This window comes from Paenibacillus lautus (assembly GCF_050482385.1).
GTDB lineage: Bacteria > Bacillota > Bacilli > Paenibacillales > Paenibacillaceae > Paenibacillus_AQ > Paenibacillus_AQ lautus_B.
The window spans coordinates 1-115,343 of record NZ_JBCNHV010000028.1 but is presented as its reverse complement, the minus strand read 5'-3'; the positions used below and the strand labels follow the sequence as shown (position 1 = coordinate 115,343).

The window sequence follows — 115,343 nt, the reverse complement described above, 5'->3', positions numbered from 1 at the left end:
ACCCGCTCCGACTTTTGATAATCTGAGGGGGACTTACGAAGAATTGTGGTGCAACTACCGCAATAAAATCTTGAACAGTGTTAAAACGAACGATGCCTCCTATGCCTTTCTTTCGGCCTTTGGAGCACAAGGATATCTTGATGAAATGGCTGCGGAGAAAGGAACCAAGAATTTAATCTCATGCAGTACTTTGATGCAAGTGATTTACCAGTAATGAAAGAGAAGTTCCTTGAAATGATGGATGAATATGTAGACGAATATGGTAAGGTCGGCAGAGAAGTCGAACATTTTACAACCTTCGAGCAATTATATGCCCATTATATCAATGATTGATCTTATAGCCCGGTTCGTAATAAGTCCGCGGAAACGTGACTGTTGACAATCTATCCAATAAAATAGGATTTTTGAAGGGCCGTGTAGAATTAGTTTCTATACGGTCTAATACGAGTTTTAGAACAGAACCCGCGTTGGGTACAATCTCGGGCAAGATATCAGAAGGCCGAATTGATATTAAATCAAAAACGTTGGGAGTGAAAAGAACCACTTCCACGATTAACAATTACAAGGCAACTTGGAGCACGTTTAGGAAGTGGATGCTTCGGACTGATCCGGATCTGCAGGATGCCGGTCAAGCCACGCAGAAAGATATTGCTGACTTTAAGCGACACATGATGGAGCATGGAGGGAAGGGAGGATACTAGAGCGAGTTCGATTACATTTCTGCGTCCAGATGGGGCTCGAGTTTACTACGCGCACGTAATGGATATAATTGTTTGCGAAGGTGATAAGGTAAAGGCTGGCGATGTTATTGCAAGAGTTGGAAACAACGGATACGCAATACACATTCATATCGGTGCATGGAATGATGAAGGACCGCTACAGATACGTTTTGATCTGAAGGCAATGGGAGACTATCTAAAAGTCCATGGAGACGAGGGGTATTATCTTTAGTTGGCCCATTGAATTATTAAGGCAGCCGGTCATAATGATCGGCTGCCTTGTGCAGGGCCGACATTATATAATGTGGCACATCATATAAGAAGTGTCTAATGACACAAAAGGGTCTACATTTATTATTTGCGAAAAGTTTGACATATCAGGCTTTTTTATTTTTATGGGAATAATTTGTGTCATCAAAAAATGCACAAAAGTGGCCACATTGTAGGATTTTGACTCAAATGTGACTACATTATAGAGTAGCCTCCATAAAAGTACTAAAAGAAGACACTGAATCCACCTTCCTGAAAGGAGGATTCTTGAGATGTGGGTTGTAAGTGCAGCAGTTTGTTTCTATGACAAAAACCAGAGATAGTAGGGTGATTTTCTAAAATGGACTATCGGTTAAGACTTGACGGTGCTCTAGCACGAAGTCTATGAGCCTCTATGGCGGCTACCAATTCAACTACTCGATGAAGAAAAAGCGCTATTGAGAAGCATAATGTTGCGGCGGCTTCACTTAGTTCGGCATGGCGGTGCGTTTTTCATCAACTCCCACCATACATTCAGTCGCTTGCAGCATACACTAGAATGTATGAGACAAAACTCGGCACATATTGTTGGGACTCAAAAAACCAAAGCAGATGTGTGGATACAATTGGTCCAGTTGAGCTTTTAAAAGGTAAAATCCAGTTACTGTACAGCCTGGTGAAGTTATTACATTTGTGATGAACTATGAGCCGCAACTGAACAAACACCATGTCAACCAAATCTATGAAGACATATCTGAAGAAGTTGAAGTGAAAGAAAATAGCTTTTATGCACCTACACAAAAAGGGACATATTTCTATTCATACGGGGTATGGTGGATGGATGAACATGTAGAGAACCTGTCTCACGGTAATGCTTTTTATTATTTCGTCCTAAAAGTTGTTTAGATGGATTCAACTAACGGAGAACGATAGCTCAATAAGCACGAAGAAACGGCAGCTGATGAATTGGCTGTCGTTTTCTCAACTCCCTCAAGAAGAACTTTGATATAATATGGGTATCTGGACTATAAGTATGAAAGGGAGTACAACAATGAATAAAATTTTGCGCAGCAGCTCGGCAGAAGCTGAGATTAATACCCTTGGGGCGGAACTGATCAGCTTCAGAAAGCTGGATCCGGAAGCTGAATACATCTGGAGCGGTGACGCCACGTATTGGACAGGCCGTTCTCCGGTGCTGTTTCCCATTATTGGTGCGGCCCGGAACGGAGAGATTAAGGTGGACGGTAAAGCCTATAAGATCGGCAATCACGGATTCGCCAGACGCAGCGAATTTACGCTGGTCCAAGAAAGCGACATCCACGCGGTTTACCACCTCTCTTATGATGAGAAAACCCTGGCCAGTTATCCTTATAAATTCAACCTATATATTACATATAAACTGAATGTAAGCACACTGGAACTTAGTTACCGGGTGGAAAATAGCGATGTTCAGGATATCTTCTTCCAGCTCGGGACCCACCCGGCGTTCAATTGTCCGCTTGATGACAACGGTAGCCTGAGCGATTACTATCTGGAGTTCGCTGAATCGGAAAACCTTGAAAGGTTGTTCTTGAATTCGGACGGCCTGTTGATCAGCGGCAAATCGGAGCCCGTTCTGAAACAAGAGACCATCCTGCCGTTATCCCATGAAATGTTCGCCGAAGGCGCATTGATTTTCCGAAATGTGAGCTCTCGGCAGATTTCGCTTAGAAGCAATCACTCCGCCAAGAGCGTAGTTGTCACCTATAAGAGTTTTCCCGACCTCGGCATCTGGCAGCCTTTGAACGCTCCATTCATATGTATCGAGCCTTGGCAAGGAGTAGCGGATATGGACGTCTTCGAAGGTGAACTTCAAGCTAAAGAGGGAATAATCACCCTGAAGCCGGGGGCGAATTTCACAAGCTCCCTGACCATAGAAATCAACTGACGATCCGAAGGGAGTTGCAGGGTTCTCAACTGGTTAAGTCCGGCTCCATACCATTGCAAAAAGCTTCAATCTATAGGAGAGGGCACTGAAGAACTTACGTTTTTCTTAAGGAGTATGTATAAACTTCAAAAAAGAAGACATTCAACCCCATTTTTAGGAAGGATGTCTTTTTTTTTAGCTCTATTTTATTCAATTTATCCCTATGTTTTCAATCTTTATAATGTCGGGGGACAAGAACATGCTCCCGTTGAAAGTCGCTATTTAGCGGCTTTTTTGTTTTATCGGTACAAGTTTTTGTCCCGAGCCCAGGACAAGAGCTTGTACCGATTGCCGGAATGGACAAAAACATGTTCCCATTACCGATTAGGCATGCATCTAATCGATTTACGTCCGTTAATTCATTAAGCTAACGTGCAGGTAGTTTAAGATTAATCGCGGGGAAGCGTATCATAAATCGTCTCGAAGCATGGCATAAATCAATCATTGTGCCAAGGCACAAAGCTTGGTCCCATAATATGATATGCGTAGGGTGGATCATTGTCATGATTTTGTTTGATGTATTTTCATGGGATTGGATAAACGGCCAACAAGCCACCATTCTAAAGTAAGTATTAGAATTTCGAAGGTGAGGGTAAGGGCTAAATGGATTGAACTTGGTAGTAAAGAGTGTTACTCTAAAAGTCTGTATTCGACAATACATTTAATAATAGTCACCATTTTAGCTATAAAGAAAGGCACTACTATGATAAAAGTTGAAAACTTATCCTTCTCATTTCCACAAAAAAAACTATATAAAGACATTTCATTTACGTTAGAAGAGGCACAGCATTGCGCTTTTATTGGAACTAGTGGCAGTGGTAAAAGTACACTGATCGATATACTGATGGATCCAGAAAGATATTTGTTTGAAGGCAAGTTAGAGATAGATCCAACCTGCAAAATTGGGTATGTAAGTCAGTTCTCCCAACTAGACAGAACTAAAGAAACAACTGTTTTTGAATATATCGGAGAAGATTTTATTAAGCTACAAAATGAAATAACATCTATTTGTAATGAAATGGAAACATCATCGGATATTGAGCCGTTACTCGAAAAGTATCAATTCGCTTTAGACGCATTTGATGCAATGGGCGGAGATAATTTTGAGAGTAACATTAATAAGAAGCTAAATCTAGCAAACCTCTTGAAGCTAAAAGATGTTAGGGTATCCGACCTGAGCGGCGGGGAATTCAAACTTATTCAAGTAATGAAGGAAATGCTTAATAGTCCAGACTTAATGATCATGGACGAGCCGGATGTATTTTTAGATTTTGAGAACCTAAATGCGCTTAAAAAACTTATTAATACTCACAAAGGCATACTGCTAGTTGTTACGCACAATCGATATCTATTGAATCATTGTTTCAACAAAATTATTCACCTTGAAAACACAGAGATCCAAGAGTTTGATGGGCGATATATTGAGTATAATTTCTCATTACTTCAGACAAAAATGGAGTTGCAAGAAATCGCAGTCGCTGAAGCTGAAGAAATTGAGAGATACGATAACATTATTGATAATCTTAGAGCTATCGCAACTATTAATTCAGATGCATCTAGAGGTAGAGCGTTAAAAGCTAGAGTTAGATTTCAAGAGAGATTGGAAGCGCGTAGAATTAAGGCACCATTTGTTGATATTAAGCAACCGAATATCAGTTTCGGTATTGAGAATGAAATTGAAGACAGCATTGTTGTAAAAGTCAATAATTATAGTGTTGCCTTTGATGAATTGCTTTTAGAGAATGTGAGCTTTGAGATAAGATCTACGGATAAAGTAGCCATTATTGGTCCAAACGGTACAGGGAAAACGACTTTACTCCGAGATATCTTTAACAATAATCATGATTCCATTGAAATAAATGATGATGTTAGAGTGGCTTATTTATCTCAGAATCAAGGCGAAATACTAAAAGATTCCAATACAATACTAGAAGAATTCATCGATGCTGGTTTTAAAACTTATGATGAAGTTAGATCGTATATTTCAAACTATGGCTTTGAAGGCGAAATCGTTAATCAAAAGATTGAATCACTATCTGGTGGAGAAAAAAACATACTTCAATTGGCTAAAGTTTCTGCTAGTAATGCAAACGTATTGCTTCTTGATGAACCGACAAGCCATTTAGACACATATACACAAATTGCACTGGAAAAAGCCATTGAAGACTATAAAGGTGCAATTCTCATGATATCTCATGATTTCTATTCTGTTGTAAATGGTATGGATTATGTATTAATCATTGACAATAAGACGATTAGAAAAATGACTATGAAAAAATTTAAACAGATGATTTATGCTAGTCACTTTGATAAAGACTATTTAGAAGCGGAACAAAACAAAAAAGCAGTTGAAATGAAAATAGAAATGGCTTTAAAAGATACTAATTTTGAATTTGCAAAAGTATTGGTTGATGAGCTAGAAGAGCTAATTAAGTTGCTTTAATTTACAACTCTCTGATTGAAATGATTACAAGAAAGTGAAGTCAGTTACAGCGAATAGGGCTAATGTGAATTAGTCTGAGTTCAACGATGAAACATGATGTTGGTGGAAAAGTATCAACAAAAAAGACACTGATGAATAGAATATCAGTGTCTTTTTACTGCATTGATTTCTTGATAGCTCTTGCCTGGGGTGCTTTTATTTTATTTCATTGTAAACAAAAATTTCGCCGTTATGACCGTTATGGTGAACCGTGTCACAAGTAACGGCAAGTTTTTTCAGAGATTCCACCAAAAAAACTTGGTAAGGTTTTTTTGGGGAGGGGGAGGAGTGCACGACAGAACAGAAATCAAAATAAACATAATGTCGGGGGACAAGAACATGGTCCCATAGAAAGTCGCTAATTTAGCGGCTTTTTTGTTGCCGGGTGACAAAAACATAGTAACATTAGAAGCCGCTGAATTGATATTATCCCCTTTAAGTAGACAGTGTGTAAAAAGCGCATTAAAGTCTACTTGGAGGGGGTTTTTTCATGGGCGAAATACGAAAGACATATGACATCGAATTCAAGCGTAAGGCTGTTGCGATGTTCCTGGAGGAAGGTCTTGGCTACCGTCTTGTAGCCAAGACCTTGGGCATCGACGATAGGATGGTGCGAAGATGGGTGGCTCACTACGAGCGAGAAGGAATTGAGGGGCTTAAGGAAAAGAGAGGCACCTCGACGGGTTCAAAGAATGGGAGACCGAAGAAGGCCAAAACCTTGGAGGAAGAAGTCCTGCAGCTGCGAGCGGAAAATGCCTTGCTAAAAAAGCTATGGGAACTGCAAAGGGGCAAGAGCAAAGCGACGTCAAACCTACCAAGCCATCGAATCGCTAACCAGTAGCTACCCAGTGGCCTTGCTGTGTGAACTGCTGGTATCGCTCGAAGTAGTTACTACAAATGGGCAGCCAGAAAGAATAATCCAACGCCTAAACAGATCGAAGAGCAGGCTCTGAAAGAGAAGATTCTAGAGTGCCATACCCAGCTAAACGGCATTTACGATACCCACGGGTTCGTGTCTGGCTAAAGAAAACCTTCGGATTGAACGTCAACCATAAGCGTGTGTACCGGCTGATGAAAGAACTGGGGATTCGTGCGCGGATTAGACGAAGGAAGCCATACTTTGGCCGTCGGGATGCCGGGATTACCTCAACCAATGTGCTAAGTCGGGATTTCCACGTCACGGCACCCAATACGAAATGGGTCACCGATGTGACCTATCTGCCAATCGGTTCTCGTTTTCTGTACCTGTCGGTTATTTTTGACCTGTATAACAACGAGGTGGTTGCCTTTCGGATCGGCCTATATTTTGAAATAATTCGAACGATATCTATAATTATTACCAATATATACTGTAAGACCGAAGGGGAGGAGGTAGCAGATGAATCATCCATCTGAATATGCAAGGCTTATTTCGCTTACGTTGGCCGGGAACCGTGATGCGTTTGGCGAGTTATATGAAGCAACCATTAAGGATGTTTACAATACTGTTTATTTCCTTATTCGGGAACCATCAGATGCAGAGGATGTCATTCAGGAGATTTATATTCAATTATACCGGTCTCTTGAAAAGTTTGACGTAAGCAGGCCGTTTCGGCCTTGGTTAATGGGAGTGGTCATGCGGCAAATTCAGGCTCACCGCAGAAAGAGTTGGACACATATGCGGATCATCAAAAAAGCTGAACAGATTGATCAAGCCGTGGTCTATGATATCTCAAGTGAGGTGGTCAACAAACTATCGAATCAATCGCTACTTGAAAGCGTAGATCGACTTCCTTATAAGCTAAAGCTAGTAGTTATTCTGCATTATATGAATGATTACACGCAAGAAGAGATTGCAGCCACATTAGAAATCCCTCTTGGGACGGTAAAATCACGGATTCATGCTGCTCTGCAAAAGATGCGCAAAAAACAGAAAATTAGCATTCTGGCTATGGGAAAGGTGGAGGGGCAAAATGAGTTTTGATGAAAGATTGAAAACCGCTTTTAAGGAAGAGACCAAAGAATGGAACGCACCAACGGAGCTCAAGGAAAAAATACTTAACAAAATCGTACACATTCAAGGAGGAAGACGAATGAAAAAGTGGGTCGTTGCATGTATTTTGGCCGCTACATTGTTAATCCCAACAGGTGCTTTTGCCGGTTATAGCTACATAGCTGATTCCATCTATGGTTCGCGGGACAATATCGGAGTAACTCAAAAGCAATATGATGAGCTGGAGGCAAAGCTGCAGACCGCCAAACAAAACCTCAGTGAAGAGGAGTTTACAAAATGGATGTCCTTACTAAAAGAATGGGGCCTCCTTAATTTGAAAATTGCCGATACAAAAGGGGATTTTCATATTGAGAGATTGAGCGTAGGAGAGCAAAAAAACTATAGAAGGTTAACCGCAGAGCTAGAGCCACTCTTTCGCAAATTAAATGAAGTTCAGTCAACGAAGGGAGAAGCTAAACTTATAGATAGCACTACTTTTTGGAATGGAGTGCTAGATGAAGCAGGGCAAATATTCAGCAAAGAAGAATTTGATGAGTTTCAAAAATTATTAAATGAATTGAGGGCTTATGACGAGAAAAAAGATGATCCGGATGGTAGTGTTCATATTGAACGGCTGTCAAAGGAAGATCAAAAGAAAGAGCAATTGTTGCAGCAGATACAACCTTTTTTTAAGAAGTTGGGTATAACAGTTAAGCCGTAAGCTTGATCTGTCGAGGAACAAGAACATGTAAAACTCCACGTTAACGAAACGTTAGGAGCAACCTTAGTTCACCTAACTCAAGAAAAACTGAAGCCTTTTCAAACATGATTTTAGAATTGTAAAGCCACTCAACTAACGGAACTATAGCTTAATAAACTAAAACGCGGCTGTCGGCATAGATCGGTAGCCGCAACACATATGTACAAAATACGAGTTTTGTGTAAAAGTATTACGGAAACGACCGCGCAACGGCCATTTTTGCATCAATCGTATAATTTCATCTTATCCATATTGTTGACGGCTTTTCTCATCTCTTCATCTGTTAAATGCGTGTAAATCATCGTTGTCTGAATCGACGAATGTCCCAGCTGATTCTTCAGCTTCGGCACGTCGTTGTTCTCACGATGATAACGTGTTGCAAATGAGTGTCTCAAGGAATGCACCGTCAATGCCGGCTTACCAAACGCTGCAGCGTATTTTTCAATCAGCTTTTCGATCGACCTTGGCGTCAACCGCCGGCTTTGGCCTTTGCGTCCGATCAGCGCTGCTATAAATAGGTAATTTTCCGACTTTTCCGGTTTATACTTAGCTTCACGGATCTTCAAATAGCTCTCCAGGTCCAACAATGCTTGCTGGCTAAAATATACATATTGCTCTTTATTGCCTTTACGCAGCACACGCACTTGGCCTTTGTTCATATCCAAATCCTCGATGTTAATTCCCGCTACTTCGGATAAACGCAGTCCGGATCCGAGAATTAGCGAAACGATCGCCGTATCCCGTTCTCTGTTAAATTCATGAAAGCGCTGTAAACGTTTATTGGTTTTATGGAGTTCTCCAAAATCATGAGCCACAAACTGACGGAACTTCTCGAGATCGTCTTCCCGCAAAATTTTGCCTTCAATTCGATAAGCGATCGTTTCCTGGCTTTCCTTAATTGGATTAAAGTCGATTTTGGCCATGACATTACGCTGAATATATGGCTTAAGATCCGGAGTTTCTGCCTTGTTTTGAAGATAATCAAACAGCGATTTTAATGCAGACAACTTCCGGTTAATCGTATATTTGTTGTTATCCAATTGATATTCCAAATAATACAGAAAATTTTCGACTTCACGGACAGTCAGCGATTCAAGTACGGACATTTCTATGTTTTTGCGATCATGGATGTTCGATTTAACAGATACAAGCCAATCAAAAAAGATGAGGTAATCGTGACAGTAATTCAGCAGTGTCGTATGCGACAGTTTGCGTTTTCGGCCATCGATGTATTCGGTCACGTACCACGGGAGCTCAGCACACTTGGCTTCCACGCGTTTCATATAATGCAGCTTCGCAATTTTATCCACTTATTGCCACCCCCCTTGTTTTCAGAGTAACTTATTTATAATTATTCGTCAAATTATTATTTTACGTAATTAATCCTTATGGCATTTCGGGATCCTTCTAAAAGAACATCCGCCGTTGGCACCGAATATCAGAATAAACTCCCCTTGTCGAAGTTGCAGTACATCCTCAGCCCGCGCAATGCGGTAATTCCGACACCAGAAATAACCGCCGCCTCCTGCATGGTTAATCCATCGGGAATTCAGGACACATACTTGGCGTTGATGGCCGATTTCATGCCAGCTGCCGTCTTATCTTTATTAAGCTAACGTTTTCCTTTTCTTTAATTACACCGTTTTACAATCCTTCTTAATAAACTACTAAAATTGACATCCTAACTATGTTGCCCTGTCATGATAAATATACAATGTAATTACATTTACTTACTGTATCCATAAGAGCAGACCAATCCTCAGCCTTTACACGTTCCCATTAGTGTAAAAGACCTTGCCGGATAAGCCGAATCGTGAATATGATGTTAGATGAAGTGTTGAGCTCTCTTAGAATAATTCAATTGACCATAGTCTAATTAGGCTATATACTATTTTTTAGTCTAATTAGACTATAATAGTGATGTGATGGAGTGAAGACTAAATGATAAAGTCATTTTTAATGTTGGGTCAGTCTAATATGGCAGGCCGTGGATTCTTGCATGAAGTCGATCCTATCTATAATGAAAAAATAAAAATGCTGCGCAATGGACAGTGGCAGATGATGACAGAGCCGATTAATTACGACCGTCCGGTTTCCGGTGTAAGCTTGGCGGCGTCTTTTGCCGATGCCTGGTCGAAAGCCAATCCCGATGAAGAAATTGGTTTGATTCCTTGTGCGGAAGGTGGTAGTTCCTTGGATGACTGGCATCCGGAAGGCATCCTTTTTCAGCATGCTTTGTCCGAAGCCCGCTTCGCCCTGCGATCCAGTCAAATCTGCGGAATCCTTTGGCACCAGGGTGAGAGCGACAGTTCTCGTTCGCTACATGAAACTTATTTCGAGAAATTAACACTTATCATCGAGACCCTAAGAAACGAATTGAATCTTGATGAGGTGCCGTTGATCATTGGCGGACTTGGTGATTTCCTTGGGAAGACCGGTTTTGGACAGCACGCGACAGAGTATCGACAGGTCAATGAACAATTACAGCGCTTCGCTAACGAACATGAAAATTGTTATTTTGTAACTGCGGCAGATTTGACGGCGAATCCTGATGGCATTCATTTAGACGCGGTTTCGCAACGCAAATTCGGTTATCGCTATTTCCAGGCTTTTTCGAAAAAGTGTCATGTCATGGAACCCATCCCTGGGGAGGAGCAATCGCTGAAAGTAGAGCGCGACTATTCGAAAACAGAACAGATTTACCTTCATAGCATGGATTTGGCTTCGGGTAAAATCACGTACGCAGAATTCGAGGCGCAAATGGTGAAGGTGATGCAGCCTTGATCCCCTTGCTCATCCTTGGCTTGCTCATCCAAAACCCCGGCGCTCACGGTTATGAACTACTGGCCTTAATGGAAAAACGCCATTACGAATACATTGTAAACTTCACAAAAGGCTCGTTTTATTACAATCTGCAGCAACTTGAAGAAAAGGGTTGGATTGAACAGATTCAGCAGAATCCTTCTACCAGTGGGCGCGAAATTCGGAACTTTAAAATCACCGGATCGGGAATGGCTGAATTCGAAAAATTAATGGTCAAATACGGCACCAAATCGGAATATGTGAACCTGCAATTTTATGGGGCCCTGCTCTTTGCCAATGAATACGATAAAAACAAATTACTGGAACTGATCCAATCGCAAATAGACCAGACTAAAGCCCGAATCGCCCTCCTTGATGAATACTTGTCCAACACACAAGAACTTCCCGGCACAATCGATTACTATCGCCGCATGAACGAAAATTCCCGTTCCCATCACTTGGTTAACTTAGAGTGGTTTGAACAATTGAGAGCAGAAATAGAGGGACATATTGCATATTAAAAAAATGAGCTAATGTATATTCAGTTAAGTCTTCTTTTAAACGTCACTTATTTATTTACCGAGTTGTTCCGCCAAACCGATTAGAAGCCCTTCTTTTCCACGAATGTAGCAGAGCCGATACGAGTCCTCGTACTGAACCACTTCGCCAACGAGCTGAGCACCATACTTAGTGAGTCTGGATACCATTTCGTCAATGTCTTCAACGGTGAACATGACGCGTAAATAACCGAGGGCATTTACAGGAGCAGTTCGGTGATCTGATATAGTAGGTGGGGTGGAGAAATCGCGAAAGTTCAAGTCGGCTGTGGCCATCTGGGGTAACCATCATAGCAATCTCTACACACTGTGAACCTTTTTTATTCTGTTTCTACTTGAACACTGCCAACGGTCCCGTGATCTGTCCATACGAAAAAGCCGGTCAGATCCATGATTTGATCTGACCGGCTTCCTTAGAACCCTTGCTAAGTATTATGCCTACATTATCCTTTTCTACATCTGAATCATTGCAGATAAAACGTAATTCAACTTACTTCTTAACAGCCGTCTCTGCAAACTTGATCAAGTCTTCTTTGGTGAGCGGGTTGCCCGGATTGGTTGTGATGTTGTATACATGATCCTCATCTGACCAAGTCAGTACATTTCTAACCCATTCAGGATGTTTCTTGGCTGTCTCGGCATCATAATCGTCCGATGTGTGGTATCGGTATTCGCCGCTCGACTTGTCCTTGTTCATCTTGTGGGATACTTGCATTTGCAAATTGTCTTTTCCGTTCGCAAAATTCAGATTGATTTCGCCCATTTCCTTCCAGTCGAGCTTTTTGTAATAAACGCCTTTTCCTTGGGCATCAGCTTCAGCTTTCACTTCTTTTTGGTACTCCGCGCGATTCTTGGCAATCGGAGGCTGGATGTTTCCTTTCACAAAATGATATCCTTCAGGCAGACCTTCCGGCTCTTGAAGCACAGGACCCTGCAGTTTGGTTGCCTGGTTCAGGTAATCCTCATAGTTTGTGAAATGGAACATATCCAGGTAATACAAGAACTCAGAACCGCCATTGAGATTTTTATCGCCTACGTACAAGAGATACATATCCCCTGTATTTTTTTGCTGCAATTTTTGGCTGAGTTCTTTCTTTGCCGCTTCAACAGCCTTCTGATCAGCAGCCGGAGCTTTCGCTGTAACCGCCTGTGCGGAATTTTTGATTGTTGCTGCCTCCGTCATATTTGCGGTGCCAAACAGCATTGCGATACCTGTTGCGACAGCTGCCGCCTTCATTGCGTATTTCATGTGAATATTTCTCCTCTCTTTTTTGCATATCTTGTTTAATAAAGTGTGAAGACTGGTCTCTATCTTTGGGGGCCCCTTTGTGCCAGCTTCTATGATATAAACACACCCCAGGAAAATTTGGTTCATTCTTTTTGGACAATTCCGGAAAAAATATCAATAGGTTATGTAACTCCAATAAGTGATCCAATAAGTGAGCTGCAGCGTACGGAGCGGCCGGCGAAAACTATGGGACCTAAGACGTAGCAACCGAGAAAGAAACAGGCCGACAGATAGGGAGAACAAGACAATACAAAAGCCAGCCAGACCCTTATGGGATCCGACTGGCGTTCCTTTATACCCTTGCTATAGATAACCGCTTGGTTTCCCAAACTTCTGTCCTGTTCCATGCGGCAAGCCATATCTAAGCCGTTTTATTTCTTTACCGCCGTTTTCGCGAGTTTAATCATTTCTTCTTTCGTAAGCGGATTCCCCGGATTGGTTGTGATGTTGTAAACATATTCCTGGTCCGACCAAGTCAGCGTGTTTCTGACCATGTCAGGGATTTTCTTGGCTGTCTCGGCATCCACTTTATCTGATTTAAAGTATCGGTATCCATTGCTAGCTGCATCTTTGTCAATCTTTTGGGATACTTGCATTTGTATATTGTCTTTTCCGTTGGCAAATTCCAGATTGATCTCGCCTATTTCCTTCCACTCAATCTTCTTGAAGTATGCAGCTTTTCCTTTTGCCTCCGATTTGACTTCCTTCTCGTATTTAACCTTATTTGCCACGATAGGAGGCTGGATATTGCCTTTAACAAATTGATATCCTTCAGGTAAGTCATCCGGCTTCTTTATCGTTGGTCCCTTCAGCTTACCTGCTTGGTTTAGATAAACCTCATAAGTTTTGAACTGGAACATGTTCATATAATACATAAATTCAGAACCACCATTCAGCGCTTTATCCCGTACGTACAGGATATATAAATCTCCCGGGTTTTTCAGGGCGAATTTCTTGGAAAGTTCCGCTTTGACGGCCTCAACAGCCTTTTTATCAGCAGCCGACGACTTTGCCGCCTGTGCCGATTTATGGGAAGCCTTGCTTGCAACTGCTTCCGTCATATTCACTGATCCCATCAACATCGTGATCCCTGCTGCGACAACCGCCACTTTCATTGCTTTTTTCATATGTATTTCCCCTCTCCTTTACACCTTGCATGTATTCTATTAATAAGGTCGTAACGAAATCTGGCCGCCATCATTTGGAACCTCTGTCGTGCCAGCTTCTATGATATAAACACACCCTAGGAAAATTTGGTTCACTAATTTTAAAAAACCGCAATCCTGCATTTTTTCCCTCACCTCTTCCTTCTATATCTTCGTTTGAATGTGGTTAAAACTGCAAACAAGCTGACGCCGATTTAGATCGACGCCAGCTTGTCATGTTATTGCAGCTTCAGTTTAATATTTAGGTCAGGATGCCATATATGATATACCTTGATAAAAAGTTCAAGATCAGTTCCTTCAAACCCTGGGAAGACATTAACACGCTCGTTGGAGTCCCATGGTGTGCTTCCCTCTATATAAACAATTCTGGAGAGAATTTGTTCACCCTCCTGTTTATAATAGGTTTGATCCACACCTCCGAATCGTTCATTCGTGCTGCTGGTTTCTACATAGAGTTTTCCGTTTGCTTTGTAATACGTCCACTTCACGGGATAACCTTCAACGTCAGTGGTGACCGTTTGTTTTTCACCAGATATATTCTGAAGCATAACCGGCTGCGCGTAATCTAACTTCGACTCATTCTCATTCTGCAGCGTTAGTTCCATCGGCGTATCAGGCGTAATGTGAAGATCCGACGGAACATCAAACAGGAACGTCTTCATGTAAGCTTCAATTTCATTGTCGCCCCCGTTCCCTAATGACATGTAGCCTTCGAGCTTCTGGCCGTTGATGGACAAAAAGGCATTTTGGTAAATTGGGTATTGATGCGCCTTCGGGGTCTCGACCTCAACCCGGATACCTGTCGGCCTAATAATCAGCTTGCGAATCGTCGAAGTTCCAAACGACGTTTCAAAAGGAATATGAAGTTCTCGCGTAGCCGAGGAATTCAAAGATTTCTCTTTGTTCAGGTTTAAAATGCCGACATTCCACTCGCCGTCTATTTTTTGCCCCTCCGTCAAGTAAACCAAATCGAATGTGATACCTTTCTGGTTGATATCTTTCCAACGATAATAATCAATCGATCCATAAACGCCATCCGCATCCGGCCAAGCCGCACCCAGCCTCTTCGATTTCACCAGTTTACCGTCTTCCATTACCTGGATTCTCGGCGAAGCCGTATCCGCCGCTTGCTTATTCATATATCTAAGGGATGACTTGATCAGTACCCCCTCCGCCCCTTGATTAACCACCTCAATGTTCAAGGCGTCGATCCCGTCCTTTTTAATCGGGAAGGTCTGGATGCCATTTCGTGAAGGGTCCAGGTTAAGCGGAACCTGCTTGTCACGATACTCCTGTAGCCCTCGCACAATCAATTGCACATCCGTCTCTGCGCCGGGAAATGCCCAAGCCGTTTCGAAGAAACCGTTATATTGCTTATTCTCCGTGTCCCATCTATGCGAGTAATAGCCTGTTTTCCAGTTCATCTCCATCGCCCGACCGCCCTGGACTTGCGAGATTTTCTCTCCGTCCGCCCTGCGCAGCTCTACTTCGGAAAACCCCCACTCCCGCGCCTGTTTATCTTTCGGATCAAAACTGTACAGCAGTGTGGTCCCGTTGTCATCGGTCATCGCCGAATCAATCGTAAAGGTGACGCCGCTTGCCGTAACACTCTTGTTAATTGTTTGTCCGAATCCTTGATTAAGCGCCGATTTCAATCCCGGTCGAGATGTAAAATCCCATTTCCCCGACATGGATGCCAGTACTGGGGTCGCAATAATAACAAAAGCAATCGACGACAAAAAAGCAAGACGGCGCCCATGTAAAAATCCAGTGCGCTTTGTCCGTTTAACGACTGCAGGCGCTTGTTCCTGTTGCCTGTCAGCCTCAATTTTAGGCCACATCGCGTCAAAGTCCGGGTAGGTGTGGTTGCCTTCACCGCCCAGTTGCTGTGCAAGAACTTTCTCCTCGGGTGCCTGCTTGCTCATAGTCCGCACCATCCTTTCCTCTGATCGTCTGTTTTTTGGCAATCTGCCCTTGCGGAAGTTCTTCCTCATCGAGCTCGTCCATCATGGTCTTCATCAGTTTCAGCCCTTTATTCAGGCGGGATTTCACCGTGCCGAGCGGAATACGGAGTACCTCTGCGATATCCGCCAAGGGCAGATCATTGGTGAAGCGGAGCATGACGACAACTTTGATTTTATTCGGCAGCAAGTCCATACGGCGTTTCCACTCATCCTTCGTCTCCTGTTGCTCTACAAGGGCTAACGAGGACGGCGCCGCCTTTTCCCGTTGGAATATAAGAAGCAAATTCTCTTTCATGCGTCTCGTCTTACTTGCCCGCAGATGGTTCAAGCAATGATTGACGGTAATTCGCATCAGCCATGTTTTGAGATATTCCACCCGCTCCCAGCCGGAGGCTAACGCCTTTATAAATACTTCTTGACATACATCCTCGGCATCCGACGCATTGCGCAGCATATAGTAACAGGTTCTATATACGTCTTTGTTATACCGTTCAAAAAACTCCCTGTCCGTCAAGCAGGCTCTCCACCTTTCTTGTACTCTACTATATTAAGTTAACAACTCAGAGAAAAAAAAGGTTCATTTTCTATATTCATAGTTTACAATGTAAATATAAAACAGCCAGTCATCCGATTCATTCGGCTGGCTGGCTGTTATGATTTTAGCTGCTGTCTCTAATTCCTGCCTTGTTTAATTATAATGATGTTCTGCCAATGCATTTGCAGCAATGATGGCCTGGTATACATCTTCAGGCGTTACCGGATGCGGCATATTGCCCATCGTGTCTCCTTCGGCACACGCATCTTCTGCTACTTTTCGCCATTCCTCCTCTTTGAATTCATCCAGACCCAGGTCTTTTAAGGTTAACGGTAGCCCTACTTCCTTGATAAAACGGATAACCGTTTCGATTTCCTCTCTTGGGGCACTTTCCAGAACAAGCTGCGTTAATAAACCAAAGACCACTTTTTCGCCATGCTGCGCATGATGCAGCGAAGGAACGGCCGTCATTCCATTATGGATTGCATGGGCAGCGGCCAAGCCGCCGGATTCGGCGCCAACACCGCTTAAATAAATGGTGGCTTCGATCGTTTTTTCAACAGCTGGAGTCGAGACGTTCTGATCCACGGCGATTTTAGCCTGCAGACCATATTCTAGAATGGTGTCATAGCACATTTTTGCAATTCCTAATCCGGCTAGGGATGGCTTTAAATTCACTAAATTATCCCCGTTTTTCTGATAACATGCCCGCGCCTCAAAGTAAGTCGCAAGAGCATCCCCTATCCCCGCAACAAAAAACCGTGTCGGTGCGCTTACCAAAATATTGGGATCTGCCAGCACGATATCAGGATTTGTCGGGAGAAACAGGTAACGGTCAAATGAACCGTCTGCATTGTAAATGACGGAAAGTGCCGTACACGGCGCATCTGTTGAAGCAATTGTCGGGAAAATCGCAACCGGCAGATGTGTGTAATATGCGGTAGCTTTAGCTGTATCCAGTGTTTTCCCGCCGCCAATACCGACTATGATATTAGCACCTGATTTTTGTACCGCTTCGCGGTGTCTGTCGATTTCATCCTGAGTGATTTGATAGTTGAATTTCACAAATTCGCTTTGGTGTCCGGCCTCTTCAAAAGATTTGCCGGCTTCGTTACGCGCACGATCCAAAATAAATTCATCGCAAATAACATACGCATGGTCACCATATGTAGCGGTATAGGTAGCTAATTCCTTTAGTAAATAGTGCCCCACGATAAATCTCTTTGGCGATGTAATTGATTTCACATATTGTCCCAAAATATCACGCTCCATTGGATTTCATTTTCCTTGCTATTATCTATTGATAATGAAATTTTTATACGATTGAAAAAATTTGTCCCTTTTTTAGCCATAAAAATAGCCCCTCCAAGTTCGCTCGCTTCTCATGAAAACATGAGGTTTTGTCGAGTGTCTACTTTGAGGGGATAATACCACCATAACCGCCGGTTTTTATCCAGGTATCATCGGGACAATGCACGTTTTACATCATATTGGAATATATTGTGTTGTTTGACTCATATAATCATCATGATTAGGCCCGTCTCTAGTGCAGTCCCCTCCTGATTTACTTCAGATTTGCCGACCATTTCTCAGCACGTGCCTGCAGATCATCCAGAAACTTCTGAATATCCGGAGCATTTCCGGATGCAGCCTGGCTAATGAATCCGTTAATGGCTGGAGCGATATCGCTCATATAAAACGGATTGGCTTCATCCATCAGCTCCGAGTGGCCAACATCTGCGATTTCGAGTGCTTTTTTCACAAACTTGTCTTCCGGCGTTACGAAGTCAGCGTTTTTAAGTGTCGGGGTACTGGAGAAGTTCTCATACATATATTTTTGCGTCATGTAGCTGGTCAAAAATTTTAATACTTCCCATGATGCATCCACATCTTTAGCATTCTTCGCCATGATGAACGGGTCAACCGCAACCCAGCCTTCGCCTTTAGGCCCCATGTTCAGCACAGGCTCATAACGGTCCAACAGCTCTTTGTTTTGCTTCGACCGGTATTCACTCATCGTTGAGCCGCCGGTGGAATCGAGGGCAATGGCGATATTGTTCTTCTCCAGACCGAAATTCTCGGCTCCTTGGGCATTTACGAAACCTGCTGGCGGCAGCTGTGCAGCTTCTTTCAGCCATTCCAGCACTTTGACCATTTCCGGTGAATTCAGGTGCCATTTAATACTCTTGATATCCTTTAGCGATCCTTCCGCTCCTTTGGCACCATAAGCAAGGGTTAACGCAACAAAGGTGGATCCGTTTAATGAGTTGCCGCTCCAATACAGACCGAAATTGTCTTCACCGGTTTTCGGGTTTTTGCCGGTCATTTGCTTGGCTTTCTCCAGAATTTCATCCGGTCCTGGCTGTGCCGAGAGGGTTTCAACGCCCCAGTCTTCAAACAGCTTCTTATCATAAATCGTCATCCGGCGGCCAAGAACGGCAGGAATTCCAAACTGCTTGCTTCCGTCGGGCGACTTGGTGCTGTAGGAGTTGTTCATAATGCCTTCCAGATAGATGCCCTTGTCAAACGAGGTATCCTTTTCGATCAAGTCGTCCAGGTCACGCAGCAGCCCTTCCTGGTACCATTGCGATGCAAAGGCTCCGCCAGTATACAAAATGTCTGCATCGCCGGAGAGCAGCATCGCCGTTTGTTTGGCTTTTACGTTCTCCCAGGGGATTTGATAAACCTCCAGTTTGATGTTCGGATACATTTTTTTGAACGTTTTATCCAAATACTCGTTGAGTCCGATGGTCGGGTTGCCTGTCAGCGCATCGATCCCGTTATCCAGCTGCCAGCCTGCCAGCGCAACGCGAACCGTGCCTTCCATGTCCGATACTTTTTCTATCTTAACGCCGCCTGTCACATCTTTTCCCGAACTGCCTGAACAAGCGGCCAATGTAAACACCAGCACGAATGACAGGATAAGCAATACAGCTTTTTTCATCACGTAAACACCCCCGCATAAATTTAGCTTTCATTCGAAATTATTGTTTGATACCGGATAGCGCAATGCTCTCGATGATATAACGCTGCAGGAACATATAAACGACGATAACCGGAATGAGGCTCGTAGTTGTTGCCGCCATAATGATCGATGGCTGCTGATTGATTCCGTTGTTATACGTAAACATGGCCAATCCAATCTGGATCGTGTACTTGGCAGCCGATTTCAAGATCAGCAGCGGCCACAGCATATCGTTCCATACGCCTAAGAACAGCAGAATAACCATGGTGGCGATAATGGGCGTACACAGCGGCATATAAACCCGGCTGAAAACAGTGATTTCCTTGGCGCCATCCAGAACGGCAGCTTCTCTTAAACTGCTGGGTAATTGATCGAAGAAGGCTTTAGCTAAAAAAGTACCGAACGCATAGTTCATAGCCGGCAAATAAAAAGCCAGGTAGTTGTCGACCAATCCGAGTTTACTGAACAATAAGTACTGCGGAATCATCGTCATTTCGAACGGAATCATCATCGTGCTTAGCGCTAGCAGCAGGACGAAATTTGCTCCTTTGAAGCGGAGCTTGGATAAGGCATAACCGGATAATAGTGCGGACAACGAGCTGATGATAATGACCCCTGCGCTTACAAGCGTGGAGTTGCCGATATATCGAAACATATTAATGTTGGTGAAAGCGGCTTCATATGTTCGGATCGAAGGCTCCTCCGGCCATATTTTCGGTGGGAATGAAATATTTAATCGTGCAGCCCAATCGAAGCTCGTTACCAGCATCCATAAGAATGGCACAATCATGATGAATGAACCTACCAACAGAACCAGTGTTAATATCAGCTGTTGCAGTGTGATTCGTTTACGGCGCACAGGCTCCTTGGGCAAGGCTGAACTGCTCATAGTTACCCTCCTGTCTTCTGGAATAAGGTTCCCCTACGGACCCGAAAAATGGATAGTGGCATTAGTCCAAACTGTCTTTGCGGCGGTTGAGCAGCATGAGGAACACGGTTAGGATGAGGATGATGACGAATAACAGATAGGATACGGCCGTAGCCAGCCCCATCTGCGAAGAGAGGAACGCATTTCGGTAAATATACAGCACCACGGTCATCAAGCTTCCCCCAGGATTACCTGCGGTTCCGCCGATTAACCATACATCCGTAAACCGTTTCATTCCGCCGATGGTTCCCATGATGAGCATGAACACAAAGATCGGACGCAAGTATGGAATCGTAATGTACCACCATTTCCGGTAGGTGCCGGCCCCATCCACCTCTGCAGCTTCATAGAGATCCCGCGGAACGCTTTGCAAACCAGCTAGAAAAATAATTGTGTTATACCCAAGCGCGCCCCACAAGCTCATGAGCACAATACTGTACCGCGCGACTTCAGGGTTCGTGAACCAGCCGACAGGATCGATGCCAAACAAACCAATGACAAAGTTGATCAGCCCTTCCTTGGACGGAAAAAACAAGAAGGAGAACAACAGGCTTGTAGCAACGCCGGATACGACATTGGGCAGAAAATAGACCGCTTTGAAAAAATTGCGTCCCAGATGCCATTTCAGATTATTAATCAGGCTCGCCAGAATAAACGATAGTGCGATTCCTAGCAGTACAGACCAAATCCCCATGACGAACGTATTTGTAAGCGCTTGCCAAAATAAGGAATCCTCTAATGCGTAACGGTAGTTGCTCAGGCCCACCCAACTGCCGGATAAATTGAGCCCGGATGTCTGATGAAAACTCATAAACAGTGCGGCGAACATGGGATAGATGGCAAATACGATGACTCCGATAATCAGAGGGGCGCTGAATAGATAGCCCATCCAGTCGTTGCGCGTAAATCTGAACTTTCGTTTAGCCCATTTTCCATGTTCCGCAGTCCATTTCCCTTCTGGGGTGGATGACAAACCGATCCTCCTCCTTTCGTTAATAACCGGACCCATTCCGGTGATCGGACAAGACGTTCATGTCCATTCTGTAAATGGTTATGTGGACGAATCCGGATTATGTGTTATTCTTTTTTTCACAGACGTGAATGGAAGAACAACTCCTTCTGCGATTGCTTATCGGCAGTGTATGCAGCTACCTCCATCCGGGTGTATGCCCACTAGATCGAACGATGTTTCGAATATCACTGAAAAAAGCACAACCTATTATTTTAGGCTGTGCTTTTCATATTTCGAGCGGTTTATAGTGCGTGTTCAAAAAGGTCGATTTTCAGCACCGAGAAGGTTGGATGAAGCTAGGGACATCAGGAGCGGAGCGTACGTTTGGGTACGTGAGCACCGGAAGGCCCGGCTGAATTCAAGATTCGATGCCGAGCTGCTTCCTGATTCGCTTCGTGATCAAAAGCGGACTTTTTGAACAACCTCTTATACTTCGATAATGATTGGAAGAATCATCGGCCTTCTCTTAGTCTCGCTGTATATGAATTTGCCGACATGATCTTTCAAGGTTTGCTTGATCAGATTCCATTGGGTGGCCCCGGTTTCAGTTAAATCCTTCATGGAAGACATAACGATATCGTGGATTTGACCCATGAATTCCTCCGAATCTTTCACGAAGATGAAACCTCTGGATATGAGCTCGGGTTTGGCCACCATCTGCTTCTCCGTTTTGCTGAGCGTAGTTACGATAATGAGCATCCCGTCGGAGGATAGCTGCCTGCGGTCCCGCAAAACGATGTTGCCCACGTTCCCGATCATCAATCCGTCCACCAGGCTGTTTCCTGAAGGAATTTTCGGACCTAAGGAGGCCATACCCTGCTGGATTTGTATCGTATCGCCATTCTGAATGATGAATACATTTTCATTGGGGATCCCCACGGAATCCGCCAGTTGACGATGCTGATACAGCATTCGGAATTCACCATGAACCGGAATCAAATAGTCCGGTTTCATCAAGGTGAGCATTAATTTCAATTCTTCTTGGCTGCCATGCCCGGATACGTGCATCCCTGTTGCTGAACCGGAACCATAGATGACCTGGGCACCCAGCACATACAAATTATCGATTACATGAGCAAGGTTCCGTTCATTTCCCGGTATGGCTCCTGCTGCAATGATGACAGTATCGCCAGGCAAAATCTCGATATGGGGATGCTTCGAGCTGGCTAATCGAGATAATGCTGCCATAGGCTCGCCTTGACTCCCCGTGCATAACACGGCGATTTGGTCCGGTGGATACCGCTCGCTGTCGCCTGCATCAATCAGTAAGTCATCGGGGATGTTTAAATAGCCATGCTCCTTGGAAACGGTAACGACATTGACCATGCTGCGGCCGAGCAGAATCAGTTTTCGCCCTGTTTCCGCGGCGGCATCGATGATCTGCTGAACGCGGTTCACGTTGGAAGCAAATGTAGAGATGAATACCTGCTGTTTTGCCTGCGCGAATGCTTCCAGGATATGTCCGCCAACCAGACGCTCTGAAGGCGTAAATCCCGGTCTCTCGGCGTTTGTGCTTTCGGACAGTAACACCTTAACCCCCCGCTTGCCGATATCAGCCATTCGATGCAGATCCGGATAAGGCCCTTTTACAGGAGACATGTCAAATTTAAAATCCCCCGTATGAACAACATTACCTTCCGGGGTTTGAAAGACAATACCCACGCAGTCCGGAATGCTGTGGCTGGTCGAAAAAAAAGAAGCATGGATGGCGCCCGCTTGAATGGTGGAATTCGCGTCGATCGTGTGAAGCTCGGAATCACGCAGAATGCGATGCTCTTTCAGCTTGATTTTAATCAGCTCAATCGTGAGTTTCGTCCCATACACAGGGATTGGGAGCTGCTTCAGTAAATAGGGTATCCCTCCAATATGGTCCTCATGTCCATGGGTGACGATAAGAGCTCTGACTTGATCCGCATGGTCCAGCAAATAGGTGAAGTCAGGCACAATCAAATCGATGCCGGGCAGGTTTTCGTCAGGGAATTTGGAGCCGCAATCAATGACCACGATATCTTGATCGTACTGAATGAAGTACATGTTTTTTCCAATTTCATTAACGCCGCCTAGCGCTGCGACCAGCAGTTTAGGTTCAGCTATATTCATACGATGAAGCCTCCTTCTCTCTAACCACCGAGTCCAATTCTTAGATGCTGTCGGTCTCCTATATTATTGAAATTGTCACAAAACTTATGCACCAAGGTAAACAATGGCTTATTCAGCGTGGGTCGCATGGTATAACAGCAAAAAACCCGCCATCCGTAGGCGGGTTTTCCTTGTATCCAGATATGCTCGTATGAATCCCTGCTTCATATTAAAAACCGAGCAGATTTTTAACCGTAATGAATACGACTGGGACCAACAGCGCTGGCGTGAGATTCATGGTTTTGAAGTTCCGAATGCCCAAAATGTTTAAGCCTGAAGCAAATATCAAAATGGCGCCAATCACAGATATTTCGGTTAACAGCTCCGTCGTGATCAAGCTAGAGGCTGCTCCGGCCATAACGTACAATAACCCTTGCCAGCAAAATGTGGCTACGGCTGATAGAACGATCCCTATGCCAAAGGTTGAAGCCAGTACGATCGACGTCACGCCATCCAGGATGGCATTGGTGAACAGATAGGTATGATTATTGTTCAAAGCACTCTCGATCGGTCCGATAATGGACAGTGTTCCAATACAGAACAACAGAATAGCCGTAGTTAGTCCTTCAGCCAAATTTCCCTTGGTAAACCTCGACACCGCTTTTTTAAATCCCTGCTCCAGATTCAGCTTCTCCCCGATCAGCCCGCCTATGGCAAGACTTACGATGAATAAGACGGGATAATGGCTCTCCGGCATATACTTCACGATCGAATGCACACCAAGTGCCATGACGGCCAAACCCATCGCCTGCATCAGGATGTCCTGATAGGCTTCGCTCATCCCCTTTTTAAATACATTTCCAATCGTGCTGCCTACAACAATGGTTGTTACATTTACAATGGTTCCTATCACAGTCGTTCTCTCCTACTAATATGTTTTGATACAAAGAATAAACCCTCCAGCAGCTGGAGGGTCAATCCATTATGTAGCTAGCATTTGAATTTCGGTTACGAATTGAGAGGGATCTCCGGTAAGCCCATAGTCAATGTACGTGATCTCTAACGCATCTTCGATCAGGGTGTAACCTTTTTCCTCGATATAATCCAGGAGCTTTCTGTAATAAGGCGCTGCATCTTCGTGTGTCCCTGCAAACCGAATCGAAGTATAGGTGCCTTTCGGCCATATCTTCTCTTCGACTTCGGAGCTGCTATGCTCACTTTCCTGTTCCACAATGACAAAAATGGAGTCGTATTCATCAAATTTGGCTTGCATTAAACGATCGATCGAGATCGATAATCCTACTTTGCCCAGGAAAATGGTGGACTTCATCTTCGTGCTATTCTCCAATAATCGGATCGGCATATCCAGATTGTCGCTTTTATGTATTTTCTGTTTCAGCAAAACCATCACTCTCTCGGGAAGCTCCACTTCCCGAATTTTGTAGAGCTCTTCCTTATTCGAGGCATCTTCAATCTGATCAATTCGGCTTTTGATCTTCGCCTGGATTCTTTGATATTCCTCAATTTTCTCTTCGGTTCTGCGCTGCTGCTCCTTGAGCAGGGTTAGTATATGTTCAATCTCCCGATCATCCAGAAAAAGCTTAATGTCTTTTAAAGGAATGCCAAGCGCCTTGAGATACAGAATGGTGTTCAGCTGCTCGAATTGATCGACCGAATAATAACGGTAACTTGTCAGATGATCCACGGATGCCGGTTTAAATAAATCAATATCGTCGTAATACCGGAGGGTGCGGATATCGATCTGAAACAGCTTGGATATTTCTCCGATCGTAAACATATCATCTCTCCTCTCCTTAATAGACTATACCCCTCGTTCAATTTGTTCAATTAAATGATAGGTTATGCAGCAAAAAACAATCCATGTGATCCGCTATATGACATGCATCATTATACTACGTGTGAAAAAACAAAGACTGCCGAACAATCGGCAGTCTTCTGAATAGAGTGCGAGTCGCATCCTACTGATGCTTCCCCTGTTTGTTAGGATTTTTAACCGGCTTGTCGTCAACGCTGACAAAGATCGGATTAGAATAAAACCACAGGTCGCTATAATTCCGCTTATTTATTTCCGCAAAACGCTGTTCGTTGTCTTCGATGTCTGTTTTTGGATCTATGAGCGGATCGCCATTGCTGGTTTCTCCCGCAACATTTACGTCAAGATTAGTCCCTCTTAATCGGAAATATTGATCCTTCGTCGCTTTCGTTCGATAAGTAATGACGTTGTATCCATCCCGATCGGTTTTCCAATCCTTGCTCGTAAACCGTTTCACCACTTTGGTCGAATCATTGGTACTCTTGCTGTAAGCCGCCGTACCTGGTTGCGCTTTACCCGTTACGTCGCCTGAGATCAAATCGACATGATCTACGGTTACAGAATCACCGTTGTTGTTTTTATTTGGGCTTTTGAATCGGATCGTAATTTCGATGGGGTTCCCTTTTTTCACTTGCAGGTTACTTCCCATCTCGGCCTGCTTGTTCCCGTGACGAACGCGATAATCCAGCGCGTTAATCAAATCACCGTAGACGGAGAACGATTTACCCGTACGCATCCCGTCCAATACGCTCTGCATATCTTTTCCATTCACCCAAGTGTAGTTTTTAGCGTATTGTCCCGGCCAATATCCACTGGAGTATAAACGGTTTTCACTAATCTCAAAATGAGAATCCGAGTTCGCAAAGTTCCAAAATTCGCGTCCTTCACCAAGCAGCGCATCCCATACGCCGCCAACCTTGGCAATCATGAAATCAGCGCCGCCGTAGGTTCTGTTTTCCGGTGTGGTTAAGTTTAGTCCGCCACGGTCCGGTTCCATCTGATTCCCGGGCATACCTTCCATTCCGAATACGACATTCGGCGCGATATTGTTGAAATCCCGTATATCCGCTATGGTGTACACGGTTTTTCTAGAAGGATGGTTGAGCAATGCATAACTGCTGTTTCTATAGTTTTTCTGGAGCCAAGCCAGCGCTGTTCGGGCATCTTCGGGGGTAGTAAAGGCCCGGCTGTCTTGTTTTTTCCAATCGGCGACGTCTTTGGGATCGAACATCGCTTCATCGCGATCGGTGAACAGATACTCGAACTGACGAGCTGCCTTCAGGCTCGATTCTGAACCGAATTTTCCTGCTATAATGCCGATTCCCACATGTTCATATGTAGGCATGTCCCACTCAAAACCTGAGAAGATAATGTTGTTCTTGTATTTCCCTGCTTCTTGAAGCTGCTGGATCTTGGGAATCTGGTACTGAGCCATTCCTTTGGAGAACGGAACAGGTCCGCCAGCAAGGGGATTTCCCTCATCGTCCCGTTTCGAAACTCTAAGATGGTCGGAGACCGCGATCCAATCCAGACCATACTTTTGAAAACCGTTATCCAGCAATTCCTGTAAGGATTGACTGGCATCATCGGATTGATACGTATGCGCATGATACTCTCCTGTCATCCATTTGCCGTTTCCTTCCGGCTTAAACCTAGCTCCATCTTCCTTTGCATGAACCATCATACCTTGCGAAAGAATGGACAAGCTGAGCGCCAAAACCACGATGGTTTTCTTCTTTAGCTGCACTTCATGGCACCTCCGAGTTGATATCGTTCGTAAAACTTCTTAAGTGTAAGCCTTCATGATTAGGAGAATGTTATCGTAAATCGTTGATTGTGTAAGAATGGAGCTTCCGATCCTGTATGTTTCTCAGAAAATAGATCCCTCTTTCCAAACTCGAAATTTGCAAGTTCTACGAATTTTGTTTACATATTATATATTATGTAAACTATATAATAAAAATGACCACAACCTGAAATCGGCTGTAGTCATTTTCAGAGAGTCATATAAAATTACATTCTTTTGGATAATGTTCGACGAACCAACTTTACCCTTCCATTCACCCCTGAAGGTAAAGCAGACTTCCCATATAAATTCTCCAGCGTATTGGCTGCACGAATGGTAATGTGATTGGTCCCCTGGCCAACATATGGCGTGATGTTCCAGTGATAAGGCGGCCACAACCGGATGCCTGCCTCCATATCATTCACATATAAAGAAGCTGTCTCCCTAATATCGTCAGCTTCCAGCCATAATTCCTCATCTGGAGCCAAGCTAATTTGGGCCAGATCCACTAGCTGCGAGTATTCTCCCGCTCCCGCATAATTAGGATAACCAGCAGACGCCCAAGAACCAAACATATGTTCCTGACTCGCATTTAGCCTCATCCGATCTTCTATAAGAAAGGGTCCGAGCAGAAATGCAGGGAATGAAATCGCCGGCATCGGCTCCAGCAATGAAACCGTCAAAATCTCAAGTTCGTTCTCGCCTGCCAATAGATGGGTTGTGATATCCACGCTATTATAGTGTTGATCCTGCCAACTAGAGGGCTGCAGCGCATTCTGCCTTACGCCATTCACGAAGATTTCAAGATTGCGCCTGCGCTGCAGGAAGCCGATATGGGATGGGATGTTCTGCTCCACATCGTCCAGAATTAACACCATCTTACGGGATTCGTCGTCATGCGATGGATCTGAATGAATTCGATAACTCGGAGATTGCAATCGTTCAATCAATTCCTGCGTCATGGTAAACGTTGTGCGATACGTGTTCACTTGTCCAGGCATCGTTGCGTTCATCCTGGACTTTCTGTCATTCAGCGTGACCTGCCATTGGTCTAGTAATAAAACATTAGGTTCAAGTGTCTGGAAACGCCACATATCTTCAAGAACGATGACATCCTTGGATTTTCGATCCGCATCGAACACTTGTTCCATTTCGCCATTTGGGCTCTCCTCAGGTACAACAAAGAGAACTCGCAGCTCTCCAGGTGCATAGGTAAGAATGGAATCGCTGGCTATCTGGCGTATTTTCCCGCATTCTAAGGCCCATTCTTCGATTCGGTGATTCGCCCCACTTGCTTCAAGTTTCATGGAAACGGGCTTTTCTGACCAGTTCATCAGCCACACGTATACCCGATCTCCGAACACACGTTCTATACTAATCAAATCCTCATGTTGTCCTTCGATCAACTTCCATCGTAAAACAGGAGTTTTCCTTAATAACCCGCTTATACGTTCACACAACGAATCCAATGGATCATCAAGAGCCGTATGCTCCAGGGAATAAAACAGACTATAGCCTTTGCCAACGGGGCGTAATGCCCCGTGCTGCGGGGTCGAACCAAATAGCGCATGGACATGTTTCGCCAATTCCGGATCATGATGCAAAGACTCGCTATGTCGCGGTATCGCTCCTACGGCAACGAGAGTGCCGCCTTGCATAACATACGAAACGAGCTGTGCGGCAACGTCCTTCGACATGACCTCAATCTCGGGCATCACCAATACCGAATATACGTTCCCATCCTCGTTAAATCGCACCCCTTCCCCATCAATAAGAGTGGCTTCGCGAAGCTGACATTCGTCTACATAGTCGTAATCAATGGAGCTGCGAAGCATACGATCCGACAGGAGCGAGAACAGAGCATCGGAAGCGGGATGTCTATTCGATTGACCGGATACGAACATATTTTCGTATACCGTATGGATAGGAGACAGCAGAAGAACCTCCGGTGTACGTTTACCGCTCGCGCCAAGCAGACTCAGTCGTCCGAGATAATCGGCAAAAGCACGATAATGCGGCCAATGAGGCGCATGCTTGAATTCCGTCGGCGGGAAATCGGTCTTCCGATACCCGGCAAACGAATAATAGAACGCATGCGGGATGAACAGGTTAACGCCCAGGAATGCCATGAAATTCGCATCCAGTCGCCGTTGACGCATGGAATAACCGTGACCGCTTGCGCCAAACGATTCGCAGATCACCCGCTCCTTGCCGTTCAGTTGGGCAACAGAAGCTGCTGTCTTCACTGACACGATCCGATGCGGATTCTCCTTCGTGCCGATTCCGGGCGTTAAATAATCCACGCCTGCGTAGTGAAACTGCTGCAGCACCCGGGTCTGATTGCCTTGCGATCTAGCCTGTCCCCAGACTGGCTCTTCGAGTGTATGACCGATGTACAGCAGACCATGCCCTTCGCACCATGAACGGATCGCATGATGATAGCCCTCAACATACCAGCGCGTAATCGTATCATAATATTGCTGTTTCGTTGTCCGGCTGCCATCAGCCATGTTATATAATAATGCGCCTAACCGCGGGATGAGATCATAACCGTTCTCTTCCTGATACCGCTGTGCCATGCCCTGCGTCCAAGCGAAGACCGTGCCCGGCAAGGTGTCGTCCACATTCTGAACGGTCGTGCGGATCGCTTCCACCCCGAAAAAACCGTCGTGGATCATGAGCCCGGGTTCGTCGGTGAAAACGCCCTGAATCGTTGCGCCATAATATTTCCGCAAGGACAGAAACGGCTCATAGGACATTCGAATAAAAGCCTGGACGGCTTCCGGATTCAACGTGTCCAAGTAGTACCCTTTGGCAAACGTGATCCCTTCCGCGATCTCGCAGGACCAGCAGGCCAGTACGATATAAGAATCGTCCGTAGTCGGCAACCAATCTTCTCCCCATGCATGCGTGAGATCCTTGGGTTCATCACAGAGCAGCCATTCCCCGTCCTGCCGGTCAGCGCGATAAGCCAGAATGGCAATAAGCTCATTGTGATCATAGCGCGCAAAGTCCAGCTTCAAGCCTTCTTGCTGTTCGCCTTGAATGTATCTTTTCTCTTCAACCCTTAGGTATCGCATGCGATATTTCGGATGCTGGCGGGTCAGCTTGCCGCCCAGCGTTCCGCTTGGCCAATTGTCCTCATCGTACAGCCAGACGACCATATTGCGTTTCTCGCACTCCAGGGTACAGAACTCCAACGCTTCCATAAATGCCGGCGACAGATAAGAGGTCTGCATCCCATGACGCGCATGCAGAACAACACCGCCGACACCCGCTTCATACATCGATTGTATCTGGCTTTCCAGCTCCGGCTTCGTGAGCTCATGATTCAGGAACCAGAACGGCTGCGGGCGATACGTGGCATCCGGATTCTCGAATTGTTGCTTCAGCTGTGTTAGATCCTTATAGACCAGTTCTTCCTGAGCAGTATCGTTATTCACAAGGCATCACCTGTCTTATCACGAATTTAATTCAGACCGGGACATAAGCAATTGGATGAAAAATCCACCGACTACGGAGCGGTTCTGGAAATTCATCTGCTTGCCGCTAATCGTGTCATACCAATCGGTCACCGGAACGCGAGCGGAGGTTTCATTCATGAAATCCCATAAGGGTGCAATCATGGCTTCAAACTGGGATCGCGTGGCGCTCATGGAAGCACACCATACGAGCCAATCCGCTTTTGTATACGTATCGCGGCTATCCAGCGGAAGGCCATAACGATTCTGTTTCTGCTTATAATATTCCAGCTCTAGGGCAGCAACTTCTTTTGGAAACAGGTTTAATTCCAGCAGGCGATCCCATACCAGATTGTATTTCATGCTCCAGGTATCGTTGGCGCTGTCGAACGTAAGCTTATAATGGTCACCTGCATCGGCCATGGACATCCACTCATTCGCCATATTTCGTGCGGCTGCAAGATAAGAGGCTCCTTCCTGCAAGCCCAACTGGTCGCAGATGAACGAATACGCGGCAATACCTAGGATCGCTTTAATGGATAAATTCGCATTATGCGCCAAATGTCCGGCGAAGTCATCGGTGCACAGCTGATTTTCCGGATCGAGTCCATGCTGCAGTAAATACCCCGCCCATTTCGTAAGAGGTTCCCAGTGTTCCCGGGCAAAATCTGTATTCCCCTCATACTTGCATATCGCGGCAGCCATCAAAAGCATATTGCCGCATTCCTCAATCGGCATCTGGTCCTCCAGCTTGTTCTCTCCATACACCTGACCATTGGCTTTAGGGTACGTTCCAACGTCATGAGGCGCAAAATCGAACGGCCAATCAGGGCTCATGGCATACTTATAAATCGGACGCATCATACCCTTAACCAGTTCAGGATTGTATCTTAAGAACAACGGAATCGACGGGTAACTGACATCGACCGTAGCGATACATCCGTTACTGAAGTTCTCTTTGGAGAAAAATAAAACATTTCCCGCTTCATCGGCAACCAATTTATGCGCGGCAATCGCCTGCCGATACGTCAATGCCAAGATATCCCGGTATTGTTCGCCGCCTGCGGCAAGGCTCTCTGCCATTAGCTCGCGATTGAAGCTCTTGCATAACTGCATGATGTCTTCATATTGCGCAGCTGACTGCAACAGCATGTCATGGAACGTCAATCCGTTTCGCTTCCAGTAAGCATCCAGCGGCTGGTTGAAGTATTCGATTGCATGAATATCGTCATATGCAAGCATCAGATACTCGGATACCCATTCTTCCCGCACCGGACCCAGATCGATTTCGGTGGCCATAACGGGGATTTGATCGGATACGGCCGTCGGCTTCTCCTGATCATCTTCCGGCGGTAATTGACCGGTTTGTACATATAACTCGCGGCTTGGTGAAGCATGAATCACCGTCTGGATCCGTTCCGTACGAGGAACCGCCAGAACCATATATCCCCAATCGATTCGGGTATCGTCTCCGGCACGCTGCAGGATGGGCTGTTCAACAGTACCCATCGACATCATATTCAGTCGTCCATCGATTACGCGATGCTCCCAGGTCACTTGCTGTTCCGGTGTATGCACGCACCACTCGCCTGTAACATCGAAGTAGATCTTAACATGATGTTCACGCCCATCCATCGAACGAACCTGAACCGTCACATAGGTTACGGGCCGAGAAAGCAGATCAAGATCATCCAGTAATAAAGGCGTGGTGAACTCCACTTGGAGCTCAATGCCTTCCCCTTGAAACGTATAACGGGTGGTTACCGGCTCAACTGTGAGATCGGTTTGCTCAAGCGCTTCAGGCTCAGGTCGTTCTGACGGCTCCTGCGTGATAACTTTTCCCATGAATCGTCGTGGCACGCCATCAATGATGGCTAGTCCCGTCATGCCTTGAATCTTGTTCGTCCAATGTCGGGTATGATCATCGTAGAGATGATCCGCAGCCGACCATACGCTGAAATAGGGATCTACGGTGACCAGCGGTACGGATGGAGGTCTGAATTTTGTTGTCATCTGACTTCAACTCCTTCATGTCTTATTAATTCTTGATAATACCTTCCATATCCTTGCGGTTGGGAAACTTTAGAACTAAAGCAAGGAGAGCACAAAAGGCTCCGCCCCTTGGTGGCCAAGGGACTGCGAAGCCTTTCGTATTACCGTGCTCCCTTGATGATGAAAGTCATCAGTTCGGCATCTGAACGGTCACCACGTCTTTCCCCTTCAGATTTTCGTTCGTGAACTGCATCGCTTTCTCATATCCGGTCTTGCGGAGCTGTTCGCGTAGTTCATTAATAATGCTCATCGCCGCTTCATCCGATTTGGCGAATACCGCTTCCTTCCACGCATCCCCCATTCGATCCATCGAAGGCTTCAGCATTTCCCATTCCGGCGCTTTCGTGATGACATCGCCAGGGTTGTATGCCGTAATGACTTGAATGCCGTTTGGACGGAGGATTTTGCGAGCGTTCTCCATCGCGTCCAGCCTTTCTTGTTCCGCCCAAATGTCTCCTCCCGCAACGGAATTGATGCGGTCAAGGCCCGTCAGTGATTCCAGTCCGATGCTGATGCCTTCGTTCTTGCGCAGCTTCATGTTGGTGTCCGTGCTGAATTTGTCAAACCATTCCTGGTTGGCAACCGGCTTGCCGTCTTTCATGTCCCAGTGAACGCCCTGAACGCCATATCTGGCCAGCATGAAGCCTTCGTCCGAGGCCATGAAGTCGAGGAACTTCAGCGCTTCGTCAACGCAAGCGCCTTTGCAGTTCTTCGTGATCGCCGTCACATTGTTGCCCTGAATACCGAGATCAACCGGCCTGTCCGGCTCGACGTCAGCGCGCTCCAATGGGCCTAGAGGAATGTACTCGCTGCCAGGATGCGAAGTGGTATACTCCTTGGAGGAATCCAGAATGGCCGGATAGTGCGCGGCGAGGATCGCGATGCGGCCTTGGTTGATTTTTTCCTTGGCGATCGGGTCTGTCTGGGTAAAGGTTTCCGGGTCCAGCAGCCCTTCTTCAACCAGCTTTCGATAGAACAGGGTGTATTCTTCATAGCCTTTCGTAAAAAAGTCACGCTCAACGGTTCCATCGCCTTTGTCTACATAGCTTGCACCCGAGTAGAACATGGTGTTGCCGATGCCAACGGCCCAGCCGTTACTGAAACCGCCCAGCGGAAAGACCGGCTGGCCGTTCTCCTGCAGATTGGCATCCTTGATTTTTTTGAGGAAGTTATAGAAATCGTCCTTCGTGACAACGGATTGCGGATCGACGCCAACTTTCTCGGCGATGTCCTTGCGCACGTAGAAGCCATAGAGCCAATCCATGCCGTCTTCGTTTGTGGCCGGCTGATTTTGCAGCAGCAAATATTTTTTGCCGTCGTAAGCGTCAATCGCTTTTTCATATAATGCTGGCGGCACATTTTCTTCCGCTATGGATTTGGACAGATTCGGGTAATCTTTCAGCTTGTCCGATATATCCACCAATTGTCCCTCTTTGGCAGCCTTAATGATGCCATCCAATTCTCCGCCCCAGGCTGGCCCCGTATAAATATCCGGCAAATCCTGCGTGGCGAAGATCTGGTTTACCTTCTCCGTCTCACTGCCTTTCGTATATTCCCATTCGAGAGTAACGCCGGTTTTCTCCTTGATGACTTCCTCTACGGGCGTTATGGCATCGGAACCGTTTGAACCATTCCAATTGTGTAAAATTTTTAACTTGTATGAATTCTCTCCTTCTGCACCTTCTCCGTTATCTCCGTTCCCTGATGAATTCGTGCAGCTGATCAGCAAACCTCCAACCATGATGGACACGAGCAATGCGGATACGCCTTTCGACCAAATCCTCTTCAAACCTATCGCCTCCTGGAATATGGATATCAATGATCTTGGTAAAGCTTTGGACAAATTCCGGGTCAGGATGACCTAACCTTTAACCGAACCGATCATAACCCCCTTTACGAAATATCGTTGCAGGAACGGATAAATGCACAGGATCGGAAAGACCGTAATGACAAGCAAGGCCATCCGGAGTGATTCCGGAGTAGCACCGGCGCCGCTGGTTCCGCCAATCGTCTGCCCGCCCTGCTGCGCGGCTCGCTGCATCGAATTGGACAGTGCCTCAGCTTCCGTCAGCATTTCTTGCAAGAGGGTCTGCACCGGGATCAAGTCTTTGTTGGATACGTAGTAAGCACCAGAGAACCAATCATTCCAATGGGCCACCCCGATGAACAGGGAGATGGTGGCAAGCACCGGGCCCGAAAGCGGCAGGATGATCCGCACGAAGATTTGAAAATCGCCGTACCCGTCAATGCGGGCAGACTCCTCCAATTCCTCCGGTATGCCTTGCAGAAAGGTCCGGATAATCACGATGTGCATGAAATTGAACAGCATCGGCAGAACGTACACCCAGAAGCTGTTGATCAGATGCAGTTTCTGCAGCGTGATGAAGAACGGAATAAACCCGGCACTGAAAATCGTCGGCAAAAAGATGTAAAAGGTGAAAAAAGAGCGGCCCGGCAATGTCTTTTTGGAAAGCGCATAGGCCATGAGCGTACTCAGCACGACATGAAGGAATGTCCCCAGCACGGTGCGCATGAGCGTAATTTGGTACGCCTTCCAGATGCGGGCATTATCGAATACCTGCGCGTAGTTCTCCAGCGTGAATTTACGGGGCAAAAAATAGATCGCCCCCATCATCGAATCCTTCCCGTCGTTGAGGGAATACGCCAAAATGTAAATAAAGGGATAAATCATGGAAAATCCGATGATGGCGAGAACGGTGTAATTGAACACCGAGAATAAAGACCATTTACGTTTCATAACGTCACCTCCTTAGAACAGGGATACATCACTGACTTTGCGGGCGATGCGATTCACGGTCAGAACCAGAATGAGCCCGATGATGCTTTGGAATAGCCCGACCGCAGCGGCGTAACTGAGACGTCCTTCCCGGATACCGGAATTGATGGCATGTACGTCCAGTACGCTGCCCATGCTGGCAGTTGCAGGTCCATTCAGGAGAAGGAGCTGTTCATACCCGGCGCTCATCAGATTCCCTACGGCGAGAATAAATAAGATGATGGCGACATTGCGGATACCTGGAAGTGTCACATGCCACATCTGCTTGAAACGGCCTGCGCCATCTATCTTGGCAGCTTCGTAAAGCTGTTGATCGATACCCGCAATGGCGGCCATGAAGATAATCGAATTCCAGCCGATATTCTTCCAGATGTCAGACCCGACAATCATCTGATAGAACCAGGTAGGGTTGTTCAGGAACTGAATCGATTCAGCTCCAAATGACCCCAGCAAGTCATTGACCGGACCGCCATATGGAGTCAGTAAACGCTGCATGAGTGTGACAACCACAATCCAGGATACGAAATAAGGCAAATAAGAAAGGGTCTGAATCGTCTTCTTGAATTTCATCTTCCGCACTTCATTTAACAGAAGCGCAAGCACGATCGGCATCGGAAATCCGATCAGCAGCTTCATGAGACTAATGATGACTGTGTTGCGAATGATGTCACCAGACTGATAGTAATTGAAGAATTGTTCAAAGTACTTGAATCCTGCCCAGGGACTGCCGGTGAATCCGCCAACGAAGGTATAGTCCCGGAAAGCAACTTGAATTCCGTATAAGGGCACGTAAGAGAATAGAAAAAACCAGACGATGCCTGGCAGCATGAACAAGTAAAAGAGCTTGTGCTGCCAGATTCGTTTCATGAACCGGTTGTTTGTTAATCGTGACTTGCTCACATTCCCACCTCTCCTTTCAGTGGGGCGGATTTGCCGCCCCGGTTATACTAGTGCAATTTCAAACGCAGCGTGATGATTTCAAACGGTGTGAAGGATAATGCAATCTTGTTGGATGTTTTATCAATCGGCAGTGCTGTAAGGATGGATTCCATCAGATCCGTAGTCCAGGCTTCGGCCACTTCAAATCCAAAATGGAGTGTCGTGTTGGCATGTGTTCCCGAAGTTTCATACAGACGAACGATGATGTCGTCGCCATCCTCGGCTTTCTTGACGGATTCCACCATAATGTTCGCATGATCCGGTCTCAGGAATGCTTGGGATGACGGGAGCTTTCCTATCTCTTGATTAGGCAAGGAAACCGTACGAAGCGGGATATTCAGCTCATTGCCTCGTCGATAGATTCCGGCTTGCACATGGTTCCCTTGATGCGGATATAACGAATATGTGAATCGGTGCTCCGCGCGGTCCGCATCCGGATCCGGATAAGAGCTGCTGCGGAGCAAATGCAGATCCAGCACGTTATGGATCGCCCGATGGCCATATTTGCAATCATTGAGCAGTGCGACACCATAATCCGGCTCCGATAAGTCAACCCATTGATGAGCGCAAATCTCGTCCTTCGCAAAATCCCACATCGTATTGCGGTGGGTCGGTCTGCTCAAGCTGCCGAACTGGATTTCGCAACGAACCTGATCCGTACGTATATTGAGCGGGAACGAGGTTCTAAGCATCTTGCCGTTCTCTCTCCAATCGACGGCCGTCTCGAAATCAATGCGCCGGCTTCCCTCCGTCAGCACAACGGTCTGAGTCAGCGTAGATTCGCCATAACCGTATTCGAAAACCAACCCGATTCGCGGCCCGTCCCGCAGTTCCTGAACATGAAGAAGATTTAACAGCTTGCCTGGATTCGCTGAATAGTCATGACGGAAATCCCATGCATCTCCGTCGTCATGATACACGCGCAGATCGTTACCCATTTGGCCTTGCTGAATGACTTCCCGAGCTTCCGCCTTATCAAGGATCGATAGAATGCCTCCAATTTGATCAAATTTAACGATCAATTTGTCGTTCTCCAGGCTTCGTTCCAAGACGGTAACGTCTAATCTCGCTTTCGGTGTTTCTGCAAGCATTTCAATGCCTGACGCCACTTCATCTTCGGCTCCAGAATCAGCAACGTTCGGTATAACGGTGTAGCCCATCGATGGAACCAACACGTTATGCCATTGTCCATTCGCCCGCAGCCACTCCCGACGTTCCCAAGGCAATGAATTGAAAACGACAGTTCCGGAAGAGGCTTCGGCATCGTGTGAAATGTGGTCTGCCAGATAGCGATAGGTCTCGGCAATCATGGCTTCCGTTTGGGATAGCAGCTTTTCATACTGCACAAGCGACTCATCGTACACCCGTTTAATGGAAGAGCCCGGAAGAATGTCGTGGAACTGATACAGCAGGACCTCCTTCCAGATCGCCTCCAGCGCCTCGCATGGGTATGTCTTACCTAACCGGGCAGCCAGCACGGAAGCAAACTCCAGCTCGCGCAGCGCTTTCTCCATCTTCCGGTTGTACCGCTTGCTTCGCGCCTGACTGGTCAGGGTGCCTTGATGCTTTTCCAGATAAAGCTCACCGCGCCATGTCTGGAACGTCTCGCGTTCCTCATTCAATCGCTCAAAGAACTTCCACGAGGGCTCCTGTACGACAGGGGACAGACCAAGCAGGTTCTTCTCGCGTGCCAGCCGCTCCAAATGCTCTTCGCCAGGCCCCCCACCGCCGTCTCCAATGCCGAAGAGCATCAGGGCATGGCTGGATACATTTTTATCTAAATATTCCCGCTCCGCTTTGGCGATGGAACGAGGGGCTGCCGGGCTGTTGTATGTATCTTCAGGCGGCATATGCGTTAATACAGTGGAGCCATCAATCCCCTCCCACAGAAAGGAATGGTGAGGGTGCCGGTTATACTCGCTCCAGGAAAGCTTCTGGGTCATCATATAATCCACGCCCGACTTCTTGAGCAGCTGCGGCAGGCTTGCGGAGTAACCGAATACGTCCGGCATCCAGAGCGATTTCATCTCCAAATCGAATTCCTGCTGAAAATATCGCTTGCCGTACAGGATCTGGCGTACCAGGGATTCGCCGCCCGGCACATTGGTATCCGACTCCACCCACATGGCCCCTTGCGGTTCCCATCTGCCTTCACGTACCCGCTCCTTGATCTGTTCATATAACGCGGGATAATGCTGCTTCATCCAGTCGTATAGCTGGGGCTGGCTTGCGCCGAATACATACTCGGGATAGCGTTCCATCATGCGAAGCGCGGTTGAGAACGTCCTGGCGCCTTTTCGGATCGTTTCACGGATCGGCCACAACCAGGCCAAATCGATATGCGCATGACCCACCGCACTGATCGTTAAGACCGGATCGCCCCCCTGCAAGCTTAATGGTTTATCCAATTGCTTCTTCGCTTGATTGACTAGTTCCGGCGAGAAATCCGTAAGCTGCAATGAAACGTCATAGAGCGCCTGATAGATTCTTTCTTTGCGCGCGGTTCCGGCATGGAGCTGCTCGGCAGCTTCCAAGAGCACTTCGACATCGTAATAGAGACTGCGAATATCTTCCCGGCAGATCGCGATGACAGCCTCTTTCAAGGTGCCTCCCTGATATTTGCCAAAGAGATCGTTATTGCCTGCATCTGCCCATACTTCAATGTCAGATCCGCTCAGGTACATATCATGAAGCCGGACAACACGCTTACCGGGGAGTCCTAACGAGAAATCGAATTCCGAATTCACGGTAGTCAATCCCTGGACCGGAGATCCTTCCGAGTCTACCAGACACAACTCGCCGTTGATGTCGAGTAAGAGAACGACGTCTTCCTTACGGCTATTATCCGGAATGCTCCCGGTAAATCGGAACCAGGCACAGTCCCATAGGCTTCCCCATCGTTCTCCATGGACAAGCGTCATTTTCGTGCCCGTCATTCGATCCTTGTACGATACGGGCTCGGGTGTAACCCATGCCGTCACTTCCAACTCGGCAACCGGCTCATATATCGCTTCCCGAAGATGGTTTAACATTTGTTGTAACCGTTCCGGCCTTATCGGTTCGTATGGCATGATGATTTGCTCCTCTCTATTGCATCAGTCGGTTGCAGATTCAGGTATGAATTTCGCTTCCTGTCCAATCAACCTGGATCTCTGCATGGTTCGCGCCGCCGTGTTCATACTGCAGCAGCACGGTTAGCGACCTCGGATCCCATACCCATCCAGCAGGTACGCCTTGATCCTGAATAATGTACTGGACGGAAATCGGCTCAAATGGGCAATACAATCTTGCGCTTGCCTGCAGATTGGACGGCCCTCTTGCAATGAATCGGAAACCTGATTTCGTCTCTACAAGATCCTCGATTCGAGAGGAAGCGGCAATGACAGATACCTTGCCGTCCGAAGGACGTCCGGCCTCAACATCATAGAGCAGCGCTTGTTTCCCTGGACTTAACGTAACCTGATCCAGAACGGATAGCTTCGAATCGAACAAGTCCACGATCGGGCCTGAGATGTTCAACGGCTCATCCGTGATCGATTCCTCCAGAACTGAAGCGATCAGATAAGGGCCTCGCTTCAGCTTGAAATATGGTTTGGATTTCAACGGTCGTTCTGAGCCGTGAAGCGCCTCCAGCGTGGCTTGGACGGCGTGCCGCAGCCGGTCTGCCCCTTCTTTGGACAGGGTGAGTTCAGTCGGATGTTGATCCAACCAGCACACGACGCCTTTTCCTGCCTGATGGATGCCGTCCGCTTTCTCCTTCAGGCCAAGCTGCTCAAACAGATGCTCCCGCGGCGAGTTATACTTCGGGCCAAACGGGTGATCCTTGTGGTCATTGTTCCACCATGAACGAATGCCATGATACGGGTCGCTGTCATCGCCAACATAGATCAATGCCCCGCCATCCTGCACCCACTGGGCAAGAGCATTATGAATGTCCGGATACTCCGGTTTGATGAATTCATAGCTCAGAACCAGTACGCGGTAGGGAGCCAAATAACCCGGATACCGCCTCACATTATCCAGCTGAAGCGGACGAACCGGTATTCCATGCTTCAGCAGCGGCAGCGTCAGACCGTAAAAAGGGGAGAAATCAAGAAGCTCTGTATCCCCTTCCGCCTGAAATCCTTCAGGGTCCGTACCGTCGTATTTACCGGCATCGGGCGCTTGTGGTCCCGGCTTCATCCGCTGAAACATAGCGGAGTCGGCAATCAGAACGCCAACTTGCAAATCATCTTCTGCCGATTCGATCACTTCCTGATCCATGTTGCTTAGCGTGTGCATGACCTGGAGCAGCGTCGTTGCATAGTCAGACGGGATGGACTCCTTACCGGAGCCATCTTCGGATGGATAAGTTCCTTTAAAAATTCTTCGCGGCCAGGGTGAAACTTCGTAATGGGCAACTCCGGGATGCAGCAGTGAGGCGACAACGGTCTTTAAGTAGTTCTGTTTGTAATCCGCCCAAGTGTGGTTCGGGTTATCCTCGATCGGATCATGCAAGAACCACATGCGTCTGTCGGTTCCGCGAACCAGCTCCTGCATCACGCCATATTCAAGGTAAGCGGTTTCAAACGTTCGTTCCTTGCGCAGCCCTTCATACACGTTTGGCGTTCTTGATGTACCCGTCCAGATCTGGGCAATGTACCCGTCAATGGATGGAAGCTCAACGAGCCCGGATTGCGGGCTAACGATTCGCCACTGCGTATAATTGATCAGACTATGGGTCGGAACGTAAAAGCGAAGGACCCGGCCGTAACGAGTTAGCGCGTAATCCTTCATCTCTGCACATAACCGGTCCAGTACGCGTGTGTATAAATGCGCTTTCAATTTAGAAGCTCGGTATTGTGCGTCAGGTGAAGCGTGTGGCGGAATCCATGGCTCTTTGTAATACAGAAGCCATTCCCGCTTAAACGCTTCCGAATATCCGCCATTCACCCAGAATTCGGGCTCTTCCAGGTGGATGGCCTCTACTCCCGCATCAACCGCGACGCGAATTCGATCTGCTAGATAGCGGCCAAAGGAAATCGTCGGCACCATGTAAGGAATAACCGGTTGTTTGCCATGCAGGATCATCTCCCCGTGACGATCGGTCTGAGCTTCATCCCAATGTGATAAGCCGTCAACCTCCCCGTCCAGGTAGTTGTTGTATGTCCCCCATGCGACTCCTGTCATCAAATGGACGATATATCCCTTTTCCTTCCATTTCTGAATGCGTTCCGGCATCGTTGCGTCAATTCCGTAGACCATCACAAAGTCAGTCTGAAGATCATAGTCGGGATGATACGGAGCCGACTCCTGAAACCCGGTTCGCTCTTCTCTGCGATCTCTTGGCACGATTCTAAACCTCCCTGCTCAGGTTAGATGTACTTGTGCTTCTTGGTTAGCCATCATTTTCTAGAATATAATATATAATATCAATATATTCAATATGTTTTTCGGAAAGAATTAAAAAAAGCCCTCTCCGTTAGTTAACGGAAAAGGCTTTTCCTTAGCGTAAGTATTAAGTTCGTGGAACCTGTCCCGACGTTTGGCGGATCACAAGCTCAGGCTCAATCAGCAATTTGCTGTAGCTCTTCACTTCTCCATGACCGCGTAATACTTCGAGCAGTTTGCCGGCAGCCTGATATCCCATATCCCGTTCAAACTGCTTGACATGGGTAAATATGCTAAATTCCTCCACGATGGAAGTCGGATCGTCGAAGCTGACAATCGAAACGTCTTCCGGCACGTTAAGCCCCGCTTGCTTGGCCATCTGATAGATTTGTACGCCCAATCTCCCGTTCAGCGAAATATAGGCGGTTACCATGCGATTTCGGATATACCGGTACAGTGGATGAGCTTCGGCGTCCTTGAGCACGCTCAGCGGTTTGAAATCTGTAATCATATGCGCCGGATTGATTAATGCGCCTTTGTCTTTTAAAGCATCAATGTAACCTTCAATCCGCTCCTGAACCGTGACGGTTTGAAGGGGAGAATCCGAGCATATCGCGATGTCCCGGTGTCCAAGCTCCCATAGATGTTCAACGGCAAGTCTCGTGCCCCGCCTTCCATCGGCGGCAATATAATGTGTCTCGACCCCAGGTAAATACCGATCGATCAGCACAAAAGGAAAACCGGATAGCTTCATACCCAGTATTTCCTCGTTGTAGTTCTCCTCGTCGACCGGGAAAATCAACAGGCCTTCGGCTCCGAGAGCCTTCAGCTCTTTGATGGCGTCCTTTTCTTTTTCCAGCTTGCCATCGGTCAACATGATCATGCTGCGATAACCTTCGTTATTCAGCGCCTCTTGGATTCCCTCAATGAGTCTGATGGCGAAATAATCATGGATGGTGGGCATAATCACGCCAATCATGCCCGTGGCCAGCTTCCCGTCTCTTCCCTTAAGTGGCGTTGTCGATGACTGGCCCGCAGATGAGAAGTCGGCCTCCTCTGCTACAAAACTGCCTTTGCCCGGCACACGGGCAATCAATTTCTCATTCGCTAATCCGGTTAGGGCATTGGCAACCGTTATTTTACTGACATGAAACTGATCCATCAGCTCCTTCTCTGTCGGAATGCGGTCACCTGGCTTCATATTTTCTGCTGCTATGACGTGCCTTATATAGTCCTGGATTTGCTGATACAACGGAATTCGATCGTTTGCACTCATTCTAATCACATCACCAATTCATTCATGATATTTGAAATATATAATATATCCTTACACATACAAGCGCAATAAACAAGCATGAGTCGATCAACAGCCCATTACGACAAATCCTTGATATACCTGCATTTAAATTGCCTGATTTTTAAGAATTATAGGAAGTTTTGTCGAACTACTTGTAAAAACATACTTGGATATATTAAATATGTGTTGATAAGCGTAGTGTTGACGGCTATTGGCCGCAATAGGAGGATCGATGTTTACGGTTGAACACACGCTTCCATTTCTGACCATAGACCATAACAAGGAGTGAATTCGCCATGGCTCGTAGATTCACGATTCTCTGTTTAGCTATCCTATGTGCTTTTTCATTAACGACCGGTGCAGCTTACGCTTCGGGAACGGATACACAGTCAGCGCAACCTAACGGCTCCAAGAACCGAGAACTGCCAAGCTTCAAGAAGCCTAAGCATCTGGATGTCGCAGATATTTATGATGCGCCAGGTGACATTAAATTGTTGTTAGGAACCTTGCAGGGAATCGTTAATAGGGAAGAGCCCCGAATCTATTTGATTGAATCCCAGGAAGAAGGGAAATTAACCTGGCTTACGGATATTAAGGTGCCTTACACGCTTCATGAAGATTATTGGGACGTGTTCTCCGCTTATCGCAGCGAGGTTAAAGGCATGATTGTATATGATCCTGAAGTTCCTGATACGATTAATGTCGCCACCACGCTCGCAGGTTTGAAGAATGCAGTCGTTGCCAGTCCGGAACTGGCCGCCCAATTGTCCAAAGCCCCGCATAATTTGAAGATCCTAGACGATCTTCGCGGCAAATTCCATAACCGGCTTGATGCTTACACCTGGCAATATGAGCATCTGTGGAAGCAGACGACTCATCAGATGCTGATCGGGCTGGATCCGGATACAGCGATTCGTATTCCTTCCGGAATGCCTGAATCGTTCGTGACGATTGCCGAAGAGAAGCAACAGGTGCGGGATGCAAGCAACCGTGATACTTATAACCTCGACCTCTCCTCGCTCTTGGGAGAATCAGCGGTTTATCTGCGCTTTGATGATGCTTTCACCCAGGATGGTTGGGGACCCGCAGTACATGAAGTTACGGTCAAGGCTGACGACAAAGAGATAGCGAGATTCATTGCAGGAACCCCTGAAGAAGAGTCTTATCTCTATGATCGGCAAAACTCGAAGTTCAGTGAAGGCCAAGGCGGTCACCGCTTTGCCGATAACGGCAGTTATTTTGTGTATGAATTCACTATTCCTGCGGGAACTCAGAAACTGACCGCCGAAGTCGATATGTGGAACCAGTACAAGGTTTCGGCAGGGAATATCCGTCCTCCCTCTGCTGAGCAGCAGGAGCCCTATGGCTATTTAAGAGATTACGCCGTCGCCAATAAAGCCATGGTATTCTGGCTCGATTCCAATGTACCTGAGCAAAAGGCACTCTTCGAGAAAATAATGTCGGAGGTGAAACCGGGTACCCCTTACCTCGGCTGGTTTAGCAATGATGTGGAAGGCGAATTCAGCTCGGTCGAAATTGCCTCCCGTTACGGAGTCTATGTTCTGGCGGCCGATTGGTTCAGCAATCTGACGGTCTTCTCGGGAACCAAGCCGGATTTCAAGCTGGCGAAAACGCCTCCTCGGCCGGCCCTTGAGAACAAAATTTACGTAACATATACCTTTACGGAAGGCGACAACTTTCAATATAACCAGCATCGCATGCGCGTCATGTGGGATGATCCGGCCCGAGGCAAGGTTCCGATGAACTGGACTTCAAGCCCATTGCTCTATGAAGGTGCCCCTGCCATATTGAATTACTATCTAAACACGGCAACGGAGAACGATTTACTCATTGCTGGGCCTTCCGGTGCCGGTTACTTCTATCCGAGTCCATGGCCTGATGCAAGCTTCCGGACTTTTTTGCAGCAAACCGAGAAGTATATGAGAAAGACAGGGATGACAATCCCTTATGTACTGAACCGAGTCGATAGCGAGAATGTGCCGTTGTCACCGGATAAAGCAAAAGCTTATGAGGAGGAATATAACGTACCTGGATTATTCATTAGCTATGAAGACAGATACGGGGTTGAAATTATCGGCGACAGCCTGCCTGTGTCTACGATCCGCGGGATCAGCACCGTTCAAGACGGATTGCAGGTGCTCAATGAAGCCAAAGCGAATTGGGATGGTAAGTCACCGTTGTTCGTTTCCCTCGGTATGCTCGCATGGAGCATGACTCCATCCGATGCACTGGCCCTGACCGAACAGCTCGGGGATGATTTCAAAGTCGTTCGCGCCGATCATTATTTCTCCCTGATCCGTGAAAGCTACAACTTGCCAATCAAGAAATGATCATTCCAGTTAAACAAGGGACAGATATTTAAGGGCATCGCAGGTCCGATTATAATTGGATCTGCGATGCTTTTGTTATGCAATAGAAATACTGCCCTCCCCCTTGGTTACAGTCTTTAAGGATAATGATTAATGACATTAAACATAATTAATTAATGACATTAATCAATAATTTAATCGCCATTCGTCAAGAATATTTAATGTGATTAATCTTTTTAATTAATCACATTAAATAATCGAGGTCACCGGTATGGTTACAGGATAGAAATCATTTTCTTAGAGCAGAAAAAAACCACGATTCCATGTTCTCCATGTCCTCTAAAAACCAGAACGGCTCCTCCCCCTCCACACCATCGCCAACCCGATTTTCGATGTTTCGCTAATTAGCAGACAGATGATTTCCCCTGATTATTTCTTGGGTAATCGCAAAAACCACATCCATTCGACAGATGCTGGAATTAAACGAATCCAGCGCCACGATGGTTGTACATCTTCCGCTCATACATAAAAAGCAGAAAATGGTGAATACTCACTATATCGATTAGCATGAATTCCCTCATATGGAGATTAGTATAATGCGGACTAGCAAAAAGATATCATTGATCGAGGTCTATTTCATCATGCTGTTGTCCTTGGGTATCACCAACCATGTTATCCTAATTCCGCTTATTCTGCAGCAGGCGGGCCGTGACGCATGGATGGGCACCCTCCTGACCACGATCTTGCATACAGGTTGGGTCTATATTTTGTTCTTTATCATGAAACGAACACAGCAACAGTCCATATTCGCCTGGTTCAAAGATGGTTTGGGTCCGGTCATTGGTTGGATATTTGTGAGTATCATGACACTCTATTTCTTTTGGATGTCCATGGTCATATTAAGAGAAACAACGACATGGATTCAGGTGACCTACCTAACGCAAACACCCAAACCAGTCGTCTCGCTAACGATTATTTTGCTGTGCGTGTTTGTGGCAAATAACGGGATTCGCTCGATAGCTATCATATCCGGAATCTTACTCCCCATTGTGTGGGTATTGGGCCATTTTGTAGCCATATCGAATCTTCAATATAAGGACTATACATTGTTGACGCCGCTATTCGTGGAAGGCTACACTCCTATGCTCAAGAGCATGATCGTAGCTGGCGGCGGATTTATGGAAATGATTGTATTGATCTTTCTTCAGCATCACATGAAGCGAAAGATGAAATACCTCTCGATTGTTATTTTATCACTTCTTCTGGGCGGACTCACGCTGGGACCATTGATGGGAGCGATCGCCACATTCGGTCCTGTTCCCGCCATGGAATCACGCTATCCCGCATACGAGCAGTGGCTACTGGTTACCATTACGAAATATATAACACATGTCGATTTTCTGGCGCTATACCAATGGATATCTGGCGCATTTATCCGTATTTCACTTTTCCTGTTTATTATGGCTGATGGTATATCCTTTAAAAAGTCCAAGCGACGCTTTTGGTATTTGTTAGGGTTAGGTGTCGCATTGTCTGCCCTTACATTAATTCCGGTAATCGATAGACAAATCGAGTTATTTGTTCTAGGTAAATACTCTGTTGCATTCCTTGGCTTTGTGTCAGGGCTGACGTTATTCATTGCGATCATGGTAACATTCAAATCTAACGCAAAAGGAGCAGGTAGATCATGACACAACACAGAGCTCGAAATCGAATGTTCCGTCGGAAATCAAAGCAGACCCGGTTCGCCGTTAACCGTGAGCCCGCTTTTGACTCTTTGGATGAGGATAGCCTGCGTACCATGTTCGCCTCTTCCGCCGACGTTATCATCAAATCCTTCCCGGTAAAAAAGGTGGAGGCGATTCCTGTTTTGCTGATTTACAGTGAAGGAATGGTTGATACTACATTGTTGACTCAATATGTGCTGCCGGATCTGGAAGAAAAGCTAGAGCACTACGAAGATTGGGCACCATTAGCCAGAGAACTGGATAAATCGATGGAATGGAGTAAAATTAACGATCATGCCGATGTCGTTAATCTTCTGTTTGACGGTCGAATGCTGCTGTTTTTTTTAACAGAAAAATGCTTTTATTCCATCGATATCGCAGCCCGTCCGAATAGACAGCCTGAGGAATCCAATACCGAGGTGGCCATCAAAGGGGCGAGAGACGCTTTCACGGAGGATATCATCACAAACGTGGCACTGATCCGAAAAAGACTTCGCACGGCAACACTCCACAATGAACAATTGATCCTCGGCGATCGCAGTCAGACCCGAGTTGCGCTTCTGTATATTTCCGATATTATACGCCCTGAAGTAGTCAACGAGGCTAAGGAGCGATTAAAAGGCATCAAAGTCGATGCACTCATAACCAGCGGCCAACTGGAGGAGGCACTAGCCGATTCTACTCTCTCGCTGTTTCCGCTAATGGACTATATTGGCAGGCCGGATTTTGTAGTGGAGTGCTTGCTTAAAGGGCGTTTCGTTATTCTTGTGGATGGTTCGCCAATGGCATTAATTGCACCCTGCAATTTATTGGAATTATTAAAAACGCCTGAAGATTCCTATTTTCCTTACTACTTTGTCATCTTTGAGCGACTTCTCAGGCTGCTGGGTCTATTTCTTGCCATTATACTACCGGGATTTTGGATTGCGCTTACATGTTATAACATGGATCAGCTCCCCTTTCTGCTTCTATCGACCGTCACTGTCTCCAGATTCGGGCTGCCGCTGTCCTCCCCCATGGAAATGTTGTTGATGCTGGGTATGTTCGAGCTTTTCAGAGAGGCTGGTATCAGGCTGCCTAAAGCCGTCGGCCAAACACTGGCAGTCCTAGGTGGTCTGATAATAGGTGATGCCGCCATTCGTGCGGGCCTTACATCACCAACCATGCTGGTTGTATCTGCAACGACCGCGGTTGCGACTTTTACATTAGTCAATCAGACGCTAAGTGGGACGGTCAGCATTATTCGTCTGTATGTGCTCATCTGGTCCTCCTTGCTGGGTATGGTCGGATTCTTCATTGGATTGCTAAGTCTCATTGCATACCTCTCTGTTCTGGAATCCTTCGGTCTTCCGTATTTAGCTCCTTTATCGCCATTAACCACCAAAGATGTGCTCAGCTCCCTCTTGAAAAAACCTTGGGCTTTCAACAAAAAGCGACCGCAAATGTTTCAAACGATTGATGACACATCTAAAGAAAGGGAACCTACATGAGATGACAACCTGCGTCAGAATCATAAAATTAATGTGGTTAATGGTATTGCTCAATATGTTAACCGGTTGCTGGGACATCAAAGAAATACAAGACATCAATTACATCACGGCTATCGGAATCGATCAAGAAGATGGGAACTTTATCGTTTACACCCAAATGATGGATTTCACATCCGTAGCCAAAAGCGAAACGGGTAAGGCACAAAAGCCCTCCCAAATATGGACCTCCAAAACGAAGGGCAAGACCTTGGACATGGCGATCAATGCTATATATGATTCTTCCCAGGAACGCACGGTATGGAGTCATATCTCCTGTATTCTTGTTAGTGAGAACATATTGAAATCGAATGTCCTAACCAAACTGGATACCATCGGCCGTTATCAAGAGGTTCGAATGACTCCGTGGGTATTTGGCACAAAGGATTCGATCGAACATTTATTTAATGTCCAAGCGTTCTTCAACCTTTCCCCGTTAAATACATTAGCCCATGAACCCACTGAGGAATATAAACAGAGATCCTATACCAAACCCATTCGATACTTAGATTTCATGGCATTGATGACCGAACCGGGCTGGACGGTATTGCTTCCCAATCTCACGATCGATAAAAAGACATGGAGCCTAAACCAAAAGGAAAATCCGAAATTGATGATGAACGGAGTGTTTGCTATATCCAAAGGGGTATCGAATGGGTTATTCACCAATGACAAGCTCACCGGTATGCGCTGGCTTGATGCCGATACCAAACGTTCTCACATCACGATCACAAATACGCGTGGTGAAATAGCAGGAGTCGTGGTTTTATCGAACCCTAAAATCCGCAAGAAACTAAGCATTGTCAACGGCATGCCTAAATACCACGTTAGCGTCAGGTTAAATGGAAGCGTGGATGAAGCTCTCGATGACATGACCAAGACTGAAATCGAAATACAGGTAGCTAAGGGAGTGCGAGAGGAAATTTTGACTACGTTTAAGAATGGGGTAACTTTAAAAACGGACTTATTCGGCTTGGAACACGTTTTGTTCAGAAAGGACTCCAAGCTTTGGAAAAAAATCAATCAGTCCTCTGCCCAACCGATTGAAGCAGGCGCACTGGAAACCGTTCATGTTGAAGTCCATCTGAATCACACCGGCATGAAATTGCTCCCTCATCATTATGGTCCGATTAAGCCTACGACCAAAAACGAAGTAGACTCCTCCTAACGCTCTGCCATAAAAGAATCCATGACAAAGGCAGCCTACTCTAATAATCAAGAACGGCTGCCTTTGTATTGAACATTCCATGCTATTTATGATAAAGATAAATAAACGTTCTGGGATCGAATTATTTAAATACGCTTGGTTATACGACAACTTCAACCCCTTCTTCCTCGAACAAATCATCATACGCAACGTAGAGGCCTATAGCTGAGGCAATCAATACTAAAATGGCAGCAATAAACGCCAATTGTTTAACCGTCGCTTTTTTCGAGTTTCCTTGTCTGCGTTTTCTTTGCATTCCTTGGCCCATACTGCATACCTCCCGCTTCCATGCCGTTACAATAAAATATGAATCGGACATGAAAATGTTGTTAGGCAAAACACGATTATATCGTATTCGAGCATCTATGGGTTATTAAAGAGAAGCACCATGCCTGTTTTGTCATCGGATTTTTTGAATCTTGCATGTCTTAAGCACTTAGGGTCAGCCTCTTCGATCTCTAGTAGTTCGCGCGCATACTGCTCAACGCCCGATTTTATTTACTAGATTTGATTATTTGCCCCTTGCAGCCCGCCAAAAAACAAGACACGTTGCAAAGATTGCAAGCATGAAGCTGCTGATGGCCGGAACGACAAGCTGTAATACAAACGAAATCCCTTCACCATCAACAACCTTCATCACGGTCATGAGCATAACCAGAATATAGATCACCACGAATACATACCAAAAAGGTAGAACCGGATACGAATGCTCTCTTTGTGTTGATGCTACATACAAGTGGCGATGAATCCAACATAAGATCAGGATCAACCCAAACAGACTACTGCCATGCTGATATAATTTATACACCGGAATTTGTAAGGAGCCGATATGTATCAATTGAGTGAGGAAGGGAATCTGATTGACGATCCAGGCTCCTTTGTGCGTAAACTGATCCCAAAGCAGGTGTGTACCAACGCCTACTAATCCCAAGAGGGTTACCGTAAGCCAACCCTTAAGACAGGCTGGCAGCTTCCCTTCCCGATTCCAGCGGTAAGGGAACCATGAAGGCAAATATGCGAATAGAACGGGTCGTATCACTGCCTCGAATATAACGTACAGGAACAGGGACAGGCACCCGCCTATCCCCTCACCTACTTTACAGAATTACAGCAGCTCGCGTGCAAGCAGGCGGTAAACCTCCAACCGCTTTTCCTGCGAATGCGGAATGCTGCATATCATCGCTTCCTGAAATCCGTAGTGTGCTTGCTCTTCCTGTAAGCGTGCCGCGATATCCTTTACCGCTCCTACAAGATGAATCTTGCGGCCTTCCTGGATAGCCATCCGGTCGATTTCCGTTAAGGACACATTCTGAGCTTCTTCCGGCGTCAGTACCTGCGTAATCCGGCCCTTGCTCATCATCAATCGGAAAATATCCTGGGGCAGCGCTTCATACTCGGCTTCTTCCTTCGTTTCGGCCGTTGTCACCATATAGGATACGTTAATCTCCGGCTTTTCCATGAATATGGATGGCTGGTAGTTATCGCGGTAATGATCTAATATCTCGTTGCTCATCGCTCCATTAAAGAATTGCGCGAAGGAGTACCCGACTCCCATCTGAGCCGCTTTTAAGGCACTGTTGCCGCTGGAGCCGAGCAGCCACACTTCAGGCAGGGCAACTCCGGTTGGAGCCGCGGCGTTTTTGGCATACAGCTCATCTTCCGGGACCTCATCACGAAGGAGCTGCATGGTTACGGCCAGCTTATCATACATGTTATGAAGCATCAGCTGCCGCCCTTCAGACAAAGCGTACATCGCACTTGTATCACCGCCTGGTGCTCGTCCTACACCGAAATCAATCCTTCCCGGAGTAAAAGCACTTAACGTCTTAAACACTTCTGCGAGTTTAAGGGGAGAATAATGCATCATCATTACGCCGCCGGTGCCGATGCGAATCCGGTCGGTTTTTGCCGCAAGCCGGGCTGCCGTCACTTCGGGTGCGGAGCTGGCAAACGTATTTCCCCCATGATGCTCGGCCATCCACATTCGACTGTATCCCAATTCATCTGCCAGAATAGCCAGTTCTTCCGCTTTTTTCAAGGCGCCTTCTGCTGTGTTGCCGCTTGTTACGGGTGCCTGATCCAATACGCTTAGTCTCATGAAATTTCATCCCTTCCTCGGTTAGATGACCATTTTGTTGTTGATCCATTCCTCTAAAGCCGCAACCTTATCCTTAAAGCGTTCACCGCACATCTCCTCTGACAGCGAAGCAATAGTCTCCCGTTTTAATACAGCCTTCCAAGAGGATTCTGCTTCCTCCATTAAATCGGACAACAGGCAGCAGCTCTCTTCTTTTTCCAAATCCAGCATGTCTACCAGAATTCCGTTACATGAATAGAGGGATTGCTGCCCTTCCACCGCGAGGTATACGTCGTATACACGGATATTCTCAGCTTTCTTTTTTAATCTAAACCCACCCTTGATACCGGGCACAGATGTGATGATGTCTGCTGTTACCAGCTTCCTTAACAGTTTCTGGAAATAGGTTGCCGATGTCCCCAGCTGCTGGCTAATCGCTTCCCCGGGCAGTACCGCCTTGTCCGGCAGCATATTCAATAGAACCAGGGCATACACCGACTGTTCCACGCCGGTTTTCATATGCATCTAACAGCACCTCAATTCACGAAAATATCGGTTCGTTCGTTATCTAAACTACACACGCATCTATCCATTCACGATTAAAGACGATAAACAATATCCACGTTATATCTTATATGAATTCGAACCGAAAGTAAAATCAATGCCGACCTGATGCAAATGAGGAATGAAACCGATCCATACCCAAACGCCAAGTCATTAGTTCATAGGATGAAATAAAAGCCTCTAACTCAAGAACTCATAAATAAAAAAGTCGCGCTAGGCGCGACTTTCAGGCTGTTCTATTATTCCATGAATAATTTGCTATGAGCATATGATTTCTGTAACGCAACCACCTACGCTTCGTCCCATAACCGCTTCAGATTGTCCAAACCCAGCCGGGTTCCTTCCCGGCATTCTTCCATACCTTCGAATTCCAGCGTAATATCTCCGTCATAACCTTCAGCCTTAATGAGACACAGAATCCGCCGAACATCGATATCACCCTGGCCGAAGATCGAGCCTCGAAGGTAATTGCCGTGGGATGTTCTGAACCATTTCCCCCCACCCGGATCCTGATCAAACGGACGATAATAGAAGTCCTTCACATGGATGAGCGAGGCAAACGGTAAGTTTCGTTTCACACCAACGAGCGGCTGCTCGTCAACGCATAGAAAGTTCCCGATATCCAGCGTCGTCTTGAAGTTCGGGCGGTCGACAGCCTGAAGCACACGCTGTACACGATCGCTCGCCTGTACGCTCACGCCATGGTTCTCAATCGTGGTCGTAATATCATAACGGTCTGCGTAATCTGCTATGAGCCGACAGCCTTCCACAATCATATCCAGATGGGTTTCCACATAATCAATGCCCATCTTCTCCGGCGGCAGCGTGAAAGCCGTCACGTCATGACGCATGTGCTTCATTCCTAACCGATTCACCGTATCCACATGGCGCTTGATCCGCTCGACCTCCGTTTCGAAGGCGTCCCTGCTCTCCTGGACAAAATTAGCGGGCATCGAATAGTTGGATAACGCGATGCCGACTTTCGCCGCCCGCTCACGCACCGCATCGGCAAGCTCGGGATTGTCCTCCAGCGTAAATCCGTAAGGCACAATCTCCATGTGCTGGCCGCCGTTCTCGGCGATCCAATCCACCACATCCAGCACCGTCATCTCTCCCGCACGGATAGCCGGCAGCAAGCTGTAGGTGCTCACACCAACCCTCATTGAAAGATCCCTCCTTTATTTGCTTCTTCCATCATACGCTTCCTGATAAATTTCCAGATAGCGTGCAACGTTCATTGCTTCCAATTGCTTAACGTAACCATCCCAGTCCTTATCCAGATCGGCATCGCCGATCACGAAGCGGGCCATCATTTCATCAACATAATCATTGATTGTTTTGGACAGATCCGCTACCTCGGACGCCTGCTCGTTGGTCAAAAATAACGGCGGCACGGTGCTGACATCGGTTGGTTTGTGGGGTTCGTATTTATTTTTCGTTTCATTGTACAGAATGACTTCCAGATCGTCGTCTCCTTTCGCAACAGCGCTAAGGCGGAAATCATTCGTCCGCAGACTCGGACCGGTTTGAATCCAGGCTATATTCTGCACCGTGCCGTAAGACTTCAGCTCTGACCAGACCGCGGGCTCTCCGTTGATGCCGATCTCTCCGTACTTCGCTTCCCGCCATTCCTCGTCCGGGCGACCATACACGCTTCGCAGCGTATGCTCCCGTTCGTACAGCCCATCCGCCCATCGCAGGGCAAGCTCAGGATGCTTGGCCTTCTTCGTGATGACAAATGCACCCGGATTCAATCCGGTGGAATCCAGAGCCGCGTAGCGAACGCCATTCGGTCCCTTGAGTGGCGGCACCGTCTTATACTCCAACCATCTTCCGCTTTCTCCAAGGAGTTGGGTAAATATACCCTGGTGCCCGCCGGTTGAAGCGCCAAGAAGTACGTTATCCGGGTTCTCGCCGATCTGGATCAGCTGATTGTCATCCTGCGTGAATGACTCCGGAGCGAGCAGCCCCTCAGCGTACAGCTTATTCATGTACCGCAAGCCTTCCCTCCACTCCGGTTTGTTGAAGGCGACGTCAAGCTTATCGTCTTTTATGAATATATGCTTGTAACTTGAGCCGTAAACCGGATTATAGATGAAGGAGTTCAACAGGAACGCATCAATGGAAGAGCTCCAGGATTTCGGTGAAATCGACAACGGAATTTCATCCTGGACGCCATTCCCGTTCGGGTCTTGTTCTTTAAAAGCTTTCAGCACCTCGTACAACTCATCCGTGGTTTCCGGCATCTCCAGATTGAGTTTCTTCAGCCAAGGCTCGTATATCCACATTTTCTGGCTCATGGAACAGTGGTAGCATTCATTCACTTCCGGAAGCGCATAAATATTGCCGTCCAGCGCCGTTATTGTGGATTGGATCTCCGGGTTATCCTGGAATATTTTCTTCGTATTCGGCCCCTGCTTCTCAATCAAATCATTCAACGGAAGAAAGGCGCCTTGCGAGCCGTATATCATCTGCTGCGCCGGCGAAATATTTAAACCCATAATGACGTCGGGATAATCCTCGCTGGCAAGAACGAGATTCAGCTTCTCCTGCATGCTCTGCTCCGGAACGACCTCCCACTCGATGTGCACATTCGTTTTTTCTTCATACCATTTGGTGAATTCATTCGTTTCGAAATTCTCGACCAGCGGATTTCCCCGCACCATCACCTTTAACGTGGTTTTCTCTTGAACCAGCGGATAGGTCCCCGGTGCGGATAAGGCGATTGGCTCGGTACCCGCATTTGGCGTCTCATCCGAGCCCTTCGGGCTCTGTGAACCCGTACAACCTGCAAGAAGGATACTGAATGCGGTGAATGCCCCGATGATCACCCGTGTTCTTTTTCTCATAACGTCCCGCCCTCCTGAAATATGGATGTTTTATCCCTTTAATGATCCGATCATGACCCCTTTGACAAAAAATTTCTGCAAAAACGGATATACGATCAACAGCGGTACCGAGGTCACCACGATCAGCGAATATTTCAGCAGTTCCCGCAGCCCTTGCCGAGCCGCAGCGGTTTTGGCATCGCCGAGCATTTCGATATTCACCTCGTTCTGCACCAGAATATCGCGAAGCACGAGCTGGAGCGGGTACAAATCCGCGCTTTTCAAATAAATCATCGCGTTGAAATATTGATTCCAGTGTCCAACGGCATAGAACAAGGCAATAACAGCCAAGATCGGACCCGAAAGCGGCAGCACGATACGCCATAAGAAGCGAAAATCGGTGCAGCCGTCCAGCTGTGACGCCTCCAGCAGTTCCTGCGGGATGGTCGTCTGGAAATACGTGCGCATGATGATGACATTCCACACCGATAACGCCCCCGGAATCAGCATCGACCATATCGTGTCAATCATGCCGAGATCCTTCACCAGCAGGTAGGTCGGGATCAGCCCCCCATTAAACAGCATCGTGAACACGAACAGCAGCATGAACATGTTTCTGCACCGAAAATCTTTGCGTGACAACGGGTACGCTGCCATCACGGACAGAATAAGATTGATCATCGTGCCTGCCAGCGTATAGAACAGCGTGTTCATGAAACCTTTGGCAACCATCGTATTTTTGAATACCGCACGATAGCCTTCGAGCGTCGGCTCGACGGGCCACAGCCATACCTTTCCTGACAAGACCGCGCTGCTTGAACTGAATGAGGCGCTGAGTACATAAATCAGCGGATATAACACAACGATGAGGAAAACGGATAACATCGCGTAGTTGACCACCGTAAAAACGCGATCCGAGCCGGATTCCTTCATGGCAGGTGATTGCATACAAGTCCCCCCTTCCTTACCATAGACTCTCCTGCTTCAGCTTTTTGGCCGTTTGGTTCACGATCAACAGCAGCACGAAACCGATGATCGCTTTAAACAACCCAATCGCCGTGGCATATGAAAAATTCATTGCTTGGGATACCAATCCTACCTTGTACACGTACGTGTCAATGACTTCGGATGAACGCAAATTCAGTGCGTTCTGCATTAACAGTATTTTCTCGAAGCCAGTCTCGAGCATTTGCCCCGTATTTAGAATAAGCAAAATCATAGCGATGGGCATGATGCCCGGGAGGTCAATGTGGCGCATCCGCTGCATCTTCGTGGCTCCATCCATGACGGCTGCTTCATGGAGAGCCGGATCAATTCCTGAAAGCGTTGCCAAAAAAATGATGCAGGAAAACCCGACATTCTGCCAAATATGGGACCATACATAGATCGACTGAAACCAGGAGGCCTCCGCCATGAAATGAAACGGACCTAAGCCGATCCAGCCGAGCATCGTGTTGATGAGCCCCGTTCTTGGATCCATAAACTGCAGCATCAAGCCCACCAGCACGACCAGAGAGATAAAATAAGGCGCATATGTAACCATTTGGACGGTGTTCTTGAAGCGCCGGTTCCTTACATAATTCAGTCCAAGCGCAAGCAGAATGGGAAACGGGAAACTGGCTATCAGTGTGTACAAGCTGATGGAGAATGTGTTCTTCAGCAATCGCCAGAATTCATGCGATTGAAAGAAACGTTCGAACTGGCCAAATCCTACCCATGGACTTCCGTTGATCCCCTTCGTGACGTTGAATTCTTTAAACGCAATCTGCGCCCCGTACATCGGTACATATTTGAAAATAATGATGTACAGCAGCGGGAGCAAAAAAAGCGCATACAGCTGCCAGCTACGAATGATACTCTTCCAGACACTCAGCGGCTACCACTCCAATCTACAATGGATTCGTCCCAATGCGGTCCGTGATTGGAGTATATACAGCCGGGTAGATCAGCGTAAATCTTCATGTTTCCGGTCGATTATTCAGAATTTTAGAATGGGCTGTTATTCATTAATCAGGCAATACGCATTTCTTTAGATTAAGCTTGTTCTTCTGCACGTTGAAGGCGTCTATACTCGGTCGCGCTAATGCCATTTACCCGTTTAAACGCCCGGCTGAAGGTATTGAGTGACAGATAGCCGACAGCTGAAGCAATGTCACTTACCGGCCTGTCACTCGACGCCAGTTCCCGCTTCGCCTCATCCATTCGGAGTTTCTCCAGATAATCCGAGAAATTCAAGCCTGTTTGCTCCTTAAAGAAGTAAGATACATAAGCCTCGGAGGTCCGCGTTTCCCGGGCGAGCGCGGTTAAACTCAGATCACCTTCCCCATAGTGCCTCTCGATATAGGTAAGCAGTCGGCTCGTTAAATGGTCATTATGGCTCTTCTTTCTCTCCTCGTTCTTCTGACAGAGCCGGGTGAAAGCGGCATAGAGAATGTTCATGGCTTCGGCTGGGGGCATAACCGGATTTAACGCTCGGATGACGGCTTCCATTTCCTCCGTTCTGCCGCTTCCATCATTCCCTGTCGGTTCGCAGCATTTCATCAGGGTACCGCTAAGCTCCTGGGCAAGGAGCTTCTCCACGGCCATCGGCAATTGCCGCTCCAATCTATTCTTCTCCTTAATCTGCAATAGTAGCTGCTGCGTCTCATCCAGATTTCCTGCCTTCACAAGCTGTATCAACCTCATCTCTTCATCGGCCGGATAATAATAGGAAAAGGCCGGCGTTTCCATTTCAGCATGATATAAGATCGGAGCCTTCTCGCTCCATCCTGCATGATGAAGCACAAACCTGGCCTCCCCGTAGGAACGGTATAGCTCAGCAATGCTGGACTGGCACTCGCCTACAGCCATATACAAGCCCGTATCTGAGATTCCGCTCAAATGCTCGTAAATTACCTTTATATTCGCTCGCATCTGTGTGATAAAATCCGCGTTGTCTACTGCCGTTCCCGACAGGATCAGGACCAATTGGTTTTCACCAAAATCATGCAGCAGCACCTCCTCCCTGCATAATGCTTGAAGCCTGTCGCGGAGGTTGATTTTTACTATATCGAGCTCCATCAGCATCTCTTCCATAAACGGCTCCTGGTATCCCCGAATATGAAGAAGGGCAACCGCATGGTGAGATCCTCGAAGTTGGACTTGTGCGTGTTCCATGGCAGCCTCTATCTCCTGCATCGACGTGAAGCTACCCTTCAGAAGCCTGTCAACCACGACATTCCGCAGCAGCGGAATCTGCTCTTCCAACCGCTCCTTCAGCGTATCATGACTTTCAATCAACTCGGACACGGAATGTCCGATATAATCAACGGCGTTACGAGAAACCACATGCTTTGCATCCCGACGCGATGACGGCAGAAGCTGGAGGATCTTAAGGAATGGTCTGCTGCTTCGATATGCAAAATAGCCGGCGATCCCAAGCCCCAGCAGAAGAGCCGTAATAAAGATCGTCAATGTCAGCTGTTTGATATAATTTGCTTTTTGGAGCACCACGGATTTCGGTTGAGCGGATACATAGCTCCAGCCATTGTATTTGGAAGTGGATTGCGTCACCAGCATTTCCTGACCGCCCAATCGGATATGGGAGTAGCCCCCTCGTTTGGGAAGCGCTTTCAAAACATTCGGTTCTTTCAAACCAATAGAACTGATCAGGTTGCCGTTCTGATCCGCTATGTAGGCAAACCCTTCTTGTTCCGGATCGACTTTGCGAAGCATGTCCTGAATCTGCTTGTTGTTGATCAGTACAGTGACAACTCCGCTGCTCCTCTTATTCCCGAAGGATTGCATGTAGCTGACAACCGAGTAAGGTTTGCCTTCATACAGGACCGAATGGCCTGGGGCATACGTTTTATAATGATACTGCCCAAACAGAGCTTGCTTCCACTCGCTTAATGACTGGTCGTCATAGCGCAGCTGCAAACGATAATACTGGTCCACCGTATACACCTTACGAGGTGAAACGATCATGTTGCTGTTCCTGTAAGCGATGTAATACTCCAAGATGAAGTGATTGAACAATTTGTAATTAAACAAACTCTTTTCCAAATCCCATAGACGATAAGGACCTGTTCCGACAAACGGTTCTTTCTCAAATTGAAAAGACAGCACCTTCGATTCGCTCGACATTTGCCGTGCCATGTTCTCGATTTCGGCAAATCTCTGATCCAGCGCTTCCTGGATTTGCTGCAGAGCGGCGGAGGTGCTTCTCACCGTCTCGCTTTCGATAAGCCCTGCAGTCTTCCCATAAGCAAACCATCCAACCAATAGGGAGCCCACCAAAATGACAGCATACGGTATAAAAAATCGAACCAGCAGCGCTGCCTTCTCCCCGGAAACGGATTTCACCGCTTTATTCCCCCTTTCATCCCTTCAGATATGATCCAATATAACAAAGAAAACGACATATAGTCAGTAGACCAAAAGGCACTGATTTTCCCCCTCTCATGCATCCGTAAACGAAAAAAACCGCCTGTGCAGATCGGATTCGACCATTCATTCAACCCCTTACTTCCTAGCTTCGTCATAACCTATGCCTGACATATGCTCAAGGGAAAGGGCATCCCGCTGCTGCATAAGCACAGCGGAATGCCCCTCTTCAGACTATTCTCCATGAATCCAGATTTCGATGATGCTGTTCCAGGTGTTGATCTCATTCCCTTGACCGACATAACGAATGTATTTCGCCTGAACCGGCGCAAAGGCAAAGGTTTCGTATGCTGCCTGTTTCTTGCTGGAAACGCTGCTGAGCACCTTCTGGTAGTTGATTCCGTCCGTCGATACTTCGAGATCAAAAACATTCGATCGCGTATGCCCATTGTAGAACAGAATGCTGACCTGATCCACCAGCGTTGGCTGATCCAGCTCCAACTGCAGATGTTGTCCTTTGCCATCCGCGGACCATCGGGAATCCGGGTCGCGGTCCAGCGTGTGAATCGGCAGGTTGCCGTCGTCAGCGCTAGCGGTTACCTTAGCTACAGCCGCCAATGGTCCCTCCGGTTCCACCATCGGTTCTTTGACTTCGAATCGTTCGCGTGCTTCAACGTTCACGCCTTGAACCACGCATCTCGCAATGATGTCGACCATGCCTGCTTTCGTTGCGTGGAATATATTCCCTTCCGTATATCCGATTGTTTCATCACTTGATGCGTACGTTACGGGAATGTTCAATTCCGAGATTTGGACAACTTCACCATTATCAAGCGTGAGATAGGATGCCAGTTCCCCGCTGCGTCCCGCACTGATTGCATTTCCGGCGACTCTCCACCCTGGAACGGCCTTGTTCGGAGTAATCGAGATATTCTCCGGCAAGACCGGCGTATTCGCTACATTAAATTTCACCTTTACTTTCCGGGTATGCCCGCGATACGTTAGGATGATCTCGCCTGTTCCGTCTGCTCGCCGCGGCTGCTTGATGCTGATATTAACATCCTTGGCCAACGGCGTCGCAGCAATGACCGGAGGCTCCGTTGTTCCATAGGGCAGCGTATGGGCATACTCCGTTCTTAAGAACTGCATGCCTGCTATGGCCTCTCCATCGATCAGCAGGGATTGCAAACCCAAGCTGATCTGATCCATTCGATTCTTCGATTGGTCTTGATATAAGCTCTGTGGCGACAGACGCGTTCCTTCACCGATTCCCTCAGCCATATCAAACGGCTGCGTGTTCGCATCCGGAATGGAACCGACAATATGGACGTTCACGCCGGTGACGCTGCCTTTCGTTCCGATCACGTAGCCGTTACCGAATTGCTCCGATTCCACAATGACGCCGGGCTTGCTCCGGTGCGCCGCCTGGCCGGTCGTATTCCAGAATACGCTCTCCGTCGTAACGACGCCGTGTCGGTTGGTCTCCGATGAGCCGTAGTCTCGCGTAATCGCCGAAATGGCATCGCCGTTAACGACCAGATTATCAATGAGATTCGCCATGCTGAGATACATGTGGAAATCGGTCAGCAGCGAAGGGTTCTCGGAGTAAGCACCCTGCAGCACATTCCCGTTCGCGGAGAAATTGGCGTACGTGAAGCTGTGTCTGGCTCCAACCGCTTTGCTGTTTTTGATGAGATTATCATTGCCGATGAACTGATATAAGTAACCGTTCCCGTTTGCTCCCCGGTACTGCGGGTACTGCATCGTCACATTATCGACGGTGACATTTTTGGTTCGGTCCAGAATGATCCCTTTGGACAGAATATGATAGTCTGCATTGCCGGAAGGCTTATAGGTGCTGATATTCCGAATCCAGCTGTTGGCGGCAGCCACGATATTGATCGCTTTGGCATTATCGCTCTCATATCCAGCCGTGCCGACGACTTTGAAGTCATCCTCGCCAAGCCCCGGCTTGGGATTCTGAACGTTGGCTATCGAGAAATCCTCCAAACCGATTTCGGCGATCGGATCTTCCGTCCGGCTAATGGTGATATGGTCACGGAGTTTCATTGGATACCGGGTAGGAATATCCAGGGTAAGGGTTTTATTCCCGGAATCCACGGCAACGATTTGCCTGTAGAATAACGGCTCTACCTTGCCGAGACGGGAAGACCATTTGTTCTGCATGCCGAGTTCAGTCAAGAAACCCGGGGTCGTTTCGAACGTGATCACCACGTAATCGTTCACCGCGAACCCGCTGGTATCCTCAACGGGCAAGAGCACGGTGGGATCGGTAAGGGATTTTCGAAGCTTCGTGGCCGCCCCTGTTTTCTTCCAATCTCCGCTGCTGACCCGAATGATATCCTTGTTCTTCATGTTTTCCTGCGCATTATAGATATGGGTTTTGTTCATGCCGTCGCCTTTCAGGACAACATGGCTTGCCGATATGGTCAATGAATAATCCTTACCGGGCTGCGGCGCTACCCGATAAGTGCCCTTTGGAAGATACACTACGCCTCCGCCAAGCGCCGAAGCGTCGTCGATCGCTTTTTGGATAGCCGCCGTCGCATCGCTGCGGCCGATACGGCGCTTTTGTCACGTCGATCCGCTTGTTCTTTTTCGTTCTCGGAATCTCCTCTTCCCCGCGCCGATAACCGGCATAGGAAAAATCGTGCAAAAATCTTCCCTGCTCATCTCGATATCCCGGATACCAGTTCTTAGGATAGAGTCTGCTTCTGCCGTCCTTGTCCAATGTCATACCCTCACTTGCGCTCCCTTGCGATGGTTGTTGATCCTTCACCGATGCCTGAACCTCATTCGTTGCCGGTACGGACATTCCAACAGCTAAAGTCAGCGCCAACACTAGGAAGGGCCATTTTCTTCTCATTGCCTCATTCTCCTCCTTGATTACGATTTATTCGGATGTGAACGGTTACAACAAGCTGTGCTATACACCTCCCATCGCTGCTCAGCAAGATTCACGGCAAAGCCATGTCGGCATTTCACCATTGATTGTAGGGCATGAACGAATCGGGTCCTATGATCAAAAACTACATTTCGATGCCCATTTCCTCCACTGACGGGCTTTACCTGGCAGAAACGGCCTGATTATAGCGATCTAAAGCCTGCTGCTGGATCTGTATGGCGCGATCGATTTGGAGCGACTTCATCTGTTCCACGAACATATCAAAGGATTCGACCGGTTCCGTGCCAAAAATAATCTTCAGCGACATCTCATCGACAACCTTGTTCACTTCCTGCATGATGACCGACATCTCCGTGTTTTCCTTCTCGGTTTTGGGCAGTGTTGGCAAGCTATGCAGCGCCGCATCTGTGCTGGACCATAATCGAACCGCCTCCTTTTGCTCCGGCAAATTATAGTACTGTTCCATGTAACGCGTATCTTGCACAAACGGACCGAAGTAGCTGGCTCTCGTATACATCGCGAGAGCTTGGGCAGGCGCCAACTTATCGGGATTCTTCAAGATGGTGTCGGTATACGCGGGATAGCCGTCCTTCATCACATAACTGACTCCCTCGATTCCGAAATTAAACAGCAAATGACCCTCCGGCCCATAACCATAATCCAGCATGCGAGCCGCCTCCTCGACGTGCTGGCTGTTGCTGGAGATTGCGACTCCGCCGCTTGCGCCTATGGCTGGGGCGAGCTGGCCGAATTTCGGTCGATCACCTTTATTCAGGACAGGATAAGGCGCCGCAACGAGCTCCGCCGATGGATCGTTTCCTTGCAGAATAGGCAGCCAGGTGCCGATGCCTGCGCCTGCATTCCATATGCTTGCACCGCTGCGGCCGATGATCATGCTCATATCCTGCGTTTCGGAATCGACCGCAGCCAGATTTTTATCGATGAGGCCTTCCGCATACCAATCGCGGAACAACGTTAGAAATTCCTTATATTCCGGTTCTTGGGCTCCGAATTTAATCATGCCATCCTCCTGGTAAAACCCTTTCTTGATGCCGTAAGCTCCAATAAAGCCGCCGCCTTCGATGCCGAACAGCGGATTCGGTACGCCCAGGAAGGTCAGCGGTGCTTCAGCACCCTTCCGTTCCTTGAAAGCGGCCAAGACCGTATGCCATTCGTCGATCGTCGTTGGCACTTTTAGTCCAAGCTCGTCCAGCCAATCCTTACGGATGATCGGGCCTTGGTAGGTACGCAACTTGTCGTCTCCTTGAATGAACGGAAAAGCGTAATAACTCCCGTTGGCCGTCCGGATCTGCATGTCGATATCCGGATGTTCGTTCAGGTACTGCTTCAGATGGGGCGCGTATTGATCGATAATGTCGTTCAGCCGCAAAATATAGCCGTCATTGATCGCTTTCTCCGGCCCGCCCGGATAGTTGATCCATTCGTATTCAATCATGTCCGGCAGCTCTCCGGAAGTAAGCAGGACGTTGATCGCTTCTTTCGCTTGGTTGGTTGGCGGCTGGATGAAATGAAGCTTGATTCCGGTTCTATGCTGCCACTCCTGAAAGAAAGGCACTTCGTTGAAGCTGGACTTGATGCTTGCGGCATTGCCGTTCAGCTCTGCCCAGTACGTTAATGTCAACTGTTCATTCATATCAGGAGTGTAGGGCGCTTGCTGTTTAGAAGGGGCAGATCGGTCACTGGTCTTAACGGCCGAATCCGTCCCCGACTGTTCGCATGCCGTCAACAGGCAGGTGAGCGCAATGAATACAATCATCAATGCCATCCGTGAGCATTCTCTCTGCAACTTCATACGCATCCCTTCTCCCTTCATCAATGGATTTCTTTGTATTTGCCGGGCGTAATGCCCTCGTATTTCTTGAATACCCGAATAAAAGTCGCCGCATCGTTATAACCGACCAAGCGGGATATTTCGTTGATCGATTCCTGCTTGTGCCGGATCATTTCTTTGGCTTGTTGGATCCGATATTTATGAATGCAGTCGAGCAGGCCTTCGCCTGTTTGATTCTTGAAGAGCTTGGACAAATAACTGCCCTTCAGTTCAAAATGCTCGCCGATCGCGTTGACGTTCAAATTCGCATCATCATAATTGCACGCAATGTATGACGTAACCTGCGCGACGAGATGGCGGATGGCGTCCTCCCGCTCTTGGGATACGTTGTTTACGCGCTTCTCGGCGGCGTAAGCGCAAACTTCCTCAAGCAAAGCCTGCAAGGCTGTCTGCATTTCCTGAATGGTGTCACACGCTAGGATGTCGTCAATCCGCTGCGAATAGTTGGCCAAAGTGCTGTTCTCGCTGTCGCCTAGCTCATTCATGGCCTTGATCATCGTGCCGACGAGATTAAATATTAGACATCTTGCCAACGTGAGCGACATCACCGGCTTATCGAAATTTCGCTTCGTGATCTCTTGCATGAAGGCACTAGCCTGGCCGATGTCACCGGCCTTAATGAAGTTAATCAACTGCTGCTCCACCTGAAGCGGATAATCGTACCCGAACGAATCTTCTTCCAATGCATCGCTTCGGATGTCTTCATAGGTAATGATGCCTTTCTTGCCGAGCACCATTTTATATTCCATGGCATCAACGGCTTCCTGATAGGCCTCTGCGATGCCGATCCATGACGAATGTAGTCCGCTGATAGAGACCGTCAATTCCATGTCATACCGGTCCAAGAAACGCTGGGCTTCCGCCGCAATGGTATGCAAATCGTGGTGCCTGTCGGAAGAATCCGCTTTCAAATTCACGAGGCAGACCATCATATCATCTACTTCGGCTACATACCCGGCATGGTTCTGCTGAAGGGATAGCTCCTCCACCACGTTGGAGATGATGAGGTAGATCAATTTGTTTCTTTCATTGATATCAATGCCCGGCAGCTTCGCATACAGATTCTCCTCATTCTCGATCACGAACAGAATGACGGCGAATTCGCTGGAGTGGAGCGGCATTTGAAAGGATCGGAAGGCTTCTTCGTAAGGAACCAGCGTGTCCTGCTTTCCTTTTAACAGCCGGTTGATCATATTGGACCGGAGCACATGCTGATGTTTCTGCAGTTGCTGGGCAATTTCGTTATTCTCCGATCTCGTGTTCATGATGACCTTCTGAATAAACCGAAGCTCGTTGCGTTCAGCGGGCACGCTCTGCGTGCCCTTGTCCTTCAACGATTCCACGAGCTGCTGGATCGGTGAGTAATTCCGACGCATGAAGAACCAGGTCAGCACGCCGGCGCCGATTAAGCTTACCATTATGCTGATATAGGTGAAATTTCGGACATAGACGGCTTTTTCCCAGTACAATCCGCTGGGGATGATTAAGGCATACTTCAAATCCGACACCGTGGAATCCATGTAGAACAGCTCCGATTCGCCGGCCTTTGATTGGTCCAACAGAACCCGGCTTCCATCCATGAAGGGTTTCAGCTCCTCCGATCCGGGCCGATTGCTCATCAGAATCTCGTTGTGCTGATTCAGGATCATCAGCGTCCCGCCGCTAAAACCCGATATGCTCTCAATCGCTTCCTGAAACCTGCCGGTATCCGCCATAACCACGACCGTGCCGGTCTCCTGTCCATTCAGATCGTGCGGCAGCTGAGTAACGTAAGCGATGGAAGATTCAGCCGGAGCCGCATTCAGATGTGGCAGAAGCATGAATTGATTTGTACCCGCGCCGAGGATCCGTTCCCTCCATGCGTCATAAGCTAGCACTCCCGTATTATGTATCGTATGGAAAGCCGTTTTCATATCCCGGATATTTCCAGAACGTAGAACAGAGTTGTCTTTTTTCCACACCACATAGAATTCGTCGATGGATGCGTAAGATGTTTTATATAAGCGGAATTCCTTGACCAATTGGTATGCGGTATAGGGTGCTTCCTTAGCCGGTTGATTGGAATACATCAGCGTTTGAAGTGTCGGGCTCCACGTCATCTCCATATTAAGCCGCTTCATGAGATCGATCTGCGTATCGATGGTGTATCGCATCTGCTTCAGCAAGGAATCGTTGGCCCGATGAATTTCACTCTTCAGCGTATCGTTTGCCTGTGCGTAAATGACCAGACTGATCAAAATCGGGACAAACAGAACGGCACTGTACGATACGAGCCAGGTCACGATAATGCTTTCCCGTTTCTGCCATAAATATTGAATGTTCAGCAACAGCTCATCACCCATATCCTCGTAGTTTGTCTATGTGTAGATCAGGAGTTTATTATACGGCAAGAGCCCGCTTTGGCATATAGATAAAAAGTTCAATTCGATTGACAAAAAGACGATCCGACAATCCGATGCGCCACAGCCACAGCACAAATAGCCCGGATAGACGACGAACGCCTATCGGGCTTCCTATGCTTAAGCGGCAGGGATCAATCTATCCCGACGCCATTCGTTATTAGAATATTCGACGCTGCCAGCCGTTTAATTTGGCAACAGCTTCCACGTAAAAATAGTCGCCGTAAATGAGGGACACGTTCACGTTTTGCCCTGCCGGTTTATGGCCGGTGCCTTCGATTAGAATGCCTTCATGTTTCGAGTCGTTCCAGGTTCCGTAATGTTCGTGCAGCGACGATAAGATGCGTCTTGCAGCAATCCCGTACAGTCGTCCGCCTTCCGCTTCATGCAGCACGTCCGCGAGTTCAAGCAGTCCCGATGCGGCGATTGCACCGGCCGAACTGTCCCGTGGAATGCCCTCTTCTCCTTCTTGCTCCGCACGGAAATCCCAAGGAGGCACATGATTGTCGGGCAGGCTGGCAATGAAGAAATTGGCCACGCGCTCCGCAGTTCCCAGATATGCCGAGTCTCCCGTATATCTATACATATTCGTTAAACCGTATAGCGCCCATGCCGCACCCCGACTCCAAGCGGAATCCGGCGCCGCTCCTTGTCCTCCCATGGCTTCTGCCCGTTCACCGCTCACCGGGTCAAAGCGGATGATATGATGGACGGATCCGTCTTCTCTTATGAATTGTTTCATCACCATGTCCGCATGAGCTCTTGCGATATGAGCGAACCGGGGATCGCCGCTCTCCTCCGATGCCCAGAACAGCAAGGACAGGTTCATCATGGTATCGATGATCGACCAGCCGTATTTATCTCCATTCCAGGCGCGGATGAAGCTACCTTTGAGGTTGAAACGGCCCGTCAGGTAGTTCGCCGCGAACAAGGCACGCCTCGCTGCGTCTGCGTCACCCGTCAATTTATTTTTAATGACCGCTGTTGGCAGAAACTGAAATCCTACGTCATGGTCAAAGTAATGATCCTCAAGGAAGCGTTTCGAAAGGCGTTCATCCCAATCCCAAGCTGCATTTTTGTATCTCTCATCACCGGTCATATCGTATATGATCCATAGAATTCCCGGCCAAAAGCCTGAAGTCCACCAATCGAGCCTCATGTCGTCATAGATGCCGTTCGCGCCGGCTACGTGCGGAGATTTGTTCCCGATCCCCTCCAGCATTCGATCCGTTTTGCTCTTGATCTGGTTCCAAACTTCCTGCCTATTCTCAATTACCCTACTCATTTACGCTAGACCTCCTTACCCTTTATGCGATTTAAACGATTCACGGGATTAACCTTTCAATGATCCAACCATGACGCCTTTAACGAAATATCGCTGTAAGAACGGGTAAATGCACAGGATCGGTATCGTAGCCACCATAATGGTTGCATATTTAATGGTTTCCCCGATTTGGAACCGATCCCCCGCCGATGCGCCTGCCGACATGCTCTCCGTGGAATTGGCGATCAGGATTTCGCGCAGCACCAATTGAAGCGGAAACAACTCGCGGCTCTTGATAAACACCGACGCGTAGAACCAGCCGTTCCACTTATCCACCGCATAATACAGAATCATCACGGCTATGACAGGCATGGATAACGGAATGATGATCCGGAACAGAATCGTGAAATGATTGGCTCCGTCAATTTTGGCCGACTCCTCCAAGCTGTCCGGGATGCCCATGAAGGACGTTCTCATGATGATCAGATTGAATGTGCTGATGGCGAACGGCAGTATCGTTGACCACAAGGAATCCAGGAGGCCGACTCCTTTTACGATTAAATACAACGGAATCAGCCCGCCGCCGAAAAACATCGTGAATACGATAAAGAACATGAACACTTTGTTCCACATCACGTTTTTGCGGGACAGCACATAAGCTCCAAGCGCCGTCATGAAGAGGTTGACGAACACGCCGAACACAACGATGAACAACGTGTTCCGAAAGCCGATACCGATGCCAGGATTCGCAAGGACGCTCTTGTAAGCATCCAGGCTGAAGCCTACCGGTTTCCATAATAGCCCTTTGTTGGCCAACAGCTGTGACGAGTCGCTGAATGACGCAAACAAAACGTAGAGCAGCGGATACAACGTTGCGATGACAAGCAAAATCAGAAATGTATAATTAATGACATTAAATATCCGATCGAACCAACCGCTTTCCTTCTTCAAAAATACCACCTCACCATAAGCTGTTTTGACTAACCCTGCGGCTGATGTAATTCGCCGAAATCAGGAGCACCAGATTGATAACCGAGTTGAACAAACCGACCGCGGAACTGTAACTCCATCCGAATTCCAGCAATCCCTTGCGGTACACGAAGGAAGAGATGACATCAGCTGTTTCATACGTGACCGGATTATAGAGGAGAATGATTTTCTCGAATCCGACATTCAGCATATTGCCCATCCGAAGAATGAACATGATGGTAATGACGGGCAGGAGACCCGGAAGCGTGATGTAAAACATCTGCTTGATGCGGCTCGCTCCATCCATGCGAGCAGCCTCATACTGCTCCAAATCGATGCTCATCAACGCGGCGATATAGATAATGGATTCCCAACCGATACGCTGCCATATTTCGGACAGGACGTAAATGGGCCTGAACAGCTCCGGCTTTTGCAGCATGGCTTGACCGTCGTATCCCAGCATCATGAACAGCCGGTTGATTAATCCGTCGGCGTTGGTGAAGTCCGTAATAATGCCGCAGATCACGACCAGTGATATGAAATAAGGCATGTAGGTTATCGTCTGGACGACCCGTTTGAATTTGCGCTTGCGTACTTCATTGATCAACAGCGCCAGAATGATCGGTGCCGGGAATTCGAAGATCAGCGTATACAGGCTGATGAGAATGGTGTTCTTTAAGACGCGCAGAAAATAATAGCTGTTGAAGAATTCCTCGAAGTGTTTGAGTCCGACCCAATCGCTTTCCAGAATGCCTTTCATCGGAGAATAGTCTTTGAAGGCAATGATTGCGCCGTACATCGGACCGTAATGGAAAATAAGGTAATAGCCGATGACAGGAATCATCATGATGTACAAATACTTGTTCATCATGAAGTCCCGGATGAACCGGCTCTTGAAGGACTGACGATCGTTCATGATGTAGGGTTTCACCTCGTTTCAAATGGGGAGGGCTGGAGCAGCCTCCCCTTGTATTGTTTACCGGTTGTTGTAACGCTCCAGCGCGGCGGTCTGAATCTCGATTGCACGATCCAGATTCAGCGACTTCATTTTAGCTACATAGCCTTCGAATTCATCCGCCGATTCGTTGCCGAGAATGATCTTGATGGTCATCTCGTCCACGAGCGTGTTGATGTCGTTCATAATCGTTGCGTACTCGGAACTCTCTTCCGGCGTCGGCGTAATCGGCGGCAGGCTGTATTTGGCTGCATCCGTATTCTTCCACACTTCAATCGCGTCCCGCTGGGTTTGCAAGGCAAAGAACTGCTCCGCGTAACGCTTGTCCTGAACGAACGGTCCGTTATAGCTGCTGCGGGCATACAGCGATATCGCCTGCGCCGGAGCCAGTTTATCCGGGTTCTTCATTAACAGATCCGTGAATTTCGGATAGTCGCCTTCCAGGCTGTAGCTGACGCCCTCTTCCCCGAAGTTGAAGAACATGTGCCCTTCCTCACTGTAGCCGTAATCCAGCATGCGAACGGCAAGCTCCGGATCCTTCGCCGCGGTCGTGATAGCGACCGTCCCCTCCGAGGCGTAACCTTGGTTGCGCTGCCCGAATTTCGGAACGTCGCCCTTCTTCAAGACCGGATACGGGGCTGCTACCAGAACGGCATCCGGATCGTTCGCCTCCACCAGCGGCTGCCACTTCCCGATGCCTCCCCCTGCGTTCCCGACGGTAGCCCCGGTAGCGCCGGACGCCATGTTTCCGTCAACGGCTTTGGTATCGGCTGTTGCGATGTTTTTGTCAATAAGACCTTCCTTATACCAAGCCTGGAACAACTTCAAATACTCTTTGAAACTGGCTTCGGCCGGGCCGAATTTGATCTGCCCGTCTTCCTGGTAAAATCCGCGATTCACGCCGAACGCCCCGATAAAGGCACCATTCCCGGAATCATTGAAAAATCTTGGCTTGCTCACCACCGAGAACGGAGCGGCTGCCCCTTTCTTCTCTTTGAACGCCCGTAAGGTTGTCGTCCACTCATCAATCGTTTCTGGAACCGGAAGTTCCAGTTCGTCAAGCCAATCCTTGCGGATGATCGGTCCCTGGAAGACGCGAAGGTACTCATCCCCGCGGATGAACGGGAATACATAATAGCTGCCGCTGTCGGTTTTGACCATTTTGTCGATATCCGGATTCTCCTCCAGGTACTTTTTCAGGTTTGGCGCATATTGGTCGATCAGATCGTTCAGCTTGAGGATGTACCCGTCATTAATGGCTTTTTCCGGGCCTCCCGGAAAGTCTCCAATGAAGTTGTACTCGATCATGTCCGGCAAATCCCCGGATGCGAGCATGACGTTCAGGGATTCCCTGACCTGACCCGTAGGCGGAGCGGTGAATTCCAGCGGAACCCCGGTTTTCTCCTGCCATTTTTGAAAAAACGGAATTTCGCTGTGCGAATTTTTGACTCCGATCAGATTGCCGTTAATCTCGCCCCAATACGTAAGCTTCTTATCCGTTTGGATCGGATAAGTTGTTGCCTCCGATTCGGTTGTACCGCCAGGGTTCGTACCCGCAGCTCCCTCTCCCTGATTTGTTTCGCCCGTTTTGCCGCCTCCGGACGAACAAGCCATGAGCATCGTGCCTAATAACAAGATGATCAAACTCGTGGATAACGTTCTTCTTCTCATTGACCTTGCCCTCCAAAATATCGAATGTTTGTGTCTAACCCAGATTAATGGAGGACCCGTTGTTGCGATATTCTCAAAACATACAACGGCATGTTGATTTCATCTTAAGCAAATGACGATTTATACAAAGCGATTGGCAATTTGCAAAAAGGCCTGGGCAAGAGAACTCCATGATTCCTCGACAGGCATGCCATCCAGCAAACTAAACAGACCATGCGGGAATCACATGATCTGTTCATTGGCAACACGCTCTGCTCCACTTGAACAATGAATGGATTGAAGGAACTGGAGTCTGTCGCCCATTCAACCGTAAATTGGTTGTTCTTTTCGCTATCCTTTATACTGGATAGGAAACTATCATTTTCGAGAGGAGACCATACCGATGAATGTGAACGAATCTCTGAAAAATGCGTTGTTTACCAAAGAATTCACCCATAACCCTTATTCTGTATACGAGAAATTGAGGCAAAGCGATCCCATACTAAATCTACAATTTCCAGATGGTCGTTTCGGTTGGTTGATCAGCAATTACGAGGAAGCTGTTGAAGCGCTCAAGGATAGCCGATTTAGTAAAGACGTCGTTAAAGCAATGGGGCAGGAACAGACGAGCGTGTTCAGCACTAACATGCTGTTCTCCGATCCGCCGGATCACAAACGGCTTCGCGGATTGGTCCAAAAGGGCTTTACGCCACAGCGAATTGCGGATATGCGGGGCCATATTCAAGAGATCGCGGACAACCTGCTAGATGCTGTCTCCTCCAAAGACACCATAAATCTCATTGATGAGTATGCGTTCAAACTTCCTATTATCGTGATAAGTGAAATCCTTGGCGTGCCCACGGAGGACCAAGACAAGTTCCGGATATGGTCCAACTCCATCATCGGCGCTTCCAACCAGGAAATGAACGAGCAAGTAGTTCAGCATATGAATGAATTTATCGCTTATTTGAAGGATTGGTTCGCCAAGGTTCGCGAACAGCCGGGCGATGATATGATCAGTCAGCTGGTCATTGCCGAGAATCAGGGTGATCGCTTATCCGAACAGGAGTTATATGGCGTCGTCACCCTGATGATCATAGCCGGTCATGAAACGACGGTGAACCTGATCGGTAATGGCGTGCTTGCGTTATTGGAGCATCCGGAACAGCGCAAGCTTCTGCAGGAACAACCCGAACTCATTCATGGCGCGATTGAGGAAATGCTTCGCTACAACGGACCCGTTGAATTCAGCACCTCCCGTTGGGCGGCGGTGGATATGGATTTTCATGGTGTTCATATGAAGAAAGGCGACTTGGTTGTCATCGCTTTGAACTCCGCAAATCGGGATGCCTCACAATTCGCAGACCCGGATATCTTTGATATTACCCGGGAGAAGAGCCAGCATTTAGCCTTTGGCAAAGGGATTCATCTCTGCCTGGGAGCCCCCCTCGCCAGGCTGGAGGGTGAAATCGCAATCAACACGCTGCTCCGTCGCTACCCCCATTTTGAGCTGCAACGGGACATCGATGAGCTTGAATGGAGACCGGGTATGATTGTCCGCGGTGTGAAGGAAATTCCGATTTCACTTCGTACCTGAGACTTAATATTATGAATAGCTGTTACCATGAAAAAGGCGAATCCCGTTAGGAATTCGCCTTTTGATTATGTTGTATCGGAGACAGACAAATCCCACAAATGCTTATAACGAGGCTCCCACTTCCCCGCCTCCAGCGTAACATTTGAAGTGAATAAGCACCCATCGTTCATACCAAGCTGTGGTTAACTAAAAAGGTCTAATAAACGTTGCCCAGCTTCCTCAAACGCTTCCTCAAGCGCGCTCCTCAAACTTATATCCCAAACGAACAAACGGTCACGGTATGAGCAGCGCTGGAACCTAATTTCGTGCGCAAATTTCGAATATGGCTATTAATCGTTCGTTTATCCCCGATATAATCATAACCCTAAATTCTGGTTATCCATTGTTCCCTCGTAATACATGAAGCAATAAGTTACATATTAAATATTATGTAAACCGATCTTATATTGACTTTATCTTTTAGTTCATATGCCGGAGTGAATAATAGTTAATTCCACCCTTTTTATCCAATCCACATCACTGTGTGCAAGGCGTTTCTCCGTTAAGTCCATTCCTCCAATAACGCGCGATCCTAAATCCTAAATAAGGAATAATCGATCCCTAGTCCAAGCTCCATGACTAGGGTTATTGATATGGTAAAAATGGGTAAAATTAATTTGTAGAAGCCGTTTAGAACGATGCACCTCAAAATTTTCATCAAATGAAAGAAGCTGAGCTGAATGAAGTCTGCTAAAACCAAAGAAAATCAATCTCAGCGCATAAGATACTCCGCGCGTAACTTATGGTCAGGTATCTTATTCGGATTAGGTCTGGTCGCTTTTATCGATGAGGTTGTGTTTCACCAATTACTGCATTGGCATGTTCTGGTTGAAACGGTGGATTGGAGGTATCCTGCTTGGAGGCGACGCCTTCCAGCTGTATGATGGTATCATTCAGCATAAGCGGATGCGGCTGCACCAGATTCGTTATAACGTCGATATCCGTCCCTACGATTGGGTCTGGAACGTGATTGCTGCGGGAATGATCCTAGTTGGTATAATTTTCATCGTGCGAACTCAAAACCGTACTCTATCCAGGGAGGCCTGATCTCATGATGGGTAACCATACGCTTCATGAGGCTGGAATGTCTCGAGGTTCTGCTTCATGGACCTCATGGGAATGGATCATGGGTGGTTTAATCTTCGCGCTTCTCATTCTCCTATATTTGGTTACGGCTGCGGTCTCCAATCGAAACTACCGAAATTGGCCGCTCTATCGTTATGTTTGCTGGGTTGCTGGAATGCTTTGCATTGGTTTGTCGCTGGTTGGTCCGCTAGCACGACTCGCCCCTACGAACTTTATGATCCATATGCTCGGACATCTGCTGCTCGGTATGCTGGGGCCGCTGTTAATTGCATTCTCCGCACCGATGACGCTGCTCCTCAGGTCTACTCCAGTTCCTCTCGCCAGACGGATCACTCGTATGCTGAAAAGCAAACCGGCCCAAATCATTGTTCATCCGGCAGCAGCGACCTTGCTGAATATCGGTGGACTATGGGTCTTGTACACAACCGGCTTATTCATGGCCATGCATCATAGCCCTTTGCTGCATATCGTTGTGCATTTTCATGTTTTTGCAGCAGGGTATTTATTTACGGTTTCTTTGATCTACGCGGATGTGGCTCCGCACCGTCACAGCTTTCAGACTCGTGCGATCATCCTGATGATCGCCATTGCCGGGCATGGGATACTGTCCAAATACATTTATGCCCATCCGCCAGACGGCGTCTCTTCGGAACAGGCCAAGCTCGGCGGAATGCTGATGTATTACGGTGGCGACGCGATTGATCTCATTCTAGTGTTTTGGCTGTGTATGCAATGGTATAAGTCGGCGCGCCCGCGACCTGCTGCATCCATGCTCCAAGCCTTGGATTAATCACTGTTAACCGGATTATGCTTGGTGTCACTCGTCTCCTCCGGCAGCACGTTGGACATGCTCGGTACATTACGCGGCTTATATTCAATGAGTTCAGAAGAGTAGATGGCAACGGTCATTCTTCCCCCATTACCGAATGCGCGGATGAGGATGGGCTGATTATAGGCGTTCTCAAAAACAAAATCCGGTCCTCCCCAGCTCACCGTAGCATCGCGCCCCGGCAGCACATAAGGTACGCTCCGGCTGTGAGAGTATCGCTTTACAATCCGCAAGCCTGCACGGTCAATAGCATTATACAGTGTGGAAGAGACCTGACAGATCCCTCCCCCCACTCCCTCCGATAATTCGCCTCTGACAATAACGCCAGCTCGTTTGTACCCTCTATCGACCGTTCTCATACCAACCACCTGATTAAACGAGAAGCTTTCTCCGGGAAACACGACTGCACTGTCAATCGCCTGAGCGGCTAACCCTATATTATGGGAACGATTTTTGTTGTTGGAATTAAAATAGGTGACATAGTAACCTATCGGTTTCACCCGAAGGGAGGCCAGAAGCTCCGTATCCACCTTCGGATAAATCGGATACCTCGGCGCTTCGACGGTAGCTCCCCCAGTGCCGTACCAATAGGAATAATATGCCTCCAGCAGTTTGCGTCGATTCAGTCTATGACCATTCTGCCCGGGAATGATTTGACCACTGCTGCCAATCCGGGCATTCTTGGCATCCAGATAGGTTTTCCGATCAAGCGCATCAACCCATTGATTGTATTTATCCATATCCAGCAGCGGGAAAACATCAAGCGCATGGTCGCTCCGGCTCACGCTTGCCATGACTTTGCCTTCTTGCGTTATCATTAAATTGTTGTTTTCCGGTTCATCCCCTTGCAGGAGCATAAACAATAGACCAAGGACTGACATCCATCTCAAGCTTGTTCACCTGCTTTATCGTTGTTTTTCTCTATTCGCGTTTACGTGATATGTCCGGTTTCGTATACTCTCTGGTATTATGATTGCATTACAGATAATTCATTCAGATTGTTTTACAAGCACAAGAAACCCGCACCATGAAGTGCGGGTTTTCTCTGTATGTTATGACTTATTTTACAAGGACACTGGTGTCTCTTTCCTATGACTAAAGGGCATAACAAGGAATAAAAACGAGCTTACGGCCAGCAATTCTGCAATCCCGATGACCGTTCCCATTGGGGCAGCAGTTGTTCCGTCTCCCAGGCCTACAAGTGGACTTGCGGCTGCACCTAATAACAATGGCAGTAATCCAAGAAGTGCGGACGCACTGCCTGATGTGTGGGCTTCTTGCTTCTGCATCGCCAGTGATGTTGTCGTTGCACTGACCATGCCGACGGCAGAAACAATCAGGAACAGCATCGGTGCAATCAGCAGCAATCCGCCGCCGAGCCATGTGATCGCGAACAGCGAAGTGCCGCCAAAGGCCGCTATGACAAGACCCGTTGTCAACAATTTGGTTTCTCCAGTGCGGGAGGCCAATCTACCCGTAATTTGTGAGAACAGGACAATGCCAACCCCGTTAACGGCAAAGAACAAGCTGTACATTTGAGGGGAGACGCCAAAAATATCCTGCAGTACGAAAGGTGACCCCGAAATATACGCGAACATCGCAGCTGATACAAACGCTTGGGAAAGCGCATAGCCGACAAATACGCGGTCCCGAACCAATGTACCGAAGGTACGGAAGGTTTGCTTGATCCCTCCGTTGGCCCTTTTTTCCCGAGTGAGCGTTTCCGGAAGACCAAACCATACCGCAAGCAGCATTAGCAATCCAATCAGAAACAAAACAACAAAAACGCCGCGCCAAGAGACGAAATTAAGGATAAAAGCGCCGAATACAGGAGCGATTATGGGTGCCAAACCATTAATCAACATCAGCAACGTAAAAAATTTGGTCAGCTCCGTACCGGTATATAAATCCCGGACGACAGCCCTGGATATGACGATACCGGCAGCTCCGCTTGCTCCCTGCACGAATCGAAGCGCAACCAGAACCCATATCGTTGGGGCAAACGCGCACAGCAAGGAGGTAATGGAATAAATAATCAAGGAGATCATGAGCGGTGCTTTTCTCCCCCGGATATCGCTAAGCGGGCCTGCTACAAGCTGTCCAAGAGCAAGCCCAAGCAAAAATGCCGTCAGGCTTAATTGGGCCAGCGATGCTGGTGATCCCAAACTTTCGGAGAGCTTGGGCAGTGCAGGTAAATACATATCAACGGAAAGTGGCCCGAAAGCCGAAAGAGATCCGAGAATCAAGGCAAACTGAAGCCTTTTTCCGCGAGTTAGAACCATGGCTGAAGAACCGGCTTCATTCGTAGACATCGACATACGTTCTGTTACTTCCTTTCCTGCAACACATTGATGCATGAGTAATAAAAATTTTAGCAAACCATCTTGGATTGCTAAATAACTATCCTATCATAGGATATATTTCGGTAGATTGCCATCCATTTTTTCTAAGCAAGTGGAATCCGCAAGGTAAACGTCGTGCCAATCCCTAGCTCGCTATCCACCGTTATTCTGCCGCCATGGTCCTCTACAATTTTCTGACACAGGGACAGCCCAAGGCCGGTCCCTTCTTCTTTGGTTGTATAGAACGGATCAAATATCTTGGCTAGATTTTCATCGGCAATGCCTTTTCCGGTATCCTCAATTTCCACGACAGCCATTCGTTCTTCCGCTCTGAGCGAGATTCGGACGGAGCCGGTGTGCTCCATCGCTTGAAAGGAATTACGAATCAAGTTGATCAGCACCTGGATGATCTTATCACGGTCCATGACGATCTGAATCGGTTCATCGCTTACATCCAGCATAAATACATGTCCATACGAAGCGGCTTCGGATGCACACAACGAATAGACTCGAGTCATACAGTCCGTAAGGGATTCAACCCTCATGTTGCTGGCATGGGGCTTGGAGAAGTGCAGAAATTCTGCCGTCAGCTCCCCCACCCGCGTAATCTCCCCCATAATGACTTCATACCAGGGCTGAATGTTATAGCTTTGATTTTTGGAGAGTTGAATAAACCCTTTAATGGAGGTAAGAGGATTCCGAATCTCATGTGCCATCCCGGCAGCGAGTTCCCCCACCATCTTCATCTTTTCTGTCCGGATCATTTCCTCCTGGCTTCTCATCCAGGAATTGCGACGCATTTGAAATATCCGGTCCTCTGCCGTGCTGATCATCTCTTGATAAGTTAAGGCTTCATGCGGGTAACAAGTGATGCTATAGGTCACCTGTACGCCGATATTTTCAAATTTGAACATACTGTTGTCGATGTTGACTTGCTCGGGCAGCAGTATGGCAAAGCGGTCTCCCGCATATCGGGAGGCTGCCAGCATATCGTTTCGAAACAGTTTGCGCACTGCCCGTGAGAAACTGATCAGAATTTCATTGGCTGTGGAGATGTCCTTGGCATTTAACGATTTGAAATTGTTGATGTCCAGTAACACCAGTTGAAAGGGCTTGTTCACCTCAATGAGATGCTGAACTTTATGCAAATACCCATCATAATTCAGAAGTCCCGTCAAGGGATCGTGATAGGTCAGGTAATCGTTTTGCTTATATAATTTCTTCTTTTCCGATTCGAGAAAATTAACAAAATGAAAGGAAATCACGACGACAAAGGATGCTAAGCAATCAAACACCGAAACCAGAATATTGTATTTCGTCAAAGGAACATAAGACAGACGAATGATGGAATATTGAAGTACCATAAGGAGGCACAGCGGCATCGTTTCTATGAACCGCTCTTTTTTATGAATGAGGTTGACGATGAGTATGTAATACAGCAAGATGCACCAATTCAATTGGCTGACGTAATGAAACGCCCCGAGAAAGAGAAATTGAAAATTGCGAAGCCATTCGAACTTTCGATCCAAAATGACGGATGCATACAGTAACGATGCCATAAGCACCATCAAAGGGACTGACGTTTGATATCCAAGATATATCGACGACATTATGATAAAAACCGATATTAATGGTACAAATAGGAGCTTAAGTACTATAAAAGACAAAGCGAATCACTCCTAAATCACGATTACTGGCGCAAAATGTAGAAATCAGGGAGGCAAGTTTCACCAAATATGGTACACCATATACATGCGTCTGAACAGCAGGAAAACACGACTTTTAGAAAAAGCAACCGCGAATCTTTTTTTGAAGATCGTGTTTGTTCCTGCTACCCAGTTAGATTTCCAACTAGAATTCCTCGTATCTAATCGATATGAACTGATGGGTTGTCGGATGAAACACAACGGTTACGTATACGCCGAACTCCCGAGCCCCCTTCCTAAGCCATAACTTAAATTTCTCCTCCGCCAGTTCACTAGAGATCGTGGTTCTTCCCATATAGAGGTAGTCGACTACATCCATATTGTATTTACGCTTTGTTTCCGTGACGGCGAGCGTTCCCCACATGGCATAAACAGGGTCTTTACTGTTCATGGCTTGGATCAGAGACTCCGCAATTTCTGTCAATTCCTGCTGCCTGATTTCTGAAGAAGCGCGATTTGCAGCAGTTAAAAGGTACTGCCAGTTCCCCTTTTCGAATACGAACAGTTGAAGCGTATTGATCGGTCCCTCGTAAAACTTTGCAGTTGTATGATCTGAAAGCTCCGATTCTTCAAAAGATAGATGTTTCAGCTGCTGTTTATTTTCTAGCGGATATAACTCGATTTTGTAGCTATGTTCAGGTTTATACCGGTTCTCATAATGAATTTCCAAATGCTCGTCCAATCCGCCCTCCATGTCATAACAGCGGCCATACTGATGCGTAAAAGCTACGGGCGGCAACTGCGGTGGTAAGAAGACGGATGTTCCAAAGTGATTCTCACAGGCCCTCATAGCCTCCTCCACGAGAGCACCGCCGGATTCAAAGATGGCCTGCTGGGCATAGGAATCCTGAAGTTTTTTAATCTCTTGATCATTACCAGGACTAATCCCAAGCGATAAAACGCCGGCTAATAAGATGCTGCCCAGCATATTGAACCTCCTCTTTACACCTCTAGTTGATCTAGCGTTCGTCTCTCAAGTCTAAGATTCCCGCTTATATTCTTCCTAATTCGACTTGGGATTCGTTGGATAAAACCAGGGCAAAGTACACACACTGTGACAGACTATGCAGGAATCCGAGGTGTAAAGACGTGGGAATGAAACAGAAGTTAAAATCCATATTTCTGGTTAGCCACGAACATTCTGAAAAAGGCCAAACTCACGAAAATCAACAGGACCCCAACCCCCAGGAAGAAGCAACGCTGACGCTGCAGCATATCAAGGATCAATTTGACAATGCCGCTGATTTTGTCCATAAAACATATCTTAAGGATCGTCTGCATGTACTGTATTTCAGTCATTTAGTCAATGAGGATCGGCTGGAGCGTGACCTGCTCCCTCCGCTCTTGAATTCCGATACACCGCTAGACCTGTTGACGCAGCAATCCCAGTATGAGCATGTGACGGATACTAAAAAATGCGTGGAGAGCATTCTTGACGGCATGGCTCTATTCTTTTATGAGGACAAAGCATACCTGATCGATGTTATTTTCCCAATATCACGTACGGTTGCCGAGTCCGAAACGGAATCCATCATTATCGGGCCGCACGAGGCTTTTACCGAACAAGCTTATACAAATCTGTCGTTGATTCGGAAGCGCGTTCAGAGTTCTCATCTCAAAGTCATTAAATTATCCGTTGGTGAAGTGAGCAAATCTGATGTCTATATCCTTTACATGAAAGACATCGCGAATGAGAACTACGTAAAAGAAGTGATAAAGCGAATTGAGGATATCGAAATCGATGCTATCCATGATTCGAATATGCTGATTCAGTGCATTGATGATGACCCGTATTCGATCTTTGCGCAATTTCTGACCACCGAGCGGCCGGATACGATCGCATCGAAGCTGGTTTCGGGCCGTATCGTCGGAATTATGGACGGCAGCCCCACCGCCTTCAGCGCCCCGGTCAACTTTTTTGAATTCTTTTCCTCCTCCGATGATTATTACCAAAGGTGGAGCATTGGTACAGCGTCCTTGTTCTTGAGGTTTGCAGCGCTCCTGATCACGCTAACCTTGACAGCCCTTTACGTCTCAGTGACCTCTTTTCACTATGAAATGATTCCGGAGAATCTACTCCTGACACTGACGGAGTCTAGAAGCAAAGTACCTTTCCCCCCGATTTTTGAAGCGCTGCTAATGGAGACAACCATTGAGCTATTGAGGGAGGCCGGGGCTAGACTGCCTACCAAGATCGGTCAAACCATTGGTATCGTAGGCGGTATCGTTATAGGTCAAGCTGCCGTTCAAGCGGGATTAACAAGCAACATTCTGATCATTGCCGTTGCTTCTTCGGCTATAGCCTCCTTTGTAATACCCAATTATGTCATGAGCGCATCCTTTCGACTCTTCCGTTTCGGGCTTATTGTGATGGCTGGATTATGGGGGAATATGGGTTTGGCTATTGGCTTGGCCTATATAGTCATTCACTTAAGCGGTTTGACAAGTGTCGGCTCTTCCTACTTATCTCCCATCGCCCCCTTTGAGCCCTATGACTGGAAAGACGTATTCATGAGACTGCCGTTTTCGACGTTGGCCAAGCGGCCAACCCAAGTCAAAGCCAGAAACAAAGTGAAGTTAAAAATGAAGAGGTGAGGACAGTTGAAAGAAAAACTCTCCCAGTTTCACACCGCGATCCTAATCTATATGATTCAAACAGGTGTATATGTATTCAGCATTACCCAGGTCGAAGCCCAATATTTTGGTACGAACGGTTGGCTTATCACCATCCCAGTGTCCCTTCTGGTCTGTCTGAATATTTACATGATGTATTGGGTGTACCGGCTGGGCAATGGACAGTCAATCTTCGTCATATTGGAGAAAAGCATTCCCAAGTTCATTCTGGTCCCCTTCTATCTGGCGATCAGTACGGTATGGGCGCTTATCGGTTGTCTCGTCGCCAAGGAGTATGTACTAATCTTTCAGATGTTCGCGTTCCCGACCACCAACCCCATGGTGTTCAAGATTGCGATCGATGTCCTTGCATTTATGCTGCTGACCAAAGGGCTCTATAACATTTCCAAGGCTTCGACCGTTTTCTTCTGGAGCACCATCTGGATGAGCTTGCTTTTGCTTTATTATCTAGGGGAATTCAGAATAGAGAGATTAACCCCCTATATTTTTAAAGACAGTTACAGCATGACCGAGGGTCTTTTTCAAATTTACTTGGCATACTTGGGTTATGAGCTGTGCTTACTTTTAATTCCCTATACCGATAAGAAGACCAAACTGTTCAGGGCGGTATTCTATGGAAATTTAATTCGTACGGTGTCCTATACGCTCTCGGGCTTTGTTACGTTTGGTGTAATTGGCTCGGATATGCTTAAGGTCATGCTGTTCCCGTTACTGGATCTCCTGGCTTACATCAAACTTCCGTTCGTTGAGCGCATCGAGAATCTCTTCTATGGCTTTTTCCTGTTCACAACCCTCATCACGCTCGTCCTATACTTCTGGGCAGCCGGTGAGAGTACCCAAAGAGTCTTTCCGAAGATCAAAATCAATGTCCACTATTTCTTTATTATTCTAGTCGCTTTGCTCATCTCCTACATTCCAACCATATTGAACACGATCCGGGAATGGCTGATGTATCTGGGATACATCCAGATAGGATTTGCCTACATAATGCCGTTGATATTAATCCTTCTGCTGCTATGGCAGCGGCGCAAAAAAGGCAGTGTGATGTGATATGTTAAAAAAATGTGTATGCTTGCTACTTCTACTAAGTATCATCCCCTTATCCGGCTGCGGGGATCAACGCATTTTGGAAGATCTAGGGTTCATTCAAACGACCAGCTATGATTTGCTCCCGAATGGCGAGTTAAGCATCTCGCTCTCTATACCCCAGGCGGATCCGGAAGCCACTTCTAAACGGGAAGTATTGACGGCGGCCGCCACAAGCAGCAAAGAAGCGAAGATGATCATGTCCCGGAGGACGGGTATGCTGCTGGTAAGTGGGCAAATCCGCAACGTGCTGTTCGGCACTTCGTTGGCGAAGATCGGACTGCACGGTCATCTGGATACCTTGTTTCGGGATCCTTCCATCTCTTCACAAGTAAAAATCAGCGTGGTTGAAGGAAGTGCAGGCGAATTGCTGATTGACGATTACAAGCAGCATCCACGGACCGGCCGATATGTCGATATGCTTCTCGAAAAGGAAGCACAAGGACAAACCATCCCAAAGGTCACGCTATTTAATTTCGCCAGGGATTTTTTTGATCATGGCATAGACCCAGTTGCTCCTATTATTAAGAAACATAATGAGAATTACATTACGACGAACGGCATCGCGTTATTTCGGGATGATCGTTATGTTACGAAGATCGAACCCCAAGACGCAGTGGTCTTCGCTTTTTTGAAGAGCAACTTCAGGGAAGGCCAACTCAATATCGATCTGACGGAGATTAACGGCAAGAAGGAAAACGTCATGTTCAGTTCATTGATCAGCACACGAAAAGTAAAGGTTATCCGCGGAATGCAAGGCATTGAGAAGGTTGCGTATCATGTGAAGGTTACCGGCTCCGTACTGGAATACATCGGTGATGCCAGGTTAAGCAACGACCGGGAACGGCGCGAGCTGGAGCAGCGAATCAGTCAGTATATTTCAAAAAAAGCCGATGCCATCATTGCGTTGATGAAAAAAAACCAAGTGGATAATATCGGAATCGGCACATATGTTCGAAATCGGGTTGGCTATGAACAATGGAAGAAAATGGACTGGAGACAGGAGCTTCAAAAAATTCCGGTGGAATGCTCGTTTGATGTGCATATTAAAGATTACGGAAAGTTTCGGTAGTATGGGAAATGTCACTACCTTTGTTGGGGTAGGACCGGGCCTGAAACGGGTAGACTGAATCATTGTGCTTTTCGGGGGATGGAATTTACAGCGAATTAACATACAAACCATGAACTGCTTGGTATGCAGTTCATGGTTTTGCTTCTAAATGGTTGTACATCTCAATGGCTTACTTCTCCATCAGAAGTTTCTTAGCAGCGAATGCGAGCATGCCGTCTGAAGATCCCTCCAACAGCGATTGATTTCGGCGTCTTCCATCGCAGCGGATAAACCCAACAGTGGGAACAGCTGCTGGCCGCAGGATAACGCTGTTTGGGCTGCTGCTATGCTTCGCGCGGTTACCTCTGCTTCTGTTGCATTCGATAATCCACCGTTACTCAGCAGCTCCTCCCATGAGCCTTCCACCGTCTCATAAAAATCCGAAACAGATTGCTCCAACGTTGCTTTACGTTCCTCCAGCTTGCCGATCACATGAGAAGAGCTCCCTCTCTGCGTCGCAAGTGATTCTGCTGCCTCAAGGAAATGCTCCGCTATGCCAACTGCAACACCGGCAAAAGATACTTGAGCAAACGGAAGGAAGGGATATTGATAGATCATTTCGTTCTCATACCCTTGGACTTCCGTAAGGGAGAACGTCATCTCCAACGGAACGAATGCATCCACAGCAGATATCGTATGACTCGCCGTTGCCCGCAGTCCGAAGGCATTCCAATCCTCCAGAATTTCGATTTGATCAGGATTCAGGATAAGCGACCGAATTTGGGGCTCGTCCTGATCCGCAGTCGGTACGTCAGCTGCATCTTGTACCGCAGCATCCGGTTCGATAACCGCATTGGCTGTAAAGGTCGTTGCATAGCTAGAACCGCTGCAATACTTCCAGCTGCCGTTCACAATGTATCCGCCGTCCACCTGTCTTGCCGTAGCTGTCGGCATCCCGCTGCCCGCAATCACCGCTTCGCGGTGTGCGAATACGCGGCGACTCACCTCCTGGCTCATCAGTGCCGCGAAGAATCCTCCACCTGCTCCAATCGTAACCAGCCATCCCAGGTTACCGTCGATCCTGGAAGTCTCCTGAAAAATGCGTGCAGCCTCCGGCAGAGAGGTCATTCGTCCTTCTAGCTCATCCGGCACAAACAAGTGAAACAAACGATAATCATATATCGTTGCCAGCACTTCGGGAGTTACTTGTCGATGCTTGTCCATCCAAAGCGCTTGTTCTCTTATGGTTTGAATCTGCTGATCCGTAAATAACATCTCTCCACCGCTTTCCACTATCTTTTGTCTAATAGCTTAATCTATTCTTTCGAACCCGTTTCATCGATCTGGATTAACACCTTCTCCAGGGAACCCATAAAGGACACACGTTGTTCTTGATGCTGTTGATACGTGCTCAATAGGCTATCGATTTGAGATTGCATGCTGCTCGTAAAGGCTTCCAGATCGGAGGATACCGATAAACCCAGACCCACTGCATCCAGCTGACGTATTTCTTCCATGAGACCTCTTTCTGCAAAATGGATCTCCATCATCTCACTCATCAGCGACTTCAGCTTCACGACCTTGGCCAGGCGCTGTTCATGGGTCCACTGCTCCTCAGGAGTTGACGTGTCTACAAGAGAGATGCTGTAGTTTCGCATCGCTGTCAGCTCGCCGTTATAGGTTAAAGCCCCTTCCTGAACCAGATGCCGGACCCGATACTCGATAAAAGAGTCGGAAACGGTTAATTCACCCATTCCGATCACCTCGCCAATAATGCGGGCTGATTTCTTGAAGAACCCGTGTCTAGCCTCAAGACGATAAGCAGCTTGCAGTATATCTGCATCATAGTAAGATTCAGGAACGGTGCGTAGCTCCTCGCCTTGAAGCACGCGCAGGAACCCATCATCGTTTACGAGACGCTGCCAATCCGCACGATAGCCAGCCTGATCTTGCGGCGACAATGGAACATGCTCGGCTGTGTCCAGCACCATTTGAAGTTTATCTGTAGTCATCTCGAATGTTCCCCGATACCAACTGTTTGGATCTTGCTGACGATGAATACTTGTCGCATTTACCAATATGATATCAGGATGGTCTGGCATTAAAGACAACAGCCTGCGAAAGCCTAACTGTTCCGAGGCGGAATCTCCTGCCCATATCATGCACGGCACATCCCTCAGCTGCTCGGGCCAGGTGAGCCAAGCGAAGGCTGCTTGCAACATCGTTAATTTCCTGTCATCCACATGCGCGATGCTATATCGTTCCTGAAACCACTTATTTCGGGTTGAGAACGAACGGGAGAGATCATCGTCCTTCGGGAGCGGCCCAACCATGAGGTCATCGCCCAATGTAACTACGATTTCCCCCGGTTTCGAGCGCAGCATCATCCGTAACGACCCTGCCGTTGAATCATCGAAGGCAATATGGACACGCGATACATTTCCGCGATGAATCGGGGATTCGTTCAGGTAGGCTTCATTCCCCATCGCCCACTCCTTATCGAAGACCTGGAGAAAGAGCTCAAGACTCTGATGCTTGCCATCTGCCAGCAGCCTCGCCGATTCCGTATTCATCTTGTCCTTTAGCTTTAGGAGCTTTTCATAGAAGTGATTAATGGCCGTGCTTTTGTCTTTTCGATATTCCTCTCGTGTCATTTGCTCCCGAAGGGGAATGAATGGATCATACATGTTTTGTCCCTTCCATCCGGAATAAGCAAATGTACGGGCAATACCGATCGTGCCAATCGCATCCAGACGATCTGCATCCTGTACAATTTGCCCTTCCAATGTACGCATGGCGCTCCCGGTTCCGCCAGAGAATGACATCGTACTGATAATCTCCAACACGGTTTCCTGGTCAGATGCTTCCACACCGGCTTGCTTCAACCACTGCTGAACCCGCTCGTAACCTGCTTCCTTCGATTCATTCAGCTTCTCGTCAGCTACGTCATGGAGATAGGCTGACAATTCACATATGTATGGATTCGCGCCTTCAAGATACGCCAAGAGTCGGGCGATGCGGGTGACACGCTGAACATGCCACCAATCATGACCGCTTGCATCTTGTTCGTGCACAGAGCGTGCAAACCCTTGAGCTTGCTGAATAATTTGACTATAAGTCGATTTCATCTGATTCAATTTCCCCCATCCAAGGTTCCGGCTTTTGCCTCTAGGCTCTATTATTCCCCATTTAATAGAGCGTCGCAACTTCGAGTATGTTATGAGCCAGTTGTATCCCCCATGCGCATGTGGGCATACGATAACCAGGAATGAGTTAATTCCATTTAGATTCCGTTGTGTAACGGCTAAGATAAGGATACAGAAAGGAAATAAACGGTTATGCTGGTGTTTATTCTTCCAGGTTTAAATCCCCATTTAAGCGAGAATACTGCAGCATCGGTTCAAAGCGTTTTCTCCGATGCCCGTCATGTGATAATCCCTAGCGAAGAAGTGACCGCATCGATCCTAAATGAAACACTTGCCCGGGAGATTGGCCCGTGGTTCATGACGCTTTATGCGGGAGACTCTGTCCAGCCTCATGCCAAGGTAGAGATTGAACAATGGCTGAGGACCTGCAGCGACCACTCAGCCGGATATATCATAAATCCGGTTTCGATTATGGATCAGTTGGTCCTCTCCAAGAACAGACACGTCCCATCCTTGCGCATTCCCCGTGGACCGCTGTTATGGCGCACGAAGACTGTCATGACCGGACAGACACCGGGTTTTAGAACCAGAGTGCAGCTGCCATTCCAGAGGTACATATTGATCGATAAACAATTCGAGCTGTCCGCGCGATATGAATGGATGGAGGTTGATTCCGACGGAATCTTATACCATCAACGCGCGGCTCCCGCCTGGATGAAAGAAACAGAGGAATGGCAAGCCGTATTACCTCTTCTCCAAGATGGAATTCGAGAACAATCACAGCCACCAGTGGTCTCATGTCCTCCTCTGGTTACCATTGCTTTGTGCACCTATAATGATGGCGCATATCTCCCCTGGGCTGTGCGGTCCGTATTAGCGCAGACCTTCGGGGCATGGGAGCTTGTGATTCTTGATGACGGATCAACCGATGCAGAGACTGCACATTATCTCATGAGGCTGCCTCAGGATAATCGCATTAAGCTGATTCGACAAGAAGATAATACGGGCAAATCACGAGCTCTGAACAGAATATTGAACCTAGCGGAAACTCCCTGGTTATTGGAGCTGGATGCCGATGATTGGCTGGCTCCCGATGCGCTGGAGATCCTCATAAGGGAGGCTGGTGGCCATCCGAATACTGCCGTCGTGTATGCTAATCATATGGAATGGCTGGAACGTGCGAATAAACAGCTGGTGTATCAAGGAGTTAAAGTTGCCCCCTCTTCCTTGTCTCCCTTTGTGCTGCTGCACGATGCCCCCGCCGTCGCTCCGCGCATGTTCAATGTTTCTATACTTAAGCAGGTTAATGGCTGGGATCATCATACTCTCTTTGAAGGGAGACTGTATGAGGATATCGGACAATTAATAAAGCTATCCAATACACATAAGTTTTATCACGTACCGGAGGCGCTGTACCACCGCAGATTAAGAACGTCCAGTATGACGCATCGGCATCCTCATCAATACATGGAATGGAAAAATTCCATTATAGGCGAGTCTGAAACATGGAAACACGGCCATCATTCAGAGAGGCAGAATGCGCACGAATGAAACACTCTCATGAAGTACAGTGACTACTTGAGAGGTAGGGATATAATTCGAGCTCACCACTTCCGCTGTAATTAATCCGCCTACTGAAGATCGTAACTGACCTTGCAGAAATTGATTGACCTGAACAATCTCTACCGTTCTGCCCACGAATGTAGCCAGAATTTCTGAAAAGTTCATACTATCTAATTCCTCCCATCTTTTATCAAGCGATAGACAAGAAACTGCGGAGCGGGATTATGACGATACTGCTGTTCGGCTCTGCAATTTGTACATAATCTTCTCCAATCTCGATCAACGTCCCAAATATGGTACCCGCCGTTGTTTCCACCGTAACCCGGCTGTTCAGCCTTCCTCTCAAAAAAGCAGTGACACTGCCGCCTGGGCCTGGACTTGGTCTGGCTTGTAAAGCGTTCACCTGCTCTTGAAGCGCATGGATCCGTTCATTCAATCGAACAATCTGCAATCGGATCCCTGCAATACTGCGAATGAACTTTCGACGCAGAGATAAAAATTTACTCCACACCGAATACGAGGTTATTTTACGCTTTTTCTTTTTTCGAACTATAATTTCCTTGCCTCCCCCATCAAGACTCCTGTTCCAATATCTCCTCACAAGTGCCCCTCCCTTTATATAGTCATTGGTACGTTATGTGAATGCCCGGACAGTGGCAAACCGTAATGTCAAAGATAAGGAAATGGCCTAATTCGCTTAACACCGGAAACCAATCATCAGTGGTACGCCATCCGATCATTTCCGGTATTTCCCCTTCATCTGGTGTTCTACCCATACAGATATATGGAATGATACATATTTTGTTAAATAGACCCTTGCACCAGAGAGGAGGCTACCCTTGAATAAAATCATTTCATTTAATACCGGTACAATGACTGACAGTTTCATAAGCTATTACAGATAAGTTCTGTATGGCACGGCTCTTCGTACGGCTTTTAGATCATTTTTGAATCAATTTACACTCTTAATCCACGATATGCTTGTTCTCTTTATGCTGAAATAATCCCTTGAGCAAACCTTGCATCATCGCAAAGACCAGCTCGGAGTCCTGTAGCTCGTTCTCCTTAATTCGGTGCAGGCATTCCGTTACGCTCATTCTTACAACGTCGATGCGCTCGTATCCCTCGAGCTGTTGACCCGCTTGACTTATCACCTCATCAGTATAATAAACATGGGCGATTTCATTGCATCTCCAGGACGCCGGATACAGCTTGCCCAGATAATGAAGCTTGCCGCATATGCAGCCCGTTTCTTCCAGCATCTCGCGGCGTGCTGCCGATTCCAGATCCTCCTCCTCGCCTACGCCACCGCCAGGTAACTGAATGACGTAGTCATCCACGGCGGCGCGATATTGACGGATCAGCAGCAGCTGATCGCCATCCTTAGCCAGAACCACAACGGACACATGATTCTCTTTCGTATAATACACTTTACCTGACGCTTGCTCGTAAATCGAAATTCCGTTATGACGGATCAACAATTCGGTTTTATCCATGCAGGCAGAAGCTCCTTAACAATAGGATAGATTTTAGACTTCGAATTCCTCTTTGAGGATGGAGAATAAGTAGGAATCATGATAAGCGCCTTTAAACCATAGGTGCTGCCGAAGATGCCCTTCCTGCTTCATTCCGATATGGCGCATGACCGCAGCTGACCCGATGTTTCCCGGCCTGCAGGTGGCGTAGATCCGATGAACTCCAAGCTCCTTAAAACCAAAACGGCACATGACGCTTGCAGCTTCCGTAGCATAGCCCTGTCGCCAATACGCTGAATTCAAGCAATACCCAAGCTCTGCGTTCGTCTTGGATCGATGAAGACCCACACCCCCGATTAAATGGCCGCTATCTTTCAGCACGATCGCCATTTCATAGCTGTCACGAGGGCTCTGCTCTTTCATTTGGCGGATTTCCGTTAAATATGCTGAGGTATCCTCTTCCGTATTCGGTCCCCACATCGTATACTCGGTCACTAGTGGGTCCGAGGCGTAGGCATGAATACTAGCAAAATCCTCCTCCTGAAAATCCCGGATCACCAGTCTTTCTGACTCCATCTGCATATGTACTCGCTCCTTTGAAATAACCTTCATCATAACACGGAATTTTTCCTGATTATACCACGCTCTAAGTGTTGGAAGAAAAAAAAGAAGCCTGGGCATCTAATCGCCCAAGCTTCATACAGCATCCTTTTATTAGGATACACCGTCCAGTTTCTCTTCGCTGCCGTGCGTATTCAATTTATGAAGATAACGGGAAAGCACGCCATGTCTCGGAGAGAACAGGAAGCTGATAATAAATACAATCCCGGTGGCAAATGCCATAGATCCTGAGATGGAGGTGTCCAGCCATAACGCGACATAGTAACCCATGAATGCAGAGATGACGCCGAATGCTCCGCTTAACACCAGCATAATGGAGAGTTTATCCGTCCATAGATAGGCTGCGGCGGCAGGTGTTATAAGCATAGCCACTACCATGATCGCTCCCACGGCATCAAACGATGCAACCGTTGTGATGGAAACCAGCGACATAAATACATAGTGCATGAGTACGACAGGAATGCCGATGCTGGCCGCCAGAGCCGGATCAAAGGAAGTGATCTTCCATTCCTTGTAGAATGCCAGTATCACGATAACCACGGCGAGAAGCACGGCTGCCAGCATGAAGGTAGCTTTTGGCACCTCACCTAGCAAAGGAACGTGCATTACATCCCATGGCACAAACGTAATCTCGCCCATCAGCGCATGCTTGGTATCCAGATGGGCATTGCCAACCTGAGTTGCAATCAGAATAACACCGATCGCAAACAAGGTTGTGAATACCACGCCGATGGATGCATCCTGCTGTACGCCACGTGAGTTAAACCATTGTACCAGTACCGCAGTCAGCAATCCGGCAATAATCGCTCCGATCAGCATATGAGGTCCACTTAGTTCTCTTGTGACGATAAACGCCGTTACGATCCCAAGCAACACAGTATGACTGATCGCATCGGCCATCATCGCCATTCTGCGCAGAATCAGGAACACGCCAACGATACCGCAAGACAATCCGACGAGAGAGGCCGTAAGCAATATCCATCCTGTATAGGTCATTGATTGCTCCCCCTTTCGGACAGCCGGGGACTTAAAACAGGTTGGTTATTGGAGTCCATATGTTCTTTTTTCTGAGAGCGGAGCTGCAGCGCCTGGATCAGCAACCCCTTCTCAGCACCGAAAATCAGGGAAACCGTAAACAATACGGAAGAGGCTACAACGATAAACGGCCCTGTAGGCCATCCTTTCCCCATTGTGCTGACCAGGGTACCAACAAACCCGGAGCCGCCTCCAAATATAGCCGACAAAATGACCATCATTTTGAAGGATTGAGTCCAATATCTTGCGCTGACGGAAGGTATGATTAGCATGGCCGCCATCAGAATGACGCCAACAGCCTGAATACCAATGACGATAACGAGAACGAGCACCCCCATATAGAGGGTATTCATCAGACGGCTATTCAACCCTAATCCCCGGGCAAAATCGGGGTCAAACAGAAACAGTTTCCATTCCTTAAAGCCAATCGAGACGACCAGAATAACTAAAGCTGCCAGGATGAGCATCGTAAAAACATCCTTACGAACCATGGACGCAGCCTGGCCGAAAATAAAGTTATCCAGACCGCTCTGATTCCCGCCCGCTGTACGGTTCACAATCGTAAGCAGCATAATGCCCAATCCGAAAAATACAGATAGAATCATGCCCATGGCCGTATCTTCCTTAATGCGGCTGGAGGTACGGATCCACTGGATCATCCAGGCCCCGATTAATGCGCTGGCAGCAGCCCCGAGTATCATCACCAGCAGATTCTTGCTTCCCGTCAATGCAAAAGCAACCGCCACACCGGGAAGAGCCGCATGAGACAACGCATCACTCATCAAGCTTTGCCGCTTCCAATAGGCGAGACAGCCAATCATGCCGGCTGCCATGCCCAGAATTAACGTGCTCAATAACACCCATTGCGTGTTGGGAGACAATAATGAATTCAGCATGCGTTACGCCTCCTTCATCCAGCGAAGCGAACCGCCGTAGGCGCGGTAAACATGTTCCTTCGTGAATACGTCTTCCGTCTTCCCATGCGCAATGACCGTACGGTTCAGGAGCAGCACATGGTCGAAATAATCCTCAACCGTCTGCAGATCATGATGCACAACCATTACGGTTTTGCCAGCCATTTTCAGATCTTTCAGGGTTGTCATAATGGCCCGCTCGGTTGCGGCATCAACTCCAGCTAACGGCTCATCCATGAAATAGAGATCGGCATCCTGGACAAGCGCCCTAGCGAGGAATACGCGCTGCTGCTGTCCACCGGAGAGCTGGCTGATCTGCCGGTCGGCAAAGTCCGCCATGCCCATTTGATCCAGCGATGCCATTGCTTTTTCCTTATGACTCTTGTTCGGTCGCTTCAGCCAGCCCACCCGGCCATACAATCCCATCATGACAACATCCAGTGCGTCGGTCGGGAAATCCCAGTCCACGGATCCGCGCTGCGGCACATAGCCGACACGGGTCTTGGTTTTGCTTAAGCTTGATCCAAAAAATGAGACATTGCCGGACAGCTTGGGGTGAAGCTCCAGCATGACCTTTAACAGCGTTGATTTACCGGCGCCGTTTGGCCCCACAATGCTGGTTAAAGAGCCTTGTTCCACTTTAAAGGAGACATGGTGGAGCACTTGATTTTTACGATAGGATGCATTGAGGTCTTGAACTTGAAGTACAGACATTTTATTCACCACTTCCTGTTAATGCATGATAGATTGTTTCTACGTTATGACGATACATTCCGATATAAGTCCCTTCCGTTGTTCCCGCTTCGCCCATGGCATCAGAGAAGAGCTCTCCTCCAAGCTTTAAATCCAGCCCTTTCTTGGCAGCACCTTCAATGACGGCATTAATCGAAGCTGGATTGACACTGCTCTCGACAAATACGGCAGGCACCTTGTGCTGCAGCAGAATATCGATCGTTCCGTTAATATCCGAGAGGCCGATTTCATCCTCCGTACTTAGACCTTGCAGTCCAACTACCTCCAGACCATGCAAGCGGCCGAAGTACCCAAAAGCATCATGAGCGGTTACCATGACCCGCTGCTTTTCCGGAATCTGACTCAACTTATCCTTGGCCTCGGCTTTCAATTCATCCAACTGGGCAAAATATTTCTGCTTGTTCTCTTCAAAATAGTCAGCGTCATCCGGGGCCAGGGACTTCAGCTTCTCTACCGCCGAATCCAAAGACGCTTTCCACAAATCGATGTCAAACCACACATGGGGATCGATGGCCTGCTTATCGTCCTGCAGCAATTGATCCTTCGGAATGGCATCTGCAATCGCCAGTACAGGTTTGTTCTTACCGATCTGCTCGAATATTTCCGTCATGTTGCCTTCGAGATGAAGCCCGCTATAGAAAATAACATCCCCACTATCCAATTTCTTGATATCGCCTTGGGTTGCATTATATAAATGCGGATCGACGCCAGGCCCCATCAAGCTCAGCACCTCGACCCGATCTCCCCCGATAACGGAGATGGGTTCCGCAATCTGTCCAATGGTTGTAACCACGCGAATTTTCTTATTTGCCTGATCACCTCCTGCTCCGTCCTGCTGTACTTCTCCCGAAGCGCATGCGGATAATACCAGCAACAAACTCAGAATGGCTGCCCCTATGAGTATCCTGCTTCTTCTAGTCCTCTTATTCTTCATCTTCTTCTCCTCCACTCCACATCAATAATGAGTTTGCTCAATCCTTAGACGATCTTGGACATCTCAAGCCTCGTTCTGCCATTAACTAATTATTTTGCCCTTATGCAACTTTAATTCCCATGTACAAAAAATAATCCATCTTAAGGTTTTTGTCAATTGAATTTTATAAATTCATACATCTCATCCTGTTGGGATCGGTCCATTTTCTCTTGATTTTATTGAATTCCCCGTACATACAGAGCTTATTTTTCATCAAGGAAAAATATTTAGTTATATATAAAATATTTTAGTGAATTGATTTTGAGTGAACTTAAAAACACAAAAAGACGACTTCTCCATTAGAGAAATCGTCTTCTTTTTTCTGTATCTGGGTATCGTTATATTCCAGCTCTCGCTAAAACTCTACACCACGCACTTTTGAATAATCGTCTATCTCCTGTCCATCCACTTGTTATCCAAAAAATCGGATATGCGAAAATTTGGTTTTGATTCGATCGAGTTTCTTCTTAGCTGAGCTGCGATGATCAGGCAATAACTTCACATTGGCCAAAGCGCCAATCGTCTCTACAACCTGGTCGATCGATAAATGATCTGTGTCGATATGATGCTGGAACACATCATTCGAGAATCCGCTGATACACCGGTCAATTTGTTGTGCGGCCCATGAACTCGAACCTTCCCCTCTGCTCCGCAGTCGTCTAAGGAGTACTTCCTTGGAAGCGCACAATGTAAAATGCTGTACGACCACGCCATCACGTCTCAAATGACCCACGATTTCATCGAAATATTCCGCGTTCGTTATCGTCATCGGAGTGATGATCAATTGATCGGATTCCTGGTCTAAATACTTAAACATGGAGTAATTAAATTCCCTCCACATCGGATAATGCTGAAAGTCATCGCGTTTGGCATCCTTCGGCACATTATCGCGAATGAAGTAACCTGCATTCTCCGGATCGTACACGTACGAGTTCGGGATTCTTCGCTGAAGCTCATGCGCAGCCTGGGTCTTACCCGAACCGAATGCGCCGTTAACCCATATAATCACAGATGAATCCCCCTTCTTAACAGGGCAAACTTTTATAAAATCCTTTTATGATACCGTCCTCATATCCGAAGGATTGATAGAATTTTACCGATCCCTTTGCCTCGGTAAACACTGAATACGAATAAATTAAACTAGTCTTTCCTACGAAAGTCCGGCATTCGAGTCAACGTTTTGCCATGATCGCGGACAAAACCATATTGTTCGTACAGACCATGGGCATCCCGCGTAGACAATATACCGAATAAATTTCGGTAATCTTCGTGGGTGGTAATCGTTTCGATTAATTTCTTCCCCACACCCTGCCCCCGATAAGCCTCATCCACAAACACATCACACAACCAATAGACGGTTGCGCCATCCGTCACCACGCGAGCAAAGCCGATCTGTCGGTTGTCGTAATATGCCCCGAAGCAAGTAGAACCTTCTAGCGATTTCTTGATTTTGTCATCCGAGCGCTCGTTAGCCCAGTAGCTTTGCCGCAAAAAATGTACAATGGCATCCAAATCCAACAGGGAAGCGTCGCTGCTAATGAGGACCTGCTTAATGTCGATGTCCATCATCACACCGCTAGTCCCTTTTCCCGGAGCCAAATGCAATCACATAGTTGTCCGGATCTTTAATTGCAAAATCCTTCCACACACCCCAGGCTGCTTCCATTAATACAGGCTCCTGTACCACTTCGGCACCTCTGGAGGTCAGTTCCTCATACAATTCATCCAATTCGTGGTGAGTATCCACGTATGCGTATGTATCCCATGGTGTCTCTTGGTCCTTGCCTGCTGGATTCGGTGTGACATCTGTACTCGATTTTGCCTGAATCAGCTTGAATCCGAGCGCAAAATCATCCCTGACCGCCCAAACGTCATTCACTTCGCAACCCAGGACTTCTTCATAGAACTGTTTGGAACGGGTAAGATCGGACACCAATCGAACTTGGACTGCGAATTGAATCTTGCTCATAAGATCATCTCCGGTTATTTTTTATTCCATATTACAACCGTCCAGTTCGCATAACAAGAACTTTTCGTAAGCTTATTTTTAAAACTGTTCTTTTCCGTAATATTTTCGCAAAATAGGCGTGGCTTTGTTCACGACATACCGGCTGCCGCCCCGATATCCTGACCGTTTACCGCTTTCTTCTCGGCCGCGCAAAACCTCATGATATACTTGCTCGGATCCTGATTTACCGTTAAGTTCATTCGGTCCATACTGCGCCTCAGACGCATTGGTCAAATCCTCCTTTGTTACTTGGAGGATGACTATATGGGAGATTTAGATCCGGATTTTATTCCACGATCCAGCTGCCGGAGCCATTGAAAGCATATCAGTTGGTTAACCATCTGGAGAATGAGAACGTATATGTTCAGGATGCCGACAGCATGTTCTTGCCTGAGTTTAAGCACGAATCCATGCGACTGAGCGTATCTCAGGTGAAGGAGGAACTAATCGAAATCGGTGTTCAGAAAATTGCGGAAGGAGCCGCGGAATGGTTGAAAAGGCGCAGCGAGGTGAGGTTCATCTAGTCGGTCTAAGCCACAAGGACCGGACCGACAGATGAAATAGGTTTAAGCGATGGGAGTTCCATTCGGCAGATCGACATCCGGCTTCAGCAGTACGACGTCTCCCTGTTCAGGAACCCCGCCGAGGACGAGCACTTCGGATTGATAACCCGCTATGCGTCTAGGCGGAAAATTGACGATAGCTACCACTTGATTACCTATGATGGCGTCCGCATCATATCGATTCGTAATCTGAGCACTTGTGCGTTTGATCCCGAGCGGGCCGAAATCAATCTTCATTTTGATGGCCGGAACGCGTGCTTCCGGGAAAGGCTCTGCTTCCACAATCGTCCCGATCCGAATATCCAGTTTGGTGAAATCATCGATGGTTGCCATGACTAAATCTCCTTACAGCTAAGTTATGAGGCGAATGATGCTTCACAACCCGAATTTTATGTACCATCTTACCACCTGTGTTTCCGGGTATTCAAGTGACAGATTGGTTTAGCGTGTTCTATGCCGCAAGAGACACCTCAAGAACCGAATTGAGGAGTAGCATTCGACGTCTTCTCTACTCGTCATTCTCCATAAGCTTCATCCAATTCTGATGCTGCTTGCATACCTTAGCCCATATCAGTTCCCGTTCGATCATGGAATAGTTGACGAGCGACTCATTAAATATGTCCGCCAGGATCTCGAACCATTCTGACTTCGATGAAATCTCTACCGTATCCAGGGCGTTGCCGCTCCACTTTCTCCATATGCAGCCTTTGAGTTCATTCATGCCCAGCTCGTGCCTTTGCTTGACAATGAACAGATCCATCCATGGGGATTCCGGTGATTGACTATAAAATGCATGGTTTGATTTAAACATATCCAGGCTGTTCACAACATCAGGGGCATAATCTACGCCTACATACGAATAATGGGGGGCATGGATCAACCTCCAGCCATGATCCGTTATGCGGGACGGCTCAAGCACATACCGAAAAGGTCCCTGTATATATTCTCCGAATTTCAATGGGATCGGCTCCCATGGCATATCGCCCAGACCGACATCTACGAGCCACCGCTCCTCTTCTCCAAGTTGTTCATGCAATAGACTTACCGTTATCCCGAGATGAAAGCCGTTAATCCGAGGTTCTTGTCCTAATGGCTGTACTCCAGCCCGATGCCAATATACCTTATAGCCTAAGGCTCGAAGAAGCGCGGTAAAGGCTCCATTCAGATGAAAACAATACCCGCTTCGATGCTGGATCATCAGTTGTATAGATTCTTGTATATCGATGGATGTCGGCTTCCCAGCAAAAATATCCAAGGTCTGCCAAGGTATTCGCTCCACATGGGCTTTATGCAGCTCGAACAAATATTCCTTTGTCGGAGCCTGAATATCCGAGATGCCTAAACGGTTTAAATATGCCTTTACCTCACTTTGGGTGATCATAGCATGCACTCCTACTTTTTTTTGCTTATCATAAACAACAAACTGACCCTTATGAAATGGTCAGTTTCGATAATTTATAAAAGACAGGTTAATAACATACTGTGTTCAGTCCATGTTCCAAGCCTTTTGCAGAAGCCGAATTCCCGATTCCATTTCAACTGCGGTCAAGCTTGCAAATCCCATGTATAACCTCGGGAACTGGTTCGCATCTTGCTCGTGGTTCATCCACATTTTTCGCAGGTCATATACGATAACTCCGACGTTCGCGGCCTCCTGAATCAATTCTTCCGAGGTCACTTCTTTTTTGACAATCAGCTGAATGTGGAGTCCTGAATTCTGACCGGTAACTTCAACAAACCCGCCAAGATAAGTCTCGATCAACTCTATCAACTGATGATGTCTCTTCCTGTACAGATTACGCACTTTACGAATATGACGGTACCAATGCCCCTGTTCAAAAAATGCAGTCATTGCCCACTGTTCCAATCGTGAAGGGGCAAAGAATACTTCCTGACGCATGCGGGATATTTGATTTAGCAGGGCCGGTGGCAGGACAAGATAGTTCATTCGCAATGTCGGAGTCAACACTTTCGAGAACGTGCCGGCATATATGACTCGCCCGTTATTATCCAATCCTTGCAAGGAAGGAATGGGTTTCCCCTGGTAACGAAACTCGCCGTCATAATCATCCTCGATAATATATGCGTTTCTGGCATGGGCCCACTTCAGTAATCGTTCCCGCTCCGGATAAGGCATGATGCTTCCCGTCGGGAATTGGTGAGAGGGCGTGACATATACGAGCTGTGCGTGGCTGCACTCCAGCTGGTCAAGCGAGATTCCCTTATCACTAAGCGTAATCGGAAGTAAATCGCAGCCATTCAGCTGAAATTGATCTCGTACCAAGCTGTAACCCGGCTCCTCAACCGCAATATGCTTAAGCCCTGGCAGCACTCTGGCAAGAAGCCCCATGCTATAAGCTGTTCCGGCGCCTATCACAATTTGATCAGGTGTTGAATGAACCCCTCTGGAATTCCGTAAATATTCGGAAATCACCGTGCGAAGCCCGTATTCACCCTGCGGATCTCCATACATTCCAATTTCACTCACATGCTGTTCCAGCGCTTCCTTCAGTATTTTATTCCAGGTTCGTACCGGAAAAGACGCTTGATCTAATCGAGTGGGATTAAAGTCAATAAACCCATGATTCGAGTGCGCATAAGAATGCATAACAGACAACGTCCTTATAGAAGGAGGCTGCTGTTGATGGTGGTGTGATAGTTCCTTGTATGGATTCATGACGTATAGCCCCGACCTCGGTTTGCTGATCACATACCCTTCTGACGTTAACGTGTGATAAGCCGTCTCGATCGGCGTTTTGCTTATATTGAGTTGAAGCTGAAGGGCACGAACGGAAGGCAATCGTTGTCCGTCGGGAATGGTACCATTACGGATACCCTCACGAATTTGCAGATATAACTGCTGGTATAACGGGAATTCGCTTTGCTCAGGTAGAAGAATATCAAACAAGTTGGACCACCTCAGGCATTCTTATATAAAATTCACTGGCTTAATCATAGATATGTTTACTGAATTATACATTAAATCCAGTCCCGGTTGCTCGCATCCTTCGTCACGGAGCCCTCAATCGATCGTACAACATTCATTAACATCTGACTTTCATAAACAGATAACAACTGACCATTTCTATGTGGTCAGTTTTGTTTTACGCTAACGATAGCTTGGATGTATATCCATATGAATCTATTACGTTATGAAAGGACGTATGATCCTATGACTCATCCCATCCATCTCCAACACAAAATCGGCCAGGGCATAACGCCTCTCCAATTTATGGAGAATATGAAGATTCGGGAAATGAAATTGAGCAGCATCCCCAATACGAAGGAATTATTTAGACAAGTCTATGATCGCTTCCAATGGGAGAACGAAGAGGCAGAGCAATTCTTCACTTCTGAGCGAAATCAATTCAACCAACTGCACTGCCTGATTCTCTGTACGGATTGGTGTCCGGATGTCATATGGAATGTTCCTGTACTGTTTAGAATATTGGAATATAGCCGTATCCCGTCCGAAGTGCTTATCATGGAAGATCATATGGAGACAATGGACCTGTTTCTCACGGATGGCGGACGCGCCCAGCCGATTGCAGTTTTCCTCCATGCAACCACAGGAGAAGTATTAGGAACTTGGGGCGCTCGACCGGCATACATTCAGAACGTCATGGGCGAGTTCAAAAGGAACCATCCCGACAAACAAGCTGCAGCCTATCAAGAACAACTGGACCAAACGTACACGAAGATCGGCGAGCTCTACCGTGACGGTAATGAGTATCAGAAGGTCATGATTCAGGAATTAAAGCAACGATTCACTTCGTTTATACCTAATTTGAATGGTTATTGAACAAGTCGGCCTGTAGAACCCATAGCATGAAGGACGCCACGTATTTTGCTCTTGTCATATTTGCTTCCTTGATAAGCACCGATGACCGCCTTGGGCGAAAGCGTGATCCCTTCCCCTTGACTCATCAAGCGATGAAGGAGAGTTGTTTCTGACATTGTCAAAGTTAAATAATGAACATGCAGGATGAAATAAATCACATTCCCGCTGCTTAAATCTTCCTGAATATGTTATCATTACTATCGACGATGCCTTAGGAAATCACAGTTCGCGCAGCCAAATAGGGTAAGTCATTAGAAGTACAACCATTCACCAAATTCATTAACTCAGTACAAGGGAGAGAAATACTTATGACAAAAAATGAAGCTCAGCGCCCGTCCCGCGTGGTGATCATCGGTACAGGAGCTGTAGGAGCAACGACTGCGTACACCTTATTCTTGCGTGAGAGAGTATCTGAACTGGTCTTAATCGATGCGAACCATGAGAAAGCTCTTGGCGAAGCCTTGGATATGAATCACGGCCTCCCCTTTGCCGGAGGCGTGAAGCTTTGGGCTGGAGATTACAGCGATTGCAAGGATGCAGACATCATTGTCATTGCCGCAGGCTCCAACCAAAGACCGGGCGAGACCCGAATTGATTTATTGAAGCGCAATACGGCGATATTTGACGACATTATCCAAAATATCGTGAAATACAATGATCATGGCATCATCCTTGTGGCTACGAATCCGGTTGATATACTGTCTTACGTCACGTTGAAGAAGAGCAACTTCCCGGTCAATCGCGTAATCGGTTCCGGTACCTTGCTGGATAGCGCCCGTTTCCGGTATTTGATCGGACAAAACAAAGGCATTAATCCGCGCAGCATTCACGCGCATATCGTCGGGGAACACGGCGATTCCGAGCTCCCGCTTTGGAGCATTGCCAACATCGCAGGGATCGGGATCGATCTGACAGACGGCGAAAAAGAGGATATTTTCGACCGCACCAAGAATGCGGCTTATGAAATCATTAACGCCAAGGGCTCCACTTCTTATGCAATCGCCTTGGCGCTCGATCGGATCATCGTCTCCATTTTGCAAAACGAAGGTTCCGTTCTCAATGTATCCACGCTGCTCACGGACTACCACGGTGTGTCCGATGTGTACTTAGGCGTACCATGTGTGGTTGATCGTACAGGGGTTCGGGAAATTCTGAATCTTGAGTTAAATGACGAGGAACTAAACCAGTTCCATGCATCCGCTAACAAACTGAAAGAGCAAATCTCCAAAATTTTCGAATAAAACAAGGCAAGGCTTTCCGAATGAGTGATTCGGGAAGCCTTGTTCTTTTCGTTCAAGCGTCGATGACACCACGATGAAGCGAGTGTATCAGTTGGCGGCATAAATAGAAAATGCGCTGTACAGCAGAAGCAATCCCATCGATATATTAAACGGGCGCTCATATCGGGACAACAAATGCTGGAACAGCGAACCGAACAACGCCCAGGTCATGTTGGCACACATGCCGACGATCGTGAGCAAGAACGAGTATGATAACAGCTGCGCATGGGACGTAGAGATCGGCATGACGAAGGTCGATATGGCCGTAATCCCGTATAAAATAACCTTCGGATTCATGAACTGAAAGATGAATCCGAAATAAAAGGTATTGAATCCACGCGCCTCATCATCAGCACGTTGCGGCTTGCTCTGCATGATTTTAATGGCAAGATAGATCAGGTACAGGCATCCGATGATATTCATAACAAACCTAATCTTCGGGATGAATGGATATAATACCAGATTGAAATAGCTGGACAACAACATAATGACCAAGCATCCAGCCGCTACCCCTCCGATAAAGCGCATTGTTCTTTTAAATCCGTGGCTCCGTGCATTCGTCATCGAAATAATATTGTTGGGGCCGGGCGTAAATGACGCGACAATGGCATACGTCAACAGCGGAAGGATAAACAAGCTCATAACTCCTTTCTTGTTTGTATGTTATAGTGATTGTAAGCGGTCGTTATAGCGACCGTGCGTTATCATCATACATTATGTATGTTATAACGCACAATATGTACAGTATAGAGGTGAACCATCATTTGAAGCCCATCAATCTGATATTGGCGAACAATTTAAAGATGTTCAGGGAGCAGCGAAAGCTGAGTTTGGATAAAGTCGCGGAAATGACCGGCATCAGCAAGACGATGCTGGGACAGATCGAACGCGGGGAATCGAGCCCCTCCATAACCACCGTATGGAAGATTGCCAACGGATTAAAACTTTCTTTTTCATCGTTGATCAATGAGCCGCATTCCGAAACTGTCGTCGTATCAAGGGAAGAGGTACAGGCACTGGTTGAGGATAACGGCCGGATTCGAATTCATCCGTATTTTCCGTATGAGGACGGACGCCGCTTCGAGATGTATTCATTAGAAATGGAACAAGGCGGTTATTTAAGTGCAGAGGCCCATATCGAGGGGACGGAAGAGTTTATTACCGTTTTCGAAGGTGAGGTCACCATTCGTGTCGATCATGAGGAATATACGGTAAATCAAGGGGAATCCATACGCTTCAAGGCAGACAAACCTCATGTTTATCACAATTCCGGGGATTCCCTGAACCGGTTAAGCATGGTGATCCATTATTCCGGATCATGATGTCGGCGGAAGAACAGCAACAGCACCCTTTTCATGAAGGGTGCTGTTGCTGTTTAGATGCATTTTTATTTTTAACGTTTTACCGACGCAGTGAATTTGTACTGACTACCCCGTAACGGGACAACAACTTGCGACCGAGCAGACCCACGGCACGGTCCGTTATAAACCCCATCAAACCCAGACAAATCAATCCGACAAAAATCCAATCCGTACGGAAGAACAAACGTGAATTCCAGATCAGATACCCCACGCCTTCATTGGACGCGATCATCTCTGCCCCGATAATTGCCATGAACGAGGTACCCATGGCAAGCCGGATGCCGGTGAACATAAAAGGGACCGTCGCAGGAATGATGACATGCTGCACAATCTGCCATTCGGATGCTCCCATGCTGCGGGCGGAGCGAATCTTATCCTCTTCCACGGCTAAGACGCCCGTCAACGTATTTAATACCACAATGAAGAAAGTTGCATACAGAATAAGCATAACTTTCGATGTTTCCCCGATACCGAACCAGACCAGAAACAAGGTGATGAAGGCAATCGGCGGGATGAACCGGATGAAATTGAGGAAAGGTTCGGCGAAAGCGCGAATCGGCCCGACCTTTCCGATGATGAGTCCGACCGGAATCGCAATCAGACTGCCGAGGGTCCAGCCGAGCAGCACCCGGTACGAACTGATCCCGATATATTGAATCAGGGTGCCATCCGTCAACAATTCGTATCCGCCTTTGGCGGTATAGATAGGACCTGGCAGAATTTCAGGCCCATACGCAAGGGAAAGCAACTGCCAGACGACAAGGCCGGCGATCCACAGCAGGATATGAAGCGACCATTTCTTAATTTTCTTGCTCATGGGTCTTCCTTCCTCTCTACTCGTCGAAATGCGATTGGATTTGGTTATACAGCGCATGGAAAGCCGGATCTGATAAATCTCTCGGGTAAGCCAGAGGCACCTCGTAGATATCCGTTATTTTCGAGGAGGGTCCCGCTGACATGATGCCGATACGTCCTCCCAGTAGGAGAGCTTCCTGAATATCGTGCGTCACGAAGATGACGGTTTTGTCGGTGTCCTGCCATATGCGTACCAACTCCCTCTGCATGGTCCGCCTTGTCATCGCATCCAATGCGCCGAACGGTTCATCCATGAGCAGAATCGCCGGGTCATTGGACAGTACCCTTGCCAGCTGTACCCGCTGTTTCATACCGCCTGACAGTTCCCGTGGATATTTGCTCTCATGCCCCGCAAGACCTACTAGCGAAATAAACTGGTTGGATATGTCCTTTCGCTTCGCGGCAGGTATGCGTTTCATGCGAAGTCCAAATTCCACATTTTCTCTTACGGTCAGCCATGGGAACAAGGAGGAATCCGCTTGCTGGAATACCACGGCGCGATCCTGTCCCGGACGCTCTACTTCCTTCTCGCCTACTCTCACCTGACCCGACGTCTTGGATACAAAACCGGCAATCAAACTAAGCAGCGTCGACTTACCGCACCCGCTTGGACCCAGAAGAACAAAGAACTCGCCGCCTTTTACCGCCAGATTGACGTCCTGGATAATATAGTGCAAGTCACCTGCCGAGGGTTGCTGTGTGTAGCTTTTATTCAACTGTTCAATATGGATTTCATTCTGCCTTGACGCTGCTCTCATCGTCTTCATCTCCTCACTTCAATTCAATGACTCGATCCGGGAATGCTTCTCTCACCAAATCCAGATTCAATTTCTCTTTCAGTTCGAAATCCTTCTCGATGATGCCGTTATCCACCATATATTCCTTCTGACCCTGTAATCCTTCGTAAGCTTTATTCGTAAAACCTATGTTCCATGGATTCTTCGGCAGATCCTTTAGGGTCGCTTCTCTCGGCTGCTTGACTTCTTCATACATCAGGTCCGCCGTTTCCTCCGGATGCGCCTGGGCATAAGCTGACGCATCATCCAGCGCTTTCAGAAGCGCTACGAAACCTTTCTCGTTGCTGTTGATCAATTCATTCGAAGCGATCAATCCAGTACCAAGCCTTACCGGTGTCTTGGACATATCCGACAATTCTTTGGCTTCGGTAAGCGCGCCGAACTTCTCGTTCAGCACTGCCCCATATACCCAGGCGGCGTCGATGTCGCCTTTTTTAAGCGCCACATATGCCTCGTCGAAACCTCCCTGTCCGATCAGCTCCACATCCGACAACGCAACTCCGTGATCAGCTAAATAAACATCCCATAGATAAGGGATGAACGTGCCTCTTGAGAAACTTAACTTTTTACCCTTGAGATCGGCAGCACTCCCGATCTCTTTACGAACGAACAGCTTCCATTCGCTCGCACTTAAATCCGTTGCTGTACCGGATGAAGCGAAGATGGAGTAATCGCCTTTGCTGACAGCGTTCAGGAGCGGGAAGTCCGCTCCGAATGCAACGTCTACCTGTTTGATGAATAAGGAGTTTACGCCTTCGGCCGGCGTAGCGAAGTTAACCAATTCGGCATCAATTCCGTGTTTGTCGAAGAAACCCTTGTCTTTCGCCACACGAAACACGGTATTGGTGGAAATATCCGCGATCTTAAGTTTGAGCCGACTCCCCTGCTGCTCCCCCGAAGCATTGCCACACCCGCTTAGCATACTAATAGTGAGAATCACCGACAGAAACCAAAAACTCCATTGCTTCACAGATTGGTTTCTACTCATCGCGATCCCTTTCTTTATGCACAACTTCATCCGTTCTGGCCACGCAAAGCGCGCCCTCACCATATGAGATTGTGCCTTCTACTTCCACGCTCGTAACGGCACCTCTCGGCGCAGCCCCCGGCAGGCGGTAATCGGCAACATCAAGCGGAGCAATCTCCGTCTCAACGGGCAATTCAAGCTGAGGTACCCACTCATAAGGAACCCGGTATGCGCGATAGACCATGTTGGAGTTGCGGCTGTTTTTATAAGGCGAAATGTATTCCCACACCAGCTCGAATTCTCGTGTCACTTCGAATATTCGCCCATCCGCCCCTTCGGTGATCAAGGTGTTGCCGCTCGGAAGCCGCTGAGCCGAGCTGATATACGGGCTGTAAAAACGGTAAGAGTCAAGCGGAGCCTGGAATCCGGCTTCCGTCGGCGTATATTGCCACTCGATCTCTAAAGTAACGGGGTTGATTTCAAGGATGCGCGAATGGTCACGCCGAGCTATTTTCAAACCATCCCCCGCTTCCGGATTCGGCTTTCCGTAACCGCCCCAGCCACCGTTATCAAAGATCAGAATGTTGCCTTCGCCCGGCAGGCCCTGTGGAATGAGATGGGCATGATGCTGGCCGATAATCCAGCCGATATGCTTCGTTTCCTCCGTGGAATAATCGGGTCCTAGCTTCCAGACGATATTCCCGTTTTTTTTATCAATGATGGCAATAATATTCGTCTCCCTAGCATCCCAGATAATATTGTCGGGGTGGAAGCGTTCGTCCCCTGCATCATAGAATCTGTTAGGCCCGAGCACCGATGCCGAATTAATGTGCATCCAGTCCCCCGCATGAGCTCCAAAGCCGCGGGTATTCGGATCACGGGATAATGCGAGCTTCGCATCCTCATCAAATCCGAGTTCATCAAAGTGATCGCTAACGGCCCATTCCCACACTACATTCCCTTCCCAATCCACTTCGATAATGGTGTCATCCAATAGCTCGATGTCGGATATCTCGGGACGCTTCACGTTCTTGTGGGCCAGAATGAGCGTATTGCCCGAATCTACCTTCGGATCTTGCCCCGGAACATAATAACCGACGGGATTGCCTTCCCGCTGATAGTCATGATGCTGACGTGCCATCCACTGCGGCGGATGCCCCGGATCCTCTATGTATTCATAACGGTCAAATTTCCAGACGATATTGCCGTCCCAGTCGACCTGCACCAGATTGGTCTCATCCTGAAACCCGTATTTCGGATCGCGCTCTGATGTGCTGCCAAGCACGTAACCACCCGGAAACAGCTTGTTGGGAAATCCTCGAAGCCCTTTCCACAAGTGAACCTCTCTTCCATTCATGTCTATGAGGAGAGCTCCTCTATCCGCTGCTTGATATATCGTGTAACCGTTCCAAGTCTTCTCCGGGTTATATACCGTTGTACCTGTTGGATAAATCGTCGGATGTCCCATCGTACACAACTTCCTTTCAAATCTGAATTTTAGTAAGAAATAAATGCGCTCGAACGTTTCATGGAACCGCGATTATCTTGAGCATTTACTTCATGGGGTTTGGCGGATAATGCGGACTGTCGAAGCACGGAATCCGAGAAACCTTCAAGATGTTCATGGAGCCGTTTAAAATAATGAATCTGTTCCCTGAGCTCGTCATGCGAGAATGCACCAAAGATGAGCTCAATCATGTACCCGCCAACATTTTCGTTACGCCGCAGCATCTCTCTTCCTGCTTCCGTAATGTCTAAGGCAATCGCTCTCCGGTCTGTTTTGCTTCGCCTTCTGATCGCGAACCCGGAAGTCTCCAGCTTGTCGCATATCGCCGTTACAGCTCCGGATGTGAAATCGAGCTGTTCCGCCAGCTCGCCAAGCCTCTGCTCGCCATCCCGGAATATCGTGTTGAGAATCAACAAGCCTGGCAGTGAGGTGCCTTCTACCGAAATTTTGTCACGCTCTTTGACAAACCTGCGAACCACCTTACGAAAATGCCAATCGGCCTCCTCCAATAAATCCCAATCCTTCTCTTCCATGTCGCTCCTCTCTCGGGTCATGAACCTCCGTATGCCGGTCCTTATCTGCCACAGCTAACTCTTGAAAATACAGAAAGGCCCCCATCTACTCTTTCGTCGTATTAACGACAAAACGAGTAAACAGGAGCCTTTGGTGGACCAATCGGCTGACCTTATCGTTCAATGCTAAGATAATGAATGATTATTTAATGATGACTGAAGCGTAATGCCTGTGGCCAGATTAAACCAATTAATGCCACCTGTCAAGTGGGATTTATTCCTCTATGGTTGATATTTTAGAATACGGCAGTCGAAAAACGTTCCCTCATCGCCTAATATTTCACTTTTTGCTAGTATTGCTGAACTCAATAAAAGTTGGTAGAATACAACAGTTATACTATCGAGCTTATATAAGGAGAGGAACACATGACAGCTCAACAGCAAGCGGCCCAGGATTCAATGATCGAATGGCTGGCAAATGAACGAGAGCTCGGCCATAAGCCCAGCAAAATCGAATTAGCGGGAGAATTTGATCTCCACGATATGCATTATTATATATTCAAATATAAGAAGACTCTATTTGGCAAATGGCTGGTCGGCGTATGTGGCGGTTATGAAAGTCCCTCAGACACCGAGCATTGTGGACATGTATTTAGTGAGATGCAGCCATATCATCCTGCCACTGCGGAACAGGAAGCTGTAGCCATGGTTAACATGATTCGTGAGTATTGGATGAAGCAGGCCGCGCTATATGAGGCAGGGGAAACTCCAGAGGATAACCCGATGGACTCCAATGAATCATCCGGGATATTTAACGGCTTCGTTCTGTTGAACTCTACGGAATGCGACCTGGAACAGATCAAAGCAAACCTTCTGCACGATTGGAATATTTCCTATTCCCCAGTGGATAGCAGCTCCGGAGAGGAGAAGGAAGGAATTCTCGTCTTTGAGGCAGACGGCTGCATGGTCGCGGTCAGCTTCGTTGATGCTCCGGTACCGGATGGCGAGGCTGAGCATTACGCGCAAGGGAACTACCTGTGGCCAGAGGCTGCGGAGGTAACCAAAACCCATGTCAGCCAGCTTATTCTGGCTGTGTTTTCGCGTACCGCTTCCCCGCTTGATAGCGGCAGAATATACACCAAACTGGCGGCCAGCTGTTTGAAATTGCCCAATGCCGTCGGGCTCTATTCATCCGGCACGGTATTTCAGCCCGAGCTCTTTGTGGAAATGGCTGAAACCATGAAGTCCGATGATCTATTTCCGCTGTTAAATCTGGTATACTTCGGACTCGTTCGTACGGAATCGGGGATCAATGGATATACATATGGACTCAGAGCCTTTGGTAAAGACGAGATCGAGGTGCTGGACAGCCAGGTGACACCTGCCGAGCTTCGTGAATTCCTTATGGATATTTCTTTATATATCGTTGAACAGAACGTCACTCTAAGGGACGGGGAAACCATCGGCTTTTCGGCTGAGCATAAGCTGCCGATTACGCGTTCCGAGGGTGTATATCTTCATGGTGACACGCTTAAAATCAAGTACTGATTCATGTGATCTTCCCCAATAAAAAGGCTCTCCAAGTCATTCAAAATAACTTGGAGAGCCTTTCTAACTCTACAGCCCGTAAGCTTACCGAGAGATCCATTAATTGTTCTCGTTGTATCATAGGGTCGTCCCCTCTTCATGAGTCCATCCTCTAATCGTTGTCACCACTCATTTTCTTCCTGAACGCGACAATGGCTACGACCATGATAACAGCGGAATATCCAATCACCCACCACAGGTGAGGTAAGATCGAAGCGTATTCTCCTGAAATGGCGGCTCTTCCCGCATCAACCGCATGAGCAAAGGGAAGAACATACGCAATCTCTTTAAACCAACCGCCGACAAGATTCAGATCAAACCAAGTGCCGCTGAGCCATGCGCTAAGATTCGTCAATAGCGCCCCACATATACCGCTTACCTGCTTTTCATTAAATATACTGCCTACCAGCAGCCCGATTCCTATAAACAGAACAGCGGTTGGAAGGAGCACAAGAACGGAGAGCAGAACATTCAACGTTACTTGTAATCCCAAAAAGAATGCGGCAGCAAAAGTTATGGCAACTTGGAGAATTGCCATCGGAATTAATGGTAATGTGTATCCCACGATATAATCCGGTGCTGTTAGCGGACCCGTATATAGTCTCATCAAAAATGATGAGCTCCTATCTTTCGCTATGAGCATTCCAGAGAAAAGTGAAATGAAGGAGAACCCGAACACGGCAACGCCCGGAACAAGATGATCAATGACAAATAGTTCAATTTCAATATTCTGTTGAAGGGCTGAGAGAAGTAACAGTATCACCAATGGGAAGCCGATGCCAAATGCTAAATTCAGCGGATCTCTAACCATTTCTTTGCGGTTTCGTGTGGCAAATGCTGTTGATCTCATCCTGTTGCCTCCTCTAATGCAGCTAAAAATACAAATGCATCTTCAAGTGTTGGTGTGTTTGTCTTTGCTGTTAATTCTGCTGCAGTTCCAACTGCCTTTAATCTCCCTTTCGACATAATCCCGATTCGATCCGAAAGCGCTTCTGCCTCCTCCATATGGTGAGTTGTCAGAATGATGGTGATTTTTCCCTTGAGTTGTTTAATAGCTGTCCAAAGCTGCCGTCTCGCGATGACATCCAGTCCCAGTGTGGGTTCGTCTAGGAAAAGGATCGAAGGGTTCGAAATCAGGGCCATTGCAATACTAAGTCGTCTTTGCATTCCTCCTGATAGCGTTCTTGCTTTATCTTGAGCCACCTCACGAAGACTAAAGGTATCCAGCATTTCTTCCACCTTAACGGCTATAGTTGGACTCTCAAATCCGTAAACTTTAGCAATAAACTCAAGATTCTCTTTCACAGACAAATTCCGAGCAACAGCCGTTTCCTGAGGTGACACATTAATCTTTTCTTTTACTGCATACGGATTGGCGACGATACTGTCTCCTAACAGAGCGGCGTCGCCGCTGCTCGGCTTACTGAGGCAGGTTAGCATCTTGATCGTTGTCGTCTTTCCTGCACCATTCACGCCAAGCAGTGCAAACAGCTCGCCTTGCTCGATCTGAAGGTTAAGCGAACCCACCGCGGTTTTGGTTTTGTATCTTTTTGATAAATTCATCGTTTGAATGGCAATCACTCATCTTCCTCCTCGTATGTCTGCGCATTTAATATATCCTCCGCAAACTGCAATAGGCCTTCGCTTTTCATAATGGCAATTCCCTTCTGCGCCTCATCACCCAGAACCAGCAGGCTATCACCGGGACGTATATCTAATATTTCCCTGGCTTTTTTGGGAATTACGATCTGTCCACGTTCCCCGACCCGTACCATTCCAAAAATATGTTTTCCCTTCGGCCGAAGGCCGATTTCTGAATGCTTATCGGAATAATGGACCAGATCATCCAATACCACGCCATACAGATCCGCGAGAGCTGTACAATGCTGAATATCCGGTACAGTCTCTCCATTTTCCCACTTCGCAACAGCTTGTCTTGACACGCCGATCTTTTCGGCAACTTCTTCTTGGGTGAATCGGTGCATTTTTCGCAATTTCTTCAAATTCATATGTATCATATTGATCACTTCCTTTTTTCTCATTATAAAGTCATTATCCAAGCAAACCACCAATCAAGGATAACATTCCATGTTGCTTTCAGTTGCCGCAGAACAGCCTCACACAAAAAAGCCCCCCTGTCAGAATGTCAGAAGGGAGGCCTTTTACGCGATTATGAGAATAGCATTACGCCTGAATAAACAGGCTGAATTCCTGGCCGTTTTTGACCGGCTCCTGTGCCATGGTGTAGCCGTGTTTTACGACTTCCTCCGGCACGTTGCGAAAAGCGGACGGACAGTCCGAAATGACCTGAAGCGTTTGTCCTTTTTTCATATCACGGAGCGTTTCAAGTGTGTAGATGACCGGGTATGGGCAAGATTCCCCCCGGAGGTCCAGTGTGAAATCAACGGACATGGGTTGCATCCCCTTTCTTGAATCCTACGCCGAAGCGGTAGTTTTTTTGCCAGTATGCGGCGATAGCGAATCCGCCCCCGAGTACGAGCAGCGTAACAATCAATGCAGCCGCCGGACCCATGACGGTGATCAGGTTGATTGGCGAGCCGCTCTTCACGAGTAAGTTAAATACCCCCATATGATCCCATGCATATGCCAAAGCGGTTGCGCCTATAATGTTGCCGATAAACACGGGTAAAAAGACAACTTGTCCCTCCATCAGCCGGTACATCATGCCGGTTTCGCAGCCGCCGGCCATGACAATACCCAGGCCGAAGAGCAATCCGCCGATAAAGGTACTGGGCGCGGCAATTTTCGTAATCGGGTCCAGACCGTATACAAGAATAACGATAAGCGTAGCGACAGAGCTGACTGCCATGCCGACAGCAATCGCTTTTGTCATCGTCGCCCGGCCGCTGATCCACAAATCGCGGAAAGCGGAAGTAAAGCAGATCTGCCCCCGTTCGATCAGAATGCCGAATGCCGCTCCGAAAAGGGCGGCTGTCCCCAGCATTGTGCGGCCAGTTACATAGAAGTATACGATCAGCGCGATGTACGCAAGACCTAACACAGCCCCCAGTAGAGGTTGCCGGCTCTTACCCGATTTAACGGACGGCATTGTACCGCCCATTTTCAGAACGGGTTTCCCTTTCCACCATCTTGTGTTCACCAGCCGAGCACCCAAGAATGTGCCCGCGCCAGTAGCAACGATAAAGATCCAGGAATGAAGGGAGAATTGAGGCACGCCGGTAAAAAAGGCTGCGAGATTGCAGCCCAGAGCCAGCCGGGCTCCGAAGCCCGCGATGATTCCGCCGGCAAATCCCTGAACGTACCGCCGTTTCTGTCTCGGCATTCGGATCTTGAAATTGCTGCTCAACAGAATCGTAATGAGGGCTCCGATAAACATGCCCCATACGATCCATCCGTCGGTCCGCGTCCATGTCGTTCCGTCCATATGGACGAGGTCGAAATACGCCCAATCCGAAATGTCCACCCCGATGAATTCCAGAATATGCCCTCCGAGACGGGTAAACTCACCGGTTACAGCCCATACCGTATGGGTGATTCCGAAGTAGACCGCGCTGAGAATACCGGCCAGAGCCATAACCAGATAAGGACTCCAATAACTTCCGAACCATGTTGAATATAACTTTTTCACTTGCTCGATAACTCCTCTTCCGCTAAAATCACGACACTAATCTATGAGAAAACCCACAAATTCCATTGTACTATAAAAACTGCAAGGCGGGGATGAAATTTGTTCATGAACATCCATCGTCAAACAAAAAAGCCGCGATTGTTCGCGACTTTGAATGCATGTATGTTTTTTTCTCCGAGCTTTATTCATGTTTAAAGTGGCGGATTTTCTACTCCCATTTGTACCCACCCTTCTTTTGAAGGTCCATATACCGCAGGAATATTTAACCCCGCCTGACGCATAAGAACGGTAATCTGTCCTCTATGATGAGCAATATGCTTAATCAATCCCATAAAGATAGTAGCATTTGATTCCTCACGTCCAAAGGCATTCTGAATTTGTTTTAAAGTATCATCCGTCCATTGTGCTTCAAGAGCTGTTGCTACTTCCGAGCTTATTTTTCTAAAGGTCTCGGCGATTTGGTTCGCGGAGGGTACTTCATCCGAATCTTGTACCTGATCGAGAACAAGCCCGAATTCAGTCAAGTATTCAGGGGTATTCGTTACGAAATGCCAAGCAATTCTCCCCAGCGTCCTGCCTTCAGGATAGACTTGCTGCCGTAATGATTCATCCGTCAAACTGTCTAACACCTTTTGCGTTAATTCTGCTTCTCTCTTCCATTCTGTAATAAAATCTGAAACGGTTATATACATGTTTAGTTCATCCCTTCTTATCATTCAATATTTGATGAAAATCGTTACTTCTCTTCCCCCTACTATGAAAAAGAATGTAAGATGATCATCCTTAGCTCAATCATAACTGCTAATAGTGACAAGGATTGTCATAATTATATTTTTCCAACCTCGGCAAGTCGGCGCCATTATATTTCAGCCTGCTGACTCTAGATCCTGGGGACGATCATCTCGGCTGTCATCTGTATCCCATTCGCTTTTTGGGCCGCGGCCAACATGACCGGGTCCATATTCGCCTCCGGATCAGGCAAAGTGTGCTCAGCCTCATCCGTGTTTTTCCTGAGATCGTAATGGCGCTATTGTCATTAAGGCGGTGGGCCCCGGCTCTTTTGCAGGCGTGCTGGCACTCGGTCTGCATTCAGTAGGCATGCTCGGTAAACTGTTCTCCGAAGCGCTGATCGCTGCTGGTGCGACTAGGCTGCAAATTGTCCGGTTAGCCGTTGTGCCACAGGTACTGCCCGGTTTTTTGTCGTACATCCTCTACCGCTTCGAAATCAACCTTCGCTCCGCCACCATCCTCGGCGTCATCGGCGCAGGTGGCATCGGGACACCGCTTATTTTCGCGCTGAGCTCACGGAATTGGGACCGCGTCGGCATTATTTTGCTCGGGATTATCGTTATGATTACTTTAACCGACTTGATTTCCGGCGCGATTCGAAAAAAGCTTGTTTAACCGAAGCCGTGAATAACTTTGGAAGTATCCTCCATACTAGTGAAGAACAACACCATACAACCAGGGAGGAACCATGATGCTCGACAATCTGGAAAGCGAGTACGACTGCGCGAAAGCCAGCGACGATCTCCATCAGCTCAAGCAAGAGCTTGCCGCTCTGCGGGAACAAGGTGCTGAAGACAAGGAAACACAGGAACAACTCAACCGATTGGAGAATCAAATCTCCTTCATTATGAACAAGTGCGATATTAACCATTAACGTTCAATCTACCCTGTTATTCGAGATCTGTAATGCTCTCGCCATTAAGTAATATGACGTAATTGATTTTGAATGGCATTGGACTTCGGAAATCTCCATGATTTTAAAAAACCCGTATCCGTGAAGGATACGAGTTTTTTAGTTTTGCTATTACAGTGATTGCCGACTGAAAGCCCACGGTTTTAATCGTAGGATGAAAGACGGCTTTGCCAGAACATCCCTTCATGGGATGGGAAGGGCAAACACATAGCACGTGTGCGTGTGTGCTTTTCTTTTTGTTTAAATGTTGCAGTTTCATAGTTAAACTGATACAATTGTTTTAT

General features: G+C 47.4%; 96 protein-coding genes and 4 pseudogenes. 27 read left to right on the top strand and 73 right to left on the bottom strand.

Features of this window, described 5'->3' with window-relative positions:
* Positions 1 to 678 precede the first annotated feature (678 nt).
* The 7 genes from ABEW73_RS29195 to ABEW73_RS29165 all read left to right on the top strand — a co-directional run bounded on the left by ABEW73_RS29195 (position 679) and on the right by ABEW73_RS29165 (position 8,109).
* Complete coding sequence (locus ABEW73_RS29195; protein ID WP_430171618.1) at positions 679 to 951, top strand: M23 family metallopeptidase; 273 nt, start codon at positions 679 to 681, stop codon at positions 949 to 951.
* 1,068 nt (positions 952 to 2,019) lie between these two features.
* The gene (locus tag ABEW73_RS29190; protein WP_430171619.1) at positions 2,020 to 2,895 is read left to right on the top strand and encodes an aldose 1-epimerase family protein; all 876 of its coding nucleotides are present in this window, start codon (positions 2,020 to 2,022) and stop codon (positions 2,893 to 2,895) included.
* 742 nt (positions 2,896 to 3,637) lie between these two features.
* Positions 3,638 to 5,377 carry an ABC-F family ATP-binding cassette domain-containing protein gene (locus tag ABEW73_RS29185; protein WP_430171621.1) on the top strand — a complete coding sequence of 580 codons (1,740 nt, stop codon included), beginning with the start codon at positions 3,638 to 3,640 and terminating at the stop codon, positions 5,375 to 5,377.
* A 529-nt stretch (positions 5,378 to 5,906) separates the two neighbouring features.
* The gene (locus ABEW73_RS29180) at positions 5,907 to 6,257 is read left to right on the top strand and encodes a transposase (RefSeq protein WP_430171623.1); all 351 of its coding nucleotides are present in this window, start codon (positions 5,907 to 5,909) and stop codon (positions 6,255 to 6,257) included.
* Positions 6,258 to 6,385: 128 nt separating this feature from the next.
* Positions 6,386 to 6,811, top strand: a complete 426-nt coding sequence (locus tag ABEW73_RS29175) for an IS3 family transposase (RefSeq protein ID WP_430171625.1) — start codon at positions 6,386 to 6,388, stop codon at positions 6,809 to 6,811.
* Positions 6,795 to 7,379 (top strand): sigma-70 family RNA polymerase sigma factor, encoded by a 585-nt coding sequence (locus tag ABEW73_RS29170; protein ID WP_430171626.1) that lies wholly within the window; start codon positions 6,795 to 6,797, stop codon positions 7,377 to 7,379. The genes ABEW73_RS29175 and ABEW73_RS29170 overlap by 17 nt, the downstream gene beginning before the upstream one ends.
* Positions 7,369 to 8,109, top strand: coding sequence for a DUF3600 domain-containing protein (locus ABEW73_RS29165; protein WP_430171628.1), 741 nt, complete (start codon positions 7,369 to 7,371; stop codon positions 8,107 to 8,109). Before ABEW73_RS29170 ends, ABEW73_RS29165 begins: the two co-directional genes overlap by 11 nt.
* Before the next feature lie 263 nt (positions 8,110 to 8,372).
* On the opposite strand, the gene xerS is transcribed toward ABEW73_RS29165, so the two are convergent.
* The gene (gene xerS, locus ABEW73_RS29160) at positions 8,373 to 9,458 is read right to left on the bottom strand and encodes a tyrosine recombinase XerS (RefSeq protein ID WP_430171630.1); all 1,086 of its coding nucleotides are present in this window, start codon (positions 9,456 to 9,458) and stop codon (positions 8,373 to 8,375) included.
* Between the two features lie 631 nt (positions 9,459 to 10,089).
* On the opposite strand from xerS, the gene ABEW73_RS29155 reads away from it, so the two are divergent.
* Positions 10,090 to 10,932 (top strand): sialate O-acetylesterase, encoded by an 843-nt coding sequence (locus tag ABEW73_RS29155; RefSeq protein WP_430171631.1) that lies wholly within the window; start codon positions 10,090 to 10,092, stop codon positions 10,930 to 10,932.
* Positions 10,929 to 11,471: a PadR family transcriptional regulator gene (locus ABEW73_RS29150; protein WP_430171633.1), complete on the top strand. Its 543-nt coding sequence runs from the start codon at positions 10,929 to 10,931 to the stop codon at positions 11,469 to 11,471. The genes ABEW73_RS29155 and ABEW73_RS29150 overlap by 4 nt, the downstream gene beginning before the upstream one ends.
* Positions 11,472 to 11,522: 51 nt before the next feature.
* Here ABEW73_RS29150 and ABEW73_RS29145 read toward each other — a convergent pair.
* The 21 genes and pseudogenes from ABEW73_RS29145 to ABEW73_RS29045 all read right to left on the bottom strand — a co-directional run.
* Positions 11,523 to 11,823, bottom strand: a pseudogene (locus tag ABEW73_RS29145) (VOC family protein); the annotation flags it as partial.
* A 174-nt stretch (positions 11,824 to 11,997) separates the two neighbouring features.
* Positions 11,998 to 12,756 (bottom strand): DUF4367 domain-containing protein, encoded by a 759-nt coding sequence (locus ABEW73_RS29140; RefSeq protein ID WP_430171635.1) that lies wholly within the window; start codon positions 12,754 to 12,756, stop codon positions 11,998 to 12,000.
* Positions 12,757 to 13,166: 410 nt separating this feature from the next.
* Positions 13,167 to 13,922 carry a DUF4367 domain-containing protein gene (locus ABEW73_RS29135; protein WP_430171637.1) on the bottom strand — a complete coding sequence of 252 codons (756 nt, stop codon included), beginning with the start codon at positions 13,920 to 13,922 and terminating at the stop codon, positions 13,167 to 13,169.
* 257 nt (positions 13,923 to 14,179) lie between these two features.
* Positions 14,180 to 15,886, bottom strand: a complete 1,707-nt coding sequence (locus tag ABEW73_RS29130) for a DUF4179 domain-containing protein (protein WP_430171639.1) — start codon at positions 15,884 to 15,886, stop codon at positions 14,180 to 14,182.
* Entirely contained in the window at positions 15,834 to 16,439 is a 606-nt protein-coding gene (locus ABEW73_RS29125) for an RNA polymerase sigma factor (RefSeq protein WP_430171641.1), read from the bottom strand. The genes ABEW73_RS29130 and ABEW73_RS29125 overlap by 53 nt, the downstream gene beginning before the upstream one ends.
* Before the next feature lie 174 nt (positions 16,440 to 16,613).
* Positions 16,614 to 17,732, bottom strand: coding sequence for a glycerol dehydrogenase (locus ABEW73_RS29120; RefSeq protein ID WP_430171642.1), 1,119 nt, complete (start codon positions 17,730 to 17,732; stop codon positions 16,614 to 16,616).
* A 292-nt stretch (positions 17,733 to 18,024) separates the two neighbouring features.
* Entirely contained in the window at positions 18,025 to 19,404 is a 1,380-nt protein-coding gene (locus tag ABEW73_RS29115) for an extracellular solute-binding protein (RefSeq protein WP_430171644.1), read from the bottom strand.
* Positions 19,405 to 19,444: 40 nt separating this feature from the next.
* Positions 19,445 to 20,314, bottom strand: a complete 870-nt coding sequence (locus ABEW73_RS29110; protein ID WP_430171646.1) for a carbohydrate ABC transporter permease — start codon at positions 20,312 to 20,314, stop codon at positions 19,445 to 19,447.
* Positions 20,315 to 20,375: 61 nt separating this feature from the next.
* Positions 20,376 to 21,326: a carbohydrate ABC transporter permease gene (locus ABEW73_RS29105; RefSeq protein ID WP_430171648.1), complete on the bottom strand. Its 951-nt coding sequence runs from the start codon at positions 21,324 to 21,326 to the stop codon at positions 20,376 to 20,378.
* A 465-nt stretch (positions 21,327 to 21,791) separates the two neighbouring features.
* Positions 21,792 to 23,465, bottom strand: coding sequence for a ribonuclease J (locus tag ABEW73_RS29100; protein WP_430171649.1), 1,674 nt, complete (start codon positions 23,463 to 23,465; stop codon positions 21,792 to 21,794).
* Between the two features lie 208 nt (positions 23,466 to 23,673).
* Complete coding sequence (locus tag ABEW73_RS29095; protein WP_430171651.1) at positions 23,674 to 24,357, bottom strand: DUF554 domain-containing protein; 684 nt, start codon at positions 24,355 to 24,357, stop codon at positions 23,674 to 23,676.
* A 69-nt stretch (positions 24,358 to 24,426) separates the two neighbouring features.
* Positions 24,427 to 25,242 carry a MerR family transcriptional regulator gene (locus ABEW73_RS29090; RefSeq protein ID WP_430171653.1) on the bottom strand — a complete coding sequence of 272 codons (816 nt, stop codon included), beginning with the start codon at positions 25,240 to 25,242 and terminating at the stop codon, positions 24,427 to 24,429.
* A gap of 181 nt (positions 25,243 to 25,423) precedes the next feature.
* Positions 25,424 to 27,025 carry an S-layer protein gene (locus ABEW73_RS29085; RefSeq protein WP_430171654.1) on the bottom strand — a complete coding sequence of 534 codons (1,602 nt, stop codon included), beginning with the start codon at positions 27,023 to 27,025 and terminating at the stop codon, positions 25,424 to 25,426.
* 266 nt (positions 27,026 to 27,291) lie between these two features.
* On the bottom strand, positions 27,292 to 30,507 hold the full coding sequence (locus tag ABEW73_RS29080; protein WP_430171656.1) for a glycosyl hydrolase: 3,216 nt from the start codon (positions 30,505 to 30,507) through the stop codon (positions 27,292 to 27,294).
* 18 nt (positions 30,508 to 30,525) lie between these two features.
* Positions 30,526 to 32,538 carry a glutaminase domain-containing protein gene (locus tag ABEW73_RS29075; protein ID WP_430171657.1) on the bottom strand — a complete coding sequence of 671 codons (2,013 nt, stop codon included), beginning with the start codon at positions 32,536 to 32,538 and terminating at the stop codon, positions 30,526 to 30,528.
* A gap of 169 nt (positions 32,539 to 32,707) precedes the next feature.
* Positions 32,708 to 34,366 carry an extracellular solute-binding protein gene (locus ABEW73_RS29070; protein ID WP_430171659.1) on the bottom strand — a complete coding sequence of 553 codons (1,659 nt, stop codon included), beginning with the start codon at positions 34,364 to 34,366 and terminating at the stop codon, positions 32,708 to 32,710.
* 72 nt (positions 34,367 to 34,438) lie between these two features.
* On the bottom strand, positions 34,439 to 35,335 hold the full coding sequence (locus tag ABEW73_RS29065) for a carbohydrate ABC transporter permease (RefSeq protein ID WP_098744571.1): 897 nt from the start codon (positions 35,333 to 35,335) through the stop codon (positions 34,439 to 34,441).
* A gap of 12 nt (positions 35,336 to 35,347) precedes the next feature.
* Entirely contained in the window at positions 35,348 to 36,274 is a 927-nt protein-coding gene (locus tag ABEW73_RS29060) for an ABC transporter permease (RefSeq protein WP_098744568.1), read from the bottom strand.
* A gap of 47 nt (positions 36,275 to 36,321) precedes the next feature.
* The gene (locus tag ABEW73_RS29055) at positions 36,322 to 39,384 is read right to left on the bottom strand and encodes an alpha-mannosidase (RefSeq protein ID WP_430171661.1); all 3,063 of its coding nucleotides are present in this window, start codon (positions 39,382 to 39,384) and stop codon (positions 36,322 to 36,324) included.
* A 40-nt stretch (positions 39,385 to 39,424) separates the two neighbouring features.
* Positions 39,425 to 41,644: a hypothetical protein gene (locus ABEW73_RS29050; protein WP_430171663.1), complete on the bottom strand. Its 2,220-nt coding sequence runs from the start codon at positions 41,642 to 41,644 to the stop codon at positions 39,425 to 39,427.
* A 166-nt stretch (positions 41,645 to 41,810) separates the two neighbouring features.
* Positions 41,811 to 42,959 (bottom strand): GntR family transcriptional regulator, encoded by a 1,149-nt coding sequence (locus ABEW73_RS29045; RefSeq protein ID WP_430171665.1) that lies wholly within the window; start codon positions 42,957 to 42,959, stop codon positions 41,811 to 41,813.
* A gap of 317 nt (positions 42,960 to 43,276) precedes the next feature.
* On the opposite strand from ABEW73_RS29045, the gene ABEW73_RS29040 reads away from it, so the two are divergent.
* The 4 genes from ABEW73_RS29040 to ABEW73_RS29025 all read left to right on the top strand — a co-directional run bounded on the left by ABEW73_RS29040 (position 43,277) and on the right by ABEW73_RS29025 (position 49,731).
* Positions 43,277 to 45,331: a GxGYxYP domain-containing protein gene (locus ABEW73_RS29040; RefSeq protein WP_430171667.1), complete on the top strand. Its 2,055-nt coding sequence runs from the start codon at positions 43,277 to 43,279 to the stop codon at positions 45,329 to 45,331.
* A 575-nt stretch (positions 45,332 to 45,906) separates the two neighbouring features.
* The gene (locus ABEW73_RS29035) at positions 45,907 to 47,001 is read left to right on the top strand and encodes a GerAB/ArcD/ProY family transporter (protein ID WP_430171669.1); all 1,095 of its coding nucleotides are present in this window, start codon (positions 45,907 to 45,909) and stop codon (positions 46,999 to 47,001) included.
* Positions 46,998 to 48,527 carry a spore germination protein gene (locus ABEW73_RS29030; RefSeq protein ID WP_430171671.1) on the top strand — a complete coding sequence of 510 codons (1,530 nt, stop codon included), beginning with the start codon at positions 46,998 to 47,000 and terminating at the stop codon, positions 48,525 to 48,527. The genes ABEW73_RS29035 and ABEW73_RS29030 overlap by 4 nt, the downstream gene beginning before the upstream one ends.
* Complete coding sequence (locus tag ABEW73_RS29025; protein ID WP_430206410.1) at positions 48,496 to 49,731, top strand: Ger(x)C family spore germination protein; 1,236 nt, start codon at positions 48,496 to 48,498, stop codon at positions 49,729 to 49,731. The genes ABEW73_RS29030 and ABEW73_RS29025 overlap by 32 nt, the downstream gene beginning before the upstream one ends.
* A 139-nt stretch (positions 49,732 to 49,870) precedes the next feature.
* Here ABEW73_RS29025 and ABEW73_RS29020 read toward each other — a convergent pair whose 3' ends face one another.
* The 17 genes from ABEW73_RS29020 to ABEW73_RS28940 all read right to left on the bottom strand — a co-directional run bounded on the left by ABEW73_RS29020 (position 49,871) and on the right by ABEW73_RS28940 (position 71,640).
* Entirely contained in the window at positions 49,871 to 50,038 is a 168-nt protein-coding gene (locus ABEW73_RS29020) for a hypothetical protein (RefSeq protein ID WP_430171675.1), read from the bottom strand.
* Positions 50,039 to 50,281: 243 nt separating this feature from the next.
* Positions 50,282 to 50,830, bottom strand: coding sequence for a DUF4184 family protein (locus tag ABEW73_RS29015; protein ID WP_430206416.1), 549 nt, complete (start codon positions 50,828 to 50,830; stop codon positions 50,282 to 50,284).
* A 45-nt stretch (positions 50,831 to 50,875) separates the two neighbouring features.
* Positions 50,876 to 51,868: an LLM class flavin-dependent oxidoreductase gene (locus ABEW73_RS29010; protein ID WP_430171677.1), complete on the bottom strand. Its 993-nt coding sequence runs from the start codon at positions 51,866 to 51,868 to the stop codon at positions 50,876 to 50,878.
* 21 nt (positions 51,869 to 51,889) lie between these two features.
* The gene (locus ABEW73_RS29005; RefSeq protein WP_430171679.1) at positions 51,890 to 52,372 is read right to left on the bottom strand and encodes an RrF2 family transcriptional regulator; all 483 of its coding nucleotides are present in this window, start codon (positions 52,370 to 52,372) and stop codon (positions 51,890 to 51,892) included.
* 329 nt (positions 52,373 to 52,701) lie between these two features.
* A complete protein-coding gene (locus tag ABEW73_RS29000; protein WP_430171681.1) occupies positions 52,702 to 53,574 on the bottom strand; it encodes a sugar phosphate isomerase/epimerase family protein in 873 nt (290 codons plus the stop codon).
* Between the two features lie 15 nt (positions 53,575 to 53,589).
* Positions 53,590 to 55,260 (bottom strand): ABC transporter substrate-binding protein, encoded by a 1,671-nt coding sequence (locus ABEW73_RS28995; protein ID WP_430171683.1) that lies wholly within the window; start codon positions 55,258 to 55,260, stop codon positions 53,590 to 53,592.
* A 30-nt stretch (positions 55,261 to 55,290) separates the two neighbouring features.
* Positions 55,291 to 56,187, bottom strand: a complete 897-nt coding sequence (locus tag ABEW73_RS28990) for a carbohydrate ABC transporter permease (RefSeq protein ID WP_430171685.1) — start codon at positions 56,185 to 56,187, stop codon at positions 55,291 to 55,293.
* Positions 56,188 to 56,203: 16 nt separating this feature from the next.
* Positions 56,204 to 57,061 (bottom strand): ABC transporter permease, encoded by an 858-nt coding sequence (locus ABEW73_RS28985; RefSeq protein ID WP_430171687.1) that lies wholly within the window; start codon positions 57,059 to 57,061, stop codon positions 56,204 to 56,206.
* 212 nt (positions 57,062 to 57,273) lie between these two features.
* The gene (locus ABEW73_RS28980; RefSeq protein WP_430171689.1) at positions 57,274 to 59,583 is read right to left on the bottom strand and encodes a helix-turn-helix domain-containing protein; all 2,310 of its coding nucleotides are present in this window, start codon (positions 59,581 to 59,583) and stop codon (positions 57,274 to 57,276) included.
* Between the two features lie 255 nt (positions 59,584 to 59,838).
* Entirely contained in the window at positions 59,839 to 62,148 is a 2,310-nt protein-coding gene (locus ABEW73_RS28975) for a discoidin domain-containing protein (RefSeq protein ID WP_430206415.1), read from the bottom strand.
* Positions 62,069 to 62,491 (bottom strand): hypothetical protein, encoded by a 423-nt coding sequence (locus tag ABEW73_RS28970; protein ID WP_430171691.1) that lies wholly within the window; start codon positions 62,489 to 62,491, stop codon positions 62,069 to 62,071. Before ABEW73_RS28970 ends, ABEW73_RS28975 begins: the two co-directional genes overlap by 80 nt.
* A 199-nt stretch (positions 62,492 to 62,690) precedes the next feature.
* Complete coding sequence (locus ABEW73_RS28965) at positions 62,691 to 64,343, bottom strand: extracellular solute-binding protein (RefSeq protein ID WP_430171692.1); 1,653 nt, start codon at positions 64,341 to 64,343, stop codon at positions 62,691 to 62,693.
* A 20-nt stretch (positions 64,344 to 64,363) separates the two neighbouring features.
* Positions 64,364 to 66,724, bottom strand: coding sequence for a helix-turn-helix domain-containing protein (locus tag ABEW73_RS28960; RefSeq protein WP_430206409.1), 2,361 nt, complete (start codon positions 66,722 to 66,724; stop codon positions 64,364 to 64,366).
* 217 nt (positions 66,725 to 66,941) lie between these two features.
* Entirely contained in the window at positions 66,942 to 68,066 is a 1,125-nt protein-coding gene (locus ABEW73_RS28955) for a glycoside hydrolase family 88 protein (RefSeq protein WP_430171695.1), read from the bottom strand.
* Between the two features lie 48 nt (positions 68,067 to 68,114).
* On the bottom strand, positions 68,115 to 68,996 hold the full coding sequence (locus ABEW73_RS28950; protein WP_430171696.1) for a carbohydrate ABC transporter permease: 882 nt from the start codon (positions 68,994 to 68,996) through the stop codon (positions 68,115 to 68,117).
* A gap of 10 nt (positions 68,997 to 69,006) precedes the next feature.
* A complete protein-coding gene (locus ABEW73_RS28945) occupies positions 69,007 to 69,930 on the bottom strand; it encodes an ABC transporter permease (RefSeq protein ID WP_430171697.1) in 924 nt (307 codons plus the stop codon).
* Between the two features lie 60 nt (positions 69,931 to 69,990).
* Positions 69,991 to 71,640: an extracellular solute-binding protein gene (locus ABEW73_RS28940; protein WP_430171699.1), complete on the bottom strand. Its 1,650-nt coding sequence runs from the start codon at positions 71,638 to 71,640 to the stop codon at positions 69,991 to 69,993.
* Positions 71,641 to 72,022: 382 nt separating this feature from the next.
* Here ABEW73_RS28940 and ABEW73_RS28935 point away from each other — a divergent pair, with 382 nt between their 5' ends.
* The gene (locus tag ABEW73_RS28935) at positions 72,023 to 73,216 is read left to right on the top strand and encodes a cytochrome P450 family protein (RefSeq protein WP_430171700.1); all 1,194 of its coding nucleotides are present in this window, start codon (positions 72,023 to 72,025) and stop codon (positions 73,214 to 73,216) included.
* Positions 73,217 to 73,447: 231 nt separating this feature from the next.
* On the opposite strand, the pseudogene ABEW73_RS28930 reads toward ABEW73_RS28935, so the two are convergent.
* A pseudogene (locus ABEW73_RS28930) lies at positions 73,448 to 73,613 on the bottom strand (winged helix-turn-helix domain-containing protein); the annotation flags it as partial.
* Between the two features lie 322 nt (positions 73,614 to 73,935).
* Between ABEW73_RS28930 and ABEW73_RS28925 the strand changes: the two are divergent.
* Positions 73,936 to 74,302, top strand: a pseudogene (locus ABEW73_RS28925) (DUF2243 domain-containing protein).
* 4 nt (positions 74,303 to 74,306) lie between these two features.
* Positions 74,307 to 75,131, top strand: coding sequence for a cytochrome c oxidase assembly protein (locus ABEW73_RS28920; protein WP_430171702.1), 825 nt, complete (start codon positions 74,307 to 74,309; stop codon positions 75,129 to 75,131).
* Here the strand turns inward: ABEW73_RS28920 and ABEW73_RS28915 are convergent.
* The 4 genes from ABEW73_RS28915 to ABEW73_RS28900 form a co-directional block, all read right to left on the bottom strand.
* Positions 75,128 to 76,051 carry a VanW family protein gene (locus tag ABEW73_RS28915; RefSeq protein WP_430171782.1) on the bottom strand — a complete coding sequence of 308 codons (924 nt, stop codon included), beginning with the start codon at positions 76,049 to 76,051 and terminating at the stop codon, positions 75,128 to 75,130. The genes ABEW73_RS28920 and ABEW73_RS28915 overlap by 4 nt on opposite strands.
* A gap of 183 nt (positions 76,052 to 76,234) precedes the next feature.
* Complete coding sequence (locus tag ABEW73_RS28910) at positions 76,235 to 77,488, bottom strand: multidrug effflux MFS transporter (protein ID WP_430171704.1); 1,254 nt, start codon at positions 77,486 to 77,488, stop codon at positions 76,235 to 76,237.
* 128 nt (positions 77,489 to 77,616) lie between these two features.
* Positions 77,617 to 79,179, bottom strand: a complete 1,563-nt coding sequence (locus ABEW73_RS28905) for an ATP-binding protein (protein ID WP_430171705.1) — start codon at positions 79,177 to 79,179, stop codon at positions 77,617 to 77,619.
* Positions 79,180 to 79,363: 184 nt separating this feature from the next.
* On the bottom strand, positions 79,364 to 80,146 hold the full coding sequence (locus tag ABEW73_RS28900) for a DUF3889 domain-containing protein (protein ID WP_430171707.1): 783 nt from the start codon (positions 80,144 to 80,146) through the stop codon (positions 79,364 to 79,366).
* A gap of 167 nt (positions 80,147 to 80,313) precedes the next feature.
* On the opposite strand from ABEW73_RS28900, the gene ABEW73_RS28895 reads away from it, so the two are divergent.
* The 3 genes from ABEW73_RS28895 to ABEW73_RS28885 are packed head-to-tail and all read left to right on the top strand — an operon-like array spanning position 80,314 to position 84,010.
* Entirely contained in the window at positions 80,314 to 81,813 is a 1,500-nt protein-coding gene (locus ABEW73_RS28895) for a spore germination protein (protein ID WP_430171709.1), read from the top strand.
* A gap of 6 nt (positions 81,814 to 81,819) precedes the next feature.
* Positions 81,820 to 82,902 (top strand): GerAB/ArcD/ProY family transporter, encoded by a 1,083-nt coding sequence (locus ABEW73_RS28890; RefSeq protein WP_430171711.1) that lies wholly within the window; start codon positions 81,820 to 81,822, stop codon positions 82,900 to 82,902.
* A gap of 1 nt (position 82,903) precedes the next feature.
* On the top strand, positions 82,904 to 84,010 hold the full coding sequence (locus ABEW73_RS28885; RefSeq protein ID WP_430171712.1) for a Ger(x)C family spore germination protein: 1,107 nt from the start codon (positions 82,904 to 82,906) through the stop codon (positions 84,008 to 84,010).
* A gap of 180 nt (positions 84,011 to 84,190) precedes the next feature.
* Here ABEW73_RS28885 and ABEW73_RS28880 read toward each other — a convergent pair whose 3' ends face one another.
* Both ABEW73_RS28880 and ABEW73_RS28875 read right to left on the bottom strand, forming a co-directional pair.
* The gene (locus ABEW73_RS28880; RefSeq protein WP_430171714.1) at positions 84,191 to 85,264 is read right to left on the bottom strand and encodes an acyl-CoA dehydrogenase; all 1,074 of its coding nucleotides are present in this window, start codon (positions 85,262 to 85,264) and stop codon (positions 84,191 to 84,193) included.
* Between the two features lie 41 nt (positions 85,265 to 85,305).
* On the bottom strand, positions 85,306 to 87,117 hold the full coding sequence (locus ABEW73_RS28875; protein WP_430171715.1) for a DUF3658 domain-containing protein: 1,812 nt from the start codon (positions 87,115 to 87,117) through the stop codon (positions 85,306 to 85,308).
* A 210-nt stretch (positions 87,118 to 87,327) separates the two neighbouring features.
* Here ABEW73_RS28875 and ABEW73_RS28870 point away from each other — a divergent pair, with 210 nt between their 5' ends.
* Entirely contained in the window at positions 87,328 to 88,686 is a 1,359-nt protein-coding gene (locus ABEW73_RS28870) for a glycosyltransferase family 2 protein (RefSeq protein WP_430171717.1), read from the top strand.
* On the opposite strand, the gene ABEW73_RS28865 is transcribed toward ABEW73_RS28870, so the two are convergent.
* From ABEW73_RS28865 to ABEW73_RS28810, 12 genes are all read right to left on the bottom strand, one after another.
* Complete coding sequence (locus ABEW73_RS28865) at positions 88,660 to 88,863, bottom strand: hypothetical protein (protein WP_430171718.1); 204 nt, start codon at positions 88,861 to 88,863, stop codon at positions 88,660 to 88,662. The genes ABEW73_RS28870 and ABEW73_RS28865 overlap by 27 nt on opposite strands.
* Before the next feature lie 25 nt (positions 88,864 to 88,888).
* Entirely contained in the window at positions 88,889 to 89,299 is a 411-nt protein-coding gene (locus ABEW73_RS28860; protein ID WP_430171720.1) for a hypothetical protein, read from the bottom strand.
* 364 nt (positions 89,300 to 89,663) lie between these two features.
* Complete coding sequence (locus ABEW73_RS28855; protein WP_430171721.1) at positions 89,664 to 90,194, bottom strand: NUDIX hydrolase; 531 nt, start codon at positions 90,192 to 90,194, stop codon at positions 89,664 to 89,666.
* 33 nt (positions 90,195 to 90,227) lie between these two features.
* Positions 90,228 to 90,755 (bottom strand): GNAT family N-acetyltransferase, encoded by a 528-nt coding sequence (locus tag ABEW73_RS28850; protein ID WP_430171723.1) that lies wholly within the window; start codon positions 90,753 to 90,755, stop codon positions 90,228 to 90,230.
* A gap of 132 nt (positions 90,756 to 90,887) precedes the next feature.
* Complete coding sequence (locus tag ABEW73_RS28845) at positions 90,888 to 91,790, bottom strand: metal ABC transporter permease (RefSeq protein ID WP_430171725.1); 903 nt, start codon at positions 91,788 to 91,790, stop codon at positions 90,888 to 90,890.
* Positions 91,787 to 92,725 (bottom strand): metal ABC transporter permease, encoded by a 939-nt coding sequence (locus ABEW73_RS28840; RefSeq protein WP_430171727.1) that lies wholly within the window; start codon positions 92,723 to 92,725, stop codon positions 91,787 to 91,789. The genes ABEW73_RS28845 and ABEW73_RS28840 overlap by 4 nt, the downstream gene beginning before the upstream one ends.
* A 3-nt stretch (positions 92,726 to 92,728) precedes the next feature.
* Positions 92,729 to 93,457, bottom strand: coding sequence for a metal ABC transporter ATP-binding protein (locus ABEW73_RS28835; RefSeq protein WP_430171730.1), 729 nt, complete (start codon positions 93,455 to 93,457; stop codon positions 92,729 to 92,731).
* Position 93,458: 1 nt separating this feature from the next.
* Complete coding sequence (locus tag ABEW73_RS28830) at positions 93,459 to 94,430, bottom strand: metal ABC transporter solute-binding protein, Zn/Mn family (RefSeq protein WP_430171732.1); 972 nt, start codon at positions 94,428 to 94,430, stop codon at positions 93,459 to 93,461.
* 451 nt (positions 94,431 to 94,881) lie between these two features.
* Positions 94,882 to 95,478, bottom strand: a complete 597-nt coding sequence (locus tag ABEW73_RS28825) for an AAA family ATPase (RefSeq protein ID WP_430171734.1) — start codon at positions 95,476 to 95,478, stop codon at positions 94,882 to 94,884.
* A gap of 131 nt (positions 95,479 to 95,609) precedes the next feature.
* Entirely contained in the window at positions 95,610 to 96,035 is a 426-nt protein-coding gene (locus tag ABEW73_RS28820; protein WP_430171783.1) for a GNAT family N-acetyltransferase, read from the bottom strand.
* A gap of 10 nt (positions 96,036 to 96,045) precedes the next feature.
* The gene (locus tag ABEW73_RS28815; protein ID WP_430171736.1) at positions 96,046 to 96,438 is read right to left on the bottom strand and encodes a VOC family protein; all 393 of its coding nucleotides are present in this window, start codon (positions 96,436 to 96,438) and stop codon (positions 96,046 to 96,048) included.
* Between the two features lie 78 nt (positions 96,439 to 96,516).
* A complete protein-coding gene (locus tag ABEW73_RS28810) occupies positions 96,517 to 96,711 on the bottom strand; it encodes a hypothetical protein (protein WP_430206408.1) in 195 nt (64 codons plus the stop codon).
* Positions 96,712 to 96,791: 80 nt separating this feature from the next.
* Between ABEW73_RS28810 and ABEW73_RS28805 the strand changes: the two genes are divergently transcribed.
* A complete protein-coding gene (locus ABEW73_RS28805) occupies positions 96,792 to 97,001 on the top strand; it encodes a hypothetical protein (RefSeq protein ID WP_430171740.1) in 210 nt (69 codons plus the stop codon).
* 42 nt (positions 97,002 to 97,043) lie between these two features.
* On the opposite strand, the gene csaA is transcribed toward ABEW73_RS28805, so the two are convergent.
* The 3 genes from csaA to ABEW73_RS28790 form a co-directional block, all read right to left on the bottom strand.
* Positions 97,044 to 97,373, bottom strand: a complete 330-nt coding sequence (gene csaA / locus ABEW73_RS28800; protein WP_430171741.1) for a chaperone CsaA — start codon at positions 97,371 to 97,373, stop codon at positions 97,044 to 97,046.
* A gap of 175 nt (positions 97,374 to 97,548) precedes the next feature.
* The gene (locus ABEW73_RS28795; protein WP_430171743.1) at positions 97,549 to 98,421 is read right to left on the bottom strand and encodes an arylamine N-acetyltransferase family protein; all 873 of its coding nucleotides are present in this window, start codon (positions 98,419 to 98,421) and stop codon (positions 97,549 to 97,551) included.
* Between the two features lie 105 nt (positions 98,422 to 98,526).
* A complete protein-coding gene (locus tag ABEW73_RS28790) occupies positions 98,527 to 99,948 on the bottom strand; it encodes a PLP-dependent aminotransferase family protein (RefSeq protein WP_430171745.1) in 1,422 nt (473 codons plus the stop codon).
* Positions 99,949 to 100,212: 264 nt separating this feature from the next.
* Here ABEW73_RS28790 and ABEW73_RS28785 point away from each other — a divergent pair, with 264 nt between their 5' ends.
* Positions 100,213 to 100,842, top strand: a complete 630-nt coding sequence (locus ABEW73_RS28785) for a thioredoxin family protein (RefSeq protein WP_430171746.1) — start codon at positions 100,213 to 100,215, stop codon at positions 100,840 to 100,842.
* Between the two features lie 347 nt (positions 100,843 to 101,189).
* Positions 101,190 to 102,122, top strand: coding sequence for an L-lactate dehydrogenase (locus tag ABEW73_RS28780; RefSeq protein ID WP_430171748.1), 933 nt, complete (start codon positions 101,190 to 101,192; stop codon positions 102,120 to 102,122).
* Positions 102,123 to 102,209: 87 nt separating this feature from the next.
* On the opposite strand, the gene ABEW73_RS28775 is transcribed toward ABEW73_RS28780, so the two are convergent.
* On the bottom strand, positions 102,210 to 102,797 hold the full coding sequence (locus ABEW73_RS28775; protein WP_430171749.1) for a LysE family transporter: 588 nt from the start codon (positions 102,795 to 102,797) through the stop codon (positions 102,210 to 102,212).
* Between the two features lie 128 nt (positions 102,798 to 102,925).
* On the opposite strand from ABEW73_RS28775, the gene ABEW73_RS28770 reads away from it, so the two are divergent.
* Positions 102,926 to 103,483, top strand: coding sequence for a helix-turn-helix domain-containing protein (locus ABEW73_RS28770; RefSeq protein ID WP_430171751.1), 558 nt, complete (start codon positions 102,926 to 102,928; stop codon positions 103,481 to 103,483).
* A 79-nt stretch (positions 103,484 to 103,562) separates the two neighbouring features.
* Here ABEW73_RS28770 and ABEW73_RS28765 read toward each other — a convergent pair whose 3' ends face one another.
* Genes ABEW73_RS28765 through ABEW73_RS28745 form a run of 5 tightly spaced genes read right to left on the bottom strand, consistent with a single transcriptional unit; the run spans position 103,563 to position 108,181 of the window.
* The gene (locus ABEW73_RS28765) at positions 103,563 to 104,339 is read right to left on the bottom strand and encodes an ABC transporter permease (RefSeq protein ID WP_430171752.1); all 777 of its coding nucleotides are present in this window, start codon (positions 104,337 to 104,339) and stop codon (positions 103,563 to 103,565) included.
* A 16-nt stretch (positions 104,340 to 104,355) separates the two neighbouring features.
* Positions 104,356 to 105,135: an ABC transporter ATP-binding protein gene (locus ABEW73_RS28760; RefSeq protein ID WP_430171754.1), complete on the bottom strand. Its 780-nt coding sequence runs from the start codon at positions 105,133 to 105,135 to the stop codon at positions 104,356 to 104,358.
* Between the two features lie 13 nt (positions 105,136 to 105,148).
* A complete protein-coding gene (locus ABEW73_RS28755; protein ID WP_430171756.1) occupies positions 105,149 to 106,162 on the bottom strand; it encodes an ABC transporter substrate-binding protein in 1,014 nt (337 codons plus the stop codon).
* A complete protein-coding gene (locus ABEW73_RS28750; RefSeq protein WP_430171758.1) occupies positions 106,155 to 107,609 on the bottom strand; it encodes an aryl-sulfate sulfotransferase in 1,455 nt (484 codons plus the stop codon). Before ABEW73_RS28750 ends, ABEW73_RS28755 begins: the two co-directional genes overlap by 8 nt.
* Before the next feature lie 29 nt (positions 107,610 to 107,638).
* Positions 107,639 to 108,181, bottom strand: coding sequence for a MarR family winged helix-turn-helix transcriptional regulator (locus ABEW73_RS28745; RefSeq protein ID WP_430171759.1), 543 nt, complete (start codon positions 108,179 to 108,181; stop codon positions 107,639 to 107,641).
* 405 nt (positions 108,182 to 108,586) lie between these two features.
* Between ABEW73_RS28745 and ABEW73_RS28740 the strand changes: the two genes are divergently transcribed.
* Positions 108,587 to 109,708, top strand: coding sequence for a DUF4261 domain-containing protein (locus tag ABEW73_RS28740; RefSeq protein WP_430171761.1), 1,122 nt, complete (start codon positions 108,587 to 108,589; stop codon positions 109,706 to 109,708).
* Positions 109,709 to 109,859: 151 nt separating this feature from the next.
* Here ABEW73_RS28740 and ABEW73_RS28735 read toward each other — a convergent pair whose 3' ends face one another.
* The 6 genes from ABEW73_RS28735 to ABEW73_RS28710 all read right to left on the bottom strand — a co-directional run bounded on the left by ABEW73_RS28735 (position 109,860) and on the right by ABEW73_RS28710 (position 114,049).
* Positions 109,860 to 110,597, bottom strand: coding sequence for an ABC transporter permease (locus ABEW73_RS28735; protein ID WP_430171763.1), 738 nt, complete (start codon positions 110,595 to 110,597; stop codon positions 109,860 to 109,862).
* Positions 110,594 to 111,325 carry an ABC transporter ATP-binding protein gene (locus tag ABEW73_RS28730; RefSeq protein WP_430171785.1) on the bottom strand — a complete coding sequence of 244 codons (732 nt, stop codon included), beginning with the start codon at positions 111,323 to 111,325 and terminating at the stop codon, positions 110,594 to 110,596. The genes ABEW73_RS28735 and ABEW73_RS28730 overlap by 4 nt, the downstream gene beginning before the upstream one ends.
* A complete protein-coding gene (locus ABEW73_RS28725) occupies positions 111,325 to 111,765 on the bottom strand; it encodes a helix-turn-helix domain-containing protein (RefSeq protein WP_430171765.1) in 441 nt (146 codons plus the stop codon). The genes ABEW73_RS28730 and ABEW73_RS28725 overlap by 1 nt, the downstream gene beginning before the upstream one ends.
* A gap of 166 nt (positions 111,766 to 111,931) precedes the next feature.
* On the bottom strand, positions 111,932 to 112,159 hold the full coding sequence (yedF, locus tag ABEW73_RS28720) for a sulfurtransferase-like selenium metabolism protein YedF (protein WP_015735163.1): 228 nt from the start codon (positions 112,157 to 112,159) through the stop codon (positions 111,932 to 111,934).
* The gene (gene yedE / locus ABEW73_RS28715) at positions 112,149 to 113,303 is read right to left on the bottom strand and encodes a selenium metabolism membrane protein YedE/FdhT (RefSeq protein WP_430171787.1); all 1,155 of its coding nucleotides are present in this window, start codon (positions 113,301 to 113,303) and stop codon (positions 112,149 to 112,151) included. The genes yedF and yedE overlap by 11 nt, the downstream gene beginning before the upstream one ends.
* Positions 113,304 to 113,548: 245 nt before the next feature.
* On the bottom strand, positions 113,549 to 114,049 hold the full coding sequence (locus ABEW73_RS28710) for a DinB family protein (RefSeq protein ID WP_430171766.1): 501 nt from the start codon (positions 114,047 to 114,049) through the stop codon (positions 113,549 to 113,551).
* Between the two features lie 192 nt (positions 114,050 to 114,241).
* On the opposite strand from ABEW73_RS28710, the pseudogene ABEW73_RS28705 reads away from it, so the two are divergent.
* A pseudogene (locus ABEW73_RS28705) lies at positions 114,242 to 114,761 on the top strand (PhnE/PtxC family ABC transporter permease); the annotation flags it as partial.
* A gap of 76 nt (positions 114,762 to 114,837) precedes the next feature.
* On the top strand, positions 114,838 to 115,020 hold the full coding sequence (locus ABEW73_RS28700; protein WP_430171768.1) for a DUF2524 domain-containing protein: 183 nt from the start codon (positions 114,838 to 114,840) through the stop codon (positions 115,018 to 115,020).
* Positions 115,021 to 115,343 lie beyond the last annotated feature (323 nt).

What these genes read in the sequence shown, in the direction of transcription:
- ABEW73_RS28830 (WP_430171732.1), bottom strand. Translation starts at nt 94,430, where the DNA reads ATGAAGAATAAGAGGACTAGAAGAAGCAGGATACTCATAGGGGCAGCC.
- ABEW73_RS28885 (WP_430171712.1), top strand. Translation starts at nt 82,904, where the DNA reads ATGTTAAAAAAATGTGTATGCTTGCTACTTCTACTAAGTATCATCCCC.
- ABEW73_RS28795 (WP_430171743.1), bottom strand. Translation starts at nt 98,421, where the DNA reads ATGATCACCCAAAGTGAGGTAAAGGCATATTTAAACCGTTTAGGCATC.
- ABEW73_RS29130 (WP_430171639.1), bottom strand. Translation starts at nt 15,886, where the DNA reads ATGAGCAAGCAGGCACCCGAGGAGAAAGTTCTTGCACAGCAACTGGGC.
- ABEW73_RS28990 (WP_430171685.1), bottom strand. Translation starts at nt 56,187, where the DNA reads ATGCAATCACCTGCCATGAAGGAATCCGGCTCGGATCGCGTTTTTACG.
- ABEW73_RS29195 (WP_430171618.1), top strand. Translation starts at nt 679, where the DNA reads ATGGAGGGAAGGGAGGATACTAGAGCGAGTTCGATTACATTTCTGCGT.
- ABEW73_RS28780 (WP_430171748.1), top strand. Translation starts at nt 101,190, where the DNA reads ATGACAAAAAATGAAGCTCAGCGCCCGTCCCGCGTGGTGATCATCGGT.
- ABEW73_RS29010 (WP_430171677.1), bottom strand. Translation starts at nt 51,868, where the DNA reads ATGAGACTAAGCGTATTGGATCAGGCACCCGTAACAAGCGGCAACACA.
- ABEW73_RS28740 (WP_430171761.1), top strand. Translation starts at nt 108,587, where the DNA reads ATGACAGCTCAACAGCAAGCGGCCCAGGATTCAATGATCGAATGGCTG.
- ABEW73_RS29030 (WP_430171671.1), top strand. Translation starts at nt 46,998, where the DNA reads ATGACACAACACAGAGCTCGAAATCGAATGTTCCGTCGGAAATCAAAG.
- ABEW73_RS28960 (WP_430206409.1), bottom strand. Translation starts at nt 66,724, where the DNA reads ATGGGTGATGAGCTGTTGCTGAACATTCAATATTTATGGCAGAAACGG.
- ABEW73_RS28820 (WP_430171783.1), bottom strand. Translation starts at nt 96,035, where the DNA reads ATGGACATCGACATTAAGCAGGTCCTCATTAGCAGCGACGCTTCCCTG.
- ABEW73_RS28900 (WP_430171707.1), bottom strand. Translation starts at nt 80,146, where the DNA reads ATGCTGGGCAGCATCTTATTAGCCGGCGTTTTATCGCTTGGGATTAGT.
- ABEW73_RS28935 (WP_430171700.1), top strand. Translation starts at nt 72,023, where the DNA reads ATGAATGTGAACGAATCTCTGAAAAATGCGTTGTTTACCAAAGAATTC.
- ABEW73_RS28750 (WP_430171758.1), bottom strand. Translation starts at nt 107,609, where the DNA reads ATGGGACATCCGACGATTTATCCAACAGGTACAACGGTATATAACCCG.
- ABEW73_RS29005 (WP_430171679.1), bottom strand. Translation starts at nt 52,372, where the DNA reads ATGCATATGAAAACCGGCGTGGAACAGTCGGTGTATGCCCTGGTTCTA.
- ABEW73_RS28710 (WP_430171766.1), bottom strand. Translation starts at nt 114,049, where the DNA reads ATGTATATAACCGTTTCAGATTTTATTACAGAATGGAAGAGAGAAGCA.
- ABEW73_RS28765 (WP_430171752.1), bottom strand. Translation starts at nt 104,339, where the DNA reads ATGAGCAAGAAAATTAAGAAATGGTCGCTTCATATCCTGCTGTGGATC.
- ABEW73_RS29140 (WP_430171635.1), bottom strand. Translation starts at nt 12,756, where the DNA reads ATGAAATACGCAATGAAGGCGGCAGCTGTCGCAACAGGTATCGCAATG.
- ABEW73_RS29135 (WP_430171637.1), bottom strand. Translation starts at nt 13,922, where the DNA reads ATGAAAAAAGCAATGAAAGTGGCGGTTGTCGCAGCAGGGATCACGATG.
- ABEW73_RS29170 (WP_430171626.1), top strand. Translation starts at nt 6,795, where the DNA reads ATGAATCATCCATCTGAATATGCAAGGCTTATTTCGCTTACGTTGGCC.
- ABEW73_RS29045 (WP_430171665.1), bottom strand. Translation starts at nt 42,959, where the DNA reads ATGAGTGCAAACGATCGAATTCCGTTGTATCAGCAAATCCAGGACTAT.
- ABEW73_RS28850 (WP_430171723.1), bottom strand. Translation starts at nt 90,755, where the DNA reads ATGCAGATGGAGTCAGAAAGACTGGTGATCCGGGATTTTCAGGAGGAG.
- ABEW73_RS29000 (WP_430171681.1), bottom strand. Translation starts at nt 53,574, where the DNA reads ATGAGGGTTGGTGTGAGCACCTACAGCTTGCTGCCGGCTATCCGTGCG.
- ABEW73_RS28870 (WP_430171717.1), top strand. Translation starts at nt 87,328, where the DNA reads ATGCTGGTGTTTATTCTTCCAGGTTTAAATCCCCATTTAAGCGAGAAT.
- ABEW73_RS28865 (WP_430171718.1), bottom strand. Translation starts at nt 88,863, where the DNA reads ATGAACTTTTCAGAAATTCTGGCTACATTCGTGGGCAGAACGGTAGAG.
- ABEW73_RS29120 (WP_430171642.1), bottom strand. Translation starts at nt 17,732, where the DNA reads ATGGAGCGTGATATTTTGGGACAATATGTGAAATCAATTACATCGCCA.
- ABEW73_RS28700 (WP_430171768.1), top strand. Translation starts at nt 114,838, where the DNA reads ATGCTCGACAATCTGGAAAGCGAGTACGACTGCGCGAAAGCCAGCGAC.
- ABEW73_RS28945 (WP_430171697.1), bottom strand. Translation starts at nt 69,930, where the DNA reads ATGAACGATCGTCAGTCCTTCAAGAGCCGGTTCATCCGGGACTTCATG.
- ABEW73_RS28735 (WP_430171763.1), bottom strand. Translation starts at nt 110,597, where the DNA reads ATGAGATCAACAGCATTTGCCACACGAAACCGCAAAGAAATGGTTAGA.
- ABEW73_RS29020 (WP_430171675.1), bottom strand. Translation starts at nt 50,038, where the DNA reads ATGGGCCAAGGAATGCAAAGAAAACGCAGACAAGGAAACTCGAAAAAA.
- yedE (WP_430171787.1), bottom strand. Translation starts at nt 113,303, where the DNA reads ATGGCTCTGGCCGGTATTCTCAGCGCGGTCTACTTCGGAATCACCCAT.
- ABEW73_RS28995 (WP_430171683.1), bottom strand. Translation starts at nt 55,260, where the DNA reads ATGAGAAAAAGAACACGGGTGATCATCGGGGCATTCACCGCATTCAGT.
- csaA (WP_430171741.1), bottom strand. Translation starts at nt 97,373, where the DNA reads ATGGCAACCATCGATGATTTCACCAAACTGGATATTCGGATCGGGACG.
- ABEW73_RS28915 (WP_430171782.1), bottom strand. Translation starts at nt 76,051, where the DNA reads ATGTCAGTCCTTGGTCTATTGTTTATGCTCCTGCAAGGGGATGAACCG.
- ABEW73_RS28835 (WP_430171730.1), bottom strand. Translation starts at nt 93,457, where the DNA reads ATGTCTGTACTTCAAGTTCAAGACCTCAATGCATCCTATCGTAAAAAT.
- ABEW73_RS29055 (WP_430171661.1), bottom strand. Translation starts at nt 39,384, where the DNA reads ATGCCATACGAACCGATAAGGCCGGAACGGTTACAACAAATGTTAAAC.
- ABEW73_RS28895 (WP_430171709.1), top strand. Translation starts at nt 80,314, where the DNA reads ATGAAACAGAAGTTAAAATCCATATTTCTGGTTAGCCACGAACATTCT.
- ABEW73_RS28755 (WP_430171756.1), bottom strand. Translation starts at nt 106,162, where the DNA reads ATGAGTAGAAACCAATCTGTGAAGCAATGGAGTTTTTGGTTTCTGTCG.
- ABEW73_RS29190 (WP_430171619.1), top strand. Translation starts at nt 2,020, where the DNA reads ATGAATAAAATTTTGCGCAGCAGCTCGGCAGAAGCTGAGATTAATACC.
- ABEW73_RS28785 (WP_430171746.1), top strand. Translation starts at nt 100,213, where the DNA reads ATGACTCATCCCATCCATCTCCAACACAAAATCGGCCAGGGCATAACG.
- ABEW73_RS28840 (WP_430171727.1), bottom strand. Translation starts at nt 92,725, where the DNA reads ATGCTGAATTCATTATTGTCTCCCAACACGCAATGGGTGTTATTGAGC.
- ABEW73_RS29035 (WP_430171669.1), top strand. Translation starts at nt 45,907, where the DNA reads ATGCGGACTAGCAAAAAGATATCATTGATCGAGGTCTATTTCATCATG.
- ABEW73_RS29025 (WP_430206410.1), top strand. Translation starts at nt 48,496, where the DNA reads ATGACACATCTAAAGAAAGGGAACCTACATGAGATGACAACCTGCGTC.
- ABEW73_RS28875 (WP_430171715.1), bottom strand. Translation starts at nt 87,117, where the DNA reads ATGAAATCGACTTATAGTCAAATTATTCAGCAAGCTCAAGGGTTTGCA.
- ABEW73_RS28970 (WP_430171691.1), bottom strand. Translation starts at nt 62,491, where the DNA reads ATGAGAAGAAAATGGCCCTTCCTAGTGTTGGCGCTGACTTTAGCTGTT.
- ABEW73_RS29115 (WP_430171644.1), bottom strand. Translation starts at nt 19,404, where the DNA reads ATGAAAAAAGCTGTATTGCTTATCCTGTCATTCGTGCTGGTGTTTACA.
- ABEW73_RS29185 (WP_430171621.1), top strand. Translation starts at nt 3,638, where the DNA reads ATGATAAAAGTTGAAAACTTATCCTTCTCATTTCCACAAAAAAAACTA.
- ABEW73_RS29065 (WP_098744571.1), bottom strand. Translation starts at nt 35,335, where the DNA reads ATGAAACGTAAATGGTCTTTATTCTCGGTGTTCAATTACACCGTTCTC.
- ABEW73_RS29155 (WP_430171631.1), top strand. Translation starts at nt 10,090, where the DNA reads ATGATAAAGTCATTTTTAATGTTGGGTCAGTCTAATATGGCAGGCCGT.
- ABEW73_RS29040 (WP_430171667.1), top strand. Translation starts at nt 43,277, where the DNA reads ATGGCTCGTAGATTCACGATTCTCTGTTTAGCTATCCTATGTGCTTTT.
- ABEW73_RS29165 (WP_430171628.1), top strand. Translation starts at nt 7,369, where the DNA reads ATGAGTTTTGATGAAAGATTGAAAACCGCTTTTAAGGAAGAGACCAAA.
- ABEW73_RS28955 (WP_430171695.1), bottom strand. Translation starts at nt 68,066, where the DNA reads ATGAGTAGGGTAATTGAGAATAGGCAGGAAGTTTGGAACCAGATCAAG.
- ABEW73_RS29075 (WP_430171657.1), bottom strand. Translation starts at nt 32,538, where the DNA reads ATGACAACAAAATTCAGACCTCCATCCGTACCGCTGGTCACCGTAGAT.
- ABEW73_RS29090 (WP_430171653.1), bottom strand. Translation starts at nt 25,242, where the DNA reads ATGTTTACGATCGGAGAAATATCCAAGCTGTTTCAGATCGATATCCGC.
- ABEW73_RS29110 (WP_430171646.1), bottom strand. Translation starts at nt 20,314, where the DNA reads ATGAGCAGTTCAGCCTTGCCCAAGGAGCCTGTGCGCCGTAAACGAATC.
- ABEW73_RS28855 (WP_430171721.1), bottom strand. Translation starts at nt 90,194, where the DNA reads ATGGATAAAACCGAATTGTTGATCCGTCATAACGGAATTTCGATTTAC.
- ABEW73_RS28910 (WP_430171704.1), bottom strand. Translation starts at nt 77,488, where the DNA reads ATGTCGATGTCTACGAATGAAGCCGGTTCTTCAGCCATGGTTCTAACT.
- yedF (WP_015735163.1), bottom strand. Translation starts at nt 112,159, where the DNA reads ATGTCCGTTGATTTCACACTGGACCTCCGGGGGGAATCTTGCCCATAC.
- ABEW73_RS28745 (WP_430171759.1), bottom strand. Translation starts at nt 108,181, where the DNA reads ATGGAAGAGAAGGATTGGGATTTATTGGAGGAGGCCGATTGGCATTTT.
- ABEW73_RS28760 (WP_430171754.1), bottom strand. Translation starts at nt 105,135, where the DNA reads ATGAGAGCAGCGTCAAGGCAGAATGAAATCCATATTGAACAGTTGAAT.
- ABEW73_RS28920 (WP_430171702.1), top strand. Translation starts at nt 74,307, where the DNA reads ATGATGGGTAACCATACGCTTCATGAGGCTGGAATGTCTCGAGGTTCT.
- ABEW73_RS28880 (WP_430171714.1), bottom strand. Translation starts at nt 85,264, where the DNA reads ATGTTATTTACGGATCAGCAGATTCAAACCATAAGAGAACAAGCGCTT.
- ABEW73_RS28965 (WP_430171692.1), bottom strand. Translation starts at nt 64,343, where the DNA reads ATGAAGTTGCAGAGAGAATGCTCACGGATGGCATTGATGATTGTATTC.
- ABEW73_RS28845 (WP_430171725.1), bottom strand. Translation starts at nt 91,790, where the DNA reads ATGACCTATACAGGATGGATATTGCTTACGGCCTCTCTCGTCGGATTG.
- ABEW73_RS29180 (WP_430171623.1), top strand. Translation starts at nt 5,907, where the DNA reads ATGGGCGAAATACGAAAGACATATGACATCGAATTCAAGCGTAAGGCT.
- ABEW73_RS28815 (WP_430171736.1), bottom strand. Translation starts at nt 96,438, where the DNA reads ATGAGCAAGATTCAATTCGCAGTCCAAGTTCGATTGGTGTCCGATCTT.
- ABEW73_RS29100 (WP_430171649.1), bottom strand. Translation starts at nt 23,465, where the DNA reads ATGAATATAGCTGAACCTAAACTGCTGGTCGCAGCGCTAGGCGGCGTT.
- ABEW73_RS28940 (WP_430171699.1), bottom strand. Translation starts at nt 71,640, where the DNA reads ATGAGAAGAAGAACGTTATCCACGAGTTTGATCATCTTGTTATTAGGC.
- ABEW73_RS28725 (WP_430171765.1), bottom strand. Translation starts at nt 111,765, where the DNA reads ATGATACATATGAATTTGAAGAAATTGCGAAAAATGCACCGATTCACC.